Genomic DNA, 113,593 nt, shown 5'->3' on the forward strand with positions numbered 1-113,593 from the left:
AATTGTCCCAAAACGTCCTCGTAAACCGTCACATCCGCATCGAGATAAGCACGCACCGGCGCCGCGGCAATCGCGTCGCCGGCATTGAGCGCCGCAATCTTGCTGCCCTCGGCCAGTTCCAGCACGTCGAGCCGCCAGCCCCGGGCGTCAAAGCCGGGGCCCATCGCGCGCGCCAGATCGGCGGTCGCGTCCCGGCAGCCGTTGGCCACAACCACGACCTGCGCCCGCATCGGCCCCCGTGACGCCAGAACCGCGGCGAGGCAAGCCCGAATCCAAGCCGCCTCGTCATGTGCGGGAATGACGACGGTCAGGTCGAAAGAAGCCTCAGGTGGCACGGCAGGGCCTCTTGTTCGAATAAGTTCTGCATCCAGACTATACATGCAACTGTGGCCAAACGATGATGCAGCGCAGAAAATCTGTGGAAAGTGCATATGTCCCTGCCGCAAAAGCTCGGTTACCTAGTGCCTCAGTTTCCGGGGCAGACACATATCTTTTTCTGGCGCGAGATTGCCGCGCTCGAGGCGATGGGCGTGGCGCCGGTGCTGTTTTCCACCCGCCGCCCGCCACCGGGACTGATTGCCCACGACTGGTCGCAGGCGGCGATGGCGCGGACCACCTATCTCGGCGAGGTCTCGCTGCGTCGGGCGCTCCGGGTCCTGCCGCGGCTGCCCTGGGGCGAACTCCTGCGCGAGGTCGGGCGCGACGGCACCTCGGTGCTGAAAGACGTGCTGATCTGCGCCGCCGCCGGCGACGCACTGCGCGATCATTGTCGGCGCGAGGGGGTTTCGCATGTGCATGTGCATTCCTGTGCCCGGGGTGCCCTGATCGCCGCTTTCGCGCGGCATCTGGGCGGTCCGGGCTATTCGCTGACGTTGCATGGGCCGCTTTCCGACTACGGCCGGGGCCAGCGCTACAAATGGCGGCACGCCCGGTTTGCCACGGTGATCACCCGCAGGCTGATCGCCGAAATGCAGGCCGAACAACCTGCGGATCTGCCGCCGATGATCCTGCGGCCGATGGGGGTCGACACCGAGTACCTGCGCCGCGACACGCCTTACGAACCGGTGCAACCCGGCGCGCCGCTGCGGGTCTTTGCCTGCGGCCGGCTCAACGTGGTCAAGGGCCATCAGGATCTGATCGAGGCGGTGCGCCAGCTGCGCGCCGCCGGCCATGACGTCCGCCTCGAGATCGCCGGACAAGACGACGCCGGCGGCAGCGGGTTCCGCCTGGTTCTGGAACAGCTGATCCGGCAGCACGGGCTGGGCGAACACGTGCGCCTGCTGGGCGCGATCGACGCGGCGGCGGTGAAGGCCAAGCTGCTCGACGCGCATGTCTTTGCGCTGGCGAGCTGGCACGAGCCGCTGGGCGTGGCCTACATGGAGGCGATCGCCTGCGGCGTGCCCACCATCGGCACCGATGCCGGCGGCGTGCCCGAGCTGATCGACGATGGGGTCGAGGGGCTGCTGGTGCCGCCGAAAGCACCTGCGGCCCTGGCCGCCGCGCTGCTCCGGATCGCCGGGGATCCGCAGCTTGCGCAACGGCTCAGCGCCACCGGCCGCGCCCGGATCGAACGCGACTACGCCGCGCGGCTCGGGGCCGAAGTGATCGTCGATCAGATGCGCAAGGCCCTGACGCGCGAGGGGGCCGGCGCCCGCCCCGGGCCTGATCCGGGGCCTCCCGGTGGGCACTGACGAAGCGGTCCCGGAGCGGCTCCGGGACGGGCGGGCGCAGGCGCGCGCGCCTCACTCCTGCAAGATCGCGTTGGTCCATTCGTTCTCGAAGGCGGCGCGTTTGAGCCGGTCGAGATAGACCAGCAGCCCGGGGCCGAGGTTGATCCGGCTCAGCGCCATCTCGCTGTTGCTCAGCCAGCGGTCGACCGACAGCAGCGGATCGCGGCCAAAGGCCTGGGCCAGGACGTGATCGACGAAATCGCCGGCCAGCTCCGGCTCCGGCGCGCCCTGCGGGATGACGGCGGTGCGCAGCATGATGGTGGTGAAATCCGACGGCAGGATGATGCTGATCCCCGACAGGTCCTGGCGCTGCAAGGCATAGCTGCCCAGCACGTTGTAGGCGACGAACAGATCGCCGCCGGAAACCGCATCGATCATCTGCGACGAGCAGCAATAGAGCCGCGCGCCAAGCCCGCCCATCACCTCGGTCAGCCGCCAGTAGGTTTCCGACACCCGGCTTTCCTGCGTCGCGAAGAGATAGCCCAGACCCGATTGGCGCACGTCGTAGGTGCCCACTTTGCCGCGAAACCGCTCGGGATTGCGGCGCAGCACGTCGATCAGGTCCTGGCGGCTGCGCGGAATGCCCTCGGCGGCAAAGGCGGCGTCGGATACGACAATCGCCGCCGGCTCCTGGGTGAAGGCAAAGACCATGTCGTTCCACTTGGCCCAGGCCGGCACCTCGCGCGTCACCTCGGAGCTGTGGCGCTGCACATGGCCATCGTTGGCCAGCTTGGTCTGAAGATCCATGGCGCTGGAAATCACCAGGTCATAGGCATCGCCCCCGTCGGTCGCGGCCTGCATCACATCGGTGGAACTGGCGACGATGTAGTCGATGCCGATCTCCGGCGCGGTGCGAAGGTAGCTCTCGATCCGCGGCGCAAAGATCGCGGTGTCGGTGGTCGAGAGGATGCGCAGGCTGCGCGCGGCATCCGCGGGGCCGAAACGCCGGCGATCCTCGATCTCGAGTGCCGCCGCCAGGCTGGCGCAGATCATCAGCAGCGCGGCCGGGACAGACCTCAGGGCAAGGGAAAGAGCAGACTGGCGCATGCACCGCCTCCGTGTTGATTATCGAGGTGCAGCCGGCCGCCATGGGCGGTGACAACATCCTGAACGATGGTCAGCCCGAGTCCCGAGCCGATGACGCCCTTGGCATTGCTGCCGCGCGCGAAACGTTCAGTCAGGGCGGCGCTGGTGCCCGGCGGAAAGCCGGGGCCCTCGTCGCGCACCTCGAGCCGGACGGCCCGCGCGTCGCGGCGCAGCGAGATCTCGATCCTGGTGTCGGCGGGGCTGTATTTGACGGCATTGTCCAGCAGGTTGCGGACGGCACTTTGCAGCAGGATGGCATCGCCGCTGATCGTCGCCGGGTCGGCATGGGGGATGTCGAGCCCGATGTCGGCGATCTCGGCCACCGGGCGGATGCGTTCCACCGCGTCGCGCATCAGCGCCCTGAGATCGACCCTGTCGCGCGGCAGGCTGTCGAGCCGGAACGAGACCATGGCGTGATCGAGCAACTGCCCCGCGGTCCGCGAGCTTTCGTCGATCGCCTCGATCATCTCGGCCATGGCCTTGCGGTTCTCGGGTTTGTGGATCTGGCGCTGGATGATCTCGGCCTTGGTGCGCACCACCGCCAGCGGCGTGCGTACCCTGTGGGCAGCCTCGGCGATGAAATCCTCGGACCGGTTGAGCGAGGCTTCGAGCCGCGCCATGAAGCCGTTGAGCGAGGTCACGAGGCGCGCCATTTCCTGCGGCACCGGCGCGTTTACCGGGCGCAGATCGGTCGGGCCGCGGCGCGAGACCGAGGCGGTCAGCCGGTCGAGCGGCTGGATCGTGGCGCGGGCGATCAGCAGCGCCAGCACCACGGTCAGCGCAAAGAACCCCGCACCGACGGCAAGCGACAGCCGCGAGGTCCAGGCCAGGGTCTGGCGCTGGCCCGACAAGGTCTGGGCGACGCTGACCTCGAGCACATTGCGGCCGAGATCGGTGGCGAAGGGCCGCGTGACGGCGGCGATCCGCACCGCCTCGCCCAGAAATTCCGCCGAGAGCTGCGCCGTGCCCCGCGCGCCCACCCGCGGCGGGCGCGGCAGCTCGGCATAGCCGGTGAGCAGCTCGTCCCCCAGCCGCACCGCATAGAACACCCGCTCGTCGGTGATGCTGTCGAGCATCGAGAGCGCGGCATACGGCAGGTCGACCATGACCGAGCCATCGACGATCCGGGCGCTGTCGATCACCGACAGCGCCGACGCGGTGAGGATATTGTCCTGGCTCTGCTGCGCCACCTGGCGTGCCACCGATTGCACCAGGAAATAGACCAGTACCGCCAGCACCGCCGAGGCACAGAGCAGCAGCACCAGCAGCCGGCGGCGGATCGAGCCCTGGACCACCGGCCGGGTCATGTCTGCTCCAGCTTGTAGCCCAGACCACGCACGGTGGTGATGGTCACATCCGAGCCGGCCAGATGCTTGCGAAGCCGCGCCACATAGACCTCGATGGCGTTTTCCGAGACCTCCTCGTCATACGAAAACAGCCGGTCGACCAACGCCGGCTTGGAAAAGATCATCCCCGGCGCATTGATCAGAACCTCAAAGAGCCGCAGCTCCCTGGTGCGCAACTGGGTCGCGGCGGCGCCGACATGCAGCACGCCGGAGGCGGAATCGAAACGAATCGCCCCGAGGCTCAGCACGCTGCTGGCGCTGCTGCCCCGGCGCCGCAACACCGCCCGGCACCGCGCCTCGAGCTCGGCGAAATCGATCGGTTTGACCATGTAATCGTCGGCCCCGAGATCGAGCAGGCTGATCCTGTCCGAGATTTCCGAGCGGGCGGTCAGTACGATGGTGGGGGTGCGGTTCTCGGTCAGCCGCAGGTGGGTGAGAAAGCTGCTTCCGTCACCGTCCGGCAACATAATATCCAGCAAAATCATATCGTAAGAGGTGGTCGCCACGTAATCCCGCGCGGTCTCGAGATCGCCGGCATGATCGACGACATGGCCGTCGAGACTGAGCCGGTCGACCACCGCCGCCGCCAGCGGCGCATTGTCCTCGATCAGTAAAAAACGCACGCCGCTCCCTACCCTTCCGCGTCCCGTGTCAGCTTGGTGTCAGGTTACGGGACCAAACCCCTCTCACATGACGCGCATATGCCATGCCGTCAAACGGGAGGAACAACTTATGACATTCGAACTGGGCCGTCGCGCCCTTCTGGCCGCGGCTGCGGCCGTCGCATTCACCGGGTCGGCGCTGGCCGAAAGCCACCAGGTGCTCGACAAGGTGCATTTCCTGATCCCCGGCGGCGCCGGCGGCGGCTGGGACGGCACCGCGCGCGGCACCGGCGAGGCGCTGACCAAGGCGGGTCTCGCAGGCACCGCATCTTACGAAAACATGTCTGGCGGCGGTGGCGGCAAGGCGATCGGCTATCTGATCGAGAACGCCGAAAGCCTGCATGACACGCTGATGGTGAATTCGACCCCGATCGTCATCCGCTCGCTCACCGGCGTCTTCCCGCACAACTTCCGCGACCTGACGCTGGTGGCCGGCACCATCGGCGATTATGCGGCGCTGGTGGTCAACGCCGACAGCGACATCGACAATATGGAAGATCTGCTGGCGGCCTTCGACGCCGATGCCAATGCCACCGCCATCGGCGGCGGTTCGGTGCCCGGCGGCATGGACCACCTGGTCGCGGCCATGGTGATGGAAGCGGCCGGCAAGGACGCGCTGAACGTCAAATACATCCCCTATGACGCCGGCGGCAAGGCCATGGCGGCGCTGCTCTCGGGCGAGATCAAGGCGCTGTCGACCGGCTTTTCCGAAGCCGTGGCCCTGGCCGAGGCGGGTGAGGTCAAGATCATCGGCGTCACCTCCGACGAACGCGTCGACGCCTACGCCGATGCGCCGACGATGAAGGAACAGGGCATCGAGACCACCTTCATCAACTGGCGCGGCTTCTTTGGCGCCCCCGGCATGCCGGAAGACAGGGTCGCCCTCTACCAGGACGCCATCGCCAAGATGTACGACACCCCGGAATGGGAAGCCGTGCGCGCCCGCAACGGCTGGGTCAACATCCACAACCCCGGCGATGAGTTCAAAGCCTTCCTCGAAGGCCAGGAAAAGGTGATCGGCGATCTGATGAAGAAGCTCGGCTTCCTCTGATCCGCCACCGGGGCGAGGGGCCAGCCCCTCGCGCTCCCCGCGGTATTTGCAGCAAGAGGAAGGGGGGACGCCATGTCTCCCCTTCCCGAAGGCAGCGCCTTCCCCTTGCACGGTCATCGGCTCCTCAGCCTGTACCGTGGACCCAGATTACCGCGCATTTGGTTAAATTTGTCTTTCCTCTTGCCGAAAATACCCTCGGGGGGCCGCCGCAGGCGGCGGGGCAGCGCCCCGAACCGAGGCCGGCAGAGACCCCTCAGGAGACCTGGAATGGCCCTCGATCGCTGGATCGCCTTCGTCATACTCTGTGTGGCACTCGCCTACGCCTATGCGGCGTTCTTCACCATGGACCATCTGCTGCCGCCTTTCATGCAGCGCAATCCGATCTGGCCGAGCACCTTTCCCAAGGTGCTTTCGGTGCTGGCCATTCTCACCGCGCTGGTGATCCTGCTGGGGCTCGAGAAAGCGCCCGAGAGCGACAAGGCGCCCGACATCGACTACCGTCGCCTGCCCGACTACCACCTGGTCCCGGCGCTGGCGCTGCTGGCGCTGATGGCGGCCTATGCGCTGCTCTTGCGCCCGGCGGGGTTCCTGCTGGCCACCGCTGGCTTCCTGACCCTGGGCGGGGCCATTCTGGGCGAACGCAAGTTTCACATCCTGCTGCCGGTCGCCGGCCTCGCCACCGGCGTGGTCTGGTACCTGGTCGAGCAGGTCCTGGGCATCTTCCTGCGCCCGCTGCCATTTTTCCTGTAAGGAGCACGAGACATGATTGAAGGTCTTCTCATCGGCCTCGGCGCTGCCTTTTCGCTGCAAAACCTGATCATGGTGATTGCCGGTTGTCTGATCGGCACCTTCATCGGCATGTTGCCGGGGCTGGGCCCGATGTCGATCATCGCCATCATGATCCCGGTGGCGATCACCATCGGCGATCCTTCCGCAGCGCTGATCCTCCTGGCCGGGGTGTATTACGGCGCGATCTTCGGCGGCTCGACCTCGTCGATCCTGCTCAACGCGCCCGGCGTGGCCGGCACCGTGGCCACCAGTTTCGACGGCTATCCCATGGCCCGCCGCGGCCAGGCCGGCAAGGCGCTGACCATCGCCGCCATCGCTTCGTTCTGCGGCGGCACCATCGGGGCGATCCTGCTGATGGTTTTTGCACCGATGCTCTCGACCGTGGCACTGCTGTTCCATTCGGCGGAATATTTCGCGTTGATGGTGGTGGGGCTCTCGGCGATTGCCGCCTTTGCCGGCACCGGAAACGTGGCCAAGGCGGTGCTGATGACGCTGCTTGGCCTGATCATGGCCACCGTGGGCGAAGGCGCGCTGTTCAACATGCCGCGGTTCACCATGGGGCTGATGGATCTGCAATCCGGCTTCAGCTTCATCACCCTGGCAATGGCGATGTTCGCCCTGCCGGAAGCGCTGTTCCTTGTACTCAACCCGGCGCGTTCGGCCCAGGGCAGCGGCAACGGCAAGATCGAGAACCTGCGCATCTCGCGCCCCGAGGCGCGCCAGATCGCGCCGGTGATCGGCCGCCAGTCGATTCAGGGCTTCTTCATCGGCGTCCTGCCCGGGGCGGGGGCCACCATTGCCTCGTTCCTCGGCTACGCGGTCGAGCGCAACATCGCCTCCAAGGACGAGCAGGCCGAGTTCGGCAAGGGATCGGTCAAGGGCCTGGCCGCGCCGGAATGCGCCAACAATGCAGCCTGCACCGGCTCTTTCGTGCCGCTGCTGACGCTGGGCATTCCCGGCTCGGGCACCACTGCGATCCTGCTGGGCGCGCTGATCGCGCTCAATGTCACGCCGGGACCGCGGCTGATGATCGACGAGCCGCAGATCTTCTGGGCGGTGATCATCTCGATGTACATCGGCAACCTGGTGCTGCTGGTGCTGAATCTGCCGCTGATCCCCTATATCGCCAAGGTGCTGGCGATCCCGCGCAACTATCTGATTCCCTTCATCCTGTTCTTTACCCTGATGGGCAGTTACATCGGCCAGAACAACGCAACCGAGCTCTTGATCCTGGTCGGCATGGGGATCTGCGCCACCATCCTGCGGTTTGCCGATTACCCGCTGGCGCCGCTGCTGATCGGCTTCATCCTCGGCCGGATGCTGGAAGACAACTTCGCCCGTTCGATGCAGCTCTACGACGGCGTCAGCTTCATCATCGACCGGCCGATGACGCTGGGCCTGCTGGTGGTGGCCATCCTGCTGGTCGTGGTGCCCAGCTACCGCGCCCGCCGCGCCAGGGCCCGGCAGGCCGGCATCGCCGACGGCGATTGAACGAGCGGCGGGGCCGAGCGCGGCGCAATCGGTGCCCCTCCGTGCGCCTCTGGAGTTAAGACCCGAGCGGTCCGCGCGGGGCCCATGGCCGGCGGCAGGGTCGGTTGCCAGGGCGGCGGGATGACGGTCACGCCGCGAGGCGCAATCCAGTGGCTGCATCGAAGAGATGGGTATGCACTTGATCGACCCCGAGGCTCAAAACCTCGCCGGGCTGCGCCGCGATCCGTTCCCGGAACACGCCAAAGACCTTCTGGCCGGCGATCGACATGGTGACTTGAGTTTCCGAGCCCATCGGCTCGACCACAACAACCTCGGCCCTGATCCCGCCTTGAGGATCGAGGCGGAAATGCTCCCGGCGGACCCCGTAGACCACAGGCTTGCCGGAAGGCAAGGCGGCCGGGGCCGGCAGCCGCGCATCGCCGGCAATGAATTGCGCCGCCTCCATATGCCCGTCGATGAAATTCATCGAAGGCGAGCCGATGAAGGCGGCGACGAACTGGTTGACCGGATTGTCGTAGAGATCGAGAGGGGAGCCTATCTGCTCGATCCGACCACCGTTCAGCACCACGATCTTGTCGGCCATGGTCATCGCTTCGACTTGGTCGTGGGTGACGTAGATCGTGGTGGTCTTCAGCTTCTGGTGCAGCGCCTTGATCTCGCCGCGCATTACCACGCGCAGCTTGGCGTCGAGGTTCGACAGCGGCTCGTCGAAAAGGAACACCTTGGGGTCGCGCACAATGGCGCGGCCCATCGCGACCCGCTGGCGCTGCCCGCCGGAGAGCTGACCGGGGCGGCGTTCGAGATAGGGCTCGAGGCCGAGGATTCTGGCGGCCCAATCGACCCGCTCCTTGATCTCGGACTTCGAGGCGCCGCGGTGATGCAGAGAAAAGCCCATGTTGTCCGCGACCGTCATGTGCGGATAGAGCGCGTAGTTCTGAAACACCATGGCAATGTCACGCTGCTTGGGCTCGAGATCATTGACCACTTTGTCGCCGATCACGATCTCGCCGCCGCTGATGGTCTCCAGCTCCGCCAGCATCCGCAGCAGCGTGGACTTGCCGCAGCCCGAGGGGCCGACGAGGACGACGAACTCGCCGTCGGCGATGTCGATCTCGACGCCGTGGATCACATGGACCGCGCCATAGGCTTTTTGCACGTCCGAGAAGGTTACTTGGGCCATGGGATCAGCCTTTCAGTCCGGTATGGGCCAGTCCTTCGACGAACTGACGCTGGGCGATGACAAAAACGATGAGCACGGGGATGGCCGTCATCGTCGCGGCCGCAAGCTGGATGTTCCACATCGCACCGCCGTAGGGTCATCCGGAACGAAGTGAATAAGCGCGCCAAGCGAGCAGCAAACCATCACGCGACTGCGTTGGTCATTTTTTGTCCACCTTACTCTGGAACGAAGCCTATCGCCTGAAAGACCGCAGGCCCGATACGGTTGCGCTGTATGAGGGCTACACCGCATCGGGCCTGCTACCCGCGCGTTCAAAGGCGATAACTTTGAGTTCCCGTTGCGGACAAAATGGGTGTGTTCGGCCTTACAAGCCGTGAAAACATCGTCGAATAGAATTCTCCGAAAATGTCCGAGGTCGATTATAGGCACTTCACGAGGGTGCAATCTCGCGGATTACCCCTCGTGAAAGCATTCATTGCTCTACGGACTGCAAAGCAACTGGACTAAGCCTTTTAACCACTACACTTGCTATGCCCGCAAGACGCGCAGGTCATGCAGCCCTCGATCATCCGCATCTCGAACTGCCCGCAGGACGGGCAAGCTTTGCCGCGGGTGCCGCTTTCCAGCCCCACCACCTTGGCCGTGGGATCGGTTTTCAACCCCATCCCCTCGCCCTCGAGAAAGCCGGTCGCGATCATGTGGCGTTCGATCACGCCGCCGATCGCGGCCAGGATCGAGGGGATGTATTTGCCCTGCACCCAAGCGCCGCCACGCGGATCGAAGACCGCCTTCAGCTCCTCGACCACGAAAGACACGTCGCCCCCGCGTCGGAACACCGCCGAGATCATCCGGGTCAGCGCCACCGTCCAGGCGAAATGCTCCATGTTCTTGGAATTGACGAAGACCTCGAAGGGCCGGCGGTGGCCGCCCAAGACAATATCGTTGATCGTCAGATAGATGGCATGCTCGCTGTCGGGCCATTTAAGCTTGTAGGTCGATCCCTCCAGCTCCTGCGGCCGATCCAGAGGCTCGGACATATAGACCACCTCGGCATCCTGCCCCCCCGCGCCCCGGACTTGCTCCGGGGCCTCCGCCGGAACCTTTTCCGTGCCCTCTGCCACGCTCAGCACCGACCCGGTCACATCATTCGGCCGATAGGTGGTGCAGCCCTTGCAGCCGGTCTCATAGGCCTGCATGTAGACGTCCTTGAAAGCCTCGAAAGAGATGTCCTCGGGGCAATTGATCGTCTTGGAAATCGAGCTGTCCACCCACTTCTGCGCCGCCGCCTGCATCTTCACATGTTCCGACGGGGCCAGCGTCTGGGCGTTGACGAAATAGTCGGGCAGCGGGGCATCGCCCTTCATCTCGCGCCACATCTGCACCGCGTAATCGACAACCTCCTCCTCGGTCCGCGTGCCGTCCTTTTGCAGCACCTTGCGGGTGTAGCGATAGGCAAAGACCGGCTCGATCCCCGAGCTGACATTGCCGGCATAAAGCGAGATCGTCCCGGTCGGCGCGATCGAGGTCAGCAGCGCATTGCGGATGCCATGTTCGGCAATCGCGGCGCGCACGTCCTCGTCCATGGCGCGCATGGTGCCACTGGCCAGGAACTTCTCGGCATCAAACAACGGAAAGGCGCCCTTCTCCTTGGCCAGCTCCACCGAGGCCAGATAGGCCGCACGGGCAATCCGCTTCAGCCAACGCTCGGTCTGTGCCGCCGCCGCGTCAGAGCCATAGCGCAGCCCCTTCATCAGCAACGCATCCGCCAGCCCGGTCACCCCGAGACCGATCCGCCGCTTGGCCGCGGCCTCCTGCGCCTGCGCCTCAAGCGGGAATTTCGAGACATCGACCACGTTGTCCATCATCCGCACCGCGGTGGCGACCAGCGTATCAAGCGCCGCCTCGTCGATATGCGCGGCGTCCGAGAACGGATCACTCACCAGCCGCGCCAGGTTGATCGAACCCAGCAAGCAGGCGCCATACGGCGGCAGCGGCTGCTCGCCACAGGGGTTGGTGGCGGCGATCTGCTCGACATAGCTCAGGTTGTTGGCGGCATTGATCCGGTCGATGAAGATCACGCCGGGCTCGGCGTACTCATAGGTCGCCTTCATGATCCGGTTCCACAGGTCGCGGGCCTGGATGGTGTGATAGACCTTGCCATCGAAGTGCAGGTCCCAGGACCCGTCCGCCTTGACCGCCGCCATGAAGGCATCGGTCACCAGAACCGACATGTTGAACATGCGCAGCCGCGCGGCATCCTGCTTGGCGCCGATGAAATCCTCGATATCCGGGTGGTCACAGCGCATGGTGGCCATCATCGCGCCCCGGCGCGACCCGGCCGACATGATGGTGCGGCACATGGCGTCCCAGACATCCATGAAGCTGAGCGGGCCCGAGGCATCCGCCGCCACCCCGGTCACACCGGCGCCCTTGGGCCGAATGGTCGAGAAATCATAGCCGATGCCGCCGCCCTGCTGCATGGTCAGCGCGGCTTCCTTCAGCATGTCGAAGATGCCCCCCATGCTGTCGGGGATGGTGCCCATGACAAAGCAGTTGAACAGCGTCACCGACCGCGCGGTGCCCGCCCCGGCGGTGATCCGCCCGGCCGGCAGGTATTTGAAATCCTCCAGCGCCGCGTAAAACCGCGCGTCCCACAGCTCCGGCTCGGCCTCGGCGCGGGCGATGTCGCGGGCGATCCGCCGCCAGGTATCCTCGACCGAGAGATCGACCGGCGTGCCGTCCGCCTCTTTAAAACGGTATTTCATATCCCAGATCTGTTCGGCGATCGGGGCGGCAAAGCGGGTCATGGGGCGATTCCCTTTTTTCAGAAGGTGTCCAAGATACCGATAACTAGAGAACAGCACAACAACTTGAAGCCGCCCGAGGCCGGCCTACAATAGATGGACCGCAGGGGGCGGGATTCGCATGAGTGACCACATCAATCTTATCAAACTTTGTGTCGGCACCGAAACGCCCGACGATCTTGCCCGGTGGCAGGCCCAGCGCCGCAGGGACCTGCCCGACAAGCTGCCCCGCCATGTCACCCGCATGTGGCCCAAGCGGGCAGAAGAACTGCTCGCCGGCGGCTCGCTCTACTGGGTGTTCAAGGGCGTCTGCCTCGCCCGCCAACGGGTGATCCGGCTTGACGAGGTCATCGGCCAGGACGGCATTCCGCGCTGCGGCATTGTGCTCGATCCCGAGATCACCCGCACCACGCCGATGCCGCGCCGCCCCTTCCAGGGCTGGCGCTATCTCACCGCCGCGGACGCCCCGGCCGACCTGTCGGATCGCGCCCGCAAAGAAGACCCCCTGCCCGCCAGCCTCAACGCCGCGCTGGCCGAGATCGGCGTGCTCTGACCCCGGTCTTCTTCTCTTTGAAAATACCGCCGGGGGTCTGGGGGCAGCGCCCCCAGCGCCTGCGTGGCGTGAACGCAAGACAACCCGTGCGCACCGCGCCCCGCCGGAAACCTAGCCGCCCAGCCCCAGCGTCTCGCGCAGCCCGTCCAGCGCCTTGCGGTCGCCCGGGTCCAGCGCCGCGCCGCGGGCGCGGAACAGCGTCGCCTGCGATTTCAGCACCAGTCCGTCCGACAGGATCTTCAGGTGGTTGGCGCGCAGCGTCTCGCCGGTCGAGGTGATATCGGCGATGGCTTCGGCGGTGAGGTTCTTGACCGTGCCCTCGGTCGCGCCCTGGCTGTCCACCAGCTGGTAATCCGCGACCCCGGCCTCGCGCAGGAACTCGCGCACCAGCCGGTGATACTTGGTGGCGATCCGCAGCCGGAAGCCGTGGCGCGCGCGAAAGGCGGCGGCGGCGGCATCGAGATCGTCCAGCGTGGTGACATCGACCCAGCAGGCCGGCACCGCGATGATCAGGTCGGCATGGCCAAATCCCAGTTCGGCCAGCGGCTCGACCTGCTGTTCCCAGATCGGCAGCTTGTCCTGCACCAGATCGGTGCCGGTGACGCCGAGGTGAATGCGCCCGGCCGCCAGTTCGCGCGGGATCTCGCCCGCCGAAAGCAGCACCAGCTCGACGCCCTCGGCCCCGGTCACGGCGCCGGAATATTCGCGTTCGGAACCGGTGCGTTGCAGCGTCACGCCGCGGGCGCCGAACCAGTCGAAGGTCTTTTCCATCAGCCGCCCCTTGGACGGCACCCCCAGCTTGATCGTCATCGCCGGCCCTCCGAGAGCTTCAACACCAGGCCGGGGCGGATCACCCCGCCCACCGCCGGGATCGACCGGCCGCCGCCCAGCGCCGCGGTCAGCGCGTCATAGCGTCCGCCGGTGGCCACCGGCGGCAGGTCGGGGCGCGCCTCGGCATAGAGGCCAAAGACGAAACCGTCGTAATATTCCATCGAGGTGCGGCCGTAGCTGCCCTCGAATTCCAGCCCGTCGATGTCCACCCCGCGCCGGGCCAGCGCCTCGCAGCGCGCCGCCAGCCGGTCGACCGCATGCGCCACCCAGGGCAGATCGACGGCAATGTCGCGCAGCCGCTCGAGCGCATGCGGCAGCGTCTCGCGCACCGCCAGCAGCGCCTCGATCAGATCGACCTGCGCCACCGAAAGCGGCGGCGTCTCGGCATCCTCGCGCAGCCCGGCGATGCGCGCGGCAATCTCCGTTTCGCTGCGCAGCCCGACGTGCTGGCCCATGCGCGCCATCGGGTCTGCGTGCGCCAGAAGCGCGGCGCGGCTGGCCGGCGCCGGGCTGCGGCCGGCAAACCGTTCGAGCAGCGCACGAAAGCGGCGCGGGCGCCAGATGTGACGGCGCAGCGCCGCCTTGCGGCGTTCGGTGGTGTCGAGCCCCTCGACCGCGGCCTTCAGCAAGCCGATATCGCCGGTGGCGGCACGCAGCGGCAGATCGCCCAGCGCGCCGGCGATCCGCACGAAGACATCCGCCTCGGTCAGCGCCGGCTCCGAGCGGTCGAACACCTCATAGCCGACCTGCAAATATTCGCTGTCGCGCTCCGGGTTCTCGTCCTGCCGGCGGAACACCGCGCCGGAATAGGTGTAGCGTGCCGGCTCCACCGCGCCGTTTTTCATCGCGTCCATGTGCATCTGCACCACCGGCACGGTGAAATCCGGCCGCAGCATCTGCTCGCCGCGCAGCGCGTCGGCGGTGACATAGGCCCGGCCACGGATATCCTCGCCATAGAGGTCGAGCAGGGTCTCGGCGGGTTGCAGCACCGGGGTCTGCACGACCTTGGCGCCCGAAGCTTCGAACCCAGCGCGCAGCCGCTGGGCTTCCTCGATGATCGCAGCTCTTTCCGGCATCAGCTCTGCGCCTTCAGGATGTCGCGCACCTTGGCGACAAGCTCGGACCGGGGCACCTCGAATTGCGAGGGCCGTTCCTTCCACTCTTCGAGCGTGGCATTTTCCGCGATCTGCGCGCCAAGCACCAGGTCCTTGATCTGGATGACGCCGCGCGCCGCCTCGTCGCTGCCCTCGATCACCGCCACCGGCGACTGCCGCTTGTCGGCGTATTTGAGCTGGTTGCCGAAGTTCTTGGGATTGCCGAGGTAGACCTCGGCGCGGATGCCGGCCTGACGCAGCTCGGCCACCATGGTCTGGTATTCCGGCATGCGGTCGCGGTCCATCACCGTCACCACCACCGGGCCGCGCTCGGCAGTCGAGACCCGGCCTTTCTCGCGCAGCGCGGCGAGCAGCCGGTCGACCCCGATCGACACCCCGGTCGCAGGCACCGCCTGGCCGGTGAAGCGCTTGACCAGATCGTCATAACGCCCGCCGCCGGCGACCGAACCGAACTGCCGCGGCCGGCCCTTTTCGTCGGTGATCTCGAAGGTCAGCTCGGCCTCGAACACCGGGCCGGTGTAATAGCCGAGGCCGCGCACCACGGAAGGGTCGATCTCGATCCGGTCGGGGCCATAGCCTTGCGCCGCAAGGAGCGCGGCGATCTGTTCCAGCTCGGCGACGCCCTCGGCGCCGACTTGACTGTTTCCAACGGCTTCGCGCAAGTTTTCGATGGTTTCACTCGAACTGTTGGCCTTGGACGTAAGGAACCGGATAACTCTATCTGCTGCCTCGTTGATCAGGCCAACACCGTCAATGAAAGCCCCGGACGCATCTTTGCGGCCCTTTGTCAGTAGCGCCTTCACGCCTTCAACACCAACTTTGTCGAATTTGTCGATCTGACGAAGGACGTCATCTTTCGCAATTCTCTCGATGTTTCTCCGAACCATCTCCGAATAAAGCGCTTCAGCAGCTTCGCCAACAGTCATTGAGCGCGGGTTTAGAAGCAGGTCTTCGCTCAGCCCAATCGCCTCGAGCACGCCGTTCAGAACCTTGCGGTTGTTCACCCGCACCACATAATCGCCGCGCGCAATCCCCACCGCTTCCAGCGTGTCCGACAGCATGGCGCAGATCTCGGCATCCGCTGCCACCGAGGGCGCGCCGACGGTATCGGCGTCACATTGATAGAACTGGCGGAACCGCCCCGGGCCGGGCTTTTCGTTGCGCCAGACCGGGCCCATGGCATAACGGCGGTAAGGCGTCGGCAGATCGTTGCGGTACTGCGCATAGACCCGCGCCAGCGGCGCGGTCAGGTCATAGCGCAGCGCCAGCCAGCTCTCATCCTCTTCCTGCCAGGCAAAGACACCCTCGTTCGGGCGGTCGACATCGGGCAGGAACTTGCCCAGCGCCTCGACGGTTTCCACCGCCGACGACTCCAGCGCATCGAACCCGTAGCGATGATACACCCCGGCAATGGTCTGAAGCATTTCGGCCCGCTCGGTGACCTCATGCCCGAAGTAATCGCGAAATCCCTTGGGGGTGATCGCCTTGGGGCGGGGCTGTTTCTTCTGCTTGGCCATGGCAGGCTCCGGGTTCTCTTCTCGCGCGTCCGTGTAGCCGGAAGGCCGCCAAGGGGCAAGCGCCCCGCCCCTGCATTTCAGCGCGACACCGCCCGCCATTGCGCTATAACCCACCCCATGACCGATCCCCTGCTCAGCGTCGAAGAACGCCTCGCCCACCTGATCCGCATGATGGATGACATGTCAGACGTGATCGCCCGACAGGACGGCGAAATCGCCCGCCTGCGCCAGCAGGTCGACATGCTGATGCACCGCGAGGCCGAACGCCAGTCGGAGCAGCCTGGCGGCGTGGTGCTGGGCGACGAACGCCCGCCGCATTACTGAGGCTCAGGTGCCGCCGCTCTTGACGTCGGTCTCGATCACGTCGCCGCGGTGCAGCAACATCTCGAACCAGGTGGCATTGTCGCCGTATCGCTCGTAGGCGCTGACAAAGACGGTGTCTTTCTCGAGCTTGCTCACCCGCTCGCCGCAGGGCTTGCCGCTGGCCACCCGACAGATCCGCGATTTGATCTGTTCATAGGCGGTGTCGGTGGCGGAATAGGGATGCACCTCGGCCGGCAGACCATAGCGCAGCATCTCATGCATGCCCGGTGCCCCGAACATGGCGACAGCGGCGGTAAAGGTGCGCGCGCAGCCATCGTCGAAACCGGTGATGTAGAACGGATGCGGCGTGGTCTTGCCCGGCGCGCTGTCATAAAGGCGATAGGCGGCACGCGGTTCGGGAAAGGCCGCGATCTCGGCGCCGCGCTTGTCGCGCGGCAGATCGCAGACCGGCTTGACCTGGCCGAAGGACAGCAAGGTTCCGGCCGGCACCGAGGGCGGCGCTTCACGCCCGGCCCCGCCGCCGCCCAGCATGCGGCTGAACAGGCCCGGGCGGGCCACCGGCTCGTTCGGCGACGTCGGCGCGGCCGCGACGGCGGCCGGCGGATCCTCGGCCAGCTCGAGATCGGACAGGCGGTCGACGCCCGACAGCGGATCGCCACAACCCGAGAGCCCGATCAGCGCGGCCCCCAAGGCCAGCGCCCTGAAAGCGACAGCGTGTTTCATGGCGCGGGCATATCCCAGGCGGGGGCCGTCCGTCCAGTCTCGGCAAGATTGCAACGGCTGTTTCCCGCGCATGGCTTACGCATTTCCAAACCACGGAAACCTTGGTATAGATGAGGCAATAAAAATATAATTGAGGTAGAGCTGGGAATGAAAGCGGGCTATCGCGGCACGTTTGTCATCTCCTGGTCGCAGACAGAAATCGACGGTTTCGCCGCGGCATCACTCTCATCCCTGAGGGTCGGTGCAGGCTGGAGCTGGCAGGGCGACGCTTTGTGCGTCGATGGCCCCAATGATGTCTTGCGGCTCGAGGGAGCGGACGGAAACGAAGCGCTGCGCAAACGCGCGGCACGCAAGGTACAACGATTGGTGGGCACGGCACTCACCGGACAGCAGAGCACACCCCCCGAGGCAAGACCGGCGCCGGCGGACGAGAGCTGCTTTGTCGTCACCGACGGGCTCAGAAGCTATGCGATCACGGTGATTCCGGCCGGGCGCGAACGCCTGCTGATGTTTGTGGGCGAGATGCCGCCGCGCGACATGCCGCTTTGGGTGGTGAGCCTCGACCTGGCGCATCAACAACGCGCCGAGGCCGACGACCCCGGCGTCATCTGCTTTACCCCCGGCACCCTGATAGACACCCCCGATGGCCCCCGTCCGGTCGAGGAACTGCGCGAAAGCGACCGGGTTCTGACGCGCGACAATGGCCCGCAAGAGGTGCTCTGGACCGGCGCGCGGCGGATGACGGGCGCGCGGCTCTATGCCATGCCCGAACTGCGTCCGGTGCGGATTTTCGCCGGCGCCTTCGGCACCGACAGGCCCGAAACCAGCTTTCTGGTCTCGCCGCAGCATCGGCTGTTGCTGCGCGGCGCCCAAATCGAGGCGCTGTTCAACACACCCGAGGTCCTGGTGGCCGCCCGCGATCTGGCCGACACGCCCTGCGCCCAGACCGATTATGCCGCGCGCGAGGTGACCTATGTGCACCTGCTGCTGCCCCGGCACGAAATCCTCTGGGCCAATGGCCTGAAAACCGAGAGCTTCCATCCGGCCAGCGCCCAGCTCTCGACCCTGGACGCAGAGGACCGCGCCCGGCTGATCGCCGGGCTGCCCGAGGTCGAGCACGATCCGCAGGCTTACGGTGCCTATGCCCGGCGCAATCTGACTTCCAGCGAATTTGCGGTTCTGAAACACCGCGCGGCCTGAGCGCCCGAGACCCGGCATTGCCCGGGTCTCTTCGCGGCTTGACGGAAGTTACGTTATTACATTACGTATCGGAACACGATCCTTCCGACACGGCCTTTCATGACCCAGACCCCGCCCGGCAATTCCGGCGATACCTCCTTGCGGCGCCGGCGGCACCGCGCCGATCCGATGCGCGCCTATGACAACCTGCCGCGCGAGCTGCGGCGCTGGCTGGCGTCGGCGGTGCTTCCCTGGGGCGCCAAATCCGCGCGACGCGCCTACGACCGGGCGCTCGCCCGCACCGGGACGCCCCAACTGGCCCTGCGCGAGCTTGATGCCCTGCAACAGCGGCTGGTCACCCGGGATGCTCATCAGGTCTGGGGGCCGGGACATCCCGGGTGTCCACCTGCCCGCGCCAGCCACCGCGCGTCATAAGAAGCGCGCACCAAGAACCCAAGCCCCGTACCGGATGCGGTGCATCGCGACTGCGCCGGCGCAGTGCGGTCGGCGTGTCACCGAGCGATGGCTCACGCAGATTTCCGCGTGGGCGTGTCACACTAAAGGTCTGCGTGCGGACACAGCAGACCGGTCACCCCGTTCGGGCTTTCTGCTGCAACTCAGACTTTGCTCTTGTCGGCAGTGCCCGCCGATCTTGCCTCGGTTTCGGCCAGCGCCTCCAGATCCGCGAGCATCCTGACCGCGTGCGCCGCATAAGGCCCGATCCAGCGCTTCTGAACGTCGTGGATCGGGAGGGCATCGAGATGGTTCCAGCGTTCCCGGCCGCGCCGCTCGACAACCACCAGGCCGGCTTTCTCCAACACCGAAAGATGCTGCATCACGGTGCAGCGGTCGAGATCGGTCAGCGCCTCGCAAAGGGCGCCGGTGGTCTTCGGGCCGTCCTTGATCAGGTCGAGGATGCGCCGCCGCGCCCGATGGCCAAGCGCCTTGAACAAGGCATCAAATTTATCGTCGATTGACATGTTATGTTTTTATAACATGATGAGGGGGAAGCAAAGAGGATTCGTCTCATGGAATTGAAGTTCACCGTGGCCGGGCGCATCGCCAAACCCATCGAGGAGGTTTTCGAGGCCGTGGTCGCCCCTGATCGCTTATCGCAGTATTTCACCACCGGCGGGGCACGGGGCCGGCTGGAAACCGGGGCCGAGGTAACCTGGGACTTTCATGATTTTCCCGGCGCCTTCCCTGTTCTGGTGCAGGAGGTCGTTCCCAACCGAAAAATCGTGCTGCAATGGGAGGCGGACGGGAAAACCGCCACCTGGACGACCGTGACCATGGAATTCAGCCCACTGGACGACGGTCGCACGCTGGTGCGGATCAGCGAATTTGGCTGGCCGGAAACAGAGGCAGGTCTGACCTCGTGCTTCGGCAATTGCGAAGGCTGGACCGGGATGCTCTGCGCCATGAAGGCCTGGCTGGAGCACGGGATCAATCTGCGGGACGGATTCTACAGGTAAATCGATTGCTGAAAGGGGAGAGGCAACGCATGGAACCGGGAAAGAACTTGGCCATCAAGGTGCCCCTGCACCGCTGGTCGGAGACCGTGGCCTTCTATCGCGACAAGGTGGGGCTGACGGTCACCCGCGAGCTGGACACCAGTATAGGGTTCGAATTCGGAAACATGACCCTGTGGATCGATCGCGTCCCGCAGCAGAGCCAGACGGATGTGTGGATCGAACTGTTCGACGACGATCCCGACGCCGCCCTGTCGCGCCTCGGCAGCCCCAGCCGGGACGAGTTGGAGCCGCTGACCAATGTGGTCGGACACTGGACATCGGATCCGGCCGGAACGGTGATCCTCCTGCGTCGAGAGCAGATGTCCTGAGGCATCAATTGGCTGGCGCCACCCGGCTGTTGGCCGGGTGGCTTCCTTCGGCTTCGACATCCTTGCGAAGCGGCCGTTGCGGCCTCGTCAGCGGAGGTCGACCGGCAACACATCGGGCAAGGGGCGGACGGCGAACCGGGCGGGCGCTTCCGCGTCAGCGGGGATCGAGCAATCGGCGTGCAATCACCTGCGCCTGAATTTCCGCCGCGCCCTCGAAGATGTTCAGGATGCGGGCGTCGCACAGGATGCGCGAGATGGTGTATTCCAGCGCAAATCCGTTGCCGCCGTGGATCTGCAACCCGTTGTCCGCCGCCGCCCAGGCGACACGCGCGCCCAAGAGCTTGGCCATCCCGGCCTCGAGATCGCAGCGCCGCCCCTCGTCCTTTTCTCGCGCCGAGAAATAGGTCAGCTGACGGGCAACCATGATCTCGACCGCCATCATCGCCAGCTTGCCGGCGACGCGGGGGAACTGGATCAGAGATTTTCCGAATTGCTTGCGGTCGAGCGCATATTGCATCGAGACATCGAGCGCCGATTGCGCCACGCCGATGGCGCGGGCGGCAGTCTGGATGCGGGCGGATTCAAAGGTCTCCATGAGCTGCTTGAAGCCCTTGCCCTCTTCGCCGCCAAGCAGGTTCTCGCCTTTCACATGGAAGTTGTCGAAGCCGAGTTCGTATTCCTTCATCCCGCGATAACCCAGCACTTCGATCTCGCCGCCGGTCATGCCTTCGGTGGGGAAGGGATCGGCCTCGTCACCCGGCGTCTTTTCCGCCAGGAACATGCTCAGCCCCTTGTAATCGCTGGTTTCCGGGTCGGTGCGCGCCAGAAGGGTCATCACATGGGTGCGCGCGGCATGGGTGATCCAGGTCTTGTTGCCGGTCACCCTGTAATCGCCGGTCTCGTCCCTGATCGCGCGGGTGCGCAGCGATCCAAGGTCAGAGCCGGTGTTGGGCTCGGTAAAAACTGCCGTCGGCAGCTTCTCGCCCGAGGCCAGCGCTGGCAGCCAATGCGCCTTCTGTGCATCGGTGCCGCCGGCAAGGATCAGCTCGGCGGCAATCTCGGAACGGGTGCCCAGCGAGCCGACACCGATATAGCCGCGCGACAGCTCTTCCGAAACGACGCACATCGAGGCCTTGGAGAGACCGAAACCGCCAAACTCCTCGGGGATGGTCAGGCCAAAGACGCCCATCTCGGCCAGTTCCTCGATGATCTCCATCGGGATCAGCGCGTCCTTGAGGTGCCACTCATGCGCAAAAGGCTCGACCTTTTCGACCGCATAGCGGCGGAACTGGTCGCGGATCATCTCGAGCTCTTCATCCAGACCGGAGGCGCCGAACATCGTCGCCCCGTGCTGCGCCTGCATAAGCTCGACCAGCCGCATCCGCGCGGCAGTGGTATTGGCGCGGGTCAGCAGGGTCTCGATCTCGGGCGTGTCGAGCACCGCCAGCTCCGCGGCATCGACGCCGAAATCGCGCGGCCGCACGATCTCGCCCTGGTTCATCGGGATGCCGCCGCGGATCTGCGCGAGATATTCGCCAAAGGCAATCTGATGGATCAGCGCCTCAAGCTCGCCGAACCGGCCCTCGGCCGCCATCCGCTCGGCCCAACCCTGCATTTGTCTGAGCGATTCCAGATAGGTGGCCAGCCAGGCCAGACCATGCGCCGCATCCTGATTGGCCTCGACCAGTCTGGCCGAGATCCGGCCATCAGAAACCACGAGAGCCCGCAGATGGGCGCGGGATTTGTCGAAGATCGCCGCCACCGGGGCAATCGCCGCGCCGGTAAGGGTAAGAAGATCGGGCAGTTGCACACTTGCCTCCACGGTCACGTCCTGTCCGTCATGGGCCATGAATCGTCATCCTTCTGCTATCCTGCACGTGCATAATGCCTTCGCAGTCGCAGCGCAACAAAAATACGTTTTTCATCGCCAGTCATTGCAAAAATTACCCACGCACTTTCCGAATGCGGCGGCGGATCGGGCATGGTAGGGCGCTGGCATGGAAGCACCATCGCCCGAATTCACCATCCTGATCCTTGCCGCCAGCGGCATGGTCGCGCTTTTGGCCGGGGTGATCAAAGGCATGGTGGGTTTTGCCATGCCGATGATCATGATTTCGCTCCTGGGCATCTTCCTGCCGCCGGATGTGGCGCTGGCCGGGCTGATCCTGCCGACCCTGCTGTCGAACGGCGCCCAGGCGCTGCGCCAGGGGGTAGGCCCGGCGGTGGCCTCGGTCAGACAGTTCCGCATCTACCTGTTGGCCGGCGCGGTGATGCTGGTGGCCTCGGCGCAGCTGTATGCCTTTCTGCCGGTCTGGGTGCTGTTTCTGGCGATCGGTCTGCCGATGGTGCTCTTCAGCCTGGTGCAGCTCATGGGGCTGCGCCTGCGGCTGAGCCGCCAGACCCCCTGGGTCGAAATCGTTCTGGGCGGCGTTTCCGGCTTTATCGGCGGGCTCTCCGGCGTCTGGGGGCCGCCGCTGGTGGCCTATCTCACTGCGCTGCACACGGAAAAGCGGTTGCAGATGCGCACTCAGGGCGTGGCCTTCGGGCTGGGCGCGGTGTTGCTGCTGGTGGCACATTCCGGCAGCGGCGTGATCCGCGGCGAAACGCTGCTGTTTTCCGCCTGGCTCTGCGTGCCGGCGATGATCGGCATGTGGCTGGGCGGACGGGTGTCCGACCGGATCGAGCAGGAGGTGTTCCGCCGCGCCACGCTGGCGGTGCTGCTGCTGGCCGGGCTGAACCTGATCCGCCGCGCCTATTTCGCCTGACCGCGTCCCGGACCTGATCCGGGACCCCCCGGTCCTCGCCCATGCGCAATCCGTCTCGATGCGCCGGACCGGCCAAACCGGACCCTAGACCTCTTCCACCGCCATCACCCCCGGCAGGCTCTTCAATGCGCCCTTGATTTCCGGGTTCACCGGAAATTCCGCACCGGTGTCGATCTCGACCTCGCCGGGCAGGGCCGGGTCCATCAGGTAGAGAAAGATCGGGCCCCGCGCCGCCTTTTGCACCTTGCCCGCCGCCTCGGAAAGGATGGTGGCGACCGAGGGAATCGCCCCCGGTTCCTCGACAAAGACCTTGAGGCCGATCGTGCCGGCATCCGCAACCGCCGCGTCGATCGGCGCCACCGACCGGCCCAGCAGCTTGAGCTGGTCGCTCTCCATCGTCGCCTCGACCGTCACCACCACCTTGGCCCCGGTCTCGAGATGTTCGCGCGATTTCTCCAGCGTTTCCGAGAACAGCGTGACCTCATAGGCGCCGGTGGTGTCGGAAAGCTGGCAAAAGGCAAAGCGGTTGCCGCGCGCCGATTTCCGCTCCTGCCGCCCGGCGACGACACCGGCCAGCTTGGCAACGCAGGGGCTGCGTTCGGCCTTGGCCATGACCTCGTCGAGGGTCATCACGTCCTTGCGCTTGAGCGAGGCCATGTAATCGTCGAGCGGATGGCCAGAGAGGTAGAACCCCACCGCCTTGAACTCTTCGGCCAGCCGCTCGGCGGGCAGCCAGTCGTTCACCGGCGCCAGACGCGGCTCGGGCAGGTCGTCGCCGGCCTCGCCAAAGAGCGAGACCTGGTTGGAATTCTTCTGTTCGTGCACCGCCGCCGAATAATTCACCAGCGCATCGAGCGATTCGAAAACCCGGCGGCGGTTGGGATCGAGCTGATCAAAGGCCCCGGCCCGCGCCAGCATCTCCAGCGGCCGCTTGCCGACCCGCTTGAGATCGACGCGACGGGCAAAATCGTAGAGCGTGGCAAAGGGTTTTTCCTTCGCGCCCCGGGCTTGATCCGGGGCCTCGTGGCCAAGGCCCTGCCGGCCTTCGACCACCAGCTTCATCGCCTCCAGCCCGACGTTCTTCAACGCGCCCAGCGCATAGACCAGCGCGCCGTCGACCACGTCGAAGCTGGCCTGCGAACGGTTCACGCAGGGCGGAACCCAGGGCAGGCCGAGGCCCTTGCGGACCTCCTCGAAATAAGTGGCGAGCTTGTCGGTCAGATGAATATCGCAGTTCATCACCCCGGCCATGAACTCCACCGGGTGGTTCGCCTTGAGCCAGGCGGTCTGGTAGCTGACCACCGCATAGGCCGCCGCGTGCGACTTGTTGAACCCGTAGTTGGCGAATTTCTCCAACAGGTCGAAGACCTCGGTGGCCTTCTTCTTTTCGACACCGTTTTCCGCCGCGCCCTTTTCGAACTTCGGCCGTTCGGCGTCCATCGCCTCCTTGATCTTCTTGCCCATGGCGCGGCGCAACAGGTCGGCGCCGCCAAGCGAATAGCCCGCCATGACCTGGGCGATCTGCATCACCTGCTCCTGATAGACGATGATCCCCTGGGTCTCTTCCAGAATATAGTCGATCAGCGGATGCACCGAGGTGATCTCGCGCAGCCCGTTCTTGACCTCGCAATAGACCGGGATGTTCTCCATCGGGCCGGGACGATAGAGCGCCACCAGCGCAACGATGTCCTCGATGCAGGTCGGTTTCATCCGCTTGAGCGCATCCATCATGCCCGAGCTTTCCACCTGGAACACGGCGACGGTCTTGGCGGCGGCATAAAGCTTGTAGGTCGCCTCGTCATCGAGCGGGATGGCGTTGATCTGGTTCTCGGCGCCCTCTGCCGGCTCGTAAAGTTCGACGCCCCCGGCCGAGACATGCAGCGGCCGACCGGATTTGAACACCAGGTCCATGGCATTCTGGATCACCGTCAGGGTCTTGAGGCCCAGAAAGTCGAACTTCACCAACCCGGCCTGTTCGACCCATTTCATGTTGAACTGGGTCGCCGGCATGTCCGAGCGCGGATCCTGATAGAGCGGCACCAGCGCATCCAGCGGCCGGTCGCCGATCACCACCCCGGCGGCATGGGTCGAAGCGTTGCGCAAAAGCCCCTCGACCTGCTGGCCATAGGTCAGCAGCCGGTCGACCACCTCTTCGTTCCTGGCCTCTTCACGCAGCCGCGGCTCATCCTGCAAGGCCTTCTCGATCGAGACCGGCTTGACCCCCTCGACCGGGATCATCTTGGACAGGCGGTCGACCTGGCCATAGGGCATCTGCAACACCCGGCCGATGTCGCGCACCGCCGCCTTCGACAGCAGCGCACCGAAGGTGATGATCTGGCCCACCTTGTCGCGGCCGTATTTCTCCTGCACATAACGGATCACCTCTTCGCGACGATCCATGCAGAAGTCGATGTCGAAGTCCGGCATGCTGACCCGCTCGGGGTTGAGGAAGCGTTCGAACAGCAGTGAATAGCGCAGCGGGTCAAGGTCGGTGATGGTCAGCGCATAGGCCACGAGGCTGCCGGCACCCGAGCCCCGCCCCGGCCCCACCGGAATGTCGTTGTCCTTGGCCCACTGGATGAAATCGGCAACGATCAGGAAATACCCGGGAAACCCCATGCCCTCGATGATACCGAGCTCGAAATCCAGCCGCTTCTGGTAGTCCTCGACCGAAACCGCATGCGGGATCACCGCCAGACGAGCCTGCAACCCCTGGTTGGCCATGCGGCGCAGTTCGGCCACCTCGTCATCGGCGAATTTCGGCAGGATCGGGTCGCGGCGATAGCAGCCGAAAGCACAGCGCTGCGCGATCTCGACGGTGTTCTCCAGCGCCTCGGGCAGATCGGCAAAGAGCGTCGCCATTTCCTGCGGCGATTTGAAATAATGCTCCCGCGTCAGCCGCCGCCGGGCGTCCTGCTGATCGACATAGGCCCCCTCGGCGATACAGATCAGCGCATCATGCGCCTCGTACATCTCGGGCTTGGGAAAATAGACGTCGTTGGTCGCCACCAGTGGCAGCGCCATCGCATAGGCCATCTCGACAAGCCCGCGCTCAGACCGGGCTTCGGCCTCCGGCAATCCACTTTCGCCGGGATGGCGTTGCAGCTCGACATAAAGCCTGTCGCCGTAGATCCCCTTGAGCCGCTCCATCAGCGCCTCGGCCGCCGGCCTCTGGCCGCGCCGGAGCAGCCGCCCCACCGGCCCGTCCGGCCCGCCCGACAGGCAGATCAACCCCTCGGCATTGGCCGCCAGCTCCTCCAGCGTCACCTGCGGCACCTGCCCGCCCTTGTCGACATACAGGCAGGTGTTGAGCTTCATCAGGTTCTCGTAGCCGCGCTCGTTCTGCGCCAGAAGAACAACCGCCGCCGGGTCCACCGGCTTGTCGCCCGGGTTGAGCGCCACATAGGCCACATCGACCTGACATCCCATGATCGGCTGCACCCCGGCAGCCTGGGCACCGACCGAGAATTCCAGCGCGCAGAACAGGTTGTTGCTGTCGGTCACCGCCAGCGCCGGCATGCCCATCTCGGCACAAAGGCCCGGCAGCTTCTTGAGCCGCATGGCGCCTTCCAGAAGCGAATATTCGGTATGGGTGCGAAGATGGATGAATCGGGGGGAGCTCGTCATGCGCGCACATTAGAACGGCGCCCGGCACGATGGAAGCGCAACGGCCGCTTCCGTCGAACCGCCGCAATTTCGTCACAATTGGCAAGAATAAACGGCCTGAATGCCACAACCTTAAAGAGCAATGGCCAATCACCATTCCCCCGGGGACGTCATACCCTTCGACTGGGCTCCGGTGTCCCGCGCCGGCCGGCACAGTCTCCGGCGCCGCTGCCTGTCAGCCGCCGCGCGCCTGTGCCCGGCGGCGACCGCACGGCTGCTGGCGCGGCGCTACCTCACGCCGTCGGGCAGTTTCATCGCCAGGGCGGAGACCGACCCCGGTTTCGCGATTGTGCCCGCGGGCCGGCAGGTGCTGCTGCGCTTTGGCGGGGTGGCCGGGTCGGCTCCGGCCCGGCGGCTGCTGATCGTGCCCGGCCACAATGGCCATGTCCGGCAGTTCGGCCGCCTTCTGCGCTGCCTGCGCGAAACCGGGGCATCGGTCGATCTTCTGGTCCTGCCCGGCCATCTCGGGCCGAAGCCCCGGCTGTGCAGCTTCGGCGCGATTGTCGGGGCAGTGCGCGAGGTGGGCGCCCATGGCGGCCCGTATGACGCAGTAATCGCCCATTGCGTCGGCTGCAACGCCAGCCTGCTGGCAATGGAGGATGTGCCGCTCGCGAAAAAGCTGGTGTTTCTCTCGGCGCCGCTGACCCTGCCGAACCTGGTGCGCTTCGCCGGCCGGCAATACGGCCTGCGGCGGCGCTGTCTGGCGCGGTTCGTGGCCCAGGTCAGCCGGCTCGGCGCCCCCTATCCGATCGACATCCCCTGGCAGCCGCTGGCCGCGCGCCGCTCGGAGCCACTGCTGGTGATCCATGCCCGCAACGACTATGCGGTGCCGGTCTCGGACGTGGCCGGCATCGGCGCGGCCTGGCCCGGGGCGCGGCTCGCCCTGCTCGACACCGGCGATCACAACACCATCCTCGGGCAACGCGGCGCCATCGACCGGATCCTCGCCTTCCTGCAAGAGCGCCCCGCCCCGGGCACGCCCGCGGCCAAGAGTGGACAAGTGTCGGAAATGCAGTAGCGTCCAGTCATGGCCGATCTCGACACCCTGCCCGCCTTTCTCGAAACCCTCGATGCCGAGGTCCGCGACGCGGCCGACTGGGGCGAGGTCGCGGGCTACATCCCCGAACTGGCCCGCATCGACCCGGCGCAATTCGCCATCTCGGTGGTGCTGGCCGATGGCCGGCTGATGCGCGCCGGGCAATACGCACAACGGTTTTCGATCCAGTCGATTTCCAAGGTCTTTTCACTCGCCTGCGTCCTCGCCCGGTTCGGCGAAAGCATCTGGCACCGGGTCGGGCGCGAACCGTCCGGCGACCGGTTCGATTCCATCCTCCTGCTCGAACAGGAGCACGGCCGCCCGCGCAACCCCTTCATCAATGCCGGCGCGCTGGTGACAACCGACGAGCTGCTGGCCGGCCGCGCGCCCAAAGAAGCGCTGTCCGAGATCATCGACTTCATCCGCACCAGCGCCGGCGACAGCGACATCCACTTCGACGCCGAGGTCGCGGCGTCAGAAACCGAAACCGGCCATCGCAACCGGGCGCTGGCGCATTACCTGCTGAGTTTCGACAACCTGAGAAACCCGCCCGAGCTGGTGCTGGGCACCTATTTCCACCAATGCGCCATCGAGATGACCACCGATCAGCTGGCCCTGGCCGGGCGCGGCATCGCCGGGCTGGCCGACGCGCCCCTGAAGCTGTCGGAGGTCAAGCGCCGCCGCATCGCCGCCCTGATGCTGACCTGCGGGCATTACGACGGCTCGGGCGATTTCGCCTTCCGCACCGGGCTGCCGGGAAAATCCGGCGTCGGCGGCGGCATCCTGCTGGCGGTGCCCGGTCGCGCCTCGGTGGCGATCTGGTCGCCGGGGCTCAACGCCTGGGGCAATTCGCGGGTCGGCACCGAGGCGGCGGAACGGCTGGCGCGGTTCACCGGATGGTCGGTTTTCGGCTGACCGGCCCTGCCCATCCGGCAGGCAGCGCCGGTTTTTTCTGCACCGCGGCCAAGGAAATGCTTGCAAGGCCCGATCCGCGCTTTCTAATCTGTCCGGACAGGCACGCAGGTTTTCTACGCCGCATCGAAGACCCGCAGCACAGGTGCGCAAGGTAGAGCGGCAGGTCATCACCATGGACATTGGCTTTCTTCTCAACGGAGAACCGGTCCGGATCCGCCCAGAGCCCCCGACCCGCACCCTGCTCGACTGGCTGCGCGACGAGCGCGGTCTCACCGGCACTAAGGAGGGCTGCAACGAGGGCGATTGCGGCGCCTGCACCGTGATGGTGCAGGACGACACCGGCATCCGCGCGCTCAACGCCTGCATCCTCTTCCTGCCGCAGCTCGACGGCAAGGCGGTGCGCACCGTCGAAGGCCTGCGCGACGACGCCGGCGACATGCACCCGGTGCAAAAGGCGATGGTCGACCACCACGGCGCGCAATGCGGCTTCTGCACCCCGGGCTTCATCGCCTCGATGGCCGTGGCCCATGCCAACGGCCAGACGGATCACACGGACCGGCTCGCCGGCAATCTCTGCCGGTGTACGGGATACGCCCCGATCCTGCGCGCCGCCAGGGCGGCCGAATCCGCCCCGGTCCCGCAATGGGTCGCCTCCGATGCTTCTTCTGGCCGGAAATATCCCGGGGGGAGCGCAGCGGGGGGCAGCGCCCCCCTCCTCCCCCGCAGCTCGGACGAACTGGCAGCGGCCTACGCCGCCGCCCCCGAGGCCACCCTGATCGCCGGCGCCACCGACGTCGGCCTCTGGGTCACCAAGCAGCTGCGCGCGCTCGATCCGGTGATCTTCCTGCACCGGGTCCGCGACTTGCAGCAGATCGAGGACCGGGGGGACAGCCTGAAAATCGGCGCCGGGGTCAGCATCGCCCGGCTCTGGCCGGTGATGGCGGAACTCTATCCCAGCCTGGGCGAGCTGTTCCGCCGCTACGGCTCGGTCCAGGTACGCGAAGCCGCGACCCTCGGTGGCAATATCGCCAATGGCTCGCCCATCGGTGACAGCCCGCCGCCGCTGATCGCCCTCGGCGCCCGGCTGCACCTGCGCCGGGGCGAGGCCCGCCGCGACATCGCGCTCGAGGAGTTCTTTCTCGACTACGGCAAGCAGGACCGCGCGCCCGGCGAATTCGTCGAGGCGGTCACCCTGCCCAAACACCAGCCCGGCTTCCGCTGTTACAAGATCTCCAAACGCTTCGATCAGGATATCTCGGCGCTCTGTGCCGCCTTCAACCTCAGCATCGAGGCCGGCCGGATCACCGCCGTCCGCACCGGCTTTGGCGGCCTGGCCGGCATTCCGAAACGCGCGCGCGCCTTCGAGGCCGTGCTCACCGGCGCGCCCTGGTCGGAAGACAGCCTCCGGGCGGCCGCCGCCGCGCTGGAACAGGATTTCACGCCGCTCACCGACATGCGCGCCTCGGCCCGCTATCGCATGGAGGCGGCGAAAAACCTCGCCCTGCGCTATTTCCACGAGATCGAGGGCCGCGAAACCTCCGTCCTGAAGGTGCTGCCATGAGCGTCGCCAGACCCCTGCCGCATGACGCCGCCGCCCTGCATGTCACCGGCGCCGCGCGCTATGTCGATGACATTCCGACCCCGCGCGGCACGCTGCATCTGGCCTTCGGCCTGAGCCAGATCGCCCGCGGCCGCATCACCGCGATGGATCTGGCGCAGGTGCGCGCCCTGCCCGGCGTCATCGCCGTATTGTCGGCCGATGACCTGCCTTTCGCCAATGATGTCTCGCCGTCGATCCACGACGAGCCGCTGCTCTCGGATGGCCGCATCCATTACCTCGGCCAGCCGCTCTTTCTGGTGGTGGCGACAGAGCATCACATCGCCCGCCGCGCCGCCCGGCTGGGCCAAATCGAAACCGAGGAGGAGGCGCCGCTTCTGACCATCGAGCAGGCGCTCGCGGCCGACAGCCGTTTCGAGGACGGCCCGCGCATCTACAGCAAGGGCGACGCCGCCAGCGCCATCGCCGGCGCGCCGCATCTGCTGAAAGGCACGCTCACCATGGGCGGGCAGGAGCATTTCTACCTCGAAGGTCAGGCCGCGCTGGCGCTGCCGCAGGACAATGGCGACATGCTGGTGCACAGTTCCACCCAGCATCCGACCGAGATCCAGCACAAAGTGGCCGAGGCGATCGGCCGCCCGATGCACGCCGTCCGCGTCGAGACCCGGCGCATGGGCGGCGGATTCGGCGGCAAGGAGAGCCAGGGCAATGCGCTGGCCGTGGCCTGTGCCCTGGCGGCGCAGGTGACGGGCACAGCCTGCAAGATGCGCTACGACCGCGATGACGACATGGTTGTCACCGGCAAGCGGCATGATTTCCGCATCGACTACGAGGTCGGCTTCGATGACAGCGGCCGCATCGCGGGCATCGATTTCGTGCAATATGCCCGCTGCGGCTGGGCCCAGGATCTGTCGCTGCCGGTGGCCGACCGCGCCATGCTGCATGCCGACAATGCCTATCTGCTGGATCATGCCCGCATCGAGAGCCACCGGCTCAAGACCAACACCCAGAGCGCCACCGCCTTTCGCGGCTTTGGCGGGCCGCAGGGGATGCTGGGGATCGAGCGGGTGGTCGACCATATCGCGCATTACCTCGAGCGCGACCCGCTCGAGGTGCGCCGGGTGAACTATTACCACGCCCCGGCCAGGACCGGCCCCGGCAGCGGCCAGCCCTTTTCCGGCCCCAACGCGGGCAAGGGCCACCGCTACGCCGGACCGGGCCCCGCCACGGCGCCGCAAGAGGATCTTGCCTCGCGCGGCGCGGCGGCGAATGTCGCCCCGCCCGAGGTGCCCGAGCCGCCCGAGGGCGCCCAGACCACGCCCTACGGCATGGAGGTCACCGATTTCATCCTGCACGAGATGACCGACCGGTTGGCAGAGCAGGCCGGCTACTCCGACCGCCGGGCGAAAGTGGCCGTGTGGAACGCCGCCAATCCGATCCTGAAACGCGGGCTTGCGCTGACCCCGGTCAAGTTCGGCATTTCCTTCACCCTGACCCATCTCAACCAGGCCGGGGCGTTGGTGCATGTCTATCAGGACGGGTCGGTGCATCTCAATCACGGTGGCACCGAGATGGGGCAGGGGCTGTTCCAGAAGGTGGCGCAGGTCGCCGCCAGCCGCTTTGGCCTGCCGCTCGAGGCGATCAAGATCACCGCCACCGACACCGCCAAGGTGCCCAACACCTCGGCCACCGCCGCCTCCTCCGGCTCGGATCTGAACGGCATGGCGGTCAAGGACGCCTGCGACACGATCCGCGCCCGGATCGCCGGCCACCTCGCCGAACTGCACCAGCAGCCGGTGGAATCGGTGCGCTTCGCCGACGGCGAGGTGCAGGTCGGCGCCGAAAGGCTGAGTTTCGCCGCGGCCGCCAAGCTGACCTATGAGGCGCGCATCAGCCTCTCGGCCACCGGCTTCTACAAGACGCCCGATGTCGCCTGGGACCGGATCAAGGGGCGAGGCCGGCCGTTTTTCTACTTTGCCTATGGCGCCGCGCTCACCGAATGCGTGATCGACACGCTGACCGGCGAAAACCGCATCCTGCGCACCGATATCCTGCATGATGCCGGCGCCTCGCTGAACCCGGCCATCGACATCGGCCAGATCGAGGGCGGCTTTGTGCAGGGCGCCGGCTGGCTGACGATGGAAGAGCTGGTCTGGGACGACAAGGGCCGGCTGACCACCCATGCACCCTCGACCTACAAGATCCCCGCCTGCCCCGACACGCCCGACATCTTCAACGTCGCGCTCTGGGACGGCGAGAACCCGGCCGAGACGATCTATCGTTCCAAGGCGGTGGGCGAGCCGCCGCTCATGCTGGGCATGTCGGCCTTCTTTGCCCTGTCCGACGCGGTGGCCGCCTGCGGCCCGCACTACCCGGCGCTAAGGGCCCCGGCGACGCCGGAAGAGATCCTGCACGCGGTGCAAAGGGCGCGCGGATGAGCGACTGGATTCGCATCACCCTCACCGAGGCGCGCGGCTCGACCCCGCGCGAACCGGGCACCACGATGCGGGTCTGGGCCGATGCGCAAGAGGGCAGCATCGGCGGCGGCACGCTGGAATGGCAGGCGACGCAGATCGCCCGGGCGATGCTGGCGGAGGGCACCGCCGAGGCCCGACGCAAGATGGCGCTGGGCCCCGACATGGGCCAATGCTGCGGCGGCGTGGTCACCCTGAGCTTTGCCCGCAATGCCGCCGTCCGCACCGCCTTGGCCGCACCGCTCTGGATCTGGGGCGCGGGCCATGTCGGCCGCGCCATTGCCGCCACCATGGCGCCGTTGCAGGACCGCGAGATCACCCTGGTCGACACCAGCGCCGCGCGCCTGCCCGACCCGATCCCCGAGGGCGTCACCCCGCTTGTCGCCGCCGATCCGCTGCGCGCCGTCGCGCTGGCGCCGTCCGACGCCAGTCACATCATCGTCACCTATTCGCATGATCTCGATCTGCGGCTCTGCGACGCGCTGCTGCGCCATGGCTTCGGCGACTGCGGGCTGATCGGCTCGGCCACCAAATGGGCCCGCTTTCGCAAACGGCTGGCCGCGCTGGGCCATGCCACCGCTCAAATTTCCCGCATTGCCTGCCCGATCGGCGATCCGGCCCTGGGCAAGCACCCGCAGGCAATTGCGGTGGGCGTGGCGGCGGGCTATCTCGCCCGGGCCGCAGAGCCACCCGCCCTGAAGGAGAGACACGCGTGAGAGAAACCTTGTTGGAGATCAAGGGGCTGACCAAGGCCTATCCCGGCGTCATTGCCAATTCCGATGTCTCCTTTTCGATCGGCCGCGGCGAGGTGCATGCGCTTCTGGGCGAAAACGGCGCCGGCAAATCGACCCTGGTCAAGATGATCTACGGCCTGGTCAAACCCGACAGCGGCAGCATGCGTCTCAACGGCAGCGCCTTTGCGCCGCAGGATCCGCATGCCGCCCGTGCCTCCGGCGTTGCCATGGTGTTCCAGCATTTCTCGTTGTTCGAGGCGCTGAGCGTGGCCGAGAATGTGGCGCTCGGCATGGAGAACCCGCCCAAGCCGCGCGATCTGGCGCGCCAGATCCGCGAGGTCTCGGAGACCTACGGCCTGCCGCTCGACCCCGACCGCACCGTCGGCGGGCTCTCGGCCGGGGAACGCCAGCGGGTCGAGATCATCCGCTGCCTGTTGCAGGATCCGAAACTGCTGATCATGGACGAGCCGACCTCGGTGCTGACCCCGCAGGAGGTGGAGATCCTGTTCCAGACCCTGCGCAAGCTCTCGGCCGAGGGCACCGCGATCCTCTATATCTCGCACAAGCTCGAGGAAATCCGCAGCCTTTGCGAAACCGCCACAATCCTGCGGCTGGGCAAGGTGGTCGAGACCTGCGATCCGCGCGACACCACCGCGCGGCAGCTGGCCGAACTGATGGTCGGCGCCTCGTTCGACGCCGTCACCCGCGAGGTGCGGGCCCCGGGCGCGGTGCGGCTGGCGGTGCGCAACCTGTCGGCGCGTTCGCCCAATGCCTTTGGCACGGCGCTCAAGGACGTCTCCTTCGAGGTCCGCGCCGGCGAGGTGCTGGGCATCGGCGGGGTTGCCGGCAACGGCCAGGACGAGCTGCTCGCCGCGCTCTCGGGCGAGATCGTGACCAGGCCCGAAATGGTGGAATTCGACGGCACGCCGGTGGGGGGCCAGGGCCCGGAGGCACGGCGCACTGCCGGGCTGCTCTCGGCCCCCGAGGAGCGGCTGGGCCATGCCGCCGCCCCCGACATGAGCCTGACCGAGAACGCGATCCTGACAGCCGCCGCCCGCGAGGGGCTGATGAAGAACGGTTTTCTCGACTGGTCCGGCGCCCGCGGCTTTACCGAAAAGGTGATCAAGGCCTTCGACGTCCGCACCCCCGGCCCCGGCACCGCCGCCCGGGCGCTGTCGGGGGGCAACCTGCAAAAATTCGTCATCGGCCGCGAGGTGATGCAGCGCCCCGAGGTGCTTGTCGTCAACCAGCCCACCTGGGGGGTCGACGCCGCCGCCGCCGCCGCGATCCGCCAGGCGCTGCTGCATCTCGCAGGTGAGGGCGCGGCCGTCGTCGTCATCAGCCAGGATCTCGACGAGCTGATGGAGGTGGCCGACAGGTTTGCCGCACTGAACGAAGGCCGGCTGTCGGATATCCGCCCGGTGCAGGGCCTCACCGTCGAACAGATCGGCCTGATGATGGGCGGCGCACATGACATGGAGGTGGCCCATGTGGAGGCCTAGAGAAGCTGGCGGGGCGCGCCTGGCCGGCGTCGCGGAGCGTATTTTGCAAGAGAAGAAGCGCAGGACGGCGCAATTGGGGGGAGGTCGCGCATGATCCATCTCGTCAAGCGCCCGCAGCCGTCACGGGTCTGGACGGCGGTGACGCCGCTGCTGGCCGTTGTGCTGACCATGATCGTTGGCGGCATCATGTTCGCCGCGCTGGGCAAGCCACCGCTCGAGGCGATCCGCACGATCTTCTGGGATCCGCTGTTCCATCCGCAGTTCGCCGCCTATTCGCGGCCGCAGCTCTTGGTCAAGGCGGGGCCGCTGATCCTGATTGCAATCGGCCTGTCGATCGGCTTTCGCGCCGGCATCTGGAACATCGGCGCCGAAGGCCAGTACATCATGGGCGCGATCACCGGCGCCGCGGTCGGGCTGGCCTTCTACCCGCTCGACACCTTCATCGTCTTTCCGCTGATGGTGATCGCCGGCGCGCTTGGCGGCTGGGCCTGGGGGATGATCCCGGCGCTGCTCAAGGTGAAATTCGGCACCAACGAGATCCTGGTCTCGCTGATGCTGGTCTATGTCGCCGAGGCCTGGCTGGCCTCGGTCTCCTCGGGCCTGCTGAAGAACCCGGAAGGCCGCGGCTTTCCCGGCTCGCGCAACTTTCAGCAATATGACGCCGGCGCCAATACCGAGGTGATCGCCGGCACCGGCATGCATTGGGGGGTGGTGGCGGCCTTTGTCGCGGTGATCTTTGCCTATGTGCTGCTCACCCGCCACATCCGCGGCTTCCACATCCGGCTGACCGGCGAGGCGCCGCGCGCCGCCCGTTTCGCCGGGGTCAACCCGGGCCGGGTGGTGATCTTCTGTCTCGGGCTCTCGGGCGCGCTGGCCGGCATGGCCGGGCTCTTCGAGGTGTCCGGCCCGGCCGGCCAGATCACCATTGATTTCAACTCGGGCTACGGCTTTACCGCGATCATCGTGGCCTTCCTCGGCCGGCTGCATCCGGTTGGCATCCTGTTGGCTGGCTTGCTGATGGCGCTGACCTATATCGGCGGCGAGCTGGCGCAGCTCATGCTCGGCCTGCCCGGCGCCTCGATCCAGCTGTTCCAGGGGATGTTGCTGTTCTTCCTGCTGGCGACGGATGTGTTCACCAACTACCGGCTACAATTCGGACAGGGAGAAACCGCCTGATGGATCTCGGAACGATCAATCCCATCCTTCTGGTCGCCTCGCTGATGGTCTCGGCCACGCCGATCCTGCTGGCTGCCATCGGCGAGATGGTGGTGGAGAAATCCGGCGTGCTCAACCTCGGCGTCGAGGGCATGATGATCACCGGTGCCGTGGTGGGCTTTGCCGTGGCGGTCAACACCGGCAGCCCGGGTCTCGGCTTTGCCGCCGCGGCGCTGGCCTCGGCGCTGCTGTCGCTCAGTTTCGGGGTGCTGACCCAGTTCCTGCTGTCCAACCAGGTGGCCACCGGCCTCGGGCTGACGCTGGTGGGCCTCGGGCTCTCGTCGCTGATCGGCAAGCCCTATGAGGGCATGAAATCCCCCACACTGCCCGACCTGCCGCTGCCGCTGCTGGCCGATATTCCGGTCATCGGCCCGATGCTGTTTCAGCATGACCTGATGGTCTATCTCTCGATCGCGCTGGTGGCTGCCGTCTGGGCCGGGCTGAAGTTCACCCGCGCCGGGCTGATCCTGCGGGCGGTCGGCGAAAGCCATGATGCCGCCCATGCCCTGGGCTACAAGGTGGTGCGCATCCGGCTCATGGCGATCTTCTTCGGCGGGGCCTGTTCCGGCCTTGGCGGCGCCTATCTCAGTCTTGTCCGGGTGCCGCAATGGACCGAGGGCATGACCGCCGGCGCCGGCTGGATCGCGCTTGCCATCGTGGTCTTTGCCAGCTGGAAGCCCTGGCGCGTGCTGATCGGTGCCTACCTTTTCGGCGGCGTCACCGTGCTGCAACTGAACCTTCAGGCGGCCGGCACCAGGCTGCCGGTCGAATACTTGTCGATGTCACCGTATCTGATAACAATTCTCGTGCTGGTCATCATTTCAGCACGGGGCTACCACGGCGCGCCGGCCTCGCTCGGCCGGCCGTTCCATGCCTCGCACTGAGGCCAAACCCAAAACAAGACAATCCAAAAGAAGACTCAGGGAGTATCCACATGAACCGCAGAACCCTTCTTGCCAGCGCCGCGCTGGCGCTTGGCCTCGCCGGAACGGCGATGGCGCAGGACGACACGACCAAGGTCGGCTTCATCTATGTCGGACCCGTCGGCGACGGCGGCTGGACCTATGAGCACGAACAGGGCCGCCTGGCCGTCGAAGAGCACTTCGGCGACAAGGTCGAAACCGTGTTCCAGGAAAGCGTGCCCGAAGGCGCCGACAGCGAACGCGCGATGACGCAGATGGCACTGTCCGGCGCCGACATCATCTTCACCACGTCCTTCGGCTACATGGACCCGACGATCAACGTCGCCAAGAAATTCCCCGACGTGAAGTTCGAACACGCCACCGGCTACAAGCGCGCCGACAACGTCTCGACCTATTCCGCCCGGTTCTACGAAGGCCGCGCCATCCAAGGCCTGATCGCGGGCCACATGACCGAGACCAACAAGATCGGCTATATCGCCTCCTTCCCGATTCCCGAGGTCATCCGCGGCATCAACTCGGCCTATCTGCACGCCAAGGAGGTGAACCCCGATGTCGAGTTCTCGATTGTCTGGGCCTACACCTGGTTCGACCCGGCGAAAGAGGCCGACGCCGCCAATGCGCTGATCGAACAGGGCGCCGACGTGATCCTGCAACACACCGATTCCACGGCGCCGCAGGCGGCCGCCGAAAAGGCGGGCAACGTGATCACTTTCGGCCAGGCCTCGGACATGGGCGATTACGCGCCGATGCCCCGGGTCTCCTCGATCATCGACAACTGGGCGCCTTATTACATTGATCGCGTGCAGGCGGTGATGGACGGCACCTGGGAAAGCAAGGACACCTGGGACGGCATCGGGCCGGGCATGGTGGGCATCGGCGAAATCACCGACGCGGTGCCGGAAGAGGTCAAGGCCGAGGCGCTGGCGATGAAAGACGCGATTGCCGCGGGCGAATACCACCCCTTCACCGGGCCGATCAATAAGCAGGACGGCACACCCTGGCTGGCCGATGGCGAAGTGGCCGATGACGGCACGCTCGCGGGCATGGATTTCTACGTCGAAGGGCTGACCGGCGAAATCCCGAACTGACCGCTGCCGACAGGCGACGGGAACCCTCGCCCCCGGGCGGGGGTTCTCTGTTTGTCGCGCCTGCCGAGAGGCGCCCTGACAAGAGGTTGACCATGCCCCGGACCCCCATCGTCTATCACATCCCGGTCTGTCCGTTCTCGCAACGGCTCGAGATCATGCTGGCGCTGAAAGGCGTGCGCGACGCCGTTTCTTTCCAGGTCGTCGACATCACCAGACCGCGCGACCCGGAACTGCTGGAAAAAACCCGTGGCACCACCGCGCTGCCGGTGCTCGAGATGCCGGGCGGAGAGATCCTCAAGGAAAGCCTGGTGATCCTGCGCTACCTTGACGAGACGGTGGGCGACACGCCGCTGCGCCGCGCCGATCCGCTGGAACATGCGACGGAAAGCATGCTGATCGCCAAGGAAGGCGCCTTCACCATGGCCGGCTACAGCTTCGTGATGAACCAGGATCCCGACCGGCGCGACACGCACGCCGAAAAGATGCGGGGCCTCTACCGCGAGATCGACGATTTCCTGCGCCATGAGGGCAAAGGCGAGGGGCCCTGGCTGTTCGAGAATTTCGGACTGGCCGAAACGGTCTTCACCCCGATGTTCATGCGCTTCTGGTTCCTCGAGTATTACGAGGGCTTCGACGTGCCGGCCACCGCCGAATATGCCCGCGTGCGCGCCTGGCGCGAAGCCTGTCTGGCTCATCCGGCGGCGCAGCAGGTGAGCCGCGAGGAGATCGTGAAACTCTATTACGACTACGCCCTCGGCGCTGGCAACGGCGCCCTGCCCGAGGATCGCAACGTCTCGAGCTTTGCTTTCGAGCCGGCTTGGCCGGACCGGCCCTGGCCGCCGCGCGACAAGTACCTGACCCACGCCAGCGACGCCGAACTGGGGCTGGTGGCGGCCTGACAACGGCCCACGCCGCCGCTTCCTCTCGCCTTTTTCCGCCGTGCGGCTATCCTTGCGACAAGGAGGACCGACATATGCGCAAACTTCAGGTTCAGGGCGTGCATCACATCACGCTGACCGGGGCCGACCGGCAGACCAGCCTCGATTTCTGGGAGGGCGTGCTGGGCATGCCCTTCATTTTCGACCAGCCCAACCTCGACAATCCCGACGAAAGCCACCTCTATTTTGATCCCGGCGACGGGCGGCTGATCACCATCTTCACCAACGAGGCCCGCACGCCGGTTCACCGGCGCACGCCCACCGATCCCGGCTGCGTGCACCACCTGGCGTTCAACGTCTCCAAGGCGACCTTTTCGCAGACCATCGACCGGCTCGATGCGCGGGGGATCGGCCATTCCGGCGTCAAGGACCGGGGGTTCATGGATTCGATCTACTTCAAGGATCCCCTGGGGCTGCTGATCGAGCTGGCCTGTTACCGGTTCGAACCGCCGATGGGCTGTTCCCATGCCGACGTGATGATCGAGGCGCATCGGCGGCGGGTGGCGCTGGGCGATCACCACATCGCCGAAGTGCACCTGGCCGACGCGATCGAAGCGCTGGTCGCGCGGCGCCAGCAGTCTCTGAGCGAGGACCGCTCGGCAAAAGCCCCCTACGGCCGGGGCTGACCCCGTCCCCGACTGACAGGCCCGGACGCCTCGCCACCCGGTCCCCGGTTTCCCGGCCCGGCGGGCGTCGGCCGGCGGCCTGTCGGCTCATCTCTGCAACCGCTCCACCGCCCAGCGTGCGGCATCCGCGACCTGCGGATCGGCGTCCTCGCACAGCGCCTGCGCCGCCGGCAAGAGCCGCGCCTCGCCGGAATTGCCGATGGCGTATAGCACGTTGCGCACGAAACGCCCGCGCCCGATCCGCTTGATCGGCGAGCCCGCGAACCGCGCCCGGAACGCCGCATCCTCCAACCCGGCCAGCTCTGCCAGATCCGGCGCCATCAGGTCGTCGCGGGCATGGTATTTCACCTCGGCCGCCCGTTCGGCGAACTTGTTCCAGGGACAGACCGCAAGACAATCGTCGCAGCCATAGATCCGGTTGCCCAGCAGCGGCCGCAAAGCCGCGTCCACCGGCCCCTTGTGCTCGATCGTCAGGTAGGAAATGCAGCGCCGCGCATCGAGCTGATAGGGCGCCGGAAAGGCTGCGGTCGGACAGATATCGAGACACTTCCGGCACGAGCCGCAATGATCCACCTCGCCCGGGTCCACAGGCAGCTCCAGCGTGGTGAACACCGCCCCGAGAAAGAACCAGGACCCAAGCTGCCGGCTCACCAAGTTGGTGTGCTTGCCCTGCCAGCCCAGCCCCGCCGCCTGCCCCAGCGCCTTTTCCGGCACCGGCGCGGTATCGACAAAGACCTTCACCTCGGCCGGCGGATCGGTGTCGGCCTCGGCGATCAGCCAGCGCGCCAGCCGCTTCAGCCGCTTCTTCACCACGTCATGGTAATCGCGGTGCTGCGCATAGACCGAGATCGCCGCCCGGTCGCTCTGCTCAAGCACCGCCAGCGGATCATGCGCCGGCCCGTAATTCTCCGCCAGCATGATCACCGAGCGCGCCTCGGGCCAGAGCGCCGCCGGATCGCCGCGCCAATGGCTGCGCTCGGCCAGCCAGGACATCTGCCCGTGATAGCCCGCCGCGAGAAACCCGGCCAGCCGCTCGGCCACCTCCGGCACCGCCTCCGGCCGACAGATTCGCGCCGCGGAAAACCCCTGGTCCCGCGCCTCGCGCAGCAGTCTGTCCTTCAGCGCATCCATGGCTTCTTCTGTTCAGAAATACCCGCGGGGGTCCGGGGGCAGAGCCCCCGAAACCGCCGAGGCCCGATCTCAGAAATCGAGGTCATTGTAATGCCGCGGCGGCGGAAATCCGGGCACCTGATCGGCCAGGATGCGGCGAAACGCCGGCCGCGACTTGATCTTGGCATACCAGTCCTTGACCACCGCCGACCGGTTCCAGTCGACGTCGGAGATATAGTCGAGCGACGACAGATGCGCCGCGGCGGCGAAATCCGCCAGCGTCATCACATCGCCGGCCAGCCAGCGCCGGTGGTCGAGCAGCCAGGTCATGTAATCCAGGTGATACTTGATCGCCTTGGCCCCGGCCTTGACGTTCTTGCTGTCGGGAAATCCCTGGCCCTGCACCTTCTTGTTGACCCGCTCGTAGAGCAGCTTCGAGGTCACCTCATGGTGGAACTTGTCGTCGAACCAGGCCACCAGCCGGCGCACTTCATAACGCGCATCGGCGGATTTCGGCATCAGGCTCGGCTCGGGGTACTTCTCCTCCAGCCATTCGCAGATCGCCGCGCTCTCGGCCATGGTCTTGCCGTCGATGCGCAGCACCGGCACCTTGGCGGCCGGATTGCGGCGCAGGAAATCCGGCTCCTGCTCCCAGTAGCGTTCCTCGACCAGCTCGCATTCGATCTTCTTCTCGGCAAGGCTGAGTCGCACCTTGCGGCAGAACGGCGAGAGGGGAACGTGATAAAGCTTGGCCATGAAGGGCAATGTCCTAAGGGAGAAGTGCCCAGCTTCTTTGCCGTGAAACCGGCGCCAGTTCAACCACCCCCGCCCGGATCGGCAACAGCCCGCGGCCCCGGCCGGTTCCCCTTGCGCGTCGAATCCGCTATGGCCGCCGCAGCTTTCACGCCGCAAGGACGCGCCATGATCCTGAGTGTTCTCGACTATGCATCGGTCCTTGTCTTTGCCCTGACCGGGGCGCTGGCGGCCTCGCGGGCGCAGCTCGATATCATCGGTTTCGCCTTTCTCGCCAGCCTGACGGCGGTGGGCGGCGGCACGCTGCGCGACCTGCTGCTCGATCGCAACCCGGTGTTCTGGATCGCCGATCCCGGCATCGTCCCGACCGCCTGCGGCGCGGCCCTGCTGGTTTTCTTCACCGCCCACCGGATGGAAAGCCGGCTGCGCTGGCTGCTCTGGCTCGACAGCTTCGCGCTGGCGGTGGCGGTGGCCGCCGGCACCGGGGTGGCGCTGGCGCTGGATCAGCCACCGGTGATCGTGTTGATCATGGGGGTGGCGACGGGCTGTTTCGGCGGGCTTATGCGCGACGTGGTGGCCAACGAGGTGCCGGTGATCCTGCGCCAGGGCGAGCTCTACGCCACCGCCGCGCTGGCCGGCGCGGGCGCCGCGCTGGGGCTGCTGGAGCTGGGTCTCGGCCGCGACGTCGCGCTTCTGGGCTGCGCCGGCGTGACCTGGGCGTTGCGCGCCGGCAGCCTGCGCTGGGGCTGGATGCTGCCGGTCTACAAAAGCCGCCCGCCGCGCGAGAAATAGCGCCCCACCGTCCCGGACCCGATCCGGGACCTCTCCGCCGGTTCGTCGCGCCCGCCCTAAAGCGGTTCCGGGCGAAACCCCTCCGGCACCCGGTCGCGACCCTCGAGCACGAGATCCGCCATCACCTCGCCCACCAGCGGCGCCATGCCGAAGCCGATCTTGAACCCGCCGTTGGCGATGAAGGTCCCCGGTCGAAGGGGATGCCCCCCGAGCAGCGGCGCCCGGCTGCGCGCCCGCGGCCGCACCCCGGCCCAGCGCGCCACCACCGGCGCCCCGGCCAGCACCGGAAAGGCCGCCACCGCCCGCGCGATCACCGCCTCGAGCTGATCGTCCACTGCCGCGCCATCGTCGTATTCGCGCTCCGAGGTCGAGCCCACGGCCACCGTGCCGTCGCCATGCGGCACGATATGCAGCGCATCGGCAAAAAGCTGCGGGCGGTCCTGCGCCGCGAATCGCAACAGCGCCGCCTGCCCCTTGACCCCGTTGCCGAGGCTGCGCCCCGCCGCCCGGCTCATCGCCGCGAGATCCTGCATCCCGGTGGCCCAGACCACGGCCCCCCGGTCTTCCCCCTCCGGGGTCACGGTGACCCCGCGCGCCGCCAGCGCCGCCACCAGCGCGGCACAGGCCCGGCGCGGATGCACCCGGGCGCTGAGGCTGTCCTCGACCAGCAATCCCGTCGGCGAGGCCGGGGCCCAATCGCCATAGCCCGCCGCATCGACCACGCGCCACACCGCCTTGCCTTGCCAGAGTTCGGCCGCCGTCCCGGCCCGCTGCCGGGCCAGGTCGACCGCGCGGTCATCGGCCAGGGGCTGCAACCGGCCCGAGCGCAGATAGCCGGGCTCGCGCCCGCCGGCCTCCGCCACCTCGGCCCAGAAACCCTCGGCCATCAGCAGGCTCTCGAACTGGAAGGCCTTCTTGGCGTTCCAGTTTTCCGGCACATGCGGCGCCAGCGCGCCGACGATGCCGCCGGAGGCGCCCGCCGCCGGGCCGAAGGGATCGATCACCCGCACCTTGGCGCCGCGCCGGGCGCAGGCCCAGGCCACTGACAGGCCGAACACGCCCGCCCCCCGCACTGTCACGTCGTCCATTGCATACCCCTCCGTCAGGCTTTAGGCCTCGGGGGAAACCCTTAAGGCAGCCGAAAATGACAGACCAGAGCGCAGAGCTGGAATGGCGCGACGGGCACGTGCCTGTCTCGACCCGATTCGACGATCCCTATTACTCGCTCGATAATGGCCTGGCCGAGACGCGGCATGTCTTTCTGGCCGGCAACGACCTGCCGGCGCGTTTTGCCGATGGCTTTCACATCGCCGAACTGGGCTTCGGCACCGGGCTGAACCTGCTCTGCACGCTTTCGGCCTTTCGCGCCGCCGGCACCCCCGGCCGGCTGCATTTCACCAGTTTCGAGGCCTTCCCGATGCAGGCCGACGACATGATTGCCGCGCAGGCCGGTTTTCCCGAACTGGCCGCGATCGCGGCAGAGCTGGCACCGCAGTGGCAGGCCGGCGCGCGCCACTTCGAGACGCCCGACCTGACCTTCACCCTGGTCCAGGGCGATGCCCGCGAGACCCTGCCGCACTGGTCCGGCAAGGCGGATGCCTGGTTTCTCGACGGGTTTTCGCCGGCCAAAAACCCCGAACTCTGGGGCGAGGCCCTGATGATGCAGGTCGCGCGCCACACCGCCCCCGGCGGCACGGCGGCCACCTATACCGCGGCGGGCCATGTGCGCCGCGCGCTCGCCGCGGGCGGCTTTGCCGTCACCCGCATCCCCGGCTTCGGCCGCAAACGTCACATGACAAGGGCCACCCTATGACCCAGAACGATACGGTGCGCGGCATCTGGCTGATGGTGGCCACCACCTTTGTGTTTGCGGTGCAGGACGGGCTGAGCCGGCATCTCGCCTCGGAATACAATGTCTTCATGGTGGTGATGATCCGCTATTGGTTCTTTGCCGCCTTCGTGATCGCCCTGTCGGCGCGCAAGGCCGGCGGGCTGCGCGATGTGGCGCGCACCGATCAGCCGCTGGTACAGGTCTTCCGAAGCGTGCTGCTGGCGCTGGAGATCTGCGTCATGGTCGCCGCTTTCACTTATCTCGGGCTGGTCGAGAGCCATGCGGTCTTTGTCAGCTATCCGCTGCTGGTCGCCGCGCTCTCGGGCCCGGTGCTGGGCGAACAGGTCGGTTGGCGGCGCTGGTTGGCGATCGCAGTGGGCTTTGTCGGGGTGATGATCATCATCAATCCCGGCGCCGGGGTATTCTCGATCTATGCGCTGATCCCGCTGGCGGCGGCTTCGATGTTCGCGCTCTATTCGCTGCTCAACCGGTATGCCGCACGCCGCGACACCGCCGCCACGTCGTTTTTCTGGACCGGTACGGTGGGCTGCGTGGTGATGACGGCGATCGGCATCTGGTTCTGGGTGCCGATGACCGGGCCCGACTGGATCTGGATGGCAGCGCTCTGCGTGACCGGGGTGACCGGGCATTACACGATGATCAAATGCTACGAGGTTGCCGAAGCCAGCGCGGTGCAGCCCTTTGCCTATCTGCAAATGCCCTTTGCCGTGGCGATCGGCCTGCTGATCTTTGGCGAAAGCCTGCGGGCCTCGGTGGTGGTGGGCGCGGTGCTGATCGTGGGCGCCGGGCTCTTCACCCTGTGGCGCGAACGGCAGAGGATGCGGGTGGCCCGGCGGGTGGCGCCGGTATGAAGCGCGGGCGGTAGGTTGAAAACCCGCCTTACGGCGTTTGGTGCAGGATTGGCCCGGCCCGCGCAACTCGGGCCGCAACTTGCCGCCGAAGGCTCATTCGGGCAGCAGGGTCGATCCCACCAGCTCCTCCGAGAAGGGCACCGGATGCGGATCCTTGCCCAGCCGCGCGCGATAGACCGGCAGGCTCTCTGATACCCGCATGACGTAGTTGCGGGTCTCGTTGAAGGGGATCATCTCGATCCAGTCGACGATGTCGATATCGCCCCGGATCGGATCGCCATAGGCGTTCTTCCAGCTCCGCGGCCGCCCCGGCCCGGCATTGTAGCCGGCCGACATCATGATGACATTGCCGTCGAACTCCTCAGCCAGCCCGCGCAGGTAATCCGCGCCGAGACGGGAGTTGTACAGCCAATCGCCGGTCAGCCGGGACTGGCTGTAATCCAGCCCGACCCGCCGCGCCACGAGTTGCGCCGTCGCCGGCATCACCTGCATCAGCCCGCGCGCGCCGGCGTGGCTGACCACCGAATGGTCGAACTCACTCTCGCGGCGGGCGATGGCCAGCACCATCTCTGTCGGCACCGGATGATCGCGTTTTGCCACCGGATGCACCGCATAATAGGGCGCCGCGATCTCGTGCCCGGCCTGCGCCGCGCGTTTGCCCAGCAGCACGGCGATATGCGGCTGCCCCAGATCCTCGAGCATCTTGCCCATCAGGTGCAGGTTTTCCTCGTCCTGGCTCTCGGCCAGATGGGTCCAGAACCGCTTGGCCAGCCAGCCCTCGCCCGCCGCCAGAAGCAACAGCGCCGCCTCATGCACCCGGGATTTGGTGAATGCGGCCTCGCGCCAGTCCTCGACCGGGCGGAAACCGCCGAGATTGCTGTTGAACGGCAGGCCGCCGCGCTCGGCCGCCAGCAGCCCGTAGAAGCTGGTCTGATAGGCCGCGCCCAGCGCATAGGCGCCCTTGGCGGCATCCTCGTTTCCCAGTGCCTCATAGGCACGCCCCAGCCAATACCCGGCGCGGCCGAGCGAGATCGGCGTAAAGACGTCACCCTTGAAACGGGTGAAATGCGCCAGCGCCCGGCTCGGGTCCTTCTGGAACCGCAGGGCGAGATAGCCCGAGAGCCATTCCAGCTCGGCGAAATTGCGGCCGGTCACGGTGTAATGCGAGGCGGCGATGCGATAGGCCAGCACCGGATCGCCGTCGCGCATGGCGCGATGCGCCAGCGTGTGGCGTCGGCGCGCCCAGTGCTCGGGCTCACCCAGGCTCTCGGCACTGGTCGAACGGTCGAGCAGCAGTGAAATGGCACTGTCGCGCAGCCCCTTGGCCATCCGCCATTCAAACCGCTCATAGGCCAGACCCGGATCATCGGCCAGCACCGCCGGCACGGCGGCGATCAGCGGATCGGGATTGCCATTGCGCGCGCGCAGCGCCATCCGCGCGGTGGCGAGCTTTTGCCAGCCCTCGGAGACCAGGGGCAGCATCCGCGTGGCGTTGATCTCCCAGCCTTCCCAGAGCGCCCGGTCGAGACGCGCCTCGTGATGCGGCTTGAGCAGGCTGCCATATCGGTCGAGAAACCGCGCCTGTTCGCTGTCGGACAGCGCCAGGGTCAGCCACGCCTTGACGATGCCGGCCTGCGCCGCGCCGGTTTCGCCGCTGGCCTCCAGTGCCTCGGCATGGGCCAGCGCGCCGGTGCCGGTCTGGGGCTCCTGCTCCTTGAAAAAGGCGAGGCGCGCCGCGACCGAGGCCCCGGCCATGGCGTCTTCGGATTTCTCGCGCAGATAGGGCAGGCCGGGCCAGTCGCCGCTGCGGGCGAGAAATTCCATCACCTCGCCCGAGCTGCCGCTGCCGCTGCGCAGAAAGTGCCACATGATGACATCGCGCGCCGGCGAACCTTCGGGGCCGGCAAGGCGAAGGGCCTCGTCCCAGCGGCCATCGCGCATCGCGGCGAGCCCGGCCTTGAAGCCCCGATCGGCCGCAGGCACGCGCAGCCCGAGCGGCTCTGTATCCAGCCCCTTCGGCCTGACCCTGGGGCGCAGCCCGGCGAGGTCTTCTTCCAGCTCTTCCAGCGGCTCGGGCACGGCGGCATCCTCACCCGCCGCGATCGCTTCGGGTTCGGCGGCGGGCAGCCCGTCCTCGGCCTCGGCGGCGGGTTCGGCATCGCCCTGCGCACCAGAGCTTCTGGCCCGCGGGCGCAGGCTTGTCGTCAGGTCGACAGCGGCCCCGGTATCAGAGGTTTGCTGAGCGGGCACCGGCGAAGCGGCCAGTGCCAGAAGGCATAAAAGCGCACGCATCATCACTTGCAATTTCTGTTCTGAAAAGGAATAGACACGATCCAGAAGATAACCCGTCCGCCGCATCCTTCAACTCACGATGCTGACACTGGCGGACATGCGGCGCGCCCTCGAGGCGGGCCTGTTGACAGAAAAGGAGCGTCACCATGTTCAAAGGGTCCATGCCAGCCCTGGTCACGCCGTTCAAGAACGGCGCGGTCGATCTGGAGACGCTGCGAAAACTCGTGGACTGGCATGTCGATCAGGGCAGCCATGGTCTGGTTCCGGTCGGCACCACCGGCGAAAGCCCGACCCTGACCCATGGCGAGCACGAGCTGGTCGTGTCGGAAGTGGTCAAGGCCGCGGCCGGCCGCATCCCGGTGATTGCCGGCGCCGGATCGAACAACACCACCGAGGCGATTCGCCTGATGGCCCATGCCAAATCGGTCGGCGCCGATGCGGGCCTCGTGGTGACCCCCTATTACAACAAGCCGACGCAGGCCGGGCTGATCGCGCATTTCACCGCCATCACCGAGGCCGTCGACCTGCCGATCATCATCTACAACATCCCGCCGCGTTCGGTGATCGACATGCTGCCCGCTACCATGGGCGAGCTGGCGAAACTGAAGAACATCATCGGCGTCAAGGACGCCACCGGCGATCTCGCCCGGGTCTCGGCCCAGCGCATCACCTGTGGCGCCGATTTCCTCCAGATCTCGGGCGAGGATGCCACCGCGCATGGTTTCAACGCGCAGGGCGGCGTCGGTTGCATCTCGGTCACCGCCAATGTGGCGCCGGCGTTGTCCAGCGCCTTGCAGAACGCCTGTCTGGCCGGCGATTACGCCAAGGCTCTGGAAATCCAGGACCGGCTGATGCCACTGCACCAGGCAATCTTTGCGGAACCGGGGCTCTGCGGCGTGAAATACGCGATGTCGCGGCTGGGGCTCTGCGAAAACGAGGTGCGGCTGCCGCTCCTGCCGGTCAGCGAGCCGACCCGCGCCCTGATCGACGCCGGGCTGCGCCATGCAGGTCTGACCGGCTGAGGCTCTGACCGCTGCGAAATTGAAAGGCCCGGCCGCGAGGGATCGCGCCGGGCCTTTTTCGTGCTGCAATACGGCCCCGGGGCCGCGTCGGTCACTGCGTCTCCAGCCTCTCGGGCTGGCCCACCACCACGAAATGCAGGGCCTCGGGGTCGTAAAGCTCGGCGGCCACCCGGTTGACCTCGTCCAGCGTGAGCGCCTCGACCAGCGCATTGCGCTCGGTCACATACTCCGGCCCCAGACCGTCCATCTGCATGCCGATCAGAATATTGGCGATCGGCCCGTTGCCGTCAAAGCGCAGCGGATAGGCCCCGGTCAAATAGGTCTTGGCCGCTGCCAGCTCCTCGGCCGTCAGACCGTCCTGCCCCAGCTTGGCCCATTCCTCGCGGATCACCGCAATGGTCTCGGCGACGCGGTTGTTGGCCGAGGCGACCGAGCCCATCACCAGCGCCGCGTGATCCTTGGGCACCAGATAGGAATAGACGCCATAGGTCAGACCGCGCTTTTCACGCACCTCGGACATCAGCCGGCTGGTCAGCCCGCTGCCGCCGAAGACCTCGTTGATCACATAGGCGGCGAGGAAATCCGGGTGATCGCGTTCCAGCCCCCGGTGCCCGAAAAGAACTACCGATTGCGGCGTGTCGAAGGGCTCGACCGTCAAGCCGCCCTCGAGCAGGAAGGGCGCCGTGCCGGGCAGGGGCGCACCGGTTTCGGGCAAGTCACCCAACAGCTCATCGAGCAAGGCCGACAGCTCCTCGGCCGAGATGTCGCCCACCGCGCTGACATAGACCCGGTCGCGCGCAAAGGCCGCCGCATGCGCCGCGACGATATCCTCGCGGCTCAGCGCCATCACGCTGTCGCGGGTGCCATCAAGCGAGGTGGCATAGGGGTGATCGCCAAACGCCAGCCGGTCGAAGGTGCGGCCGGCGATCTTGTCGGGATCGGACAGGTCCGAGGCCAGCCCGGACAGCACCTGCGCCTTGACCCGGTCGATGGCCACCTGGTTGAACGCCGGCGCCACCAGCGAGCCGCGCAGCAGTGCCATGGCCGCGTCAGTGGTGTCGGTCAGGAACTTGGCCGACACCGAAATCGTGTCGTCGAACGTGTCGTAATCGAAGGACGCCGCCAGGCTTTCGAGTTCGCGGGCAAAGGCCCGGGCGTCCATCTCACCGGTGCCTTCCTCAAGCAGGCCGACCATCAGGTTGGTCGCCCCGCGCTTGCCCGGCGCATCGAGCGAGCCGCCGCCCTTGAAGCGCAGTTCGAGCGCGACAAAGGGGATCGACGGCTCTTCCACCAGCCAGGCCGAGATGCCGCCGGGGGTGGTGACCTCCTGGATCTCGATCTCGGCACGGGCGGGCAGCGCGGCCATCATTAGCGCGGCGGCGGCAAAGGCCCAAGTTTTCACCAGCGGGGCGTTGAAGAGCGCGGTCATTGGGTCACCTCCTGCGGGCGCATGAGCCAGCTTGTCACGCTGGCCTTGTCGTCGAACACCTCGCGCGCGGCGGCAAGGATATCCTCTTCGGTCACCGCCGCCACGATTTCGGGCCAGGCGTGCACATCCTCGACCGTCAGCCCCGAGGTCAGCGCCCGACCATATTGATTGGCCACCCGCTCGACATTGTCGCGGGCGTAGATCCGGCTGGCCTCGAACTGCCGCTTGATCCGGTCCAGCTGTTCGGTGTCGACGCCTTCCTCGAGAAACTCGGCCACCGCCGCATCAAGCGCCGTTTCCGCCGCCTCGAGGCTCACGCCTTCGACCGGCACCACAACCAGCGAAAACGTCGTGTCATCCAGCGAGACGCCGCCATATCCGGCACCCGCATAGACCACAAGCTTCTGGTCGAATTGCAGCTTTTCGTTCAGCACCGAGGTCTGGCCGCCGCCCAGCACTTCGGAGAGCAGCATCAGCGCCGCCGCCTTTTCCTGAGCGCCGGGGTCCCGTTCGGGCGCCAGGTAGGTGCGGATCACATAGGGCTGGGCCACCCGCGGGTCTTCGAACACCAACCGCCGCGGTGCGGTCTGCGGCGGCTCTTGCGGGCGGTCGCGCGGCGCCAGATCGGGATTGGCCGCAATCGGGCCGTAATGCTCTTTGGCCAGCGCCAGAACCTCGTCGGGCGTGACGTCGCCGGCCACGATCAGCAGCGCATTGTTGGGGGCGTAATTGGTCTGGTAATACTCCAGCGCCGCCTCCAGATCGAGGCCCACCATCTCGTGCCGCCAGCCGATGATCGGCACGCCGTAGCGGTGATTGAGATATTGCGCCGCGCGGGCCTGCTCGCGCATCAGCGCCGCCGGGTCGTTCTCGGTGCGCATGTTGCGCTCTTCGATGATCACCTCGCGCTCGGTGCGGATTTCCTCGGGGCCAAGCTGAAGGTTGACCATCCGGTCGGCCTCCATCTGCATCATCAGCCCCAGCCGGTCGGCGGCGACGCGCTGGTAATATCCGGTCTGATCGTAGCTGGTAAAGGCATTGTCGGTGCCGCCGTTCTCGGCCACCACGCGGCTGAGCTCGCCCGGGGCCATGTTCTTGGTGCCCTGAAACAGCAGATGCTCGAGAAAATGCGCCACGCCGGAAACCCCCGGCGTCTCATCGGCGCTGCCGGCGCGATACCACAGCATGTGGACCACCACCGGCGCGCGGTGATCCTCGATCACCACCACCTCGAGGCCATTGTCCAGCGTCGCGGTGGTCACCTGATCTTCGATCGACGTCTGGGCCAATGCGGCCCCGGCCCAGAGCAGGGCGATCCCGGCGGCGAACGCGCGCAGGCTTGGGGTCAGTCGGTCAAACGGGGGTGCGGACATGTGGCTCTCCTGAATGGGTGTCAGGCCTTACTAATGGCCGCTCCCCCCCGGAGTTCAAGAAAAACCGCGTGACAGTTGCGTGAGCCGGCTCAGCCGCCCACGCGATTGTCGTTCCGCTCTTCCGGCGGATCGGCGGCGGGGGTTCTGACCCCGGCCCGGCGGAACAGGCGCAGCACCTCATAGGGGGCGATCGCAAAGCGTTCGTAGGCGTCGTAATACTTGTCTTCGCGCATCAGCTGCCAGGTGAACCGCGAGGCCCGCTTGCGAAACTCCAGGTCTTCGGCGGCAAGCTGGGCGCGGATCCCCGGCTGCACGCCGTTGCGGGCGGCATAGCTCACCAGGGCGCCATCGCCGGCTGCCGCGCCCGCGGCCCGCGGCGCCACGCGGGCGCCGTCGCCGCCCAGCGCCGCGACGGCATCGGCCTCGGGCGTCGGATCGGTGCGGTTGGCCGCGCCCGGTGTCGGCGGCGGCAGCGCGTCAAAGCTGTCCGGCGTCTGCAACGGCTTGGGCGGGACGATGGCAAATTCTTCCGGGCCGTCGCCGCGCACCCGCAGCTCGTGCAGGGTGATGTCACGCTCGCCACATGCCGCCAGCCCGAGGGCCAACGCCAGCAAAACGCACCGCTTTGCAATTGGCGAGACTGTCATGCGTATTCACTCCACCTGCTCACGCGCCCAGACTTAACGGATTGTTCCAGAGAGGTCACGTGCCCTTTTTCCGCTTTGGCGAGCCCTTGCCGCTGCCCGGTCCGGGAAACAGCACCAGCCCGAAGGCGCCGGCAAAGATCGCGATATCGGCGACGTTGAAGGCATAGGGATTCTCGATGCCACAACACGACATGTTGAGAAAATCCGCCACCGCGCCATACAGCACCCGGTCGAGCACATTGCCCAGCGCGCCGCCGATCAGGAGGCCGGCCGCAATCCGGCCGGTCCGTCCCGGCGGATCGCGCCAGACCCAGACCAGCACGAACCCGACAATCACCAGCGCGATGGCGATGAGCACCATCCGCGCCGCATCGGAATGGCCGGAAAACAGGCCGAAATTGATGCCCGAATTCCACGCCATCCGCAGATTGACGAAGGGCGGCAGCACGTCGATCTCGCCCAGGGTGCGCAGATCGAGCAGATGCACGACAACGATCTTGCTGACCTGATCCAGCAGAAACACCCAGAAGGCTGCCCAGAACACCGTTCGCATCTGCCCGCTCCTGCCCTTAGTGCCGGAAGTGGCGCACGCCGGTAAAGACCATGGCCAGCCCGGCCTCGTCGGCCGCGGCGATCACCTCGTCATCGCGCATCGAGCCGCCCGGCTGGATCACGCAGGTCGCGCCCGCCGCCGCCGCTTCCATCAGCCCGTCGGGGAAGGGAAAGAAGGCATCCGACGCCACGGCGGAGCCCTGGGTCAGCGGCGTGTCGAGGCCCAGCGCCTCGGCCATGCGCTCGGCTTTCTTCGCGGCGATCAGCGCTGAATCCACCCGGCTCATCTGGCCGGCGCCAACCCCAACGGTGGCACCATCCTTGACATAGACGATGGCGTTCGACTTGACGTGTTTCGCCACTTTCCAGGCAAACAGCAGGTCGCGCATCTGTTCGTCGGTCGGCGCGACCTTGGTCACCACCTTGAGGTCATCGAGCCCGACAAAGCCCACGTCCTTGTCCTGCATCAGGAAGCCGCCGGCCACCTGCCGCAGGGTCTGGCCGCCGGCGCGCAAATCCGGCAGGCCCTCGGTGGTCAGCAGACGCAGGTTCTTCTTCTCTTTGAAAATACGCATTGCGCCGTCCGAGGCACCAGGCGCAATCACCACTTCGGTAAAGATGCCGGTGATTTCCCTTGCGGTCTCCTCGTCGAGCGGCCGGTTGAAGGCGACGATGCCGCCAAAGGCCGAGGTGCGGTCGCAGTCGAAGGCCGCCTTGTAAGCTTCGAGCAGCGTTGCGCCCTTGGCCACGCCGCAGGGGTTGGCGTGCTTGATGATGGCGCAGGCCGCGCCGTCCTCGGGGGCGAACTCCGCCACCAGCTCGAAGGCCGCATCGGTGTCGTTGATGTTGTTGTAGGACAGCTCCTTGCCCTGGTGCTGCACCGCGGTGGCGACGCCGGGGCGGCCGGTGCCATCCGTGTAGAAAGCCGCCTGCTGGTGCGGGTTCTCGCCATAGCGCAGGGTCTGCTTGACCTCGCCGGCCACCGCGCGGCGGCGCGGCGCGGCGGCGCCCAGCGCCCCGGCCATCCAGGAGGAAACGGCGGCATCATAGGCGCCGGTGCGGGCATAGGCGATCTGCGCCAGACGCTGGCGGAAACCATAGGAGGTCGCGCCGGAGTTGGCGTCCAGCTCTTGCAGCAGCCCTTCGTAATCCTGCACATCCACCACCGTGGTGACAAAACCGTGGTTCTTGGCTGCGGCGCGGATCATCGCCGGGCCGCCGATGTCGATGTTCTCGATGCAGGTGTCGTAATCGGCCCCCTTGGCCACGGTCTCCTCGAAGGGATAGAGGTTGACCACCAGCAGATCGATGCCGCCGATGCCATGCTCTTTCATTGCCGCCACGTGCGCGTCATTGTCGCGCAGCGCCAGCAGCCCGCCATGCACCATCGGATGCAGCGTCTTGACCCGGCCATCCATCATCTCGGGGAAGCCGGTCACCTCGGCCACGTCGCGGACCTCGAGGCCGGCCTCGCGCAGCGCCCTGGCGGAACCGCCGGTCGACAGAAGTTCGACCCCGCGTTCGGCAAGGGCATGGCCCAGATCGGTCAGGCCGGTCTTGTCGGAAACTGAGAGAAGCGCGCGCCGGATCGGCACGAGGCGGGTGTCATCGGTCATATCGTCAGGGTCCTGCGGTCAGCTGTCAAAATCGTAGTCTTCGTCGTCGGTGGTCAGGTCGCGCACCGCCACGGCAGTGTCATGCGCCTTGGCCAGAGACCAGCGAATGCGCGTCGCATACTCCATTGCCCGGTGAGATAAAACGATCTGTTTCGTCGCGCGGGGCCGCAAACGCCCCATTTCGAGATAGACCGAGGGTTCCAGCGTCATTTCCAGCCCGCCTTCGTGGCGAAACACCCAGACCTCGCCCGAGCGCAGCGCCAGCGAGACCGCCATGCCGCCCATGTCGACCTCGGCATCGACATCGGGATGCAGGTGAAACCGCACATGATAGGGAATGCCCGATTTGCCAGCCGCGTGACGCACCCGGTCGAATCGCTTCCGGTCGGAGGATTTCAGCGCCAGCAGCATGTCCTCGCCCACCAGCCCGCGGCCATCGAAGGTCAGCTCGAGGATGCGGGCATGGGTCAGGCCATGGGTGTCGACATAGCCGTCATGCCCGGCCTCGAGCTTGAGCCCGTCAGAGGCATGGCCGATCTCGACCGGCACCTCCTCCGGCGCATCTTCCAGCATCTCGCGTCGCGCGCCGGCCACCCGGCCCTCGCGGCCCAGCCGGGCGCTGGAATAGCCTTCGAGCGCCAGGGTGCTGTGCGACGGCGTGGCGCGGCCGGCGCGGCGCCAATCCTCTCCGAAATGCGCGCCAGAGCCGCAGGAGACAATCAGCGGCCGCCGCCCCGAGGTCAGCTCGAAGGCCAGCGTCGAGGCATGGGCGTTGAACGAGGCCGCGCCCTCGGGCGGCGGGCTGGCATCAACAATCACCGAGGTGCGGCCCGCCGAGAGCCGGGCAAAGCCCATCGCCAGCCCCTGCGCGCCCTTGCGCACCCCCGAGGCCGAAAGCGCCTGATCGAGCCGCCCGTCCAGCCCCCGCCCGCCGCCATGAAACCGCGCCAGCCCGCCGTCGCTGTGGCGCAGGGCGCGCAGGGTGGGGGCGATGCGGGTGATCGCGGTCTGGTGCTCGGGGGCCACCGGATTGCCGGTCTCCTCCAGCGCCGCGGCGGCCCAGGTGAGCAGGGTGAAAACCTCGAGCAGCTCTTCGGGATTGCGGGTCGGAATGCCGCCCTGGTCGTCGATCTGCCCGGCGCATTCCCGCGCCAGCGCCGCCGTGGCCGATCCCACGTGGCGCTCCATCCCGCTCAGCGACAGCCCGGCATAGAGCAGCCCGGTCAGCGCCTCGAACCGCGGCAGCCCTGGCGCCGCCTTGTGCCAGCGCCGCCCGAGAAACCGGGTCTGATGCGCCAGCGACTGGAAATAGGCCGCCGACTGCGCCGGCTCCAGCGCGCGCAGCAGAAAGATCGCATGATGGGTCCAGCGGATCAGCCGGCGGCCGGTCAGATCCGGCGTCCAGCCCGGCCCGCTGCCGCGCCCGTAACGGTCGATCCAGCCCCAGAGCCAGTCCTGCGCCACCGTCCGCGCCCGCAGATCGCCCACCGCCGCCAGATCGTCGAGCCAGCCAAAGCCGTGGATCTGTTCGAGGAAGGCCTGATCAGGCGGGTCGAGATCCCAGAGCATGGCGCCCTTCGCCTCGATCAGATGGCCGGCGAACATCAGGTTGCCGGCGATCAGCTGCCGGCCCCGGTTGAAGCTGCCGATGGTGCGCGGTTCGGGCTGCGACACGAACGCCGTCGCCGCGCGCGCCCGCGCGGCCAGCCGCGCATGAACGCGGTGCATCAGGCGCGTCTGTCGCGCCGACCAGCTTTCGTACTCGGACATCTGCACTGCCTCTGGCGCACTTGGCGTGCGTTATATGAGGCCGAGCATAGCCGTGCCGCGGCACAAAGTCACCTTTGAAAACACCCGCCGCGACCGGCAGCGGCCGGGTTATCCCCGGGTCAGGCAGGCCATGTAGAACCCGTCCATGCCGCCGCGCTCGGCCCAGTAATCCGGCCGCAGCCGCAGCCCGCCTTCGTCGCTGCGCCAGTCCGGCGCCACCCCCGGCAGATCGAAGGCCGCGGGCATCACCCGCAGGCCCTCATGCCGCGCCAGCGCCGCCTCGATCTGGCATTCCCCCTCGTCGGGCAGCAGCGAACAGGTGCAATACAGCAGCCGCCCGCCCGGCTTCAGCAGGGTCAGCGCATGGTCCAGCAGCGCCGCCTGAAGCTCGATCAGCCCGCCGATCGCCTCGCCGCGCTGCACCAGCGGCAGATCGGGATGCCGCCGGATGGTGCCGGTGGCGGAACAGGGCGCATCAAGCACCACCGCATCGAACGGCCCGCCCGCGAAGGCCAGCGCATCCGCCGTCACCACCGCGGCGCTCAGCCCGGTGCGCGCCAGGTTCTCGTGCACCCGCGCCAGCCGCCCCTCGGAAATGTCCAGCGCCGTGACATCGGCGCCCCCGGCGGCCAGTTGCAGGGTCTTGCCACCGGGGGCGGCGCACATGTCGAGCACGCTCAGCCCCGCAACCTCTCCCAGCCCCCGGACCGGCAGGGCGGCGGCGGCATCCTGCACCCACCAGTCGCCGCGCTCGAAGCCCGGCAGGGCCGAGACCTGCCCCGGCGCCGTCAGCCGGACCGAGCCGGTCGGCAGCAGCGCCCCGCCCAGCCGCGCGGCCCATTCCCGGGCGTCGGATTTCACCGTCAGATCGAGCGGCGCGCCGGCAAAATGCACCGCTTCCATCGCCGCCACGGTGGCGCCGCCCCAGGCCTCGGCCAGGGGCTGGCGCAACCACTTCGGCAGATGCGGCACCCGCAGCTCGGCCCATTTCGCCGGCCCCTCGAGCGCCACCTTGCGCAGCACCGCATTGACCATGCCGCCATAGGCCGCGGTCCGCTTGCCGCGCCGCACATGCGCCACCGCCTCGTTCACCACCCCATGGGCATCGCCGCCCTGGCAGAGCTCGACCGTGGCCAGCCGCAGCACGTTACGCACCGCCAGCGGCGGCATCTTGCGCAGATAGGGCTTCACGACGCGGTCCGCCTTTTCCAGCCCGCGCAGCGTTTCCAGCGCCAGCCGCTGCGCCCGCGCCCGCTCGGCCGGATCGAGCCGCAGATGCTGCGCCGTGCCGGTCAGTTCCGACAGAAGCCGCCCCTCGGCCAGAACCTGCCCCAGAAGCCAGAGCGCTCCCGCACGTGCCGTTGCTGCCATCCGCGACCTCCAGACCGCTTGCCCATGTGAAGCCCCGGCGTATATCTGGGAGGACGAAAAGAGGAAAGCCCGATGGACCAGACCGAAGCGCAACGCCGCGCCGCCCTGCCCGATGCCGCCCGCCGCGCCCTGGAAGAGGCCGATGCCCGCCGCATCGAACAGGCCGGCCAGACGCCCCTGCCCACCGAACTCGGCGGCCGCGACGGCCCCGAACCCGTGCGCTACGGCGACTGGGAGAAAAAGGGCCTCGCCATCGATTTCTGACCCTGCGCGCTTCCTCTTGCCGGAAATACCCTCGGGGGAGGCGCCGCCAGGCGCCGGGGGCAGCGCCCCCTGCCCCGCGTCCGCCCGGCCGAAACGCCTAGTCCCGCAGCCCCAGCACGTCGATCATGTCGTATTCCCCCGGCGCCTTGTCCTGGCCCCAGAGCGCCGCCTTCAGCGCGCCGCGGGCAAAGACCGACCGGTCCGAGGCCACATGCCGCAGGGTGATCCGCTCGCCGGCGGCGGCGAACATCACGTCATGCTCGCCGACGATATCGCCGCCGCGAATCACCGCGAAACCGATGTCGCCCGTCTGCCGTGCGCCGGTGATGCCGTCGCGGCCGCGGTCGGCGACATCCGCCAGCGCGACGCCGCGGCCGCGGGCCGCCGCCTCGCCCAGCATCAGCGCGGTGCCCGAGGGCGCGTCGACCTTGCGGTTGTGATGCGCCTCGATCACCTCGATGTCATACTCCGCGTCCAGCGCCCGCGCCACCTTCTCCGTCAGCAGCGTCAGCAGGTTGACCCCGAGGCTCATGTTGCCGGCCCGCACGATCACCGCATGGCGCGCCGCCGCCTGGATCTTGGCCAGGTGCTGCTCTTCCATGCCGGTGGTGCCGATCACGTGGCACAGCCGCGCCTGCGCCGCCAGATGGGCGAATTCCACCGTCGCCGCCGGCGCGGTGAAATCGATCACCGCCTGGGCCTCGGCAAAGACCGAGAGCGCATCGTCGGTCACCGTCACCCCCAGCGCCGCGCCGCCCATGGCCTCGCCGACGTCGCGCCCCACCCAGTCGTGGCCCTTGCGTTCGACCGCGCCGGCCAGCCGCATCCGGTCGTTTTCGCTCACGCTACGGATCAGCATCTGGCCCATCCGGCCGGATGCGCCGGTGATCACAATGCCGGGAAGGGGTGCGCTCATGTCTCTGATCTCCTGTGCTTGCCCCCACATACCGCCTGCCGCCCGACTTGGCAAAGCCCGCGCGAAAGCGTATCTGCCAGATATGGCTAAGAACAAGATACCAGACGGTCAGGGCGCCTCGCAGCGCCAGCTTCGGGTCGGCGAGCTGATCCGCCGGACCCTTTCCGAGCTTCTGATGCGCGGCGAGGTGCATGACCCCGATCTCAACCGCGTGTCGATCACCGTGGGCGAGGTGCGCATGTCACCCGACCTGCGCATCGCCACCGCCTATGTCTGCCCCTTGGGCGGCCAGGGCGGCGAGGACGTCGTGGCGCTTCTGGCGCGCAACAAGGGCGAGATTCGCCGGCTGGTCAACAAGCAGCTGACCATCAAGTTTTCGCCCGACCTGCGGTTCCGGCTGGATGACACCTTCGACCGGCTCGAAGACACCCGCCGGATGTTCGCCCAGGAAAACGTCCGGCGCGACCTGGACGAATGAGGCTGCGCGGCGGACTGACAGCCCTGCTGCTTCTGGTGGCGGCGCCGGCCATGGCGGTGACCTGTTCGGACGAGCGGTACGAAGGCAACCGGTTCACCGTCTGCAAGGTGAGACCCGGCGAGGAGGAGCTGCGGCTCTACCGCGCCGATGAGGCCGGCGCGCCTTATGGCACCTTTGCCAATCTCGAACGCGCGGTGCAGGCCGAGGGCAAGCAGCTGCGCTTTGCCACCAACGGCGGCATGTACCACGACGACCGCGCCCCGGTGGGCCATTACATCGAGGAGGGCGAGGAAGAGATGCGGGTGATCGCCAACGAGGGCCCCGGCAATTTCGGCCTGCTGCCGAATGGCGTGCTCTGCCTGCGCCCGGGCCGCGCCGATGTGATCGAGACCCGCAGATATCTCGATCAGGCGCCCGATTGCCGCTATGCCACGCAATCCGGCCCGATGCTGGTGATCGATGGCGACTTGCACCCCGATTTCCTGCCCGACGGCACCTCGCGTTATATCCGCAACGGCGTCGGCACCTCCGGGGACGGGAAAACCGCCTATTTCGTGATTTCCAACAACACCGTGACCTTCTGGGAATTCGCCAGCTTCTTCCGCGATGTGCTCGGCGTGCCGCAAGCGCTGTTTCTCGATGGCAATGTCTCGCGGTTGCATGCCCCCGACATCGGCCGCAGCGATCTGGGCTTTCCCATGGGGCCGATCGTCGCCGTGGTGGTGCCCGACCCCTGAGCTCCGAACCCGGGCGGCCGCGCCGGCCTAACGCAGCGCGGTCACCACATGGCCGCGGATCGGCGCCGTCACCGGCCCCGGCCCGTAGCGCGCGGCAATCCGCGCCTGCGCCTGTGCCGTCGCCTCTTCGAGCCGTGACCGGTCGCGCGCCTCTATCTCGGTTCTCAGCGGCGTGCCCTGGCAAAAGGCCACCGCCGGCTCCCGGGCCGAGGCTGCCCGGCTCTCGCCGGCGATCGTGTCGACCGCGATATCGGCAAAACCCGCCGCCCGGAGATCGGATAGGATGCCGGCCGGATCGTGATAGCCATACGGCGTGCGGGCCAGGAAATCCGGCGGATCCTCGGGAAAGACCTCGGCCACCGCCTGGGCCACACAATCGGCGAAACCGTTTTCGGCGATTTCGTCCCAGGTGCTGAAGATATAGCGCCCGCCGGGCCGCAGCACACGCCGCGCCTCGCGGTGGCCGGCGATGCGGTCGGTAAAGAACATCACCCCGAACTGGCAGCAGACCACATCGAAGCTTGCGTCGCCGAAGGGCATGTCGAGCGCATCCGCCGGTTGCCAGTGCACACCCTTGCCCTCGGGCTGCCGCGCGGCGGCCCGCGCCAGCATCGGCGGGTTGAGATCGGAGGCGACATAACGTGTGGTCGCCGCCAGTTGCGGCGCCAGCACCCGCGTGACCACACCGCTGCCCGCCGCCGTCTCGAGCACGTCTTTCGGCGCCAGCGCCGCCACCCGCTGCGCCATGTCCTCGGCATGCGCCTCGAAGATCAGCGGCACCAGCCAGGCGTCGTAGATCTCGGGGATCGATCCGGCAAAATCCGTGTCACCTCCCGCCATCAGAGCCCTCGCAAATATGGCAGGGCTCCAATCTAGCACAGAACCGCCGCGCGCTCGGGTTTTTCTTGCGCCCTATTGACGGCTGCGCCGGCGTTTTCTATCCCGCCCGCTCTGATCACACATCGCGGGGACATCATGGCACGCAGACGCAAGGGGCGCGACATTTCCGGCTGGCTGGTGGTGGACAAGCCCGCGGGCCCCACTTCGACCGCCGTCGTCAACAAGGTGCGCTGGGCGTTTCAGGCCAAGAAGGCGGGCCACGCCGGCACGCTCGACCCCGAGGCGACCGGCCTGCTGGCGGTGGCGCTGGGCGAGGCCACCAAGACGGTTCCCTATGTCACCGACGCGATGAAGGCCTATGAATTTACCGTGCGCTGGGGGGCCGCAACCAACACCGATGACGCCGAGGGCGAGGTGATCGAGACCTCGGACAGCCGCCCCAGCGACGACGAGATCAAGGCCGCTCTGGGCCAGTTCGTCGGAGATATCGAGCAGGTGCCGCCAAAATTCTCGGCGGTGAAGATCGACGGCGAACGGGCCTACAAGCTGGCCCGCGACGGCGCGGATGTCGAAATCGCGGCGCGGCCCCTCTGGGTCGAGGAGCTGCTGCTGGTCGACCGACCGGATGCCGACACCGCGGTGCTGGAAATGACCTGCGGCAAGGGCGGCTATGTGCGCGCCATTGCCCGCGATCTGGGCCGGGTGCTGGGCTGTCTCGGCCATGTGGTCACCCTGCGGCGGATCTGGTCGGGGCCGTTCGATCTTGAAACTGCGGTGGCATTGGGCCGGGTCGAGGAACTGGCACAGACGCCCGAGCTCGACGCCCTGCTGCTGCCCCTGGAAACCGGTCTTGGCGATCTGCCCGAGCTGCATTGCGGTGTCGAATCCGCCACCCGGCTGCGCAATGGCAACCCGGCCGAGGTGACCGGCGGCGGCGATGTCGAATTTGGCGAGACCGTCTGGGTCAGCCATCAGGGCACGCCGGTGGCCGTTGGCGAATACCGCGGCGGCAAGCTGCAACCCTCGCGCGTGTTTGTCACCGGCTAGGCCAATGCTCGTCACCAAAACGCATGAGACGCCCGACTGCCGCTCGGAAGCGATCTACAGCGAATGCGGGCTCTACCGCTACCGCCTGACGCGGGTCTGGAACGCGACGGCGGGGCGCATCGTCTTTGTCATGCTCAACCCTTCGACCGCCAGCGAAAAGGTCAACGATCCGACCATCGCGCGCTGCGAGAAACGCGCGCGGCTCCTGGGCTTCGGCGCGCTCGACGTGGTCAACCTCTTTGCCTTCCGCGCCACGGCGCCGGAGGATCTGCGTGCCGCCGAAGCGCCGGTCGGGCCGGAAAACGACGGCTTTCTCAGCCGCGCCTGCGACGAGGCCGACATGGTGCTGGCCGCCTGGGGCGTGCATGGCACCCACCGCGCCCGCGACACCGAGGCCCTGGCGCTGATGGCACCGGCGCAGGATCGACTCTATGCGCTCGGGCTCACCCGGCACGGGCTGCCGCGTCATCCGCTGTATGTCTCCTACGCGCAGAAACCACAGCATTTTGTGGTAAACGCCGGGTAAATACCTGAAACCGTTAACCATTTGATCCGATTTGGTTTGCCCTGCGGGCGCTGCGGCGGGATACTGCCCGCGGGACAAAGGGTGTGAAACCATGTTATTGATTGCGGGCCTTCTGGGCATGGCCGCTGTCGGCTCGGTCGTGATGATCGGCACGATTGGCGATGACGACGACGACCCGGGCGGCCGGACGACGGCGCCCGAGCTGACCGAGGACGACCTCGGCCCGCCCGGCATGCTCGAACCCGCCGAAGAGCCCGACACGCAGACCGGCGGCGCGGGCGCCGACACGCTTGCCGGTGGCGAGGGCGTCTCCTTGATCTCCGGCGGTGGCGGCAGCGATGCGATCGATGGCCGGGGCGGCGATGATCTTTTGTCGGGCGGAGCCGGCGAGGATTGGATCTGGGGCGCTGCCGGCGACGATCTCTTGCACGGCGGCAGCGAGGACGACACCCTGCACGGCGAGGCCGGGGCGGATACGCTCTCGGGCGACGACGGCAATGACGCGCTTTATGGCCACGGCGGGCACGATCTGTCGCGGGGCGGGGCCGGCGACGACGTTCTGACCGATGGCCAGGGCAACGACACGCTGATCGGCGGCGCCGGCGATGACGGTCTTCTCGGCGGGCATGACGCCGATACGCTGATCGGCGGCCAGGGCAGCGATTCGCTGTTCGGCGGCGCCGGCGACGACCTGCTCGATGGCACCGAGGCAGGGGACGATGCGGTGGATTATCTCAACGGCAACGCCGGCGACGACCGGATCCTTGCCGACGATGGCGATGTCGTGACCGGCGGCGCCGGCGCCGATGACATCGTGCTGCGCGGCCATCCCGGGCAGCAGATCACGCTGATCGATTTCGAACCGGGCGAGGACCGGATCCTGCTGATTTCCGATGACCCGGCCGGCGGCGTCGATGTGACAATTGCGCCAGATGCCGACGATCCCAACGTGCTGCGCATGTCAGTGGACGGCCAGGAGGTAGCGCTTCTGCGCGGCGCGGAAGACATGACCATGGCCGATATCCTGCTGGTTTCCGAGGCCGAGGCCGCCGCATGGGAGGTGCTTCCCCCTGCCGCATGAGAGCCATGGCGCTCGGCCCTTTCCAAACCGCGAGAATTGCCCTATAGGGAGCTCTTGCCCCGGCTTCGCGGCCGGGGCGCACCATCTCCACGGGCCCTGCTGGACGACATCCCGGCTTGCGCCATAACCCTTTAGATTTCCGAAAGGAGACCCCGATGTCGATTACTGTGGAAGAAAAGAACCGCGTGATGAAGGAATTCGCCACCAAGGACGGCGACACCGGCTCGCCCGAAGTTCAGGTGGCCATCCTCACCTCGCGCATCCGCACGCTGACCGAGCACTTCAAGACCCACAAGAAGGACAACCACTCCCGCCGTGGCCTCCTGAAGCTCGTGGCACAGCGCCGGAAACTGCTCGACTACCTCAAAGGCAAGGAAGAGGCACGCTATCAGGACCTGATCAAGCGTCTCGAAATCCGCCGCTAAGGTTTTTCGGATCCGCAAGGCTCCGTGACGCCCGCCAGTGCAAACTGGCGGGCGTTGTCATGTCTGCACCGATGCCGGGTGCGGGGCCGGCCCGCAGCCCGCCAGCATCGCCTCCTGCAACTGGCCCGAGGCCAGCGGCCGGTCGAACACCACGCCGCAATAATGCGTGTTGGCCCAGACCACCCGCCCCGCCGCCGCAAACGTGCCGGCCTCGATATCGACCGGCGCATCGCCACTGCCCTCCATCCCCAGCTGAAGCTTGGCGCCCGCCTCGCTGATATCGACGATCCGGCTGTCATGGAGCCTGCCGCGCAGCCTGATGCGGCAGGGGATATCGCAGACAAAGCGCCGGTTCCGCCGCTTGCGCGAACGGGTCCGGTGTTCCAGCAGAAGCAGCCCGGCCAACGCCGCCGCCGCCAACAAAAGCGCGAGCCCGGCCGATCCGTCGAATGCCGGCCAGAGCCCGGTGCCACGACCTGCGCCCGGGGCCGTTCCGGCCTCTCGCGTCGCGCTTCGGGCGGGCTCCTCGCTTGTCGCGGCGCAATCGATCCGGGCCACCGCCGCCAGCAGCCGCGCGCCGCTGCTGCCAAGCCGGCGCAACGCGGCGTCGCGGCCCGGGCTGCCCGGCGGGCTGGCCAGCAGAGCCCGGGCCGAGGCCACATGCCGGCCGGTCAGCGGCGCAAAATCACCATAGCCTTCGCGCGCCATCGCACGGCGCATCTCGGGCCGGTCAAACGCCGCAAGTGTCCGGGCAAGCCCGGCCTGCTGCCGCACCAGGCCGGGCTTTCCGGTCGCCGCCGCCACCGCGTTGGTCTGATGCACCATTCGCAGCAGCCAGGCCTCGAAGATACAGGCCTCTTCGGCCGCGGCTGTCGCGACAGACGCCGCCAGCATGAGGCCGGCCGCCAGAAGAGATCTGAAATCGGACATTCGCACTGGTCCAGCCCCCTGTCGACGTGTCAAAGACTGCCGCGCCGGCAATTGCCTGCCTGACGCGGCGAGAACTAGCACAGCGTCTTTACGAAAGGCTTAAGCCCGCCCGCCCCAGGGGCCGCATCCGCCCGTGTACAAAGCTATCCACATCCCGTCTTTCCAAGTGGCGTGAAACCCTGTATTCCAGCCGGCATCTGAGACGTGACGCTCTGACCCCGGCGCATGAAATGATGAAAGGGGTCGGCGGCAATGGGGCCGCCATTCAAACGGGGACCCGGGATACGCCCGGGAGCGCCCCATACAGGATACGCAGATGTTCAACATTTCCAAGAAAAGCATGCAGTGGGGCGAAGAGACGCTCACGCTGGAAACCGGCAAGGTCGCCCGCCAGGCCGACGGCTCGGTCATCGCCACGCTGGGCGAGACCTCCGTCATGGCCAACGTGACCTTCGCCAAGGAGCCCAAGCCGGGCCAGGATTTCTTCCCCCTGACCGTGCACTACCAGGAAAAATACTATGCTGCCGGCAAGGTGCCCGGCGGCTTCTTCAAGCGCGAGGCGCGTCCGACCGAAAAAGAGACGCTGACCGCACGCCTGATCGACCGCCCGATCCGCCCGCTGTTCGTTGACGGCTTCAAGCATGAAGTCCTCGTCATGTGCACCGTGCTGAGCCACGATCTGGTCAACGACCCCGACATCGTGGCGATGATCGCCGCTTCGGCCGCGCTGACGATCTCCGGCGCGCCCTTCATGGGCCCGATCGCCGGCTGCCGCGTGGGGTACGTGGATGGAGACTACATCCTCAACCCCGAGGTCGAGGACATGCACGACCTGCGCCTCAACCCCGAACAGCGTCTGGACCTCGTCGTCGCCGGCACCAAGGACGCCGTGATGATGGTCGAATCGGAAGCCTACGAGCTGACCGAAGAGGAAATGCTGGGCGCGGTGACCTTTGCGCATGAGCAGATCCAGCCGGTGATCGACCTGATCATCAGCCTGGCCGAAGAAGCGGCGAAAGAGCCCTTCGACTTCCAGCCGCCGGATTACTCCGCGCTCTATGACGCGGTGAAAACCGCCGGTGAAGAGCAGATGCGCGCCGCATTCGCCATCACCGACAAGCAGGAGCGCACCGCCGCGGTCAACGCCGCGCGCACCGCGATCAAGGAAAAGCTGACCGAAGAGCAGCTCGAAGACGCCAATCTCGGCGCGGCGCTCAAGAAACTCGAAGCCGGCATCCTGCGCGGCGACGTGGTCAAGGGCGGCAAGCGGATCGACGGCCGTGACACCAAGACCGTGCGCGGCATCGAATGCGAAACCGGCCTGCTGCCGCGGACCCACGGTTCGGCGCTGTTCACCCGGGGCGAGACCCAGGGTCTCGTGGTGACCACGCTTGGCACCGGCGATGACGAACAGTTCATCGACGCGCTGCACGGCAACTTCAAATCCAACTTCCTGCTGCACTACAACTTCCCGCCCTATTCGGTCGGTGAAGCCGGTCGCGTGGGCCCTCCGGGCCGTCGTGAAATCGGTCACGGCAAGCTGGCCTGGCGCGCGCTGCAAGCTGTCCTGCCGGCGCCGACCGACTTCCCCTACACCATCCGCGTGGTGTCGGAGATCACCGAATCGAACGGCTCGTCCTCGATGGCTTCGGTCTGCGGCGGCTCGCTGTCGATGATGGACGCCGGTGTGCCGCTGAAATCGGCCGTGGCCGGTGTGGCCATGGGCCTGATCCTGGAAGACGACGGCGATTATGCCATCCTGACCGACATCCTCGGCGACGAGGATCACCTCGGCGACATGGACTTCAAGGTCGCGGGCACCGAAAACGGCATCACGTCGCTGCAAATGGACATCAAGGTCGCGGGCATCACGCCCGAGATCATGAAGAACGCCCTGGCCCAGGCCAAGGACGGCCGGATGCACATCCTGGGCGAGATGAACAAGGCGCTGACCGGCGCTGCGGAATTCTCGATCCACGCGCCGCGCATCGAGACCATGCAGATCCCGACCGACAAGATCCGCGAAGTGATCGGCTCGGGCGGCAAGGTGATCCGCGAGATCGTCGAGCAATCGGGCGCCAAGGTCGACATCAACGACGACGGCATCATCAAGATCGCCTCGCCGGACGGGGAAGCCATTCAGAAGGCCTATGACATGATCCACTCGATCGTGGCCGAGCCCGAGGAAGGCAAGATCTACAAGGGCAAGGTCGTGAAGATCGTCGATTTCGGCGCCTTCGTGAACTTCTTCGGCAAGCGTGACGGCCTGGTGCACGTCTCCCAGATCGAGAACCGCCGGTTGAACCATCCCTCGGATGTGCTCAAGGAAGGCCAGGAAGTCTGGGTCAAGCTGCTGGGCTTCGACGATCGCGGCAAGGTGCGCCTGTCGATGAAAGTCGTCGATCAGGAGACCGGCGAAGAGGCCAAGAAGGAAGAGAGCGCGGAATAACCCGCGCCTCATGCGAGATACCAAGAGCCCCGGTGGAGACGCCGGGGCTTTTTTCATTGCGCTGCGGCAGGTCAGACACGCGCCGCGCCCCGGACCCGATCCGGGGCCTCATGGCTGGCAGGGGGGGGGTGAGGTCCCGGATCGGGGTCCGGGACGGGGATCGCGCCAGCGCCGCCGCCGTCAGCGGTCGCCGAACATGTCGCCCAATCCGCCGAGGACCGAACCTTCGCCCTTGTTGCCGCCGATGCCCCCGGCTTGCAGCACCCGGTCGGCCAGCCGCGAGAACGGCAGGCTTTGCAGAAAGACCGTGCCGGGGCCGCGCAGGGTGGCGAGGAACAGGCCTTCGCCGCCGAAGACCATGCTCTTGAGGTTGCCGGCCCGGGCGATGGAATAATCGATCCCGGAGGTAAAGGCCGCGATACAGCCGGTGTCGACGCGCAGCACCTCGCCGACCTGCAAATCGCGCCGGATCAGCGTGCCGCCGGCATGCACAAAGGCCATGCCGTCACCGTTCAGCCGTTGCAGGATGAAACCCTCGCCACCAAAGAACCCGACGCCCAGCTTCTTCTGAAAGGCGATGTCGGTGCGGGTGCCGAAGGCGGCGCAGAGAAAGGCATCCTTCTGGCAGATGATCTCGCCGCCGAGCTGCGCCATGTCCAGCGGCACGATCTTGCCCGGATACGGCGCGGCAAACGCGACGCGGTGCTTGTCCCGGCCCTGGTTGGTGAAATGGGTGAGAAAGATCGATTCGCCGGTCAGTACCCGCTTGCCGACGTTCATCAGCGCGCCCATCACGCCGCTGGTGGGGGTGGAGCCGTCGCCCATGCGGCTTTCGAAGGTGATGCCGTCTTCCATGTAGTTCATGGCGCCGGCTTCGGCGATCACCGTCTCGCCGGGATCGAGCTCGACCTCGACGATCTGCATGTCGTCGCCAAAAACCTCGTAATCCACCTCGTGGCAGCGCATGGCATGATCCCTTCCGTCCTGTCCCGCTGCCGAATGATAGCCCCCTGAGCGCGCTTGCGAAAAGGCAGGTTTTCCTGCCCTTACGTCAGATAATCTCGTCTTCGTCGAACAGCGGCGCGGCCTCGCGCTGGGCCGACATCTCGCCCACCACCGCCTCGGCCACCTTCTCCGACGGGGTCAGCGCGATGTGGAACAGCGCGTCGCCCTCATTGACCACCGGCATGTTGGTGCGGCCGATGATGATGCCTTCGATCTCGCTCAGCACCTCTTCCTCGACATCGCCGGTGGGATCGGCCACCACGCCCAGCACCTCGCCCTCGGTGACGTAATCGCCGATGGTGCGATAGGTGCGCAGCAGCCCGCCCAGGGGCGCGCGCAGCCAGCTCGAGCGTTCCGACAGCAGCGGCGGCGTCTTGACCTGCGGCACCCCGCGGGCGCCGATCATGCCAAGCTTATGCATCACCCGCAGTATCCCCGAGAGCCCGGCGCGGGCGGCGTATTCGTCAAACCGCAGCCCCTCGCCCGCCTCGTAGAGCAGCACGTCACACCCCATCTCTTCGGCGGCATGACGCAGCGACCCGTCGCGCAGCCGCGATTGCAGCATCACCGGTGCGCCAAAGGCGCGGCCCAACTCGGCCAGCCGTGCATTGCCGGGGGTCAGGCGGATCTGCGGCAGGTTCTCGCGCCGGATGGCGGCGGAATGCAGGTCGATGCCAAGGTCGGAGCGGGCGACAATCTCGGTCATGAAGATATGCGCCAGACGTGCCGCCAGCGAGCCCGAGGGATGCCCCGGAAAACAGCGGTTGAGATCGCGCCGGTCGGGCAGGTAGCGCGAATGGTTGATGAAGCCGAAGGAATTGACGATCGGCACCGCCAGCAGGGTGCCGGCCAGCCGCTCGATCGGCTTGGCGCGCAACAGGCGGCGGACCACCTCGACGCCGATCACCTCGTCGCCGTGGATCGCCGCCGAGACAAAGACCACCGGGCCGGGGCGTTTGCCGTGAAAGACATGCACCGCCATGGTGACCGGTGTGTGATCGGGCATCTGGCTGACCGGCAGTTCGACGATCCCGTCGCTGCCGGGTTCAAACGTCTTGCCGCCGATTTCAAATGCCGCCCGTTTCGTCATCTTCGTCTTCCGACCCTCTCCTGTCTGTCGCGTCGCGGGATTAGGAGGCATCCGGGTGAGATTGTCCATGGCCGGCGTTCCGCGCCCGCCATGCATAATGCCGGAATGTGTCGCTTGGGGATGTTGGGGCGGAGGTCGGCGCAGAGGTCCCGGCGCGGGGGCCGGGACGGGGTGGTTTCGGGGGCCGCGCCCCGGCCGCCGCGCCGGGGCCTCGACCTTGAGGCCGAAGGGGCCAAGGGAGGGCGACGCGGGGCCGCCTTCCCGAAGCTAGATGGCTTGGTTCAGGCCGGCGCCTTGGTCTTGCGCAGATAGGGCAGAACGGTCTCGAATTCGCCGAACTTTTCCTTGGCCGCCTCGTCGTTGACGGCGGTCGGGATGATCACGTCCTGGCCAACCTGCCAGTTGGCCGGGGTGGCGACACCGTGTTTGGCGGCGGTTTGCAGCCCGTCGAGCGCGCGCAGCACCTCGGCGAAGTTGCGGCCGACATTCATCGGATAGGTCATCGACAGCTTGAGCTGCTTGTCCGGCCCGATGATATAGACCACGCGCACCGTGGCACTGTCGTTCGGTGTCGGATTGTCGGGCAGGTAGTATTCGGCCGGCAGCATGTCAAAGGCCTTGGACACCGCCAGCCCGTTGTCGGCAATGATCGGGAACCCCGCCTTGGTGCCGGCAACAAGCTCGATGTCCTTTTTCCAGCCCTTGTGATCCTCGACGCCGTCGACGGAAATGCCGAGCACCTTGGTGCCGCGCTTTTCCCATTCATCGGCAAGCTGCGCCACCGCGCCGAACTCGGTGGTGCAGACCGGGGTGAAATCCTTGGGGTGCGAGAACAGGATCGCCCAGTTGTCACCGATCCAGTCGTGGAACGTGATGCTGCCCTGGTCCGTCTCGGCGGTAAAATTCGGCACGGTGTCGTTGATGCGCAGTCCCATGGTAACTCCTCTGGTTTGCCCTTCCGGCGGCGCCGAAAGATTTGATCAAATTTCGCGTTCGGTCTCTTGTGACCCCACTGATGTGGTGACACAGTGCCGCTAATCCAAGGGAGGTCAACCAATGATCGAGAAACGCCAGTTCTACATCGACGGTGCCTGGGTGAACCCGGCCGCGCCGCGCGATCTTGACGTCATCGACCCGTCCACAGAAGAGCCCTGCGCGGTGATCTCGCTCGGCGATCAGGCCGACACCGATGCCGCCGTCGCCGCCGCGCGCGCCGCCTTTGACGGCTGGGCCGCGACGCCGCCGGAAGACCGTGTGGCGCTGCTGCGCAAACTCTACGAGATCTACAAATCCCGCGCCGCCGAGATGGGTTCCGCGATCAGCAAGGAGATGGGCGCGCCCATCGACTATGCCAACGCCAACCAGGTCGGCGCCGGCATCTGGCACATGGGCGGCTTCTTCAAGGCGCTCGAGGGGTTCCGCTTCGAAAGCGACTTCACCGCCACCGAAAAGCACCTGAAAGAGCCGATCGGCGTCTGCGGGCTGATCACGCCGTGGAACTGGCCGATGAACCAGGTGGTGCTCAAGGTCTTTCCGGCGCTGGCCGCCGGCTGCACCGTGGTGCTGAAGCCCTCCGAGGTGGCGCCGCTGTCGTCGCTGCTCTTTGCCGAATTCGTCGATCAGGCGGGGTTTCCCAAGGGGGTTTTCAACCTCGTCAATGGCGACGGGCCGGGCGTGGGCACGCAGCTTTCGAAGCACCGGGATGTCGACATGATTTCCTTTACCGGCTCCACCCGGGCCGGGATCGCCATCTCCAAGGCCGCCGCCGATACGCTCAAGCGGGTCTCGCTCGAATTGGGCGGCAAGGGCGCCAACATCATCTTTGCCGATGCCGATGAAGATGCGGTCAAACGCGGTGCGCGGCATTGCTTTGCCAATTCGGGCCAGTCCTGCAACGCGCCAACGCGCATGCTGGTGGAACGCTCGCGCTATGACGCGGCGGTCGAGACCGCGGTGCAGGTGGCCGAGGCAACCCGGGTCGGCCCGGCCTCGGAGGCGGGCAAATTCATCGGACCGGTTGTCTCGGAAGTGCAATTCGACAAGATCCAGAAATTGATCGAGACCGGCATGCAGGAGGCACGGCTGGTGGCCGGCGGACCCGGGCGGCCCGAGGGGCTCAATCGCGGCTATTTCGTGCGCCCGACGGTCTTTGCCGATGTCAGCAACGACATGACCATCGCGCAGGAAGAGATCTTTGGCCCGGTGCTGTCGATCCAGCCTTTCGACAGCGAGGACGAGGCGGTGGCGATTGCCAATGACACGCCTTATGGCCTCGCCGATTATGTCCAGACCCGGGATGACGACAAGCGCCGCCGAGTGGCACGGCGTCTGCGCGCCGGGATGATCGAGACCAACGGCCAGGGCTTTGCCCAGGGCTCGCCCTTCGGCGGCTACAAGCAGTCGGGCAACGGCCGCGAAGGCGGGGCGCATGGCCTCGACGAGTTCCTCGAGGTCAAGGCGGTGTCGGGCTGGGCGGCGGAATAGCCGCGCTCAGATCCGGGGCACCGGCAAGGCCGGCTGAAACGAGGCGTCCGTCAGGGACGCCTCGAAGGGAAATTCCGACAGCAGCTCGATGCCGGTCTCGGTGATCAGCACCTGCTGTTCCAGCTTCACGCCTTCGGGCCCGCCCTCTTCTCCGATGTAGCTTTCGACACAGATCGTCATCCCCGGTTCGATCACCCCGTCATACCCCGCATCGGGAAAATCCGCGCGGTGGTAGAGATAGGGATATTCGCCGGTCATGCCGCAGCCATGCGACGACAGGTAATAGCGGTTGGCGAAATAGCGGTCCGGGATCTCCCAGGCGGCCTCGGCATACTCGCGAAAGCTCAGGCCCGGGCGCAGGATCTCCATGTTGTGATAGACCTGTTCGAGCGCGGTCTGATAGAGCGTTTTCTGCGCGCCCGTGGGCCTGCCCGGCCCGGCGTGAAAGGTGCGCGAGAAATCCGAATAATAGCCGTGGCAGCCGACCACATCGGTGTCGAGCGCCACCAGATCGCCTGCGCCGATCACATGATGCGCGCTTTCCTGAAACCAGGGGTTGGTCCGGGCGCCGGCATTGAGCAGCCGGGTCTCGCAGTAATCGCCATTGCCGGCGATTACCGCCTGATGCATCACCGCCCAGAGCTGGTTCTCGGTCATCCCCGGCCGCAGGGCCGCGCGCAACTCGCCCACTGCCGCCTCGGTCGCGCGCAGGCTGGCGCGGACGCATTTCATCTCTTCCGCCGATTTGATCGCGCGGGCCATTTCCACCGGCGCCTGCGCGTCCGCCACCGTGAACCCCTGTTCGCCAAGCGCAATTGCCGTGCCGGCGTTCAGCCGCTCCATGCCCACCTTGGCGCCGCGGCCGACAAGCCCGGCAATCAGATCGCCCATTTCCGCCGCCCAGGCCTTTTCGCGCGCGGCGATCTCTGGCCCGGCGGCAACGAAACTGGCGGTGCGCGCCGGGCGCACCTCGTCGATGGTGTCGAAGCCATCGGCCAGATGCAGGCAGCCGGTGAATTCGAACAGGATCGCGCGGTCGGCGGTCAGCAACAGATAACGCGTCGGCGCATTGCGCATCGAAAACACCTGCATGTTGCGGGTGCCGGTGGCGTAGCGGATGTTGACCGGGTCCGAGAGGATCACCGCGCCGAACCCGCGTGCCGCCATCTCGTGGCGCAGCCGGTCGCGGCGATAGTGATAGACCGCGCGCAGGTCGATGGCGGCACTTTCCGGCGCGCGGTCGAGCAGCGCAATGGCGGTCAAATCGCTGCGCTCGGCGTGCCAGTCGAAATTTGCCATGGCTGATGTCTCCCTTTACCTGCGGGGACGCTAGAAGCTGTCCGGCGCGGCGCGAGGTCCAATTGCGACGGGACTGTCCCGGAAACGGCACGATTGCCCCCGGTATGCGCCAGACGCAAACCGGGTATGCAGGCGATTCATTGATTTTGAACAGAGAGCGCTTGTTCGACTCAGATGGTTGGCCTACCTGCGATTCATGGCCAAGCGCCATTGGATGCCAACCGCTCAATACCCGAGGAGTGGACCAATGATGACACGTGACGAAATCATCCGCGATGCGCGCACCCGCGCCGGCACTTTGCCGGCAGTGTTTGTCGTCTATGGCATTCTGCTGGCCACGATGGTGGCCACCGGAATGGCAATGACCTGACGCCGTCGCGGCCTTCTAACCCCTTTTGCAATCAGCTTCAATCCGGTTCTTCATGGACCGGACAGGTTTTCGCGTTCGCGCCCCGGAAGGTCAGACGTCGGCCGCCTCGCCGACGTTGTCGACGCCGCGCTCTTCCAGCAGGGTGGTCAGCCAGTTCGGGTCCATCTCGGGCACCGAACTGAGCAGCAGGTCGGTATAGGGGTGATGCGGCGGGGTGAACATCTTGTCCTTGGGCCCCTGCTCCACCACCTTGCCATGCTGCATCACCACCACCTCATCGGCGATCGACCGCACGGTCGCCAGATCGTGGGTGATGAACATATAGGCTAGGTCCAGCTCGTTTTGCAGCCGGTCCAGCAGCTTGAGAATCCCCTCGGCCACAAGCTGATCGAGCGCCGAAGTGACCTCGTCGCAGATGATGAAGCTGGGTTCGGCCGCCAGCGCCCGGGCAATGCCGATGCGTTGTTTCTGTCCGCCGGACAGCTCTGGCGGATAGCGGTTGTAGAACTTGGAGGGATCAAGCTCGATCAGGTCGAGCAGCTCGTCCACCCGGTGTTTCAGCTCCGTGCCCGAGAGGCCGGAATAGAACTGCGCCGGGCGACCGATGATCTCGGAGATCCGCACCTTGGGATTGAGCGCGGTATCGGCCATCTGATAGATCATCTGCGCCTGCCGCAGCTGGTCCTTGGTCCGGTCCTGATAGCGCGGCGGCAGGGGCTCGCCCTGAAACAGGACCTGGCCGTTCGACGGCGGCAAGAGCCCGGTGATCACCCGCGCAGTGGTGGATTTGCCGGAGCCGGATTCGCCCACGACCGCGACGGTCATCCCCTTGTGGATGTCGAAGGAGACGCCATCGAGCACCTTGTCGCCGCCGGTATAAGAGGCATCGACATCCTGCACCGAGATCAGCGGCGTCTCGCCCTCGGGCCGCGATTTCTGCGGCCGTTCAAAGCTGCGCACCGCCCAGAGCGACTTGGTGTAATCCTCCTGCGGGTTGTCCAGCATCTCCTCGGTCGGCTGCTGCTCGACCTCTTCGCCCTTGAGCAGCACCTTGATGGTATCGGCCATCTGCGCCACCACGGCGAGGTCATGGGTAATGTAGATCGCCGCCGTGTTGAACTGATCCACGATGTCGCGGATCGCCGCCAGCACCTCAATCTGGGTGGTCACGTCGAGCGCGGTGGTCGGCTCGTCAAAGATGATCAGGTCGGGCCGGCAGGACATCGCCATCGCCGTCATTGCCCGCTGGAGCTGCCCGCCCGAGACCTGGTGCGGATAGCGGAAGCCGATTTCCTTGGGGTTCGGCAGGCGCAGACGCTCGTAGAGGTCCATCGCATCCTCTTGCGCCTCCATCCGCTTCTGGATGCGGTAGTGCAGCGGCGCTTCGGTGTGTTGGTCGATGATCTTGTGCGCCGGGTTGAAAGACGCCGCCGCCGATTGCGCCACATAGGCGATGCGCGAGCCGCGCAGCGCGCGTCGCTCGCCTTCGGTGGCGGTGGTCAGCTCCATGCCGTCGAACTCGATCTTGGAGCCTTCGACAATGCGCGTGCCGTCGCGGGCATAGCCCATGGCGGCGGCGCCGATGGTGGATTTTCCGGCCCCGGATTCGCCGATCAGGCCCATCACCTCGCCGCGGTGCAGGGTCAGGTCGACGCCCTTGATGATCGGCACCCAGACCTCGCCGGTGTAGCCTTCGATCCTGAGATCCTTGATCTCGAGCAGAACGGATTTGTCGTGTACCATCTAGGTTACTCCTTCAGGCCGGAGGACCGGAACAGCATCCAGTCGACAACGAAGTTGACCGCCACGGTCAGCAGGGCGATCGCCGCCGCCGGGATCAGCGGGGTGATGTCGCCGAACGAGATCAGCGTCGCGTTTTCGCGCACCATCGAGCCCCAGTCCGCGGTTGGCGGCTGAATGCCCAGGCCGAGGAACGACAACCCCGCCACCAGCAGGAAGACAAAGCAGAACTCGAGCCCGAACTCGGCGATCAGCGGCGCCGTGGAATTGGGCAGGATCTCCCTGCGGATCAGATAGCTGTCCTTCTCGCCGCGCAGCTTGGCAGCTTCGATATAGTCCATCACCACCACGTTGCCAGCCACCGCCCGCGTCAGGCGGAAGACCCGCGGCGCATAGATGATGGCGACGGCGACGATGATCACGAAAACCTGCGGCCCGAAGATCGACAGCATCAACAGGGCAAAGATCAACGAGGGGATCGACATGATCACATCGGCGAAGCGGCCCATGAACTGATCGAACCAGCCGCCCTTGGTGGCCGCCAGAAGCCCGGCCGCCGCGCCCAGGAAGAAGGCCGCGATGGTCGCCGCCAGCGCCAGACCCACCGAGTTGCGCGCGCCGTAGATGATCCGGCTGAACATGTCGCGGCCAAGCTGATCGGCGCCCAGAAGCATGTTTTCGTCCGCCGGAGCAAAGGACGAGGCGATGACCTCGCTTTCGCCGTAAGGCGCGATCCAAGGCGCAAAGATCGCGGCGATGGCATAGGTGAAGATCACGAACAAGCCGAAGGCGGCGGTCAGCGGCGCGGTTTTCAGCTCCTTGCCGATCTTGGTGGGCAGCAGCACCACCAGGAACTCGCGGAAGCAGAAGGCGACCCCGGCGGCAAAGGCCAGCACCGCGGCCGCGATGGCGACAAAGCGCAGCGCACCGGTGCCGCCGACGATGCCGAGGATGAAGCTGATGAGGGTCAGCGAGAACAGCAGGATAAACGGCCCGCGCTTTTCATAGAAGGCCGCCAGGCATGATGCGATGATCAGGCAGGCGAAGTAGAGAACGACAAATACGCTCATGATCTCTCTCCCTTACTTCGGATGCCGCAGGCGCGGGTTGGTGAGAATGGCGCCGACATCCGCCGCCAGGTTGAGCAGGATGAAGGTCGCGGCGAAGATCAGGCAACAGGCCTGGACGATCGGGAAATCGCGTTTGGACACCGCGTCGACCAGCGCCTGGCCGATGCCGGGATAGACAAACACCACCTCGACCAGCACGACGCCGGTGATCAGATAGGCCAGGTTCAGCGCGATGACGTTGATGATCGGCGCCCAGGCGTTGGGCAGCGCGTGTTTCACGATCACCTTCCAGGGCGGCGTGCCCTTGAGTCGCGCCATTTCGATATAGGGCGAGGCCAGCAGGTTGATGATCGCGGCGCGGGTCATCCGCATCATATGCGCGGTGACCACCAGCACCAGCGTCAGCGCCGGCAGGAAGGTGCGATGCAGCAGATCGGCAAAGGACATGTCGGCCCGCAGGCTGGAAATGGCGGGGAACATGCCGGTCTTGACCGAGAGATAGAGGATCAGGATGTAGCCGAGAAAGAACTCGGGGCTGGAGATCGAGGTCAGCGTCAGCACATTGGCCACCCGGTCGAACAGCGTGTTGCGCAGCAGCGCCACGATCACACCCAGGGTGATGGCAAAGGGCACGGCGATCACCGCGGCATAGGCGGCCAGGAACAGCGTGTTGATGAAACGTTCGGTGATCAGCGTGCTGACCCGTTCGCCCGAGACGACCGAATTGCCGAAATCTCCGACGACGGCACCGCCGAGCCATTCGAAATATCGCACGAAGGCGGGCTTGTTCAGCCCCATTTCCTCGCGCAGGGCGGCGAGGTTTTCCGGTGTCGCACCTTGGCCCAGAACCGCTTCGGCGATGTCGCCGGGCAGCAGTTCGACCATGAAAAAGATGATGATCGAAATGATCAGAAGCGTGATGAGGCCAAAGCCAAGACGCTTCAGGACGAGGCCGAGAATGTCCCCCATGAGGCTCTCCCTTTGCTTTTATGCCGCGGGGTGCGCGGGTTCTTGGGCCCGGTCAGAGGCCGGTGCGGCGGCCCGGGAACACCCCGGACCGCCACGGCTGATTGCACGGCTTAGCCGTCGAACCACCAGCGGCTGGCGGCGCGGCAGCCGTCCATTTCCCAGCTTGCGGCGAGCTCGCCGGTGTTCTGGACGTTGGAGCGGCGGCCGTAGACGAAGTTGCGGAAGAACGGGATGATCGTGCCGCCATCGTCGCGGGCGATCTGGGCCATTTCGCGATAGATTTCCGACCGCTTGGCATCGTCCAGCTCGGACTTGCCCTGCAACAGCAGCTCGTTGAAGCGGTCGTTGACCCAGAAGCTTTCGTTCCAGGCGGCATCCGCCTTGTAGGCCAGGGTGTACATCACGTCGGGCGTCGGGCGCGCGCCCCAGGCCACGGCACAGAACGGCTTTTTCAGCCAGACGTCGGAATAATAACCGTCGTTGGGCTCGCGCACGACGGTGATGTCGATCCCCGCCGCCTTGGCCTGCTCGGAATAAAGAACGCACATGTCGACCGCGCCCGAGAAGATCGATTCCGCCGAGGACAGGTTGATCTTGAGGTTCTCGTGACCGGCCTTCTTGAGCAGAGCCCTGGCCTGGTCGGGGTCGTAGCTGAGCTGGTCGAGCCCCTCGGGATAATAGGGCTGGGCCGGCGAATGGTGGAAATCGTTGCCGGCGGTGCCCGCACCAAAGGCGATCTTTTCGACGATCTCTTCGCGGTTCATCGCCAGTTTCAGCGCCATGCGCACATCGACATCGTCATAAGGCGCGGTGTTGGTGTGCATCGGCATGGTGATCGCCGAGGCCGAAGGCACGTTGTCCACGATCAGCTGCGGATTGCGCTGCATCAGCGCCATGGTCTTGAGGTCGATGGCCGAGACCGCATCGACGTCACCGGTGACAAGCGCGGTCTGGCGGGCATTGGGATCGTTGATCGCGATCATCTCTACCGCGTCGAAATAGGCGCCTTCGCCGTGCCAGCCGTCATGCCGCTCGAGCTTGAAGCCGACGCCGAATTCGCCATCGACGATCTTGTAGGGGCCGCAGCCGATGCCGTTGCGCCATTCGATGCCGTCCTCGCTCGCCGGCTGGATGGTCAGATGATAGTCGGTCATCAGCCAGGGCAGATCGGCGTTCGGACCGGTAAGCGTGAACACAACGGTGAGGTCATCGGTCTTGGTGATATCCGCGACATCGGCCAGAAGCGCCTTGGCGGCCGAGGTCGAGGCCTCGCCGCGGTGAAAGTTCATCGAGGCGATGACGTCATCGGCGGTGCATTTGCGGCCATCGTGGAACGTCACGTTGTCGCGCAGCTTGAAGGTCCATTCCGAGGCATCCTCGGAGCCGGACCAATCCTCGGCCACGTCGCCGCCCAGGGTCTGGTCGGTGTTGATCAGGGTCAGATAGGCGCGATGGGTGTGGGCCAGGAAAATCTGCTGGATCGACAGATAGGTGCCCGGGTTGTGGGTGTCCGAGGTGTTGTTGTCGTGGATCGCGACGCGGAAGGTGCCGCCGGATTTGGGCTGCGCCTTGGCTTCGGATGTCCACAGGCCGGTGGCGGCGGCGGCGGTCAGGCCGGCGGCGGCCGAATGGCGCATGAAATCGCGGCGCGACAGGCGGCCGAGACGCGCCTCGTGGGACAGCCTGTCGATCAGGCTCAGGTCTTTTTTGTTACGCATGGTCTGTGTCTCCCTGTTGTCATGCGAATGCCCGCCCTTGAGGTGCGGGTCATGCCGTGGCCCCTGCGGGGGCACATCGACCGAAGGTCATGTCTGTCTGTCCACTCACGCGGCAGGACGGGTCTGTCGATCGACGCATTCTGAAATGCTCATCCCTATGTTCCTGTGTGACATCCGCACAGGCGCGCGCGCTCTCGAACCGGTTTGGCAACGCCAGCCCCCGGTGCCGGATGCGTCGTTCCTCTGCGGGAAAACGACACCACCATCGAAACATGATCGTCGGCGCTAATCCACTCAAAATGTCGAAATCTCTTGCCTTTTTCGCAAACTGGCCTCTTGTGACGATTGCAGCAGGAGTGTCAAAAGCGACAGAGGTGTCGTTTTCGCACGGCCTGTTCTGGCTTGCAACCATGGGCCTCAGCTCTCCCCGGCGCGGGCGGCGGCGGCCGGTCGTTCCGCGGCGGATTCGGCAACGGGCGGGGCGGTCTCTGGTCCGCCGGTCCCGCATTCTGGCCGATCACTGCGCGTTGCTGTCACATCCGGTCTCCTCGTCGGAGGAGTGTGGGACGGAATTTGACGGCCACAGGTACGAAAACCGATCTTTCCAGGCCCGATTCCGACCTTTTGGCCTGCCAAAGCCCGCTCCGGCCGTGCCGCGACCGGCGCAATCCGCCCCGACGGCGCCGGACCCCCGGCTCAGAAACGCCCGGCTCCGGGGGCTGCCATGCCGGCTTGCGGGGCAAGCGTCAGCCCCCGGAGCCGGGGCGTGCGGCGCATGTGGCCTGAGCCGACATCGCGCAGAGGCCCGGTGGCCAGGGTAAGGCGCGCGGTCAGCCTGGGCGAGACATCCGCGAGCCAGACGTCGCTGTGCGGCAGCCCGAGACCGGCGATGACGATATCCGCGCCGCTCGCATTGATCGCCGCGACGGTTTCGGTCTCGTTCTCGATGCCGTCCAGACCGTCGCGGGTGCCGACAATCCGCAGACCGGGAATGGCCAGGCAGAGCCGATTGACCACCCGCTCCGCCACGCCGGGCGGGCCACCCACCAGAAAGACCTTTCGCCCGGCCCGCGCCGCCCGCGCGAGCAGACGCGGGAGCAATGCGGGGCCGCTGTGGCGCGCCACCAGCGGCCGGCGCGCCATGCGGGCGGCCAGCGGCACGCAGCGGCCGCCCGGCAGGATCAGATCGGCCGAAGTCAGCGCCGCCCGGTATTCGCCATCGCACAGCGCGAGATTGGCGCAATCGGCATTGAAAAAGGTCAGCCGCTGCGGCTGCTGCACCACCATCAGCGCATCGACCACCATGGCGGGCGAGGCATTGACGAGGTCGAGACCGAACAGCCGCACCCGCGGCAGCGTCGGCGCGGCGGCGGCACAAAGGGCGCGGATGAAGTCGGGCGAAAGAGGGGCGAAACTCATACCGGTTTTCCTGAAGTGGCAACTGAACGCCCGAAGAGGTGCGCCGACCGCAGGGGGATTCTCAACTGTGCGGATGGTGCCCCCCAGCACCGGCCGCGCCGCCGCCTGCCCCTTCGCTCAGGTGCCGCATCCATTGGGCAGAGACGCCCCATCCGTCCGGTCAGGCCAATGTCGCCCGGCTTTTCCCCTTGGGCCACAGCGCATCCTGCGGCAAGATCGCCTGACACGCCTTGCAATTGCCCGCGCTGACACGGTGGGCCGTTCGATCAGGCGCCGCGTGCAGGATGGGAAAGGCAGGAGCAATCAAAATGATGCGGGTGCTGATCGCCGACGATCACGATCTTCTGCGGGATACGCTCAAGGCCTTTCTCGACGCCGAGGGCAGTTTCGAGACCGTCACCGCCGCTAGCCTGCCCGATGCCGAAGCCAAGCTGCGCGCCGGCGCGGCCTTTGATCTGATCCTGCTGGATTACGACATGCCCGGGATGAACGGGCTCGACGGGCTGGCCAGGATGATGGCGCAGGATGGCGCGCAGCGGGTCGCGATCATCTCGGGCACCGCCAACCGCTCGGTCGCCGAGACGGCGCTGGCCAAGGGCGCCGCCGGCTTCCTGCCCAAGACGCTTTCGGGAAAATCGCTGGTCAATGCGGTGCGCTTCATGGCGGTGGGCGAGCAATACGCCCCGCTCGACTTCATGCGCGCGGCCGAAGAGGACGAGGCCCACCCGCTGACCGACAAGCTCTCTCCGCGCGAACTCGAGGTGCTCGAAGGCCTGACGCAGGGCAAGTCCAACAAGGAGATCGCCCGCGACCTCGATATTCGCGAGCCGACGGTGAAGCTGCACATGAAGACCCTATATCGCAAGATCGGCGTGTCGAACCGCACGCAGGCGGCCATTGTGGCCAAGGATGCCGGGCTGTTCTGACAGCCCCCGGACGACAGCCCGATCCTCGGGACGTTCGGAATTCCGGCCATATCTGCAAGGAGAATTGGTGCCCAGGAGAGGACTCGAACCTCCACGTCCATACGGACACTAGCACCTGAAGCTAGCGCGTCTACCATTCCGCCACCTGGGCAGGTGTCGTGAGGCAGGCGTTTAAATCGAGCCAGGGGGAGTGTCAACGCGGAATCTGAAAGAAATGCCACAGACGCGACCGCATATCGTCTTGTCACACCAAAGAGCCGGTTATATTCCCTGTAAGCATCGAAAAACGCGAGGCTCCGATGTCCAGACTGGTGACGATCTACGGCGGCTCCGGCTTTCTCGGCCGGTACATTGCACGGCACATGGCCAAGGAAGGCTGGCGCGTGCGTGTCGCCTGTCGGCGCCCGAACGAGGCCCATTTCGTGCGCACCTATGGCGTTGTCGGTCAGGTCGAACCGGTGTTCTGCAACATCCGCGACGACAACAGCGTGCGGCAGGTGATGCAGGGCGCAGCGGCGGTGATCAACTGCGTCGGCACCTTCGACGCCCGCGGCAAGAACAACTTTGATGCCGTGCAGGCCGAAGGCGCGGGCCGCGTGGCCCGGATTGCCGCGGAAAGCGGCGTGGCGCGCATGGTGCAGATCTCGGCGATCGGGGCCGATGCCGCATCGGACAGCGATTACCAGCGGACCAAGGCCGAGGGCGAAGCCAATGTGCTGGCGCATATGCCGGACGCGATGATCCTGCGACCCTCGGTGATTTTTGGCCCCGAAGACAATTTCTTCAACCGGTTCGCCGGGATGTCGCGGATGGGACCGGTGCTTCCCGTGGTCGGCGCGGATACGAAATTCCAACCGGTCTATGTTAACGACGTCGCCCGGGCCGCCGCGATGGGCGCCATGGGCACCGCCCCGGGGGGTGTCTATGAACTGGGTGGGCCCGATGTCGGCAGCTTCCGCGAGCTGATGCAGGACATGCTCAAGGTGATCCGCCGCCGCCGGCTGGTGTTGAACATGCCGTTCTGGGCCGCCGGCCTGATGGCGCGCGGTTTCGATCTTTTGTCGACGCTGACCTTCGGGTTGTTCAGCAATGGCATCCTGACCCGCGATCAGGTGCGCTCGCTCGGCCGCGACAACGTGGTGAGCGACGGCGCGCGCGGGTTGGCCGACCTCGGCATTCGCCCGACCGCGATGGAAGCGGTGCTGCCGGATTACCTCTGGCGTTTCCGCCCCGCCGGACAATACGACGCGATCAAGGAATCCGCCGGCCGTCTGGGGGCCAAATAGGCCCGAATCGCCCGACCGGACGCAGGCGCCCCGCCAGAGGAGAGCGCGGTTGACGAGGAAAACCTGCCCCGGACAAGAAGCTGCGCGCTGCCCCCTTGCGTCAGCGGGCGGCAGCGCGTATATCGCCCTTCAACAGCGGCGCGCCGGGCCTCACCCGAAGCTCCACCGGATAAGTTCGACGGGCCGCGCGCCCGTTTTTTTGTGCCCGTCCGCCGGGCCGAACCCGCAGGAAGCCGTATGAGTGATATTCTGTCAAATACCCTGATTGCCAAAGCCGCGATCGACCGTCGTCTGGCCGAAATTATCGGTCCCGTGATTGAGGATATGGGTTTTGAACTGGTCCGCATCCGGCTGATGAGCGGCAAGACCCAGACGCTTCAGATCATGGCCGAGCGCCCCGGCGGCGGCATCGAGGTCGACGAATGCGCCGCCATCTCCAACGCGGTGAGCGCCACGCTGGACGTCGAAGACCCGATTCTCGACACCTATACGCTCGAAGTCTCCAGCCCCGGCATCGATCGGCCGCTGACCCGGCTCAAGGATTTCGAGACATTCGAGGGATATGAGGCCAAGATCGAGACCACCGAGCTGATCGACGGCCGCCGGCGCTTCAAGGGCGTGCTGGCCGGCATCGAGGGCGAGGAGGTGCTGATCAACGTCGATGGCTCCAGCCAAGGCGAGGAAACCGTGACCCTGGGCCTGAACTTTGACTGGCTGAGCGATGCCAAGCTGGTCATGACCGACGAGTTGATCCGAGAAATGCTGCGCCAGCGCAAGGCGGCGGACGTGGACGAAACCAAGTTTGACGAGATCGAGACCGAAGAAGCGGCGTCTCAAGAGGAGAAAGAATAATGGCAATCACCTCAGCCAACCAGCTTGAGCTTTTGCAGACCGCCGAGGCGGTGGCGCGCGAAAAGATGATCGACCCCGGTCTCGTGGTCGAAGCGATGGAGGAATCCCTCGCCCGCGCCGCCAAGTCGCGTTACGGCTCCGAGATGGACATCCGGGTCTCGATCGACCGCCGCACCGGCCGCGCCACCTTTACCCGCGTGCGCACCGTGGTCGAGGAGGAAGAGCTCGAGAACTATCAGGCCGAGATGACCGTCGAGCAGGCCAAACAATACATGGCCGAGCCCAAGGTGGGCGATCAATATGTCGAGGAAGTGCCGCCGGTGGAAATGGGCCGGATCGCGGCACAATCGGCCAAACAGGTGATCCTGCAAAAGGTCCGCGAAGCCGAGCGCGACCGCCAGTACGAAGAATTCAAGGACCGCGCCGGCACCATCATCAACGGCCAGGTCAAGCGCGAGGAATATGGCAACGTCATCGTCGACGTGGGCCGGGGCGAGGCGATCCTGCGCCGCAACGAAAAGATCGGCCGCGAGAGCTATCGCCCCAACGACCGCATCCGCTGCTACATCAAGGATGTACGCCGCGAGGCCCGTGGCCCGCAGATTTTCCTGTCGCGCACCGCACCGGAATTCATGGCCGAGCTGTTCAAGATGGAAGTGCCCGAGATCTACGACGGCATCATCGAAATCAAGGCCGTCGCTCGCGACCCCGGCTCGCGCGCCAAGATCGCCGTGATTTCCTATGACGGCTCGATCGACCCCGTGGGCGCCTGCGTCGGTATGCGCGGCAGCCGCGTGCAGGCAGTGGTCAACGAGTTGCAAGGCGAAAAGATCGACATCATCCCGTGGAACGAGGACCAGCCCACCTTCCTGGTGAACGCGCTGCAACCGGCCGAGGTCACCAAGGTGGTTCTCGACGAGGAAGCCGAGCGCATCGAGGTTGTGGTGCCGGAAGAGCAACTGTCGCTGGCCATCGGCCGTCGCGGTCAGAACGTGCGGCTGGCGTCGCAGCTCACCGGGCTCGATATCGACATCATGACCGAGGCCGAGGAATCGGCGCGCCGCCAGAAGGAATTCGAAGAGCGCACCCAGCTCTTCATGGACACGCTCGACCTTGACGAATTCTTCGCCCAGTTGCTGGTGTCGGAAGGGTTCACCAATCTCGAAGAGGTGGCCTATGTCGAGCAGGACGAGCTGCTGGTGATCGACGGCGTCGACGAAGGCACCGCCGAAGAGCTTCAAACCCGGGCCCGCGAGCACCTGGAAGAGCAGGCCAAGAAGGCGCTGGCCAATGCCCGCGAGCTGGGCGCCGAGGACAGCCTTATTGACTTTGACGGCCTGACACCCCAAATGATCGAGGTTCTCGCCAAGGATGGCATCAAGACCCTCGAGGATTTCGCCACCTGCGCCGATTGGGAACTGGCCGGCGGCTGGACCACCGCGAATGGCGAACGCGTCAAGGACGACGGCCTGCTCGAGCCCTTTGAAGTCTCGCTCGAGGAAGCACAGGGCCTGGTGATGACCGCACGGGTCGAGCTTGGCTGGGTGGATCCGGCCGATCTGGAAACCGCGGAAGACGACAGCGAAGACGAAGACGGTGACGACCTCATTGCCGAAGAGGACGCGGAAGCGGCCGAAGAGGCACGGGACTGAACGGTCGCGGAGGCGAGGCAATGACACGCGGCGGCAAGGACAAGGACCGGGGCGACACCGGACCGGAGCGCAAATGCATCGCCACCGGAGAGGTGTTGCCGGTGGCGCGGATGATCCGCTTTGTGGTCGGCCCCGAGGGTCAGGCGGTGCCGGATGTCCTGGGCAAGCTGCCCGGGCGCGGCATCTGGGTGTCGTCGGATCGCGCGGCGCTGGACAAGGCGGTGTCGAAAAAGCTGTTTGCCCGCAGCGCCAAGCAACCGGTCACCGTCCCCGATGGGCTGGTGGCCGAGATCGAAAGGCAAATCGCGCGCCGCGTGGTGGATCTGATTTCGCTCGCCCGCAAGGGCGGGCAGGCGGTCGCCGGCTATGAAAAGGTCAAGGACTGGCTTCAGAAGGAAGAGGCCCGCGTCCTGATCCAGGCCAGCGATGGCTCCGAAAGGGGCAAGTCGAAACTGAGCACGCCGTATGGCGGATCATTCATCGGCTGGCTGACCGCAGACGAGTTAGGATTGGCATTCGGCCGACAAACTGTGATACATGGCGCGCTGGCGTCTGGTGGACTCACGGAACGTGTAGTAGAGGAAGCCGCAAGATTGAAAAATCTGCGCGCGCATGACGACGGCGGCAACGGTCGCCGGAAAGGAAAATAGAGCTTTGAGCGATAATGACGGCAAAAAGACCCTTGGTTTACGTGGCGGCGCCCGTCCGGGCAATGTGAAGCAGAGCTTCAGCCATGGGCGGACCAAGAACGTCGTGGTGGAAACCAAACGCAAACGCGTGGTCGTGCCCAAGCCGGGCGGGGCCAAGTCCGGCTCCGGCGGGGCTGGCGGTGGCGTGGGCGGTGCTGGCAAACGGCCCGCCGGGATCACTGATGCCGAGATGGAACGCCGGCTGAAGGCGGTTCAGGCCGCCAAGGCGCGCGAAGCCGAAGAGGCGGCGAACCGCAAGGCCGAGGAAGAGGCGCGCGCCGAGGAGCGCGAGCGCCGCCGGGCCGAGATGGAGGCCAAGGAGCGCGAACAGCGCGAGGCCGAAGAGAAAGCCAAGGCCAAGGCCGAGGAAGAAGAGCGCAAGCGTCGCGCCGCCGAGGACAAGGCCAAGGCCGCAGCCGCCAAGGCTGCTGCCCCCGCCGCCGAGGCCGATCAGCCGCGCGGCGGTGCCAAGCAGGCGCCGGCCAAGAAGCCCGACCGCGAACAGGATCGTCAGAACCGTGGCAAGGGTGGGCGCGACGGCGGCCGCCGCTCCGGCAAGCTGACCGTGAACCAGGCGCTGACCGGCGGCGAAGGCGGGCGGCAGCGCTCGATGGCCGCGATGAAGCGCAAGCAGGAACGCGCCCGGCAGAAAGCCATGGGTGGCCCGGTCGAACGGGAAAAGGTTGTCCGCGAGGTCAAGCTGCCCGAGGCGATCGTCGTCTCCGAGCTGGCCAACCGGATGGCGGAACGCGTGGCTGACGTGGTCAAATCGCTCATGCAGATGGGCATGATGGTCACCCAGAACCAGACGATCGACGCCGACACCGCCGAACTCATCATCGAGGAATTCGGCCACAAGGTGACGCGCGTGTCCGACTCCGACGTCGAGGACGTCATCAAGGAGGTTGAGGACAAGGAAGAGGATCTGCAACCGCGTCCGCCGGTCATCACCATCATGGGCCACGTCGACCACGGCAAGACCTCGCTCCTGGATGCGATCCGCGACGCCAAGGTTGTCGCTGGCGAAGCCGGCGGGATCACCCAGCACATCGGCGCCTATCAGGTGGAGACCGACAGCGGTGCGGTCCTGTCCTTCCTCGACACGCCGGGCCACGCCGCCTTTACCTCGATGCGCTCGCGCGGGGCACAGGTGACGGATATCGTCGTGCTCGTGGTTGCCGCCGATGACGCGGTGATGCCGCAGACCATCGAGGCGATTGCCCATGCCAAGGCGGCCGAGGTGCCGATGATCGTGGCGATCAACAAATGCGACAAGCCCGCCGCCAACCCCGACAAGGTGCGGACCGACCTGCTTCAGCACGAAGTCATCGTCGAGAAGCTCTCGGGCGATGTGCAGGATATCGAAGTGTCGGCGATCACCGGCAAGGGCCTCGACGAGCTGCTTGAAGCGATTGCGCTTCAGGCCGAGATCCTCGAGCTCAAGGCCAACCCCGACCGCGCCGCCCATGGCGCCGTGATCGAGGCTCAGCTCGACGTCGGTCGCGGCCCGGTGGCCACGGTTCTGGTGCAGAACGGCACGCTGAAACAGGGCGATATCTTCGTTGTGGGCGAGCAATGGGGCAAGGTGCGGGCGCTGATCTCGGACACCGGTGAACGGGTCGAAGAGGCCGGGCCGTCGGTGCCGGTCGAGGTGCTGGGCCTGAACGGCACGCCGGAAGCCGGTGACGTGCTCAACGTGGTGTCGACCGAGGCGCAGGCGCGCGAGATCGCGGAATACCGCGAGCAGGCCGCCAAGGACAAACGCGCCGCCGCCGGTGCCGCCACCACGCTCGATCAGCTTCTGGCCAAGGCCAAGGAAGACGAGAACGTCGCCGAGCTGCCGATCCTGGTCAAGGCCGACGTGCAGGGCTCTGCCGAGGCCATCGTCCAGGCGATGGAGAAGATCGGCAACGAAGAGGTGCGCGTGCGCGTGCTGCATTACGGTGTGGGCGCGATCACCGAGACCGACGTGGGCCTGGCAGAGGCGTCCAATGCGCCGATCCTCGGCTTCAACGTCCGGGCCAATGCCTCGGCGCGGAACTCGGCCAACCAGAAAGGCGTGGAAATCCGCTATTACAGCGTGATCTACGACCTGGTCGATGACGTGAAAGCCGCGGCCTCGGGCCTGCTGTCCGCCGAAGTGCGCGAAAACTTCATCGGCTATGCCGAGATCAAGGAGGTCTTCAAGGTCTCCAACGTCGGCAAGGTCGCTGGCTGTCTGGTCACCGAAGGGGTGGCGCGCCGCTCCGCCGGTGTCCGCCTGCTGCGCGACGACGTGGTGATCCACGAAGGCACGCTGAAGACGCTCAAGCGCTTCAAGGACGAGGTCTCCGAGGTGCAATCCGGCCAGGAATGCGGCATGGCCTTCGAGAACTACGACGATATCCGCCCCGGCGATGTCATCGAGATCTTCGAGCGCACGGAAGTCGAGCGCAAGCTCGACTGATCCGGTGCCGGATACAGAATCGACAAAGGGGACAGAGCGATCTGTCCCCTTTTTTTGTGCTTGGGAATTGGAAGGCGAAGCCCCGGCGCCGGTGTCTGCGGCTCAGAGCCAGTCGCGCAGGATCGGGATCAGCGGGATATCGGCGGGCGGCATCGGGTAGTCGCGCAGCCGGTTGGGCTTGACCCAGGCCAGGGTCTGGCCCTCCTGCGCCTGCGGCACCCCCTGCCATTTGCGGCAGGCAAAGAGCGGCATCAGCAGATGGAAATTCTCGTAGGCGTGGCTGGCGAAAGTCAGCGGCGCCAGACAGGAGGCCCAGGTGTCGATGCCCAGCTCTTCCTGCAACTCCCGGATCAGCGCCGCTTCCGGTGTCTCGCGCGGCTCGACCTTGCCGCCGGGAAATTCCCAGAGGCCGGCCATGCTCTTGCCCTCGGGCCGCTGGGCCAGCAGAACGCGGCCGTCACGGTCGATCAGGGCAACGGCGGAGACAAGGATCACTTTGGTCATGGCATCGGTGTGGCTGCGGAAAGATGGGGCGGATTTGGCCCAGGGATCGGCGGAGTGCAATACCCCGCCGTCGGGTTGCCGGTGGGTCGGTCTCAGCCAGGCACCGGGTGTTCATGATCCTCAGGAGCGGTAATCGGCGTTGATGTCGATGTAGCCGTGGGTCAGATCGCAGGTCCAGACGCGTTTCTTGCCATCGCCGATGCCAAGATCGACCGCGATGGCGATGTGGTCGCCTTCCATGTGGGCGGCGGCGTCGGCCTCCTGATAGTCGGGATGCACCCAGCCGTTTTCGGCCACCAGCGTGTCACCGAAACGGATGGTGATACGGTCGCGGTCGGCCTGGGCCCCGCTCTTGCCGATCGCCATGACCACGCGGCCCCAGTTCGGATCTTCGCCGGCGATGGCGGTCTTGACCAGCGGCGAATTGGCGATTGCCATGGCATGGGTATGCGCTTCGGCATCGCTGGCGGCGCCGGTGACGTCGATCTGGACGAACTTGGTGGCGCCTTCGCCGTCGCGGACGACCTGATGGGCGAGATCCATCATCACCTCGAACAGCGCCTCTTCGAACGCCGCATTGTCGGCGACGTCGACGCCAGAGGCGCCGGTGGCGACCAGCAGCAGGGTATCCGAGGTCGAGGTGTCGCTGTCGACGGTGATGCAGTTGAAGGTCAGGTCGGTGAGATCAGCAAGCATCGCCTGCAACTTAGGTTGGGCGCAGGCGGCATCGGTAAAGATATAGACCAGCATCGTTGCCATGTCCGGCGCGATCATGCCCGAGCCCTTGGCGAAACCGGCGATCTGCACCGTCCTGCCGTCGATCTCGAGGCTGCGGGCAGCGCCCTTGGGATAGGTGTCGGTGGTCATGATGGCACGGGCGGCATCGTTGATGGCGCCCGCGTCCTGGCCCGCGATCAGCTGGTCGATCACGTCGATGATCCGGTCATGCGGCAGCGGTTCGCCGATCACTCCGGTGGAGGAGGTGAAGACCCGATCCTGCGGCAGCCCGGCGGCGCGGGCCACGGCCTCGGTGATCGCCGCGACCGAAGCATCGCCACGCTTGCCGGTGAAGGCGTTGGAATTGCCGGCGTTGACCAGGATCGCCGCGGCCTCGTCCCCGGCGCCGCCGAGTTTCTTCTGGCAGTCGAGCACCGGCGCCGAGCGGGTTGCCGACCGGGTGAAGACCCCTGCCACGGCGCTGCCCGGAGCGAGCAGCGCCAGCATCACGTCCTTGCGGCCCGCATAGCGCACCCCCGCCTCGACCGAGGCAAAGGTGACACCCTCGATCACCGGCATCTCGGGGAATTGCGCGGGCGCCAGAGGCGAAACAGGCAGGGGTTTGGCCATGTTATTGTCCGATCAGGTCGATGTTTTGCAGGACCGAGGTGTCGACATCGGCCTTGTCGGTGCGGGTGATCTCGGCCGATTCGGTCAGCTCGCCGAGCACGCCTTCGAGCGCCGCATTGCGAACCGCCTGTTCCAGCTCGGGGCGGACTTCCTCCATCTCGGGCGCTTCGGCGACGCGGGTCTCATTGAGCTTGATCACGTGCCAGCCGAACTGGGTCTGCACCGGATCGGAGATCTCGCCTTCGCCCAGCTCCTGCACCGCCGCCTCGAATTCGGCAACCATCATGCCGGCACCGAACCAGCCCAGCTCGCCGCCATTGGGGCCGGAGGGACCGGTCGAGTTTTCCTTGGCCAGCTCGGCGAAATCCTCGCCTTCGCGGGCGCGTTCGGCCAGGGCCGCGGCCTTTTCCTCGGTCTCGACGAGGATATGCGAGGCATTGAATTCCATGCCGCGATTCTCGCCTTCGTAAGCCTCGGCATAGGCGTCGGTCAGCGCCGCTTCGGTCACCGCTTCATCCATCGCCGACTGCGCCTGCTCGGCGGCGCGCAGGGCGCGCTCTTCGTTGTCGAGCGACAGTGCCACACGTTGCGACACCTCGTCGGGGCCGGCCTGCACCAGCAGGGTCTGCTGGATCAGCTGGTCCATGATGCCGTCCCAGAGCACGTCGTCGGGCAGTTGACGCAGCTGATCGGGCAGCGAAGCGCGGATCATGATCATGTGGCCGAGGGTGATCTCGGTGCCGTTGACCGTGGCCACAACCTCGTTCACATCCACCTGCTCATGCTGTTCAGCCAGGGCGGGGACGGCCAGAAAGGCCATGAGAGCGGCGGTTTTCACGCTTTTCAACATCAAGTGTTCCTTCATTCATTGCCGCGCACGAGGGCGGCGTTGACACTGGTAGGGGCGACCCTTACATCGCTTTTGTCCCGTTGGGCGCCCCGTTCCCGAAAGGCATATGGGTTGCGATGCGGACGGGCAAGGCGCGGACACAAAGATGTGCGCATTATTCGACGGAGAGAGTATGCTGGGCTTTGGAAAAATCGCCAGATCGGTGTTCGGAACACCGAACGACCGAAAGATCAAGGCGACGCGCCCGCTGGTCGAACAGATCAACGCCCTGGAAACCGAGTTCGAAGCGCTCAGCGACGAAGGGCTGAAGGACAAGACCAAGGCGCTGGCCGACCGCGCCAAGGGCGGCGAGAGCCTGGACACGATTCTGCCGGAAGCCTTTGCCAACTGCCGCGAGGCCGCCAAGCGGGCGCTGGGCCTGCGCGCCTTCGACGTGCAGCTGATGGGCGGGATCTTCCTGCACCAGGGCAATATCGCCGAGATGAAGACCGGCGAGGGCAAGACGCTTGTCGCCACCTTCCCGGCCTATCTGAACGCGCTGACCGGCAAGGGCGTGCATATCGTCACGGTCAACGACTACCTGGCGAAACGCGACGCCGAGTGGATGAGCAAGGTCTACGGCGCCCTGGGGCTGACCACGGGGGTGGTCTATCCCTGGCAATCCGAGCAGGAAAAGCACGACGCCTACAACTGCGACATCACCTATGCGACGAACAACGAGCTGGGTTTCGACTATCTGCGCGACAACATGAAGTCCGAGCTCAAGGACATGTTCCAGCGCGGCCACAACTTCGCCATCGTCGACGAGGTCGACAGCATCCTGATCGATGAGGCGCGGACGCCGCTGATCATCTCCGGCCCGGCCGAGGACCGCTCGGATCTCTACCAGACCATCGACAAGCTGATCCCGCATTTGCAGGAAGATCACTACACGCTCGATGAGAAAACCCGCAACGTCACCTTTACCGACGACGGCAACGAATTTCTCGAAGCGCAGCTGCGGGCGCATGATCTGCTGCCCGAGGGCCAATCGCTTTACGACCCCGAAAGCACCACCGTGGTGCACCACGTCAACCAGGGCCTGCGGGCGCACAAGCTGTTCCTCAAGGACAAGGATTATATCGTCCGCGACAACGAGGTTGTCCTGATCGACGAATTCACCGGGCGGATGATGGCCGGCCGGCGCCTGTCCGACGGGCTGCACCAGGCGATCGAGGCCAAGGAAGGCTGCGAGATCAAGCCCGAGAACGTGACGCTGGCCTCGGTCACCTTCCAGAACTACTTCCGCCTGTATGACAAGCTGGGCGGAATGACCGGCACCGCGGCAACCGAGGCCGAGGAATTCCAGGAGATCTACGGGCTGGGCGTGGTCGAAGTGCCGACCAACAAGCCGATCGAGCGGATCGACGACGATGACAAGGTGTTCCGCACCAACGACGAGAAGTACAAGGCGATCATCGACGAGATCCAGAAGGCGCATGACAAGGGCCAACCGGTGCTTGTCGGCACCACCTCGATCGAGAAATCCGAAATGCTCAGCCAGGCGCTGACCCAGGCCAAGCTGCCGCATAACGTGCTGAACGCGCGCCAGCACGAGCAGGAAGCGCAGATTGTCGCCGATGCCGGCAAGCTGGGCGCGGTGACCATCGCCACCAACATGGCCGGCCGCGGCACCGACATCAAACTGGGCGGCAACGTCGACTTTCAGATCATGGAAGCCATCGCCGCCGCCCCCGACAGCGACCCCGAGGAGATCCGCAAACGGATCGAGGCGGAACATGCCGCCGACGAAGAGGCAGTCAAAAAGGCCGGCGGGCTCTACGTGCTGGCCACCGAACGCCACGAGAGCCGCCGGATCGACAACCAGCTGCGCGGCCGCTCGGGCCGTCAGGGCGACCCGGGGCGGTCCTCCTTCTTCCTGTCGCTCGACGATGACCTGATGCGCATTTTCGGCTCCGAACGGCTCGACAAGGTGCTCAACACGCTGGGCATGAAGGAAGGCGAGGCGATCGAGCACCCTTGGGTGAACAAGTCGCTGGAACGCGCTCAGGCCAAGGTCGAGGGCCGCAACTTCGACATTCGGAAACAATTGCTGAAGTTCGACGACGTGATGAACGATCAGCGGAAGGTGATCTTCAGCCAGCGGCGCGAGATCATGGAAGCCGAGGATCTGTCCGAAATCGTCCAGGATATGCGCCATGAGGTGATCGACGAGCTGGTCGATCAATATCTGCCGCCGAAATCCTATGCCGATCAATGGGATGCCGAGGGTCTTCAGGGCGCGGTGATCAAGTATCTTGGCCTCGACCTGCCGATCCGTGACTGGGCCGAGGAAGAGGGCGTCGATCAGGAGGTCGTGCGCGAACGTCTCGAGGACGAGAGCGACAAATACATGGCCCAGAAGGCCAGCGCCTTTGGCCCCGAGACCATGCGCAACATCGAAAAGCAGATTCTGCTTCAGACCATCGATGCCAAGTGGCGCGAGCACCTGCTGACGCTCGAGCACCTGCGTTCGGTGGTGGCCTTCCGCGGCTATGCCCAGCGCGACCCGCTCAACGAGTACAAGAACGAGGCCTTCCAGCTCTTCGAATCGATGCTCGAGAGCCTGCGCGAGGACGTCAGCGAGAAGCTGTCGCAGATTCGTCCGATGACCGAAGAGGAGCAGGCCGCTTTGATGCGCCAGATCCAGGAGCAGCAGGCGGCGCAGAAGAAGCTGACCGAACAGGCGCAACCTGTGGGGGAAAACGCTCCGCCGCAGCAAACGACCGAAGGCGCCGCGCCGGGCTTTGACGAAAGCAAGCCCGAGACCTGGGCCAACACCGGCCGCAACGAGCTCTGCCCCTGCGGATCGGGCAAGAAATTCAAACATTGCCACGGCCGCGTGTAAACGCACCAGAACGCCGAGAGGCTGCCAGAGGATCAAAGGCCGGGCCCGACGCCCGGCCTTTTTCGTTGTCGGACGCCCGCCGGACCGGGCAGGACAATGCCTGGACACCACCCTGAATTGTGTCGCAAATGCGGACAATCTCGGGCAGAGGGCCAAAAAGACTCCGCTAGCCCGCCCCATCTCCGCCGCCTTCCCCAGCGATATCTGAGCCTAGGAAAAGCCCGGTTCCGGGCAAGGAGGCAGAGATGAAGGCCAAACGATCGATCAGGCGCGGGGCATCCGGGTCAGGGGCCGCGGCACCGGCGGCCAAGGGCGCCGCCAAGACCAAGAGAAAATTCGCCATGCCACGGCGTATCCCGCTGACCAAATCGACGCTCGCCTTCGGCAGCGGCGTGATCATCTTCTCGGTCGGCTTCGTGCTTCAGAATTTCGGCACCCACCCGGCCTCTTCGCTCCAGGATGCAAAGCGGCCCGATGTGCAGACCGCCGAATTGCCCAACACGCTTGTGGAAAGCGCCGATCTCAGCGCCATCACCCCGACCTCGGCCGGCGTCCTGCCGGTGGACCGGCCGCTGCCCCCCCTGCCGCGCGATTCGGTCGCCGTTCCGGCCACCGAAACCGAGCCGGGCCGGGGCGTCACCGCTCTGGCCGCGCTTCAGGACACCGCCGTGCCGGAGCCGCTTGACCCGGCGGCGCTGGAGATCGCGCCCGGCGGCGCGGCCCTGAACACGCCGGTCCTCCCCTGCGAGGTGACAATGACCGCCGATCCGGCACCGGCGGCAATGGTCGATCTGATCGTCGAGGCGGCCTGCCTGTCCGACGCCCGGTTTACCCTGCATCACAGTGGCATGATGTTTCATGCGCTCACCGATGAAAACGGCCGGAGCAGCCTGCGCGTCCCGGCGCTGGCCGAAAATGCCGTCTTTATCGCCTCCTTCGACAATTCCCAAGGCGCGGTGGCTCAGATCGAAGTGCCGACGCTGGAATTCTATGACCGCGTGGTGGCCCAATGGCGCGGTGATGCCGGACTTGGCCTTCATGCGCTGGAATTCGACGCCACCTATTTCGGTGAGGGTCACGTGTATTCCGCCAGCCCCGGCGACATGAGCGCGGCGGCCAGCGGCAGCTCCGGTTTCCTCACCCGCTTTGGCGAGAATGCCGGCGCCGATGCGCTGATGGCCGAAGTCTACACCTTCCCCACGCTGACCTCGGACAGCGCCGGGCGCATCGGGCTTTCGGTCGAGGCGGAAGTGACGGCGGCCAATTGCGGCAGGCAGATCGCGGCCCAGACCCTGCAACTCAAGCCCGGCGAAACCCTGCGCAGCCGAGATGTGACGCTCGATATGCCGGCCTGCGATGCCAACGGAGACTTTCTGGTGTTGAAAAATCTCTTTGAAGACCTGAAAGTCGCCGCCAACTGAACGCGACAAAAGGCCTGGCCTGAATGTACAAGTTGTGTGCGGCGTTCTGCGCCGCACTATTCCTTTTTGCGGCGGCCCTGCCGTCGCCGGCGCTGGCCCAGGATGTGGTGCTCACTTCGCTTGATGGCGCGGTCGAGATCGAAGGCACGCTCAAGGGCTTCGACGGGGAGTTCTATCGCCTCGACACCGTCTATGGCGAGATCACCGTCGATGCCTCGGGCGTGAATTGCGCCGGTCCGGGCTGCCCCAATCTCGAGGCCTTCGTGGCCGAGATGCGGGTCTCCGGCTCGGCCACCATGGGCCGGGTGCTGATGCCGGCACTGATCGAGGCCTTCGCGCTGCGCAACGGGCTTCTGGCCAGCCGAAGCGAGGTGGGCGAGAACCGTTTCGACTATGCCCTGCGCGACCGCGAGACCGGGGTCGAGAAAGGCCTGTTCCGGTTTCACACCACCAACACCGACGAGGGCTTTGCCGATCTTCTGGCCGATGACAGCGATATCGTCATGTCGCTTCGCGAAGTCCGGCCCTCCGAGGTGCGTGCGGCGCGCGAGGCCGGGCTGGGCGATCTGACCGGCCCGAACCGCTCGCGCGTGCTGGCGCTTGATGCCATGGTTCCGATCGTTTCGCCACGGAACCCGCTCAATGCGATCAGCCCGGCGCAACTGGCGCGGCTCTTCAGCGGCGAAATCTCGAACTGGCTGCAAATGGGCGGACCGGATGCGCCAGTGGTGCTGCATCTGCCGCAAGAAACCTCGGGCCTGGCGCAATCGGTGCAGGACAAGTTGATGGCGCCGGCCCGCGCCGATCTTGCGGCCGGGGTCGAACGCCATGCCGACAACACCGAGTTGGCCGAGGCGGTGGCCGGCGACGTGCTGGCCATCGGCATCACCAGTCATTCCGAGATCGGCAATGCCAAGCCGGTGGTGCTGACCGGGCGCTGCGGCTTTCAGCTCCGCGCCTCGCGGCTGGCGATCAAGACCGAGGATTATCCGCTGACGGCGCCGATGTTCCTCTATCTCCCGGCCCGCCGCCTGCCCAAGCTGGCGCGCGATTTCCTCACCTTCACCCGCTCCGACCCGGCGCAGATCGTCATTCGCCGCGCCGGTTTTGTCGATCAGGCCCCCGAGGAGGTGGCGATCAACGCCCAGGGCGACCGTTTCGCCAATGCGATCACCGCCGCCGGCGAAGAGACCTCGCTGGACGAGCTGAAGCGGCTGGTCGGCACGCTGGGCACCCGGCACCGGCTGTCCACCTCTTTCCGCTTCCGGGCCGGCTCGACCCTGCTGGACGCGCAGTCTCTGTCGAACGTGCAACAGCTGGCACGCGCGCTGGAGGCCGGAAAATACGACACCCGCTCGGTGCTCTTTGTCGGATTCTCCGACGGCCAGGGCGCGGCCTCGGCCAACCGCGCCATCGCCACGCGCCGGGCCGAGGCAGTACGCGATGCGGTGGTGTCCGCGGCGGAAACCGCCAATCTCGAGCGCGTGCATGTCGACATCGCGGCCTTTGGCGAGGCGCTGCCCCTGGCCTGCGACGAGACCGCCTGGGGCCGGCAGGCCAACCGCCGGGTCGAGGTCTGGGTGCGCTGAGCCGCGCCTGGCGCACTTCCGGTACGGCAGTCAAACGCCCGCCCCTGTCCCGGCCCCGTACCGCGCGCCTCCGCTGGCCCCGCCTTGCCGCCAAGGGACCTCTTGCCGCCTGACGCCGCCCATGGCACGGTTTCCCGAAAGCGACCGGAGGCACGGCCCATGGCCACCAAGACCAAAGCCAAAGACGACACCACGCATCTGCCCCAGACCTTCGAGCCGAGAAACCCCGGCATGGCGCTGGATCTCGACTGGGTGCTGGGCGTGCATGCCAACCGCTCGGCGATCGAGCGGCGCGCGGCCACCCTGCCGGGCCGCCGGAGCGTGAAAAAGGACCATCAGGCCGCCTGGCTGTGCCGGGCAATTTCCTGCATCGATCTGACGACGCTGTCCGGCGACGACACCGAAGGCCGGGTTCGCCGGCTCTGCGCCAAGGCGCGCCAGCCGGTGCGCGCCGATATCCTTCAGGAGCTGGGGATGGAGGGGCTGACTACCGGCGCGGTCTGTGTCTATCACGACATGGTGCCCACCGCCGTGCGCGCGCTCGAGGGCAGCAATATCCCGGTTGCCGCCGTCTCCACCGGCTTTCCGGCCGGGCTGTCGCCGTTCAACCTCCGGGTCGCCGAAATTCATGCCAGCGTCGAGGCCGGCGCGCGCGAGATCGATATCGTGATCTCCCGTCGCCATGTGCTGCAAGGCAACTGGCAGGCGCTTTATGATGAGATGCGGGCCTTTCGCGCCGCCTGTGGCGAGGCCCACGTCAAGGCGATCCTGGCCACCGGCGAGCTTGGCACGCTCAAGAACGTCGCCCGCGCCTCGCTGGTCTGCATGATGGCCGGCGCCGATTTCATCAAGACCTCGACCGGCAAGGAAAGCGTCAACGCCACCCTGCCGGTCTCGCTGGTGATGATCCGCGCGATCCGCGACTATCACCAGCGCACCGGCGTGCGGGTCGGCTACAAGCCTGCCGGCGGGATTTCCAAGGCCAAGGATTCGCTGACCTACTTGGCGCTGATGAAGGACGAACTGGGCGACCGCTGGTTGCAGCCCGACCTGTTCCGCTTTGGCGCCTCGTCGCTGCTGGGCGATATCGAACGCCAGCTCGAACACCATGTCACCGGCCGCTATTCGGCCAGCCACCGGCATGCGATCGGCTGACCGCATGCAGCTGTCCCCGCAAACCGCGGCCTTCGCCTTCTTTGCCCTGCTTGTCATGGGCAGCGCGCAGTGGCGCCGGGGCCGCATCCGGCGGGCCGTGCGCGACCTGCCGACCCGCATGCAGCGCCTGCTGGGGCCCGAGCCGCTGTTTACGCCGCCCTCGGAAGGCGAATTGCCCGAGGGTCTGCGCCGTTATGCCGCCCTGCACCACCGCACCCGCTGGGTGCAGCGGGCGATCTGGGCGCTGGCGTTTCTCTGGCTGGGCTACACCCTCTATTCTGTTCTGAAAGGAACGCCGCAATGACCGTGAAAGAGATCTTCGACACCATGGATTACGGCCCCGCCCCCGAAAGCGCCGGCGATGCTCTGGCCTGGATTGTCGATCAGGGCAGCCGCTTCGGCATGTACATCAACGGCGACTGGACCGCGGCGCGCGGCGAGTTCCACTCCAGAAACCCCGCCAATGGCGAAACCCTGGCCGATCTGACCCAGGCGATCCCCTCGGAGATCGACGACGCCGTCGCCGCCGCCCGCGCCGCCCAGCCAGGCTGGGCCGGTCTCGGGGGCCACGGGCGGGCGCGCTATCTCTATGCCATTGCGCGGCTGTTGCAGAAATATTCCCGGCTCTTCGCGGTGCTCGAGACGCTGGACAACGGCAAGCCGATCCGCGAGAGCCGCGACATCGACATTCCCCTGGCGCAGCGGCATTTCTACTATCACGCCGGCATGGCGCAGCTGATGGCGGCCGAGCTTCCGGGCCGCGAAGCGCATGGTGTCTGCGGCCAGATCATCCCGTGGAATTTCCCGCTCCTGATGCTGGCGTGGAAGATCGCCCCGGCGCTGGCGGCGGGCAATACCGTGGTACTGAAACCGGCGGAATATACTTCGTTGACCGCCCTTCTGTTTGCCGACATCTGCACCCAGGCCGGCCTGCCCCGCGGCGTGGTCAACATTGTCACCGGCGATGGCGAGGTCGGTGAAGCCCTCGTCAGCCACCCCGGCATCGACAAGGTGGCCTTTACCGGCTCGACCCCGGTGGGCCGTGCGATCCGCACCGCGACCGCCGGATCGGGCAAGGCGCTGACGCTCGAACTGGGCGGCAAGTCGCCTTACATCGTCTTTGAGGATGCCGATATCGACAGCACCATCGAGGGGCTGGTGGATGCGATCTGGTTCAACCAGGGCCAGGTCTGCTGCGCCGGCTCGCGGCTGATCGTGCAGGAGGGCATCGCCGAGACCTTCCACAGCCGGCTGCGCGCGCGGATGGACAAGCTGCGCATGGGCAACCCGCTCGACAAATGCATCGACGTCGGCGCCATCGTCGATCCGGTGCAATTGCAGACCATCTCGAAGATGGTCGACAGCAACACCTCGGGCGAAATCTATCGCGCCAATGTCGAGCTGCCGTCAGAGGGCTGTTTCTATCCGCCGACCTTGATCACCGGGCTGCACCCGTCCGACGCGCTGATGCAGGACGAGATCTTCGGCCCGGTGCTTGTCGGCACCACCTTCCGCACCCCGGAAGAGGCGGTGCAGATCGCCAACAACACCCGCTATGGCCTGGCCGCGACGCTGTGGAGCGAGAACATCAATGTCGCGCTCGACATGGCGCCCAAGCTGGCCGCCGGAGTGGTCTGGATCAACGGCACCAACATGTTCGACGCCGCCGCCGGCTTTGGCGGCGTGCGCGAGAGCGGTTTCGGCCGCGAAGGTGGCTGGGAAGGCATGAGCGCCTATACCCGGCCGGGCGGCAAGGCGGACAAGCTGGAAGAGGTCATCGCCTTCAAGGGCGACGCCGGCCCCAGCGATCCGCTCGACCGCACCGCCAAGCTCTATGTCGGCGGCAAGCAGGCACGGCCCGACGGCGGCTATTCGCGCGGCGTCCATGGCCCCGAGGGCGCGCTCTTGGGGCATGTCAGCCTGGCCAATCGCAAGGATGTCAGGAACGCCGTCGAGGCCGCCAAGGGCGCGGCCTCCTGGGGGGCGACAACCGGCCATCTCAGGGCGCAGATCCTCTATTACATCGCCGAGAACCTCTCGGCCCGGGCGGATGAATTTGCCAACCGGATCGAGGCGCTGACCGGACGCAAGGACGGCGCCAGGGAGGTGCAGGCGGCGATCAGCCGGCTCTTTACCTACGGCGCCTGGGCTGACAAGTTTGACGGTCAGGTGCACAATGTGCCGGTCCGCGCTGTGGCGCTCGCCATGCGCGAGCCCGTGGGCGTGATCGGCGCGCTCTGCGACGATGCGCTGCCGCTTCTGGGGCTGGTCTCGGTGATCGGGCCGGCGATGGCGATGGGCAACCGCACGGTACTGGTGGCCTCCGAGGCCTTTCCGCTGGCGGCCACCGATTTCTACCAGATCCTCGAGACATCGGATGTGCCCGGCGGGGTGGTCAACATCCTCACCGGCAGCCATGGCGAGCTGGCCAAGACGCTGGCCGATCACATGGATGTCGATGCGGTCTGGAGCTTCTCCTCCAGCGATCTTTCGGGCGCGATCGAGCGGGGCGCGGCGGCGAACCTCAAGCGCACCTGGGTCAACAACGGCCGCAAGCGCGACTGGTTCGGCGCCGAGGGCGAAGGCCGGGCGTTTCTCGATGCGGCGACCGAGGTCAAGAACATCTGGGTGCCCTACGGCGCGTGAAGTCCGGCGCGGGTGTGGGGCGTGAGGGTGGGTTGCAAACCCACCCTACCCCTCAGCGCATGGCGGGGCTGATGAACGGGCGGTAGGGTGGGTTTGCAACCCACCTGCCCGGGCGCTCCGGCCCCTACCACTCCAGCACGACCTTGCCGGAGTTGCCAGAGCGCATGGCGGCAAACCCCTCCTGGAACTCTGCCGCCTTGAAGCGATGGGTGATCACCCCGCGCACGTCGAGCCCGTTCTCCAGCATGGCGATCATTTTGTACCAGGTTTCAAAGATCTCGCGGCCATAGACCCCCTTGATGGTGATCGCCTTGAAGACGATGCGGCTCCAGTCGACCGGCGATTTGCCCGGCGGAATGCCCAAGAGCGCGATCCGCCCGCCCATCACCAGCGCCTCGACCATCTGGTCCAAGGCGCGCTGATTGCCGGACATCTCGAGCCCCACATCAAAGCCTTCCTTCATCTTCAGGCCCGCTTTCACGTCGTTGAGGTCCTGCTCGGCCACGTTCACCGGCACCACATCGGCAACCTTTTCGGCCAGCGCCAGCCGCTCGGGGTTCACATCGGTGATCACCACATGCCGCGCACCGACATGGCGCGCCACCGCCGCCGCCATGATACCGATCGGGCCGGCGCCGGTGATCAGCACGTCCTCGCCCACCAGATCAAAACTCAGCGCGGTGTGCACCGCATTGCCCAGCGGATCGAGAATGGCGCCGATCTCGTCGTCGATCTCGTCCGGCAGCGGCACCACGTTGAACGCGGGCAGCCGCAGGTATTGTGCAAAGGCGCCCTGCTCGTTGACGCCGATGCCGCGGGTTTCCGGGTCCAGATGAAACTTGCCGGCGCGCGATTGCCGCGAATGCTTGCCGATCAGATGGCCCTCGCCGGAACAGCGCTGGCCGATGGCCAGGTCTTCCACCCGGTGGCCGATCTCGACGATCTCGCCGGCGAATTCATGGCCGGTCACCAGCGGCACCGGCACCGTCTTTTGCGCCCAGTCGTCCCAGTTCCAGATATGCACGTCGGTGCCGCAGATGCCGGTCTTGCGCACCTTGATCAGCACGTCGTCGGGGCCGATTTCCGGCACCGGCACCTCCTGCATCCAGAGCCCTTCGCGCGCCTCGGCCTTCACCAGCGCTTTCATGTCGTTTCTCATGTCCGTGCTCCTTCCAGGATCAGCCAGGTCCAGGTGATGCCGGCCGAGGCAGGCTCACCCGCCGTGGCGCCGGTGTCGATGCGGTCGAGGGTCTCGAACCCGGCCGCCGCCGCCCGCGCGGCTTCCGTCTCGGTGTCCAGGGCCGCGACTCCCTGCCCCTCTGCGCCATGTCGCAGGGCCACGACGGCCCGGCCGCCGGGGCGGAGGATCTCGGTCACCCGCCGCAGGCCCGCATCGCGATCCGCCGGATCAAGATGATGCCAGACCGCGTTGAGCAGCACCACGTCAAAGCCCCGCGACGCGAGGCCGGCCAGCTTCGGAAGCTGCGCGTCGCGCCAGCTCAGCCCCGGGTGTTGCGCCTGGCCGGCACTGCGCAGGGTCTCGGTCGGCTCCACCGCCGTCACGGCATAGCCCAGCGCCGCCAGCCAGGCGGCATCGCGCCCGGTGCCGGCACCGATGTCGGCCACCGGCGCCGGGGGCCCGGGGAAATGCGCCATCACCGGCGCCAGCACCGTGGCGCTGTCGACCCTGTCGTAGCGGTCGATCAGCGCCGCCCCGTGCGCGGCATAAAGCGCCAGGGCCTCTCCGGCCAATCCGCTCATGACAGCACCCCCACCGCCCGGCCGGCGCGCTCGAAGGCGCCCAGCGCCTCATCCAGATCGGCGCGGGTCAGCGCAGCGTTCATCTGTGTCCGGATCCGGGCCTGCCCCTTGGGCACCACCGGAAAGAAGAAGCCCGAGACATAGACCCCCTCGTCGAACAGCCGCGCCGCCATCTCCTGCGCCAGACGGGCCTCACCCAGCATCACCGGCACGATGGGATGTTCGCCGGGCAAGAGGTCAAACCCGAGCCGCTCCAGCCCGGCGCGCCAATAGGCCGTGTTCTCGAACAGCCGCGCCCGCAGGTCGTCACCCTGCGCCACCAGATCGAGCGCGGTGATCCCGGCGGCCACCACCGCCGGCGGCAGCGCGTTGGAAAAGAGATATGGCCGGCCGCGTTGGCGCAGCAGGTCCACCACCGGTTGCGACGCCGCGACATAGCCGCCGATCGCCCCGCCCAGCGCCTTGCCCAGCGTGCCGGTGAGGATATCGGCAGAAACCCCGGCATGGGCCGGGGTGCCGGCGCCCCCGGGGCCCATGAAGCCGGTGGCGTGACAATCGTCGACCATCAGCACCGCGTCATAGCGGTCGGCCAGCGCGCGAATCTCGCCCAGTTTCGCCAGGTACCCATCCATCGAGAACACGCCATCGGTGGCAATCATCACATGTCGCGCGCCGCCCTCGCGGGCCTCTTTCAGCTTGGCCTCGAGATCCGCCATGTCGGAATTGGCGTAGCGGAACCGCCGCGCCTTGCACAGGCGGATGCCGTCGATGATGCTGGCATGGTTGAGCGCGTCCGAGATCACCGCGTCTTCCGGCCCCAGCAGCGGCTCGAAGACCGCGCCATTGGCATCGAAACAGGCGGCAAAGAGGATCGCGTCGTCCTGGCCGAGAAAGCTGGCGAGCTTCTGCTCCAGTGCACGGTGCAGTTCCTGCGTGCCGCAGATGAAGCGCACCGAGGCCATGCCGTACCCGTGGCTGTCGAGCGCCTGTTTGGCCGTCTCGATCAGCGCCGGGTGATCGGCCAGCCCGAGGTAATTGTTGGCGCAGAGATTGATCATCTCACGGCCCTGCACCTGCATTCTGGCACCCTGCGGGCCGGAAATCGGCCGCTCGACCTTTTTCAGCCCGTCTGCCTCGATCTGTGACAGCGTGTCGGTGAGATGTTCCAGAAATGCCTGCGCCATGGTGCGACTCCTTTCGTCACCCCTTCTAGCACAACAGACGACAATCCGAAATAGCGGATTTTCGGATTAGCGGAATAAATCCAGTATACCGGATATCGCCGACGAGGATTGCACCCCCTACCCGCTGTCCTGCACCACCAGGAACACCTTGGCATCCCCATCCACCGCGCGGATGCAATGGCGCAGATCGGCGGCGTAGCGCGCGCTGTCGCCGCAGGCGAGCCGCGCGCTTGCCTCGTCAGAGGTGATCTCGACCGTGCCGCTGATCACGCTCAGGATCTCGACCGTGCCACGTTTGTGCGGCTGGCTGTCAAGCCGGCCGCCCTCGTCAAAGCGCAGCTCGTAAAGCTCGTTGCGCCCGGCCTCCTCGGGCGGCGAGAGGATGCGGATGCGACAGCCCGCGCCCATATTGTCGATTGTCGGGATCTGGTCTGCGCGCAGCACCTCGATGCGGTTGGCCTGCGCCTCTTCTTCCAGCAGCCCGGCAAAATCCACCTGGAGCGCGCGGGTCAGGTTCCACAGGGTGGCGATGGTGGGCGAGCTTTCGCCGCGTTCGATCTGGCTCACCATCGACCGCGACACGCCCGAAAGCTTCGACACCGCGTCGAGCGACAGGCCCTGCGCCCGGCGGGCCTCCTTGAGCCGTGCCGGCAGCAGCGCCAGAATATCGTCTGATGTATCCGTCATGGCGGAATAGTGGGGCGAAACCTGTGGCAGTTCAAGCGGGCAGTGACCCCACGTTCTGCTGACAGCGGCGGCGGCGGCCGACATACTCCGGCCAGAATCGGAGAGAGGAAAGCACATGTCTGAAGATATCGTCATTCTCGGCGGCGCCCGCACCGCCATCGGCACCTTCGGCGGCGCGCTGGCCGCCACCCCGCCCATCGCCCTGGCCACCCAGGTCACCAAGGCGGCGATGGCGCGCGCCGGGGTCGAGCCCGGCCAGATCGGCAACGTGGTCTTTGGCCATGTCATCAACACCGAGCCGCGCGACATGTACCTCAGCCGCGCCGCCGCCATCGAGGCCGGTATCCCCGAGACCACCCCGGCGATGAACGTCAACCGGCTATGCGGCTCGGGCGCCCAGGCGGTGGCCTCGGCCACGCAATCCTTGATGCTGGGCGATGCCGATTTCGCCGTTGCCGGCGGCGCCGAGAGCATGAGCCGGTCGCCTTTCATCAACCCGTCGCAGCGTTTCGGCCAGAAAATGGGCGATATCCGCACGCTCGACATGATGCTCGGTGCCCTGCATTGCCCCTTCGGCACCGGCCACATGGGGGTGACGGCGGAAAACGTTGCCGCCGAGCACCAGATCAGCCGCGAGGATCAGGACGCCTTTGCGCTGGAAAGCCAGCAGCGGGCCGCCCGGGCCATCGCCGAAGGCCGCTTTGCCGAGCAGATCGCCCCGGTCGAGGTGCGGGTCAAACGCGACATGGTGGCCTTTGAAGTGGACGAACACCCCAAGAGCACCACCGCCGAGGCCTTGGCCGGGCTGCGCGCAGTGTTCCAGAAGGATGGCAGCGTCACTGCGGGCAACGCCTCGGGCATCAACGACGGCGCGGCGGCAGTGGTTCTGGCGCGGAGCGCGGCGGCCGAAAAGGCCGGGCTGCGCCCCAAGGCCCGGGTCCTGGGATATGCCCATGCCGGGGTGCGGCCCGAAGTCATGGGCATTGGCCCGGTGCCGGCGGTGCGCAACCTGCTGGAGCGCACCGGCCTCACGCTCGACGCCTTTGACGTGATCGAATCGAACGAGGCTTTTGCCGCCCAGGCACTGGCGGTGAACAACGAGCTTGGGCTCGATGCCGCCAAGGTGAACCCCAATGGTGGCGCCATCGCGCTGGGCCATCCGGTGGGGGCGACCGGGGCGATCCTGGTGGTCAAGGCGCTCTACGAGCTGGAGCGGACCGGCGGCAAGACCGCGCTGATCACCATGTGCATCGGCGGCGGCCAGGGCATCGCGCTCGCCATCGAACGCGTCTGAAGCGGGGACCGGCGGGGGAAACCCCCGCCCTCCCCCTGGCGACACCTCGCTACGGCCGCCGCACCGTCGCCGCCACCGAGGCCCCCGCCCCGTCGATCACCGACAGGCGCGAGAATCCGGCCGAGGGCAGCATCACCGGCAGCACCCGGTCGCGCGTGGCGGTGACGCGCGGCGCGCCATCCACCAGCAGGGTAAAGGGCGGCGTACCGTGGCGCAGCTTGATCGTCACCTCCGCCCCGCCCAGGACCGCGCCATCGGGCGGATAGGCCAGCTCCAGCCGAATTGCGCCGCTGCGATACTGCCCGTCGCGGGCGCGAAAGCGCCGCAGCGGCTGCGGCAGATCGGCATTGCGGACCAACAGCGTCGCCGCCGGCGGCGGCGGCAGATCGGCCGGCGCAGGCTTCAAGAGCTGGAAGGCCTCGAACAGCACCGGCGCCGCGATCTCGCCGCCAAAGGCACCGGGCACCGGCGTGCCATCGGGCCGGCCCAGCCAGACGCCCGCCACATGCCGCCCGTCATAGCCCAGCGCCCAGGCGTCGCGGTGGCCATACGAGGTGCCGGTCTTGTAGGCCAGCCAGTCACGCGGCGCGCCGGGAGGCGGCGCGATCTCCGACAGGATTTGCCCCACCTGCCAGGCCGCGACCGCGCCGGTGACATCCGCTCCCGGCGCGGCGGCGGCGCCCTGGCGCCAATGCAGAGGCCGCGCCGCCCCGCCCCGCGCCAGCGCCGCGTAAAGCTGCACCAGATCCTCCAGCGTCAGCCCGAGCCCGCCCAGCGCGATGGCCAGCCCCGGCTGTCCACCTTGCAAGGCCGGTTCCGCGCCGGAACGGCGCAGGGCAGCCATCAGATGCGCCGGGCCCAAGGCTTCGGTAATGCGGACAACCGGGATGTTGAGCGACATCTGCAAGGCGCGCGCCACCGTCACCTCGCCACGAAACCGACCGTCGAAATTCTGCGGCACATAAGGCCCGAAGCGCACCGGGCTGTCGTCTATCAGCGTTTGCGGATGAGCCAGCCCGCGATCGAAGGCCAGCGCATAGACCAGCGGTTTCAGCGTCGAGCCGGGCGAGCGCAGGGCGCGGGTCATGTCGACAAAGCCGTCGCGCGTCTCGGCCGCGCCCAGCCCGGCCGATCCAACCGAAGCCAGCACCTCGCCGGTCGCGTGATCGGCCACCACCAACGCGATGGAGAGGTGATCGCCCTTGCCCTGCACCGCCCGCGCCGCCAGCCCCTCGAGCCGCGCCTGCACGGCGCGGTCCACCGTCAGTTCATGCACCGGGGCAAAGGGCGCGGCCTCGCGCGCGCGGTCGGCCAGATGCGCCGCCAGCACCGGGAAATCGCGGCGCGCGGCCGGCACCGGCTCGCGCCGGGCGGCCGCTGCGGTCTCGGCGTCGATCACCGCAAAGCGCCGCATCCGCGCCAGCACCCGATCGCGCGCCGCCAGCGCGCGGGCCGGGCGTTTGTCGGGGCGGCGGCCTTCGGGGCTTTGCGGCAGTGCCACCAACAGCGCGGCCTCGGCCGGGGTCAGCCGGCGCGGTTCCTTGCCGAAATAGCCCAGCGTCGCGGCGCGGACCCCCTCGAGATTGCCGCCATAGGGCGCATGGGTGAAATAGAGCGTCAGGATCTCGCGCTTGGTCAGCCGCCGCTCCAGCGCCAGCGCCAGTCGCGCCTGGCGCAGCTTGCCCGAAAGCGCGCCGGTGCCGCTATCTTCCAGCAGCCGGGCCACCTGCATCGTCAGGGTCGAGCCCCCCGAGACCACCCTGCCATGGCTCAGCGCCTGCCAGACAGCGCGGGCCACCGCCCTGACATCGACGCCGGGATGCCGCCAGAACCGCTTGTCCTCATAGGCGATCAGCATGGCGACCAGTTTCGGATCGATCTGGTCCAGGGTCACCGAAAACCGCCAGCGCCCGTCCTCGACCGTATAGCCGCGCAGCAGCCGCCCGTCGCGGTCGCGGACCTCGACCGAGGTCTCGGCCAGCACCGGCGGCAGCACGGTGGCGGCCACCCAATCGTCAAAACCGTCCCGCGCAGCGGCCCCGCCCCAGAGCAGCAGCACCAGCACAAAGAGGCCGAAGCGCCTCATTCCGTCACCGTCAGCCGCCCGGATGCCGTGCGCGCACGGTATTGCGGGCGGTACATGTCCTCGACTACCGCCGCCGGGTGGTGGAAATCGCCGGGCGAGATGGCGCGGACGACATAGGCCAGCTCGAAGGCCTGCGCGCCGTCATGTTCGACCGCCGCAAGAAAGCGGTCGGCCCGGAATTCGGCATGTCGCGCGGGAACCGGATCGAGCCAGTCGAGGGCGCGAATGTCGCCCGAGCGCAGCAGGTTCGGATTGTCAATCTCGAAGCCCGCCGGCAGCGGGTCGTCGATCATCAGCCGCGCGCCGGTCTCTTCCGCCGGGATCACCCGCAGCACCGTCACCAGCCGCGTGCCCATGGCCACCGGCCCGGTGACCGGCGCGCCCTCCATGGTGAAATAGCGCCGCTCGAGCCGGTAGCCGTAACCGCCCGCCGCGACCGCACCGGCAGGGGTGCCAAAGGTGGTGAGGGTGACATCGGTGGGCTGATCGCCGCCGTTGGTGATGCTGCGTGGCGCCGCACCGCCGTCGAACCGGCGCACCAGCGGGCCGGTGACCGGCTCGCCGTCCAGCAGGATACCGGAGACCGCGGGCTCGGTCACCATGGCATGGGCGGCCAGCAGCGACCAGGCCTGCTCCTGGGTCGAAAGCTCCGGCCGGGCGGTCGCAATCCGCTGTACCAGCGCGGCGCGATCCACCATCGAAGAGCCGGCGGCCACCGCCAGCGACAACAGCCCCGCCGCATCGCGCAACCCGGTGCCGTAATCGGCCCGGTAGAGCGGCGGCTCGGCTTCGGAGGGCGGGGCCAGCTTGTCCATTGCGATGCGGAACATGGCATCGGCGCGGGTCTGATCACCATACATCGCCAGCGCCGCGCCCAGTTGCGCGGCGGCCAGCGGCGTGGCGAAATCTCGGCCTTTCACATCGGCGTAATAGCGCAGGTCGCCCATTGCCGCGCTGCCTTCGCGTGCCAGCACCATCAGCGCATAGGCGATATCCTCGCCCCCGGTGTCAAAATCGGGGGCGTAGTTCACCCGGTTGCCCAGATTGTCCATCGCCTGGCGAAAGGCCTGATCGGGCACGGCAAACCCCTGCGCCCGCGCGCGGCTCAGGAAATCGGTGACATAGGCGTCGAGCCAGAAATCGCCCGACTCGGCCTGCCAGAGACCGAAGGCGCCATTCGGCGCCTGCCGCGTCAGGATGCGGGCAACGGTCGAATCGATGCGCGTCTGAATGCGGGTCGTTTCGGTCAGGCCCATCGCCTCGGCCACCGAGGACATGTAAAGCAACGGCATCGCCTGGCTGGTGATCTGTTCGGTGCAGCCATAGGGATAGCGGTCGAGCGCGGCGAGCATGCGCGGCGCATCGAACCGCGCCAGCGGCCCGGCGGAGACCAGCGCCGAGGCACCGCGCGGGCGCAGCCCGGCAAAGACATTGTCGTCAAAGCTGAAAGTCTCGCCGGGGGCCAGGCTGAAGCGGCGGGTTTCCGAGATCTCGGGATCGTTGTTGCGCACCGCCACGGTCAACCGCTTGCGCAGCACCTGCCCCGCCGGGGTGGTCAGCGCGACGGTGATCGCGTGGTCACCCGCGGCCTGCGCGGTGAATGGCACGACAACCCGCGCCTTGGCCTGTTCGCCCAGCATCAGGCTTTCGGGAATCGCCCCGGTGTCGAGGCCGAGACCCGCACCGGTGACCGCGAGGTCGATCCGCCCGGCCGGCCCCTCGGCGTGGGTGATTTCCAGCAGCATCCGGCTGCTGTCACCGGGGGCCAGGAAGCGCGGCAGGCTGGCACTGACCACCACCGGGTCGCGCACCAGCACATCGCGTTCGGCCTGCCCCACCCCGGTGGGCGACCAGGCCACGGCAGCCAGCCGGACGGTGCCGTTGAACTCGGGGATGTCAAAGGTCAGCTCGGCCCGGCCTTCGGGCCCGACCTGCACCGGCCCGGAGAACAGCGCCACCAGCTCTTCTGTCGGCGGCGGGCTGTCATAGCGGCCGGCCTCGCCGGCATCGCCGCCGGAGCGGACTCGCCCCATGGCGCCGTCGAGCCCGTTGATCAGCCGGCCGTAAAGGTCGCGCATCTCGACGCCGAGCTTGCGCTGACCGAAGTAATGGCCTTGCGGATCGGGGCTTTGGAACCCGGTGATGTTGAGAATGCCCAGGTCGGTCGCGGCAACGGTCACATAGGCGGTTTCGCCCTCGGCGATGCCATCGACCTGCACCTGTGCCCTCAGCGGCCCGCGTGGCGCCGATGTCTCGCCGGTGATCAGCGAGACATCGAGTGCCCGCGCGCCGGGATCGATGCCCGCATGGGCCAGGCCGAGCGCCCGGGCCGGGGCCTGCCCGGAGGGGGCATCCATCGGCCGGATCACCGTGGCCGTGACATAGGCACCGGCGCCCCAGTCGTCGGTCACCGGCAGGGCGACGGTGTTCTCGCCCTCGCTGACCGCGACGCTCTGCATGTCGATCACCCGGTGCGACATCACGGTAATCAGCGCCGTGCCGGCATACCGCGGCACCAGCCGCAGGGTGGCCGTCTCGCCCGGGCGATAGGCCGGCTTGTCGAGCGACAGCTCCAGCATATCCGGCGTTTCGGTGGCATCGGCGGGCGCATACCAGCCGGCCCAGAAATCGGTCGAGGCGGCGACATAGCCGTCGCCGCCCTGGCGTTCGACCACCAGCTCGTAATTGCCCCAGTCGACATCCGCACCGATCTCGACCGGGGTGGCGCCCAGCGTGACCTCGCCGCTGGCGGCCTCGGTGCGGGTGACCACCGGCTCCCAGTTCCATTCGCCGTGCAGGCGATACCATTCATAGCGCGTGCGCACCCGGTTCAGCGTCCATTTCACCGGCAGCGCGGCAGGTTGGCCCCGGGCATCCAGCCCGATCAGCCGGAATCGCGCCTCGCCGCCCTCCTGCACCACACCGTCGAATTGCGGCTTGATGCCGATCACCGGGCCGGCGGCGGCCAAGGCGCGGGTCAGCCGGCGTTCCACCGGCCGGCCGGAGCCTTCGGAGAGGGAGACGACGACCTGCGCCTGCATCGGCAGGTCGGCCGCCGCGCCGTCGATCTCGGGAAAGTTCAGCGGCGTGGTCAGCCGCCCCGCCGCATCGGTGCGCAGATCGCCCTCGAGGTAGCGCGTGCGCGGATCGAACGCCACATCATGCCGGCCAAAGCGGTAGCCCTCCCAGCCGTCGATGGCCTCGGCGCGCGAAAGCCGCACCCGGATCTCGGCCGGCAGATCGGCCCCCGGCGCGCCAAAGAGATAGCGCGCATCGATGGTCAGCTCCGGGCTGTCGGCCAGGGTGACCCGGCCTTCCGGCAGCGAGAGGTCGAAATCGATCCGCTCGGGCAGGAAATCCTCGACCAGCACGCTCCGCGTCGCCAGGGCGGGCGCTTCGGGGTCGGAATGCAGCGCGATCCGCCAGGTGCCGCGCGGCACGGTGGTGCCCAGCGGCATCTCGAAGACATGGCCGCCGGCCCGGGGGGCCTGCGACAGGTGGCGGGCGTATTCCACTCCGTCAGGACGGGTCAGCACCGCCACCAGCGGCAGGCCCTCGATGGCCCGGGCCCGGGCATCGCGTGCCAGCGCGGTGGCATGGATCACCTCGCCGGCGCGATAGGCGCCCCGGTCGGTGGCCAGAAAGACATCGACCGGGCCGGCCGGAGCACGCCCTTCGACGCCGCGGTCCGAGAGATCGAAGGCCGGATCCGTCAGCGACAGAAAGGCGATGTCGTCGGCGGTCTTGGCCACCAGCAGCGCCGGGGCGGCGCCCTGGGTGCCGCGGGTCAGCCCGGGGTCGAAGCGCACATGACCGGCCGCGTCGGTCCGGGCTTCGGCCAGCACCCGGTTGGCCTGGGAAACCAGCTGCACCGCCACGCCGTCGCGCGCGCGCGCATCGCCGAGACCGCGAATGAAGACATGCAGCCCGTCGGTGCCGGACAGGCTTGCCAGCCCCAGATCGGAGAGCACGAACCATTGCGTCGCCGAATTGTCGGAATATTCATCCTCGCCCGGCACCCGCGCGGTAAGCGCATAGATCCCCGGCGGCTGATCGGCCAGCACCGCGCCCATCGGCAAGCGGGTGGTCACATCGCGATTGAGCTGCTGGTCGACCTCGCCGGTGCCCTGCCAGATGGTTTCGCCCACCTCCCGCTCGAACCGCCGCTCGGTGTAATAGCCCATGGGCGCGCCGAAATAGCTGTCCTGGATGGCGCGCAGGAGGTTGCGGTCCGACACCCGTCGCAGCGTGAGATCGACCTCGGAGAGATTGACCGTCTCGATCGGCAGCCCGGCATCCTGCGACCGTGGCAGCACATAGGCCCGGCCCTTGAAGGTGACGGCCGGCGCGCGGTCGCGGATATATTGCGTGAGGGTCACATCTCTGGTCAGCCGTTCGCCGGACGCGGCCGGAAGCCCGGCGCGCAGGGTGATCGCATAGCGCGTGCCATGCGCCACGCCGCCGACACAGATTTCCCGCTCGGTGGCGCTGACCACGAGGCCGGGATCGGGCAGCCGGACATATGGCGTGTAATCCAGCCCCGCGCGCAGCAGATCTTCGGAAAAGGCGGCGCAGATGCGCGGCTCGGCGCGGTCGCTTTCGACCCGGTGATCGGTGACGCGAAAGCCGTATTTTCCAATCGCGTCATCCAGCGCGGCCACCACGTCGGCGCGCGGCAGCAGGGCCTCGGCCAGCCGCAATGTCGGCACCATCTCTTTCCCGCGCCCGGCCGCTTCCAGCGCCTCGGCCAGCACCAGCAGCGCCGCGACGCGGCCCGCCTCGGCCGGCGCGCGCAGATAGCCGTTGACGCCGGCCGCCACCGCGCTGTCGGCCAGCTGCCGCTGCTCCGAACTGCGGTCCGCGGCCGCGCCAATGGCCAGCGCCAGGCGGGCATATTCGACCCAGAGATCGGCGGCATCGCTCTGCGCCAGTGCCGCGCCGGTCCAGTGCAGCGCATTGCCGAGATCGCCTTCGGCCTCTTTCTCGCGGGCGGCGGTCAGCAGCACCTCGACCGTCCACTTGCCGCCCATGTGCCTCTGGCCCAGGCCCTCGGCCTGCGCCAGCGCCGCATCGAGATCGGCTCTCGGCAGAAAGGCCAGATCGCCCGCGCGCGGTTCGGCCCGCGCCATAACCTCGGGATCGGTCGGCACCACAATGGCGGAAATCGCCCCTTCATAGGCCTGCCGCTCGCTTACCGAGGTCTTGGGGAAACAGGCGTTGGAGCGGCTGTTGAAGGTAAAGGCGGCGCAGGCGCTGTCGGACAGGCAAATCCGCTGGCAGGCCTCCAGCGAGGTATCGAAAAGCGCCTGAAGATCGGAGCCGAAGAAATCGATGTCGCGCGATACGACCACACGCCGGTCAGGCAGGATATCCTCGGCCAGCGCCGGCACGGCAAGGGTTACAAGCGACAGAGCAAAGAGAAAGCGGCGCATGAAAAGACCTCCGGGCTAAATGCCACCAGTGTCTCATGTGCCGGCCCGACCTGGCAACGATTCCCGCCCTGGCGTCAATGCTGCGTCAATTGCCGCTCCCGGCGCGGCTTAAACAGATCTTCACCCCTTGCCGCCAAGGTGCCGCCAATGAGCAGAAGAACGACCGGAGCCGGGCGATGACTCTCGCCAGCAAACTTGCCGAGGAACGCCGCGCCCGCCTTGCGGCGGAGCGCCTGCTCGAGCTCAAGCAGGCCGAGCTTTTTGCCGCCAATCGCAAGCTTGGCCATCATGCCCGCGCGCTGAGCGAGGAGATCGTCGAAAAGCGCGCCGAAATGGCCACGGTGCGCGACGAGAACCAGCGGGTGAAATCCGACCTCACCCGCGCCACCGAAAACCTCGAGGTCGCCGAACGCCGGCTGGGTCAGGCGGTGGAAACCATCGAGGACGGATTTGCCTTCTTCGACGCCAATCACTGTCTGATCTTTGCCAATTCCGCCTATCTCTCGGTGTTCGACGGGATCGAGGAAATCCAGCCCGGCATCTCCTTTGCCCGTGTCCTGCAATTGCTGACCGAAGAGGGCATCGTCGACACCGACGACCTTGCCCCGGCCGACTGGCGCGCGATGATGCTGGGGCGCTGGCAATCGCCCAGTCCCGAACCGGTGACCCTCAGGCTCTGGAATGACAATTACATCCGCGTGCATGACCGGCGCGGAGAGGCCGGCGACGTGGTGAGCCTTGTGCTCAATATCACCGACACCATCCGCTATGAAAAAGACCTGCGCCGGGCGCGCAACCGGGCCGAGGCGGCGAACCGCGCCAAATCGGCCTTTCTCGCCAATATGAGCCACGAGATCCGCACTCCGATGAACGGCGTGATCGGCATGGCCGAACTGTTGACCGATACCGAGCTGAGCGAAGAACAGCGGCTTTACGTCAACACCATGC

At 66.6% G+C, this 113,593-nt stretch carries 94 protein-coding genes and 1 tRNA gene (2 of these 95 only partly in view); 49 read left to right on the top strand and 46 right to left on the bottom strand.

The annotated features are described in order from the left end of the window. Window positions 1–335 carry the 5' end (the start) of a glycosyltransferase family 2 protein gene (locus AC0J5K_RS16085; RefSeq protein ID WP_244526462.1) on the bottom strand. 505 nt of this gene lie to the left of the window's left edge, so 335 of the gene's 840 nt are visible here — the first part of the coding sequence; its start codon is at window positions 333–335; its stop codon lies beyond the left edge, outside the window. A gap of 96 nt (window positions 336–431) precedes the next feature. On the opposite strand from AC0J5K_RS16085, the gene epsE reads away from it, so the two are divergent. Next, the gene (gene epsE, locus AC0J5K_RS16090) at window positions 432–1,691 is read left to right on the top strand and encodes an exopolysaccharide biosynthesis GT4 family glycosyltransferase EpsE (protein WP_074836082.1); all 1,260 of its coding nucleotides are present in this window, start codon (window positions 432–434) and stop codon (window positions 1,689–1,691) included. Window positions 1,692–1,742: 51 nt separating this feature from the next. Here epsE and AC0J5K_RS16095 read toward each other — a convergent pair whose 3' ends face one another. The 3 genes from AC0J5K_RS16095 to AC0J5K_RS16105 are packed head-to-tail and all read right to left on the bottom strand — an operon-like array spanning window position 1,743 to window position 4,785. Next, window positions 1,743–2,777: an ABC transporter substrate-binding protein gene (locus tag AC0J5K_RS16095; protein ID WP_274565760.1), complete on the bottom strand. Its 1,035-nt coding sequence runs from the start codon at window positions 2,775–2,777 to the stop codon at window positions 1,743–1,745. Continuing rightward, window positions 2,747–4,123, bottom strand: a complete 1,377-nt coding sequence (locus tag AC0J5K_RS16100) for a sensor histidine kinase (protein WP_048533359.1) — start codon at window positions 4,121–4,123, stop codon at window positions 2,747–2,749. The genes AC0J5K_RS16095 and AC0J5K_RS16100 overlap by 31 nt, the downstream gene beginning before the upstream one ends. Beyond that, window positions 4,120–4,785 (bottom strand): response regulator transcription factor, encoded by a 666-nt coding sequence (locus AC0J5K_RS16105; RefSeq protein ID WP_048533360.1) that lies wholly within the window; start codon window positions 4,783–4,785, stop codon window positions 4,120–4,122. Before AC0J5K_RS16105 ends, AC0J5K_RS16100 begins: the two co-directional genes overlap by 4 nt. Window positions 4,786–4,894: 109 nt before the next feature. Between AC0J5K_RS16105 and AC0J5K_RS16110 the strand changes: the two genes are divergently transcribed. The 3 genes from AC0J5K_RS16110 to AC0J5K_RS16120 all read left to right on the top strand — a co-directional run bounded on the left by AC0J5K_RS16110 (window position 4,895) and on the right by AC0J5K_RS16120 (window position 8,155). Next, the gene (locus AC0J5K_RS16110; RefSeq protein WP_048533361.1) at window positions 4,895–5,875 is read left to right on the top strand and encodes a tripartite tricarboxylate transporter substrate binding protein; all 981 of its coding nucleotides are present in this window, start codon (window positions 4,895–4,897) and stop codon (window positions 5,873–5,875) included. A 267-nt stretch (window positions 5,876–6,142) separates the two neighbouring features. After that, window positions 6,143–6,625 carry a tripartite tricarboxylate transporter TctB family protein gene (locus AC0J5K_RS16115; RefSeq protein WP_048533362.1) on the top strand — a complete coding sequence of 161 codons (483 nt, stop codon included), beginning with the start codon at window positions 6,143–6,145 and terminating at the stop codon, window positions 6,623–6,625. Between the two features lie 12 nt (window positions 6,626–6,637). Then, the gene (locus AC0J5K_RS16120; protein WP_074836086.1) at window positions 6,638–8,155 is read left to right on the top strand and encodes a tripartite tricarboxylate transporter permease; all 1,518 of its coding nucleotides are present in this window, start codon (window positions 6,638–6,640) and stop codon (window positions 8,153–8,155) included. Window positions 8,156–8,282: 127 nt separating this feature from the next. Here AC0J5K_RS16120 and AC0J5K_RS16125 read toward each other — a convergent pair whose 3' ends face one another. Continuing rightward, a complete protein-coding gene (locus AC0J5K_RS16125) occupies window positions 8,283–9,335 on the bottom strand; it encodes an ABC transporter ATP-binding protein (protein ID WP_074836088.1) in 1,053 nt (350 codons plus the stop codon). 512 nt (window positions 9,336–9,847) lie between these two features. After that, window positions 9,848–12,142, bottom strand: a complete 2,295-nt coding sequence (locus AC0J5K_RS16130) for an adenosylcobalamin-dependent ribonucleoside-diphosphate reductase (RefSeq protein ID WP_274565759.1) — start codon at window positions 12,140–12,142, stop codon at window positions 9,848–9,850. A gap of 118 nt (window positions 12,143–12,260) precedes the next feature. Here AC0J5K_RS16130 and AC0J5K_RS16135 point away from each other — a divergent pair, with 118 nt between their 5' ends. Next, window positions 12,261–12,692, top strand: a complete 432-nt coding sequence (locus AC0J5K_RS16135; protein WP_074839172.1) for a DUF1489 family protein — start codon at window positions 12,261–12,263, stop codon at window positions 12,690–12,692. A 111-nt stretch (window positions 12,693–12,803) separates the two neighbouring features. On the opposite strand, the gene hisG is transcribed toward AC0J5K_RS16135, so the two are convergent. Genes hisG through hisS form a run of 3 tightly spaced genes read right to left on the bottom strand, consistent with a single transcriptional unit; the run spans window position 12,804 to window position 16,155 of the window. Then, complete coding sequence (gene hisG / locus AC0J5K_RS16140; RefSeq protein WP_048533380.1) at window positions 12,804–13,502, bottom strand: ATP phosphoribosyltransferase; 699 nt, start codon at window positions 13,500–13,502, stop codon at window positions 12,804–12,806. Then, window positions 13,499–14,599 carry an ATP phosphoribosyltransferase regulatory subunit gene (locus AC0J5K_RS16145; protein WP_274565758.1) on the bottom strand — a complete coding sequence of 367 codons (1,101 nt, stop codon included), beginning with the start codon at window positions 14,597–14,599 and terminating at the stop codon, window positions 13,499–13,501. The genes hisG and AC0J5K_RS16145 overlap by 4 nt, the downstream gene beginning before the upstream one ends. Continuing rightward, on the bottom strand, window positions 14,599–16,155 hold the full coding sequence (gene hisS, locus AC0J5K_RS16150; RefSeq protein WP_274565757.1) for a histidine--tRNA ligase: 1,557 nt from the start codon (window positions 16,153–16,155) through the stop codon (window positions 14,599–14,601). Before hisS ends, AC0J5K_RS16145 begins: the two co-directional genes overlap by 1 nt. A 117-nt stretch (window positions 16,156–16,272) precedes the next feature. Between hisS and AC0J5K_RS16155 the strand changes: the two genes are divergently transcribed. Further along, window positions 16,273–16,479, top strand: a complete 207-nt coding sequence (locus AC0J5K_RS16155) for a SlyX family protein (RefSeq protein ID WP_048533383.1) — start codon at window positions 16,273–16,275, stop codon at window positions 16,477–16,479. Window positions 16,480–16,482: 3 nt separating this feature from the next. Here AC0J5K_RS16155 and AC0J5K_RS16160 read toward each other — a convergent pair whose 3' ends face one another. Next, window positions 16,483–17,202, bottom strand: coding sequence for a hypothetical protein (locus AC0J5K_RS16160; protein WP_074839162.1), 720 nt, complete (start codon window positions 17,200–17,202; stop codon window positions 16,483–16,485). Between the two features lie 147 nt (window positions 17,203–17,349). Here AC0J5K_RS16160 and AC0J5K_RS16165 point away from each other — a divergent pair, with 147 nt between their 5' ends. Together AC0J5K_RS16165 and AC0J5K_RS16170 are read left to right on the top strand one after the other, a co-directional pair. After that, window positions 17,350–18,402: a Hint domain-containing protein gene (locus AC0J5K_RS16165; protein WP_274565756.1), complete on the top strand. Its 1,053-nt coding sequence runs from the start codon at window positions 17,350–17,352 to the stop codon at window positions 18,400–18,402. A 99-nt stretch (window positions 18,403–18,501) separates the two neighbouring features. Next, window positions 18,502–18,816, top strand: coding sequence for a DUF6525 family protein (locus tag AC0J5K_RS16170; RefSeq protein ID WP_274565755.1), 315 nt, complete (start codon window positions 18,502–18,504; stop codon window positions 18,814–18,816). Between the two features lie 182 nt (window positions 18,817–18,998). Here the strand turns inward: AC0J5K_RS16170 and AC0J5K_RS16175 are convergent, their stop codons facing one another. Continuing rightward, on the bottom strand, window positions 18,999–19,361 hold the full coding sequence (locus AC0J5K_RS16175) for an ArsR/SmtB family transcription factor (protein WP_274565754.1): 363 nt from the start codon (window positions 19,359–19,361) through the stop codon (window positions 18,999–19,001). A 48-nt stretch (window positions 19,362–19,409) separates the two neighbouring features. Between AC0J5K_RS16175 and AC0J5K_RS16180 the strand changes: the two genes are divergently transcribed. Then, window positions 19,410–19,856, top strand: a complete 447-nt coding sequence (locus AC0J5K_RS16180) for an SRPBCC family protein (protein ID WP_274565753.1) — start codon at window positions 19,410–19,412, stop codon at window positions 19,854–19,856. A 29-nt stretch (window positions 19,857–19,885) separates the two neighbouring features. Continuing rightward, window positions 19,886–20,224, top strand: a complete 339-nt coding sequence (locus AC0J5K_RS16185) for a VOC family protein (RefSeq protein ID WP_274565752.1) — start codon at window positions 19,886–19,888, stop codon at window positions 20,222–20,224. Between the two features lie 154 nt (window positions 20,225–20,378). Here AC0J5K_RS16185 and AC0J5K_RS16190 read toward each other — a convergent pair whose 3' ends face one another. Continuing rightward, window positions 20,379–22,073 (bottom strand): acyl-CoA dehydrogenase family protein, encoded by a 1,695-nt coding sequence (locus tag AC0J5K_RS16190; RefSeq protein ID WP_074839146.1) that lies wholly within the window; start codon window positions 22,071–22,073, stop codon window positions 20,379–20,381. Window positions 22,074–22,221: 148 nt separating this feature from the next. On the opposite strand from AC0J5K_RS16190, the gene AC0J5K_RS16195 reads away from it, so the two are divergent. After that, a complete protein-coding gene (locus AC0J5K_RS16195; RefSeq protein ID WP_074839143.1) occupies window positions 22,222–22,989 on the top strand; it encodes a sulfite exporter TauE/SafE family protein in 768 nt (255 codons plus the stop codon). 84 nt (window positions 22,990–23,073) lie between these two features. Here the strand turns inward: AC0J5K_RS16195 and dnaE are convergent, their stop codons facing one another. Then, complete coding sequence (gene dnaE / locus AC0J5K_RS16200; protein ID WP_274565751.1) at window positions 23,074–26,616, bottom strand: DNA polymerase III subunit alpha; 3,543 nt, start codon at window positions 26,614–26,616, stop codon at window positions 23,074–23,076. A gap of 121 nt (window positions 26,617–26,737) precedes the next feature. On the opposite strand from dnaE, the gene AC0J5K_RS16205 reads away from it, so the two are divergent. From AC0J5K_RS16205 to AC0J5K_RS16255, 11 genes are all read left to right on the top strand, one after another. Then, window positions 26,738–27,673, top strand: coding sequence for a hypothetical protein (locus AC0J5K_RS16205; protein ID WP_274565750.1), 936 nt, complete (start codon window positions 26,738–26,740; stop codon window positions 27,671–27,673). A 9-nt stretch (window positions 27,674–27,682) separates the two neighbouring features. Then, window positions 27,683–28,606 carry a glutaminase gene (locus tag AC0J5K_RS16210; protein WP_274565749.1) on the top strand — a complete coding sequence of 308 codons (924 nt, stop codon included), beginning with the start codon at window positions 27,683–27,685 and terminating at the stop codon, window positions 28,604–28,606. Between the two features lie 172 nt (window positions 28,607–28,778). Then, complete coding sequence (xdhA, locus tag AC0J5K_RS16215) at window positions 28,779–30,167, top strand: xanthine dehydrogenase small subunit (protein ID WP_274565792.1); 1,389 nt, start codon at window positions 28,779–28,781, stop codon at window positions 30,165–30,167. Beyond that, window positions 30,164–32,602 carry a xanthine dehydrogenase molybdopterin binding subunit gene (xdhB, locus tag AC0J5K_RS16220; protein WP_274565748.1) on the top strand — a complete coding sequence of 813 codons (2,439 nt, stop codon included), beginning with the start codon at window positions 30,164–30,166 and terminating at the stop codon, window positions 32,600–32,602. The genes xdhA and xdhB overlap by 4 nt, the downstream gene beginning before the upstream one ends. Beyond that, window positions 32,599–33,354 carry a xanthine dehydrogenase accessory protein XdhC gene (gene xdhC, locus AC0J5K_RS16225; protein ID WP_274565747.1) on the top strand — a complete coding sequence of 252 codons (756 nt, stop codon included), beginning with the start codon at window positions 32,599–32,601 and terminating at the stop codon, window positions 33,352–33,354. The genes xdhB and xdhC overlap by 4 nt, the downstream gene beginning before the upstream one ends. Beyond that, window positions 33,351–34,874, top strand: coding sequence for an ABC transporter ATP-binding protein (locus tag AC0J5K_RS16230; protein ID WP_274565746.1), 1,524 nt, complete (start codon window positions 33,351–33,353; stop codon window positions 34,872–34,874). Before xdhC ends, AC0J5K_RS16230 begins: the two co-directional genes overlap by 4 nt. A 90-nt stretch (window positions 34,875–34,964) precedes the next feature. Next, the gene (locus AC0J5K_RS16235; RefSeq protein WP_274565745.1) at window positions 34,965–36,050 is read left to right on the top strand and encodes an ABC transporter permease; all 1,086 of its coding nucleotides are present in this window, start codon (window positions 34,965–34,967) and stop codon (window positions 36,048–36,050) included. Then, window positions 36,050–36,973 carry an ABC transporter permease gene (locus tag AC0J5K_RS16240; RefSeq protein WP_193388048.1) on the top strand — a complete coding sequence of 308 codons (924 nt, stop codon included), beginning with the start codon at window positions 36,050–36,052 and terminating at the stop codon, window positions 36,971–36,973. Before AC0J5K_RS16235 ends, AC0J5K_RS16240 begins: the two co-directional genes overlap by 1 nt. A gap of 50 nt (window positions 36,974–37,023) precedes the next feature. Next, window positions 37,024–38,100 (top strand): BMP family ABC transporter substrate-binding protein, encoded by a 1,077-nt coding sequence (locus AC0J5K_RS16245; RefSeq protein ID WP_274565744.1) that lies wholly within the window; start codon window positions 37,024–37,026, stop codon window positions 38,098–38,100. A 92-nt stretch (window positions 38,101–38,192) separates the two neighbouring features. Further along, on the top strand, window positions 38,193–38,999 hold the full coding sequence (locus AC0J5K_RS16250) for a glutathione S-transferase family protein (RefSeq protein WP_274565743.1): 807 nt from the start codon (window positions 38,193–38,195) through the stop codon (window positions 38,997–38,999). Between the two features lie 74 nt (window positions 39,000–39,073). Continuing rightward, a complete protein-coding gene (locus AC0J5K_RS16255) occupies window positions 39,074–39,664 on the top strand; it encodes a VOC family protein (RefSeq protein WP_274565742.1) in 591 nt (196 codons plus the stop codon). Window positions 39,665–39,751: 87 nt separating this feature from the next. Here the strand turns inward: AC0J5K_RS16255 and queG are convergent, their stop codons facing one another. Both queG and fzlA read right to left on the bottom strand, forming a co-directional pair. After that, window positions 39,752–40,795, bottom strand: coding sequence for a tRNA epoxyqueuosine(34) reductase QueG (gene queG / locus AC0J5K_RS16260; protein ID WP_274565741.1), 1,044 nt, complete (start codon window positions 40,793–40,795; stop codon window positions 39,752–39,754). A 69-nt stretch (window positions 40,796–40,864) separates the two neighbouring features. Further along, on the bottom strand, window positions 40,865–41,530 hold the full coding sequence (gene fzlA / locus AC0J5K_RS16265; RefSeq protein WP_048533403.1) for an FtsZ-binding protein FzlA: 666 nt from the start codon (window positions 41,528–41,530) through the stop codon (window positions 40,865–40,867). A 165-nt stretch (window positions 41,531–41,695) separates the two neighbouring features. Here fzlA and AC0J5K_RS16270 point away from each other — a divergent pair, with 165 nt between their 5' ends. Continuing rightward, window positions 41,696–42,319, top strand: a complete 624-nt coding sequence (locus AC0J5K_RS16270) for a trimeric intracellular cation channel family protein (protein ID WP_048533404.1) — start codon at window positions 41,696–41,698, stop codon at window positions 42,317–42,319. Window positions 42,320–42,375: 56 nt separating this feature from the next. Here AC0J5K_RS16270 and AC0J5K_RS16275 read toward each other — a convergent pair whose 3' ends face one another. Next, the gene (locus AC0J5K_RS16275; protein WP_274565740.1) at window positions 42,376–43,407 is read right to left on the bottom strand and encodes an NAD(P)/FAD-dependent oxidoreductase; all 1,032 of its coding nucleotides are present in this window, start codon (window positions 43,405–43,407) and stop codon (window positions 42,376–42,378) included. Between the two features lie 56 nt (window positions 43,408–43,463). Between AC0J5K_RS16275 and mnmC2 the strand changes: the two genes are divergently transcribed. Then, window positions 43,464–44,132, top strand: a complete 669-nt coding sequence (gene mnmC2 / locus AC0J5K_RS16280; RefSeq protein WP_274565739.1) for a tRNA (5-methylaminomethyl-2-thiouridine)(34)-methyltransferase MnmC2 — start codon at window positions 43,464–43,466, stop codon at window positions 44,130–44,132. Then, complete coding sequence (locus AC0J5K_RS16285; RefSeq protein WP_274565738.1) at window positions 44,129–45,022, top strand: DMT family transporter; 894 nt, start codon at window positions 44,129–44,131, stop codon at window positions 45,020–45,022. The genes mnmC2 and AC0J5K_RS16285 overlap by 4 nt, the downstream gene beginning before the upstream one ends. A gap of 93 nt (window positions 45,023–45,115) precedes the next feature. On the opposite strand, the gene AC0J5K_RS16290 is transcribed toward AC0J5K_RS16285, so the two are convergent. Further along, entirely contained in the window at window positions 45,116–47,314 is a 2,199-nt protein-coding gene (locus AC0J5K_RS16290) for a lytic transglycosylase domain-containing protein (protein ID WP_473009717.1), read from the bottom strand. A gap of 146 nt (window positions 47,315–47,460) precedes the next feature. Here AC0J5K_RS16290 and dapA point away from each other — a divergent pair, with 146 nt between their 5' ends. Next, window positions 47,461–48,336 carry a 4-hydroxy-tetrahydrodipicolinate synthase gene (dapA, locus tag AC0J5K_RS16295; protein WP_048533408.1) on the top strand — a complete coding sequence of 292 codons (876 nt, stop codon included), beginning with the start codon at window positions 47,461–47,463 and terminating at the stop codon, window positions 48,334–48,336. Window positions 48,337–48,427: 91 nt separating this feature from the next. On the opposite strand, the gene AC0J5K_RS16300 is transcribed toward dapA, so the two are convergent. The 7 genes from AC0J5K_RS16300 to AC0J5K_RS16330 all read right to left on the bottom strand — a co-directional run bounded on the left by AC0J5K_RS16300 (window position 48,428) and on the right by AC0J5K_RS16330 (window position 57,094). Then, window positions 48,428–49,765 carry a M16 family metallopeptidase gene (locus AC0J5K_RS16300; RefSeq protein ID WP_274565736.1) on the bottom strand — a complete coding sequence of 446 codons (1,338 nt, stop codon included), beginning with the start codon at window positions 49,763–49,765 and terminating at the stop codon, window positions 48,428–48,430. After that, a complete protein-coding gene (locus tag AC0J5K_RS16305; RefSeq protein ID WP_074839104.1) occupies window positions 49,762–51,138 on the bottom strand; it encodes a M16 family metallopeptidase in 1,377 nt (458 codons plus the stop codon). Before AC0J5K_RS16305 ends, AC0J5K_RS16300 begins: the two co-directional genes overlap by 4 nt. A gap of 89 nt (window positions 51,139–51,227) precedes the next feature. Further along, window positions 51,228–51,752, bottom strand: coding sequence for a DUF3035 domain-containing protein (locus AC0J5K_RS16310; RefSeq protein ID WP_274565735.1), 525 nt, complete (start codon window positions 51,750–51,752; stop codon window positions 51,228–51,230). Between the two features lie 88 nt (window positions 51,753–51,840). Continuing rightward, on the bottom strand, window positions 51,841–52,338 hold the full coding sequence (lspA, locus tag AC0J5K_RS16315; protein WP_048533411.1) for a signal peptidase II: 498 nt from the start codon (window positions 52,336–52,338) through the stop codon (window positions 51,841–51,843). Window positions 52,339–52,354: 16 nt separating this feature from the next. Next, on the bottom strand, window positions 52,355–53,953 hold the full coding sequence (gene purH / locus AC0J5K_RS16320; RefSeq protein WP_274565734.1) for a bifunctional phosphoribosylaminoimidazolecarboxamide formyltransferase/IMP cyclohydrolase: 1,599 nt from the start codon (window positions 53,951–53,953) through the stop codon (window positions 52,355–52,357). Window positions 53,954–53,971: 18 nt separating this feature from the next. Further along, window positions 53,972–55,723, bottom strand: a complete 1,752-nt coding sequence (locus AC0J5K_RS16325) for a heparinase II/III family protein (protein WP_048533413.1) — start codon at window positions 55,721–55,723, stop codon at window positions 53,972–53,974. Between the two features lie 108 nt (window positions 55,724–55,831). Further along, complete coding sequence (locus AC0J5K_RS16330; protein WP_274565733.1) at window positions 55,832–57,094, bottom strand: RsmB/NOP family class I SAM-dependent RNA methyltransferase; 1,263 nt, start codon at window positions 57,092–57,094, stop codon at window positions 55,832–55,834. A 72-nt stretch (window positions 57,095–57,166) separates the two neighbouring features. On the opposite strand from AC0J5K_RS16330, the gene AC0J5K_RS16335 reads away from it, so the two are divergent. After that, complete coding sequence (locus tag AC0J5K_RS16335) at window positions 57,167–57,358, top strand: DUF1674 domain-containing protein (protein WP_048533415.1); 192 nt, start codon at window positions 57,167–57,169, stop codon at window positions 57,356–57,358. Window positions 57,359–57,455: 97 nt separating this feature from the next. Here the strand turns inward: AC0J5K_RS16335 and dapB are convergent, their stop codons facing one another. Beyond that, the gene (dapB, locus tag AC0J5K_RS16340; protein WP_074839090.1) at window positions 57,456–58,274 is read right to left on the bottom strand and encodes a 4-hydroxy-tetrahydrodipicolinate reductase; all 819 of its coding nucleotides are present in this window, start codon (window positions 58,272–58,274) and stop codon (window positions 57,456–57,458) included. 82 nt (window positions 58,275–58,356) lie between these two features. On the opposite strand from dapB, the gene rbfA reads away from it, so the two are divergent. Beyond that, window positions 58,357–58,752 (top strand): 30S ribosome-binding factor RbfA, encoded by a 396-nt coding sequence (gene rbfA, locus AC0J5K_RS16345; RefSeq protein WP_074839088.1) that lies wholly within the window; start codon window positions 58,357–58,359, stop codon window positions 58,750–58,752. Then, window positions 58,749–59,489, top strand: a complete 741-nt coding sequence (locus tag AC0J5K_RS16350; RefSeq protein WP_274565732.1) for a phosphodiester glycosidase family protein — start codon at window positions 58,749–58,751, stop codon at window positions 59,487–59,489. The genes rbfA and AC0J5K_RS16350 overlap by 4 nt, the downstream gene beginning before the upstream one ends. A gap of 27 nt (window positions 59,490–59,516) precedes the next feature. On the opposite strand, the gene AC0J5K_RS16355 is transcribed toward AC0J5K_RS16350, so the two are convergent. Then, window positions 59,517–60,329: a class I SAM-dependent methyltransferase gene (locus AC0J5K_RS16355; RefSeq protein WP_274565731.1), complete on the bottom strand. Its 813-nt coding sequence runs from the start codon at window positions 60,327–60,329 to the stop codon at window positions 59,517–59,519. 135 nt (window positions 60,330–60,464) lie between these two features. On the opposite strand from AC0J5K_RS16355, the gene truB reads away from it, so the two are divergent. The 4 genes from truB to rpsO all read left to right on the top strand — a co-directional run bounded on the left by truB (window position 60,465) and on the right by rpsO (window position 63,408). After that, window positions 60,465–61,376, top strand: a complete 912-nt coding sequence (truB, locus tag AC0J5K_RS16360; RefSeq protein WP_274565730.1) for a tRNA pseudouridine(55) synthase TruB — start codon at window positions 60,465–60,467, stop codon at window positions 61,374–61,376. Between the two features lie 4 nt (window positions 61,377–61,380). Beyond that, window positions 61,381–61,902, top strand: coding sequence for a DUF1643 domain-containing protein (locus AC0J5K_RS16365; RefSeq protein WP_074839077.1), 522 nt, complete (start codon window positions 61,381–61,383; stop codon window positions 61,900–61,902). A gap of 91 nt (window positions 61,903–61,993) precedes the next feature. Then, window positions 61,994–62,983 carry a calcium-binding protein gene (locus AC0J5K_RS16370; protein WP_274565729.1) on the top strand — a complete coding sequence of 330 codons (990 nt, stop codon included), beginning with the start codon at window positions 61,994–61,996 and terminating at the stop codon, window positions 62,981–62,983. Between the two features lie 155 nt (window positions 62,984–63,138). Further along, window positions 63,139–63,408: a 30S ribosomal protein S15 gene (rpsO, locus tag AC0J5K_RS16375; RefSeq protein ID WP_048533422.1), complete on the top strand. Its 270-nt coding sequence runs from the start codon at window positions 63,139–63,141 to the stop codon at window positions 63,406–63,408. 57 nt (window positions 63,409–63,465) lie between these two features. Here rpsO and AC0J5K_RS16380 read toward each other — a convergent pair whose 3' ends face one another. Beyond that, window positions 63,466–64,338 (bottom strand): PilZ domain-containing protein, encoded by an 873-nt coding sequence (locus AC0J5K_RS16380; RefSeq protein WP_274565728.1) that lies wholly within the window; start codon window positions 64,336–64,338, stop codon window positions 63,466–63,468. 316 nt (window positions 64,339–64,654) lie between these two features. On the opposite strand from AC0J5K_RS16380, the gene pnp reads away from it, so the two are divergent. Continuing rightward, window positions 64,655–66,787, top strand: a complete 2,133-nt coding sequence (gene pnp, locus AC0J5K_RS16385; RefSeq protein ID WP_274565727.1) for a polyribonucleotide nucleotidyltransferase — start codon at window positions 64,655–64,657, stop codon at window positions 66,785–66,787. Between the two features lie 180 nt (window positions 66,788–66,967). On the opposite strand, the gene AC0J5K_RS16390 is transcribed toward pnp, so the two are convergent. From AC0J5K_RS16390 to AC0J5K_RS16400, 3 genes are all read right to left on the bottom strand, one after another. After that, a complete protein-coding gene (locus tag AC0J5K_RS16390) occupies window positions 66,968–67,753 on the bottom strand; it encodes a TIGR00266 family protein (protein ID WP_048533425.1) in 786 nt (261 codons plus the stop codon). Between the two features lie 85 nt (window positions 67,754–67,838). After that, window positions 67,839–68,882 (bottom strand): succinylglutamate desuccinylase/aspartoacylase family protein, encoded by a 1,044-nt coding sequence (locus tag AC0J5K_RS16395; RefSeq protein ID WP_048533426.1) that lies wholly within the window; start codon window positions 68,880–68,882, stop codon window positions 67,839–67,841. Window positions 68,883–69,163: 281 nt separating this feature from the next. Beyond that, the gene (locus tag AC0J5K_RS16400) at window positions 69,164–69,817 is read right to left on the bottom strand and encodes a peroxiredoxin (protein ID WP_048533427.1); all 654 of its coding nucleotides are present in this window, start codon (window positions 69,815–69,817) and stop codon (window positions 69,164–69,166) included. 121 nt (window positions 69,818–69,938) lie between these two features. Between AC0J5K_RS16400 and AC0J5K_RS16405 the strand changes: the two genes are divergently transcribed. Beyond that, on the top strand, window positions 69,939–71,366 hold the full coding sequence (locus tag AC0J5K_RS16405; protein WP_274565726.1) for an aldehyde dehydrogenase family protein: 1,428 nt from the start codon (window positions 69,939–69,941) through the stop codon (window positions 71,364–71,366). A 6-nt stretch (window positions 71,367–71,372) separates the two neighbouring features. Here AC0J5K_RS16405 and AC0J5K_RS16410 read toward each other — a convergent pair whose 3' ends face one another. From AC0J5K_RS16410 to AC0J5K_RS16435, 6 genes are all read right to left on the bottom strand, one after another. Continuing rightward, complete coding sequence (locus AC0J5K_RS16410) at window positions 71,373–72,665, bottom strand: M24 family metallopeptidase (protein ID WP_274565725.1); 1,293 nt, start codon at window positions 72,663–72,665, stop codon at window positions 71,373–71,375. 460 nt (window positions 72,666–73,125) lie between these two features. Continuing rightward, window positions 73,126–74,778 (bottom strand): ABC transporter ATP-binding protein, encoded by a 1,653-nt coding sequence (locus AC0J5K_RS16415; RefSeq protein WP_048533430.1) that lies wholly within the window; start codon window positions 74,776–74,778, stop codon window positions 73,126–73,128. 5 nt (window positions 74,779–74,783) lie between these two features. After that, window positions 74,784–75,845: an ABC transporter permease gene (locus AC0J5K_RS16420; RefSeq protein ID WP_274565724.1), complete on the bottom strand. Its 1,062-nt coding sequence runs from the start codon at window positions 75,843–75,845 to the stop codon at window positions 74,784–74,786. A gap of 12 nt (window positions 75,846–75,857) precedes the next feature. Beyond that, the gene (locus tag AC0J5K_RS16425) at window positions 75,858–76,814 is read right to left on the bottom strand and encodes an ABC transporter permease (RefSeq protein ID WP_048533432.1); all 957 of its coding nucleotides are present in this window, start codon (window positions 76,812–76,814) and stop codon (window positions 75,858–75,860) included. A gap of 110 nt (window positions 76,815–76,924) precedes the next feature. Next, window positions 76,925–78,532, bottom strand: coding sequence for an ABC transporter substrate-binding protein (locus tag AC0J5K_RS16430; RefSeq protein WP_274565723.1), 1,608 nt, complete (start codon window positions 78,530–78,532; stop codon window positions 76,925–76,927). 696 nt (window positions 78,533–79,228) lie between these two features. Then, window positions 79,229–79,951 (bottom strand): WecB/TagA/CpsF family glycosyltransferase, encoded by a 723-nt coding sequence (locus AC0J5K_RS16435; protein WP_274565722.1) that lies wholly within the window; start codon window positions 79,949–79,951, stop codon window positions 79,229–79,231. 311 nt (window positions 79,952–80,262) lie between these two features. On the opposite strand from AC0J5K_RS16435, the gene AC0J5K_RS16440 reads away from it, so the two are divergent. Continuing rightward, window positions 80,263–80,877 (top strand): response regulator transcription factor, encoded by a 615-nt coding sequence (locus tag AC0J5K_RS16440; protein ID WP_074839200.1) that lies wholly within the window; start codon window positions 80,263–80,265, stop codon window positions 80,875–80,877. A 65-nt stretch (window positions 80,878–80,942) separates the two neighbouring features. On the opposite strand, the gene AC0J5K_RS16445 is transcribed toward AC0J5K_RS16440, so the two are convergent. Beyond that, window positions 80,943–81,028: transfer RNA gene (locus AC0J5K_RS16445), tRNA-Leu, on the bottom strand. 148 nt (window positions 81,029–81,176) lie between these two features. Here AC0J5K_RS16445 and AC0J5K_RS16450 point away from each other — a divergent pair. The 5 genes from AC0J5K_RS16450 to infB all read left to right on the top strand — a co-directional run bounded on the left by AC0J5K_RS16450 (window position 81,177) and on the right by infB (window position 87,802). Beyond that, window positions 81,177–82,163, top strand: coding sequence for a complex I NDUFA9 subunit family protein (locus AC0J5K_RS16450; RefSeq protein ID WP_074839500.1), 987 nt, complete (start codon window positions 81,177–81,179; stop codon window positions 82,161–82,163). Window positions 82,164–82,412: 249 nt separating this feature from the next. Then, window positions 82,413–83,015, top strand: coding sequence for a ribosome maturation factor RimP (gene rimP / locus AC0J5K_RS16455; RefSeq protein ID WP_074839569.1), 603 nt, complete (start codon window positions 82,413–82,415; stop codon window positions 83,013–83,015). Further along, window positions 83,015–84,667, top strand: coding sequence for a transcription termination factor NusA (nusA, locus tag AC0J5K_RS16460; RefSeq protein WP_048533436.1), 1,653 nt, complete (start codon window positions 83,015–83,017; stop codon window positions 84,665–84,667). Before rimP ends, nusA begins: the two co-directional genes overlap by 1 nt. Window positions 84,668–84,687: 20 nt before the next feature. Next, entirely contained in the window at window positions 84,688–85,317 is a 630-nt protein-coding gene (locus tag AC0J5K_RS16465) for an RNA-binding protein (protein ID WP_048533437.1), read from the top strand. A 4-nt stretch (window positions 85,318–85,321) separates the two neighbouring features. After that, complete coding sequence (infB, locus tag AC0J5K_RS16470) at window positions 85,322–87,802, top strand: translation initiation factor IF-2 (protein ID WP_048533438.1); 2,481 nt, start codon at window positions 85,322–85,324, stop codon at window positions 87,800–87,802. A 102-nt stretch (window positions 87,803–87,904) separates the two neighbouring features. Here infB and AC0J5K_RS16475 read toward each other — a convergent pair whose 3' ends face one another. From AC0J5K_RS16475 to AC0J5K_RS16485, 3 genes are all read right to left on the bottom strand, one after another. Further along, window positions 87,905–88,306, bottom strand: coding sequence for a (deoxy)nucleoside triphosphate pyrophosphohydrolase (locus AC0J5K_RS16475; protein WP_048534043.1), 402 nt, complete (start codon window positions 88,304–88,306; stop codon window positions 87,905–87,907). A gap of 120 nt (window positions 88,307–88,426) precedes the next feature. Then, window positions 88,427–89,653, bottom strand: coding sequence for a bifunctional glutamate N-acetyltransferase/amino-acid acetyltransferase ArgJ (gene argJ / locus AC0J5K_RS16480; protein ID WP_074839503.1), 1,227 nt, complete (start codon window positions 89,651–89,653; stop codon window positions 88,427–88,429). A gap of 1 nt (window position 89,654) precedes the next feature. Beyond that, window positions 89,655–90,503 carry a peptidylprolyl isomerase gene (locus AC0J5K_RS16485; RefSeq protein WP_274565721.1) on the bottom strand — a complete coding sequence of 283 codons (849 nt, stop codon included), beginning with the start codon at window positions 90,501–90,503 and terminating at the stop codon, window positions 89,655–89,657. 172 nt (window positions 90,504–90,675) lie between these two features. Here AC0J5K_RS16485 and secA point away from each other — a divergent pair, with 172 nt between their 5' ends. The 6 genes from secA (at window position 90,676) to AC0J5K_RS16515 (ending at window position 100,201) form a co-directional block, all read left to right on the top strand. Next, window positions 90,676–93,390 (top strand): preprotein translocase subunit SecA, encoded by a 2,715-nt coding sequence (gene secA / locus AC0J5K_RS16490; RefSeq protein ID WP_274565720.1) that lies wholly within the window; start codon window positions 90,676–90,678, stop codon window positions 93,388–93,390. A 341-nt stretch (window positions 93,391–93,731) separates the two neighbouring features. Continuing rightward, a complete protein-coding gene (locus AC0J5K_RS16495; RefSeq protein WP_274565719.1) occupies window positions 93,732–94,811 on the top strand; it encodes a translocase in 1,080 nt (359 codons plus the stop codon). A 23-nt stretch (window positions 94,812–94,834) separates the two neighbouring features. Next, a complete protein-coding gene (locus AC0J5K_RS16500; RefSeq protein ID WP_274565718.1) occupies window positions 94,835–96,400 on the top strand; it encodes a phosphate ABC transporter substrate-binding/OmpA family protein in 1,566 nt (521 codons plus the stop codon). A 159-nt stretch (window positions 96,401–96,559) separates the two neighbouring features. Beyond that, window positions 96,560–97,555: a deoxyribose-phosphate aldolase gene (gene deoC, locus AC0J5K_RS16505; protein WP_048533442.1), complete on the top strand. Its 996-nt coding sequence runs from the start codon at window positions 96,560–96,562 to the stop codon at window positions 97,553–97,555. A 4-nt stretch (window positions 97,556–97,559) separates the two neighbouring features. Continuing rightward, entirely contained in the window at window positions 97,560–97,859 is a 300-nt protein-coding gene (locus AC0J5K_RS16510) for a hypothetical protein (RefSeq protein WP_048533443.1), read from the top strand. Next, window positions 97,856–100,201 carry an aldehyde dehydrogenase family protein gene (locus tag AC0J5K_RS16515; protein ID WP_274565717.1) on the top strand — a complete coding sequence of 782 codons (2,346 nt, stop codon included), beginning with the start codon at window positions 97,856–97,858 and terminating at the stop codon, window positions 100,199–100,201. Before AC0J5K_RS16510 ends, AC0J5K_RS16515 begins: the two co-directional genes overlap by 4 nt. Before the next feature lie 124 nt (window positions 100,202–100,325). Here AC0J5K_RS16515 and tdh read toward each other — a convergent pair whose 3' ends face one another. The 4 genes from tdh to AC0J5K_RS16535 all read right to left on the bottom strand — a co-directional run bounded on the left by tdh (window position 100,326) and on the right by AC0J5K_RS16535 (window position 103,833). Further along, window positions 100,326–101,360 (bottom strand): L-threonine 3-dehydrogenase, encoded by a 1,035-nt coding sequence (tdh, locus tag AC0J5K_RS16520; protein WP_274565716.1) that lies wholly within the window; start codon window positions 101,358–101,360, stop codon window positions 100,326–100,328. Continuing rightward, on the bottom strand, window positions 101,357–101,962 hold the full coding sequence (locus tag AC0J5K_RS16525; RefSeq protein WP_274565715.1) for a class I SAM-dependent methyltransferase: 606 nt from the start codon (window positions 101,960–101,962) through the stop codon (window positions 101,357–101,359). Before AC0J5K_RS16525 ends, tdh begins: the two co-directional genes overlap by 4 nt. Beyond that, on the bottom strand, window positions 101,959–103,146 hold the full coding sequence (locus AC0J5K_RS16530) for a glycine C-acetyltransferase (protein WP_274565714.1): 1,188 nt from the start codon (window positions 103,144–103,146) through the stop codon (window positions 101,959–101,961). The genes AC0J5K_RS16525 and AC0J5K_RS16530 overlap by 4 nt, the downstream gene beginning before the upstream one ends. Before the next feature lie 117 nt (window positions 103,147–103,263). Further along, on the bottom strand, window positions 103,264–103,833 hold the full coding sequence (locus AC0J5K_RS16535; RefSeq protein WP_074839519.1) for a helix-turn-helix domain-containing protein: 570 nt from the start codon (window positions 103,831–103,833) through the stop codon (window positions 103,264–103,266). 115 nt (window positions 103,834–103,948) lie between these two features. On the opposite strand from AC0J5K_RS16535, the gene AC0J5K_RS16540 reads away from it, so the two are divergent. Next, window positions 103,949–105,127, top strand: a complete 1,179-nt coding sequence (locus tag AC0J5K_RS16540; RefSeq protein WP_274565713.1) for an acetyl-CoA C-acyltransferase family protein — start codon at window positions 103,949–103,951, stop codon at window positions 105,125–105,127. Window positions 105,128–105,176: 49 nt separating this feature from the next. Here the strand turns inward: AC0J5K_RS16540 and pbpC are convergent, their stop codons facing one another. Then, window positions 105,177–107,213: a penicillin-binding protein 1C gene (pbpC, locus tag AC0J5K_RS16545; protein WP_274565712.1), complete on the bottom strand. Its 2,037-nt coding sequence runs from the start codon at window positions 107,211–107,213 to the stop codon at window positions 105,177–105,179. Continuing rightward, window positions 107,210–112,645, bottom strand: a complete 5,436-nt coding sequence (locus tag AC0J5K_RS16550) for an alpha-2-macroglobulin family protein (protein WP_274565711.1) — start codon at window positions 112,643–112,645, stop codon at window positions 107,210–107,212. The genes pbpC and AC0J5K_RS16550 overlap by 4 nt, the downstream gene beginning before the upstream one ends. A gap of 176 nt (window positions 112,646–112,821) precedes the next feature. Here AC0J5K_RS16550 and AC0J5K_RS16555 point away from each other — a divergent pair, with 176 nt between their 5' ends. Continuing rightward, window positions 112,822–113,593, top strand: partial view of a response regulator gene (locus tag AC0J5K_RS16555; RefSeq protein ID WP_274565710.1) — the 5' portion only. 1,436 nt of this gene lie beyond the right edge of the window; the window shows 772 of its 2,208 coding nt (coding positions 1–772); its start codon is at window positions 112,822–112,824; the stop codon falls past the right edge of the window.

The organism is Marinovum sp. E3, assembly GCF_055755275.1.

What these genes read in the sequence shown, in the direction of transcription:
- epsE (WP_074836082.1), top strand. Translation starts at nt 432, where the DNA reads ATGTCCCTGCCGCAAAAGCTCGGTTACCTAGTGCCTCAGTTTCCGGGG.
- AC0J5K_RS16095 (WP_274565760.1), bottom strand. Translation starts at nt 2,777, where the DNA reads ATGCGCCAGTCTGCTCTTTCCCTTGCCCTGAGGTCTGTCCCGGCCGCG.
- AC0J5K_RS16100 (WP_048533359.1), bottom strand. Translation starts at nt 4,123, where the DNA reads ATGACCCGGCCGGTGGTCCAGGGCTCGATCCGCCGCCGGCTGCTGGTG.
- AC0J5K_RS16110 (WP_048533361.1), top strand. Translation starts at nt 4,895, where the DNA reads ATGACATTCGAACTGGGCCGTCGCGCCCTTCTGGCCGCGGCTGCGGCC.
- AC0J5K_RS16115 (WP_048533362.1), top strand. Translation starts at nt 6,143, where the DNA reads ATGGCCCTCGATCGCTGGATCGCCTTCGTCATACTCTGTGTGGCACTC.
- AC0J5K_RS16120 (WP_074836086.1), top strand. Translation starts at nt 6,638, where the DNA reads ATGATTGAAGGTCTTCTCATCGGCCTCGGCGCTGCCTTTTCGCTGCAA.
- AC0J5K_RS16125 (WP_074836088.1), bottom strand. Translation starts at nt 9,335, where the DNA reads ATGGCCCAAGTAACCTTCTCGGACGTGCAAAAAGCCTATGGCGCGGTC.
- AC0J5K_RS16130 (WP_274565759.1), bottom strand. Translation starts at nt 12,142, where the DNA reads ATGACCCGCTTTGCCGCCCCGATCGCCGAACAGATCTGGGATATGAAA.
- AC0J5K_RS16135 (WP_074839172.1), top strand. Translation starts at nt 12,261, where the DNA reads ATGAGTGACCACATCAATCTTATCAAACTTTGTGTCGGCACCGAAACG.
- hisG (WP_048533380.1), bottom strand. Translation starts at nt 13,502, where the DNA reads ATGACGATCAAGCTGGGGGTGCCGTCCAAGGGGCGGCTGATGGAAAAG.
- AC0J5K_RS16145 (WP_274565758.1), bottom strand. Translation starts at nt 14,599, where the DNA reads ATGCCGGAAAGAGCTGCGATCATCGAGGAAGCCCAGCGGCTGCGCGCT.
- hisS (WP_274565757.1), bottom strand. Translation starts at nt 16,155, where the DNA reads ATGGCCAAGCAGAAGAAACAGCCCCGCCCCAAGGCGATCACCCCCAAG.
- AC0J5K_RS16155 (WP_048533383.1), top strand. Translation starts at nt 16,273, where the DNA reads ATGACCGATCCCCTGCTCAGCGTCGAAGAACGCCTCGCCCACCTGATC.
- AC0J5K_RS16160 (WP_074839162.1), bottom strand. Translation starts at nt 17,202, where the DNA reads ATGAAACACGCTGTCGCTTTCAGGGCGCTGGCCTTGGGGGCCGCGCTG.
- AC0J5K_RS16165 (WP_274565756.1), top strand. Translation starts at nt 17,350, where the DNA reads ATGAAAGCGGGCTATCGCGGCACGTTTGTCATCTCCTGGTCGCAGACA.
- AC0J5K_RS16170 (WP_274565755.1), top strand. Translation starts at nt 18,502, where the DNA reads ATGACCCAGACCCCGCCCGGCAATTCCGGCGATACCTCCTTGCGGCGC.
- AC0J5K_RS16175 (WP_274565754.1), bottom strand. Translation starts at nt 19,361, where the DNA reads ATGTCAATCGACGATAAATTTGATGCCTTGTTCAAGGCGCTTGGCCAT.
- AC0J5K_RS16180 (WP_274565753.1), top strand. Translation starts at nt 19,410, where the DNA reads ATGGAATTGAAGTTCACCGTGGCCGGGCGCATCGCCAAACCCATCGAG.
- AC0J5K_RS16185 (WP_274565752.1), top strand. Translation starts at nt 19,886, where the DNA reads ATGGAACCGGGAAAGAACTTGGCCATCAAGGTGCCCCTGCACCGCTGG.
- AC0J5K_RS16190 (WP_074839146.1), bottom strand. Translation starts at nt 22,073, where the DNA reads ATGGCCCATGACGGACAGGACGTGACCGTGGAGGCAAGTGTGCAACTG.
- AC0J5K_RS16195 (WP_074839143.1), top strand. Translation starts at nt 22,222, where the DNA reads ATGGAAGCACCATCGCCCGAATTCACCATCCTGATCCTTGCCGCCAGC.
- dnaE (WP_274565751.1), bottom strand. Translation starts at nt 26,616, where the DNA reads ATGACGAGCTCCCCCCGATTCATCCATCTTCGCACCCATACCGAATAT.
- AC0J5K_RS16205 (WP_274565750.1), top strand. Translation starts at nt 26,738, where the DNA reads ATGGCCAATCACCATTCCCCCGGGGACGTCATACCCTTCGACTGGGCT.
- AC0J5K_RS16210 (WP_274565749.1), top strand. Translation starts at nt 27,683, where the DNA reads ATGGCCGATCTCGACACCCTGCCCGCCTTTCTCGAAACCCTCGATGCC.
- xdhA (WP_274565792.1), top strand. Translation starts at nt 28,779, where the DNA reads ATGGACATTGGCTTTCTTCTCAACGGAGAACCGGTCCGGATCCGCCCA.
- xdhB (WP_274565748.1), top strand. Translation starts at nt 30,164, where the DNA reads ATGAGCGTCGCCAGACCCCTGCCGCATGACGCCGCCGCCCTGCATGTC.
- xdhC (WP_274565747.1), top strand. Translation starts at nt 32,599, where the DNA reads ATGAGCGACTGGATTCGCATCACCCTCACCGAGGCGCGCGGCTCGACC.
- AC0J5K_RS16235 (WP_274565745.1), top strand. Translation starts at nt 34,965, where the DNA reads ATGATCCATCTCGTCAAGCGCCCGCAGCCGTCACGGGTCTGGACGGCG.
- AC0J5K_RS16240 (WP_193388048.1), top strand. Translation starts at nt 36,050, where the DNA reads ATGGATCTCGGAACGATCAATCCCATCCTTCTGGTCGCCTCGCTGATG.
- AC0J5K_RS16245 (WP_274565744.1), top strand. Translation starts at nt 37,024, where the DNA reads ATGAACCGCAGAACCCTTCTTGCCAGCGCCGCGCTGGCGCTTGGCCTC.
- AC0J5K_RS16250 (WP_274565743.1), top strand. Translation starts at nt 38,193, where the DNA reads ATGCCCCGGACCCCCATCGTCTATCACATCCCGGTCTGTCCGTTCTCG.
- AC0J5K_RS16255 (WP_274565742.1), top strand. Translation starts at nt 39,074, where the DNA reads ATGCGCAAACTTCAGGTTCAGGGCGTGCATCACATCACGCTGACCGGG.
- queG (WP_274565741.1), bottom strand. Translation starts at nt 40,795, where the DNA reads ATGGATGCGCTGAAGGACAGACTGCTGCGCGAGGCGCGGGACCAGGGG.
- fzlA (WP_048533403.1), bottom strand. Translation starts at nt 41,530, where the DNA reads ATGGCCAAGCTTTATCACGTTCCCCTCTCGCCGTTCTGCCGCAAGGTG.
- AC0J5K_RS16270 (WP_048533404.1), top strand. Translation starts at nt 41,696, where the DNA reads ATGATCCTGAGTGTTCTCGACTATGCATCGGTCCTTGTCTTTGCCCTG.
- AC0J5K_RS16275 (WP_274565740.1), bottom strand. Translation starts at nt 43,407, where the DNA reads ATGGACGACGTGACAGTGCGGGGGGCGGGCGTGTTCGGCCTGTCAGTG.
- mnmC2 (WP_274565739.1), top strand. Translation starts at nt 43,464, where the DNA reads ATGACAGACCAGAGCGCAGAGCTGGAATGGCGCGACGGGCACGTGCCT.
- AC0J5K_RS16285 (WP_274565738.1), top strand. Translation starts at nt 44,129, where the DNA reads ATGACCCAGAACGATACGGTGCGCGGCATCTGGCTGATGGTGGCCACC.
- AC0J5K_RS16290 (WP_473009717.1), bottom strand. Translation starts at nt 47,314, where the DNA reads ATGCGTGCGCTTTTATGCCTTCTGGCACTGGCCGCTTCGCCGGTGCCC.
- dapA (WP_048533408.1), top strand. Translation starts at nt 47,461, where the DNA reads ATGTTCAAAGGGTCCATGCCAGCCCTGGTCACGCCGTTCAAGAACGGC.
- AC0J5K_RS16300 (WP_274565736.1), bottom strand. Translation starts at nt 49,765, where the DNA reads ATGACCGCGCTCTTCAACGCCCCGCTGGTGAAAACTTGGGCCTTTGCC.
- AC0J5K_RS16305 (WP_074839104.1), bottom strand. Translation starts at nt 51,138, where the DNA reads ATGTCCGCACCCCCGTTTGACCGACTGACCCCAAGCCTGCGCGCGTTC.
- lspA (WP_048533411.1), bottom strand. Translation starts at nt 52,338, where the DNA reads ATGCGAACGGTGTTCTGGGCAGCCTTCTGGGTGTTTCTGCTGGATCAG.
- purH (WP_274565734.1), bottom strand. Translation starts at nt 53,953, where the DNA reads ATGACCGATGACACCCGCCTCGTGCCGATCCGGCGCGCGCTTCTCTCA.
- AC0J5K_RS16325 (WP_048533413.1), bottom strand. Translation starts at nt 55,723, where the DNA reads ATGTCCGAGTACGAAAGCTGGTCGGCGCGACAGACGCGCCTGATGCAC.
- AC0J5K_RS16330 (WP_274565733.1), bottom strand. Translation starts at nt 57,094, where the DNA reads ATGGCAGCAACGGCACGTGCGGGAGCGCTCTGGCTTCTGGGGCAGGTT.
- AC0J5K_RS16335 (WP_048533415.1), top strand. Translation starts at nt 57,167, where the DNA reads ATGGACCAGACCGAAGCGCAACGCCGCGCCGCCCTGCCCGATGCCGCC.
- dapB (WP_074839090.1), bottom strand. Translation starts at nt 58,274, where the DNA reads ATGAGCGCACCCCTTCCCGGCATTGTGATCACCGGCGCATCCGGCCGG.
- rbfA (WP_074839088.1), top strand. Translation starts at nt 58,357, where the DNA reads ATGGCTAAGAACAAGATACCAGACGGTCAGGGCGCCTCGCAGCGCCAG.
- AC0J5K_RS16350 (WP_274565732.1), top strand. Translation starts at nt 58,749, where the DNA reads ATGAGGCTGCGCGGCGGACTGACAGCCCTGCTGCTTCTGGTGGCGGCG.
- AC0J5K_RS16355 (WP_274565731.1), bottom strand. Translation starts at nt 60,329, where the DNA reads ATGGCGGGAGGTGACACGGATTTTGCCGGATCGATCCCCGAGATCTAC.
- truB (WP_274565730.1), top strand. Translation starts at nt 60,465, where the DNA reads ATGGCACGCAGACGCAAGGGGCGCGACATTTCCGGCTGGCTGGTGGTG.
- AC0J5K_RS16365 (WP_074839077.1), top strand. Translation starts at nt 61,381, where the DNA reads ATGCTCGTCACCAAAACGCATGAGACGCCCGACTGCCGCTCGGAAGCG.
- AC0J5K_RS16370 (WP_274565729.1), top strand. Translation starts at nt 61,994, where the DNA reads ATGTTATTGATTGCGGGCCTTCTGGGCATGGCCGCTGTCGGCTCGGTC.
- rpsO (WP_048533422.1), top strand. Translation starts at nt 63,139, where the DNA reads ATGTCGATTACTGTGGAAGAAAAGAACCGCGTGATGAAGGAATTCGCC.
- AC0J5K_RS16380 (WP_274565728.1), bottom strand. Translation starts at nt 64,338, where the DNA reads ATGTCCGATTTCAGATCTCTTCTGGCGGCCGGCCTCATGCTGGCGGCG.
- pnp (WP_274565727.1), top strand. Translation starts at nt 64,655, where the DNA reads ATGTTCAACATTTCCAAGAAAAGCATGCAGTGGGGCGAAGAGACGCTC.
- AC0J5K_RS16390 (WP_048533425.1), bottom strand. Translation starts at nt 67,753, where the DNA reads ATGCGCTGCCACGAGGTGGATTACGAGGTTTTTGGCGACGACATGCAG.
- AC0J5K_RS16395 (WP_048533426.1), bottom strand. Translation starts at nt 68,882, where the DNA reads ATGACGAAACGGGCGGCATTTGAAATCGGCGGCAAGACGTTTGAACCC.
- AC0J5K_RS16400 (WP_048533427.1), bottom strand. Translation starts at nt 69,817, where the DNA reads ATGGGACTGCGCATCAACGACACCGTGCCGAATTTTACCGCCGAGACG.
- AC0J5K_RS16405 (WP_274565726.1), top strand. Translation starts at nt 69,939, where the DNA reads ATGATCGAGAAACGCCAGTTCTACATCGACGGTGCCTGGGTGAACCCG.
- AC0J5K_RS16410 (WP_274565725.1), bottom strand. Translation starts at nt 72,665, where the DNA reads ATGGCAAATTTCGACTGGCACGCCGAGCGCAGCGATTTGACCGCCATT.
- AC0J5K_RS16415 (WP_048533430.1), bottom strand. Translation starts at nt 74,778, where the DNA reads ATGGTACACGACAAATCCGTTCTGCTCGAGATCAAGGATCTCAGGATC.
- AC0J5K_RS16420 (WP_274565724.1), bottom strand. Translation starts at nt 75,845, where the DNA reads ATGAGCGTATTTGTCGTTCTCTACTTCGCCTGCCTGATCATCGCATCA.
- AC0J5K_RS16425 (WP_048533432.1), bottom strand. Translation starts at nt 76,814, where the DNA reads ATGGGGGACATTCTCGGCCTCGTCCTGAAGCGTCTTGGCTTTGGCCTC.
- AC0J5K_RS16430 (WP_274565723.1), bottom strand. Translation starts at nt 78,532, where the DNA reads ATGCGTAACAAAAAAGACCTGAGCCTGATCGACAGGCTGTCCCACGAG.
- AC0J5K_RS16435 (WP_274565722.1), bottom strand. Translation starts at nt 79,951, where the DNA reads ATGAGTTTCGCCCCTCTTTCGCCCGACTTCATCCGCGCCCTTTGTGCC.
- AC0J5K_RS16440 (WP_074839200.1), top strand. Translation starts at nt 80,263, where the DNA reads ATGCGGGTGCTGATCGCCGACGATCACGATCTTCTGCGGGATACGCTC.
- AC0J5K_RS16450 (WP_074839500.1), top strand. Translation starts at nt 81,177, where the DNA reads ATGTCCAGACTGGTGACGATCTACGGCGGCTCCGGCTTTCTCGGCCGG.
- nusA (WP_048533436.1), top strand. Translation starts at nt 83,015, where the DNA reads ATGGCAATCACCTCAGCCAACCAGCTTGAGCTTTTGCAGACCGCCGAG.
- AC0J5K_RS16465 (WP_048533437.1), top strand. Translation starts at nt 84,688, where the DNA reads ATGACACGCGGCGGCAAGGACAAGGACCGGGGCGACACCGGACCGGAG.
- AC0J5K_RS16475 (WP_048534043.1), bottom strand. Translation starts at nt 88,306, where the DNA reads ATGACCAAAGTGATCCTTGTCTCCGCCGTTGCCCTGATCGACCGTGAC.
- argJ (WP_074839503.1), bottom strand. Translation starts at nt 89,653, where the DNA reads ATGGCCAAACCCCTGCCTGTTTCGCCTCTGGCGCCCGCGCAATTCCCC.
- AC0J5K_RS16485 (WP_274565721.1), bottom strand. Translation starts at nt 90,503, where the DNA reads ATGTTGAAAAGCGTGAAAACCGCCGCTCTCATGGCCTTTCTGGCCGTC.
- secA (WP_274565720.1), top strand. Translation starts at nt 90,676, where the DNA reads ATGCTGGGCTTTGGAAAAATCGCCAGATCGGTGTTCGGAACACCGAAC.
- AC0J5K_RS16495 (WP_274565719.1), top strand. Translation starts at nt 93,732, where the DNA reads ATGCCACGGCGTATCCCGCTGACCAAATCGACGCTCGCCTTCGGCAGC.
- AC0J5K_RS16500 (WP_274565718.1), top strand. Translation starts at nt 94,835, where the DNA reads ATGTACAAGTTGTGTGCGGCGTTCTGCGCCGCACTATTCCTTTTTGCG.
- deoC (WP_048533442.1), top strand. Translation starts at nt 96,560, where the DNA reads ATGGCCACCAAGACCAAAGCCAAAGACGACACCACGCATCTGCCCCAG.
- AC0J5K_RS16510 (WP_048533443.1), top strand. Translation starts at nt 97,560, where the DNA reads ATGCAGCTGTCCCCGCAAACCGCGGCCTTCGCCTTCTTTGCCCTGCTT.
- AC0J5K_RS16515 (WP_274565717.1), top strand. Translation starts at nt 97,856, where the DNA reads ATGACCGTGAAAGAGATCTTCGACACCATGGATTACGGCCCCGCCCCC.
- tdh (WP_274565716.1), bottom strand. Translation starts at nt 101,360, where the DNA reads ATGAGAAACGACATGAAAGCGCTGGTGAAGGCCGAGGCGCGCGAAGGG.
- AC0J5K_RS16525 (WP_274565715.1), bottom strand. Translation starts at nt 101,962, where the DNA reads ATGAGCGGATTGGCCGGAGAGGCCCTGGCGCTTTATGCCGCGCACGGG.
- AC0J5K_RS16530 (WP_274565714.1), bottom strand. Translation starts at nt 103,146, where the DNA reads ATGGCGCAGGCATTTCTGGAACATCTCACCGACACGCTGTCACAGATC.
- AC0J5K_RS16535 (WP_074839519.1), bottom strand. Translation starts at nt 103,833, where the DNA reads ATGACGGATACATCAGACGATATTCTGGCGCTGCTGCCGGCACGGCTC.
- AC0J5K_RS16540 (WP_274565713.1), top strand. Translation starts at nt 103,949, where the DNA reads ATGTCTGAAGATATCGTCATTCTCGGCGGCGCCCGCACCGCCATCGGC.
- pbpC (WP_274565712.1), bottom strand. Translation starts at nt 107,213, where the DNA reads ATGAGGCGCTTCGGCCTCTTTGTGCTGGTGCTGCTGCTCTGGGGCGGG.
- AC0J5K_RS16550 (WP_274565711.1), bottom strand. Translation starts at nt 112,645, where the DNA reads ATGCGCCGCTTTCTCTTTGCTCTGTCGCTTGTAACCCTTGCCGTGCCG.